The following is a 115,343-nucleotide window of genomic DNA, read 5'->3' as shown; positions in this document are numbered from 1 at the left end:
GGTTAACAGCACTAATTTACCTGAAAAATAGGTACTGTAACTAACTGACAACAATAACTAAACCGTCATTTTTTGCCATAAATACATGGATGAAGAATTTGGATTAAGTGGATATCACTATAACTATTTTCAAAATTTGCGAGGCAGCTCTAAAAAATGATGCAAGTCACACTTTTTATGCAAACTAGGTAACAGATATTATTGTGAAACTCTTTAGAATGTCTTTTAATTAACAAAATGACGTATTCGCGCCATTCAAAAAAAAGCAATCGATTAAATAGACAAAGGAAGGCGTTGTGGAAAGTAAAAAGCACAATAATACGGCGACCATGAAAGATGTCGCGAACGCAGCTGGCGTATCAACAGCCACCGTTTCTCGGACATTGATGAACCCTGAAAAAGTCTCCCTGCAAACACGCCAAAAAGTTGAGCAAGCCGTCTTAGATGTTGGCTATTATCCTCATAACCTTGCCCGCAGCTATAAACGCAATGAATCCAAAACTATTCTCGCGATCGTCCCAGACATTAGCGATCCATTCTTCAGCGATGTGATCTGCGGTATTGAAGAAGTGGCTGCTCACGAAGGTTACTTTGTGCTGATTGGTGACTGTAAACATCAACAGAAACAAGAAAATGCCTTTATCAACCTGATCATTACCAAACAGATTGATGGCATGGTTCTGTTGGGCTCTAACTTACCGTTTGATGTCTCAACCGAAGAACAAAAAAATCTACCGCCAATTGTGATGGCTAACGAATTCGCGCCAGAGTTAAAACTCCCAACGGTGCATATTGATAACCTCACCGCGGCCTTCAATGCTACCCATTACCTGCTAAAACAGGGTCATAAACGTATTGCTTGTATCGCAGGACCTGAAGAGATGCCACATAGCCAATACCGCTTAGAAGGGTATAAAAAAGCCATGTTACGCACCGGAGAAGGGCTAAGAGAGAGCTATATTGTACGTGGGGATTTCTCTCATGAAAGCGGCGCTGAAGCATTAAAAACATTACTTTCTTTACCAGAGCCACCGACTGCCGTTTTCTGCCATACTGATATCATGGCATTCGGTGCCATGTGGCAAGCGAAGAAAATGGGTCTGAACATTCCCGACGATATCTCTTTTGTCGGCTTTGATAACCTTGAGCAAGCCAAATATACATTACCCGCACTGACGACCATCAATCACCCTCGCAGGGAAATTGGTCGCCATGCGATGCTATTATTACTAGAACAGCTACACGGAAATAGTGTCACCGCAGGTTCTCGTCTCCTAGATTCTGATTTAATCGTTAGAGAGAGTACAAAAGCGCCTAAATGCTAGGCAAAATCGTTAAGGTTAAGTAACATATGACCTAAATAACGATTAACAACTGACAACTAGTGAATTAATAGCGTGGCACAAAAAGATTATGTAGCTCGAGGACGGTCGTCCGCTCGTAAAAAAAGCAAAGGCAAATCGAAGAAGGCCCAAGGGCTACCGCTAACCACATTAATTGTGGCGGTCGCTATTGTGGTGTTATTCGTTGGTGGGCTATTTTTTATTACTCATAATAAAAAAGAAGCGCCTCAAACTGCACTCCCCACTCAAGCTGCAAAACCGGGTAGCACGCTGCCACCTAAACCTGAAGAACCTTGGCGCTATAAAAGGGAGCTGGAAGAGCCTTGGCAAGATTACACCTCGCCATCGCAACCTAGCACAAATAGCGGCAATATTCGTCAGTCTGATCTCACTACCGAACAGCGCCAGTTGTTAGAACAAATGGATTCTGATCGTCGTCAACCTGTGACCAACCTGCAAGAAGTGCCATTTAATGGTAAGCCGGTACCGCGCTCACAAGTGGTGATCAATGAACCAGCTAAGCCCGTTGAAACTCCGACTCAACGCAAACCGTCGATTATTGAGCAAAAACCGGAAACACGTCCAGTTGCGCCAGTTCAGCAAGCTCAGCCTGTCACAAAACCGGAAGTGAAATCTGAACCTAAACCTGAGACAGCTCCAGTGAATAAAATGCAGAATATGCTCGTGCAATGCGGTTCATTTAAAACAGCAGAACAGGCTGAGTCAGTACGTGCCACTCTCGCATTTGCAGGTATCGAAAGTCGCGTCACCGCAGGTGGTGGCTGGCATCGCATCGTATTAGGCCCATATTCTAAGTCCACCGCTGAAAACATGCGTGACCGTGCAGCAGGCGTTGGTGTGAGTGGTTGTATTCTTCGTGCTTCTGGGGGTTGAAAAATCCCCGCCCCCCCCCCATCTACTGTTTTAACGTACTCGTAAGCAGTTATTTTTGAGATCAATCTCTTTCAAGTGATAGTGAATAGACCACTATCACTTGAAATTTATCTATCAAAAAATGAAATCAACTGCATTCTTTTTGTAATACAACCAGGGGCTAACTCATGACAACAATCGTAAGTGTTCGCCGTAATGGCCAAGTTGTAATCGGTGGTGATGGACAGGCGACGATGGGTAATACCGTCATGAAAGGCAATGTCCGCAAAGTACGCCGTTTATATAACGACAAAGTCATTGCAGGATTTGCCGGTGGCACCGCAGACGCATTCACACTCTTTGAACTGTTCGAGCGCAAACTTGAACTCCATCAAGGACACCTCACTAAAGCGGCGGTGGAATTAGCCAAAGATTGGCGTACCGACCGCATGCTGCGCAAATTAGAAGCACTGCTTGCCGTCGCTGATGAACACACTTCATTAATTATTACGGGTAATGGCGACGTCGTTCAGCCTGAAAATGACCTGATTGCGATTGGCTCTGGTGGTCCATATGCCCAATCAGCAGCACGCGCCCTTCTCGAAAATACAGACTTAAGCGCTCGCGAAATCGCGGAAAAAGCCCTCGCGATAGCGGGAGATATCTGTATTTACACCAACCATAATGTCAACTTTGAAGAAATTTCTTCAAAATCATAAGGATTGCTAGCATGTCCGAAATGACTCCACGCGAAATTGTCAGCGAACTCGACAACCATATTATTGGTCAACATAAAGCTAAACGTTCTGTTGCTATCGCCCTGCGTAACCGCTGGCGCCGTATGCAGTTAAATGAGCATTTACGCCATGAAGTGACTCCCAAAAACATTCTGATGATTGGTCCTACCGGGGTAGGTAAAACCGAAATCGCACGCCGTTTAGCCAAACTGGCAAATGCGCCATTCATCAAAGTTGAAGCCACTAAGTTCACGGAAGTGGGCTATGTAGGTAAAGAAGTTGACTCTATCATCCGCGATCTTACCGATTCTGCGGTAAAAATGGTGCGTTTACAATCTATCGAGAAAAACCGTTATCGTGCCGAAGAAATGGCGGAAGAACGCATTCTTGATGTGTTGATCCCACCAGCAAAAAATAACTGGGGACAAGCAGAACCTGTTGATGAGCAATCACCAGCACGCCAAGCATTCCGTAAAAAATTACGTGAAGGTCAGTTAGACGATAAAGAAATTGAAATTGAAGTTTCTGCAGCACCAATGGGCGTTGAAATCATGGCTCCTCCTGGCATGGAAGAGATGACCAACCAGCTACAATCTATGTTCCAAAACTTAGCAGGTCAAAAACAGAAGCCTCGTAAGATGAAAATCAAAGAAGCTTTTAAACTGTTGGTGGAAGAAGAAGCGGCAAAACTGGTTAATCCTGAAGAGCTGAAAGAACAAGCCATTGAAGCGGTTGAACAAAACGGTATCGTGTTTATTGATGAGTTCGATAAAATCTGTAAACGTGGTGGTCAAAGTTCAGGTCCAGATGTGTCCCGTGAAGGGGTTCAGCGTGACCTATTACCATTAATCGAAGGCTGCACCATCTCAACCAAACACGGTATGGTGAAAACTGACCACATCCTGTTTATCGCATCTGGGGCATTCCAAGTCTCTAGCCCATCTGATTTGATTCCGGAACTGCAAGGTCGTCTGCCAATTCGTGTTGAACTTCAGGCGCTGACCACTGAAGATTTCGAGCGCATCTTAACTGAGCCTAATGCTTCTTTGACTGAACAGTACAAAGCGTTGATGGCAACAGAAGGTGTTAGCGTTGAATTCACCGCAGATGGTATTCGCAAAATTGCAGAATCTGCATGGCAAGTGAATGAATCAACCGAGAATATCGGTGCGCGTCGTTTACATACTGTGCTAGAACGTCTGATGGAAGATATCTCTTTCGACGCCAGCGAGCGCGACGGACAAAGCATTACAATTGATGCTGAGTATGTCCGCCAACACTTAGACGAACTGGTAGCAGACGAAGACCTGAGTAGATTTATTTTATAATCTTATTAATTATCAGGTTTTCATGTATCCTTAATGGATGTTAGCTAAAGTGCAGCAATCTTGCTGCACTTTTGACATATAAAATCCAACTTAATAAGAACATTTACTCCCAATAATTCAAACGGTCACTCAGCAGCAAAGCCACGTTACCCATTGAAATATCACGAGTACGGTGAATAAATTACATGAACTCATCTTCAATCAGCCGCAAACAAGCTTGGCTAGAAAGTTTACGACCAAAAACCCTACCATTAGGGGTGATTGCCATCGTCACTGGATCCGCATTGACCTATTTCACGGGTAACTTTAAGTGGCCTGTCGCTCTGCTTTCTATTATCACAGCTGGCTTATTACAAATTTTATCTAACCTCGCCAATGACTATGGCGATGCGATTAAAGGCTCAGACACCGCTGAACGCATCGGACCTCTGCGTGGAATGCAAAAAGGCGTCATCACCAAAGAAGATATGAAAAAAGCGCTGAAGCTGAATATCTTCGCGGCTTGCCTTTCCGGTCTATTGTTGATTATTGTCGCGTGCGAAAAACCAGAAGATGCCATCGGATTCCTTGGCTTAGGGTTAGTGGCTATCGTGGCTGCCATTACGTATACCGTCGGTAAAAAACCTTATGGCTACCTTGGTCTTGGGGATATTTCCGTTCTCATTTTCTTTGGTTGGTTAAGTGTGATTGGTACTTTTTACCTACAAGCGAATAGCTTTAATATCATCACTATCCTACCAGCAACAGCTTGCGGTTTACTGTCTGTAGCTGTTTTAAATATCAATAATATGCGTGATATTGAAAACGACATTAAAGCGGGTAAAAACACGTTGGCAGTGCGTTTAGGTCCACAAGGCGCGCGCATGTACCACGCCATTATCATCATCGTTTCCATCTTATGTTTGGTATTTTTCAATTTACTCTATTTAACAGGTTGGGCGGGCTGGTTATTCTTATTGGCGGTGCCAATGCTGATGAATCATGTACGCAAAGTGCTTTCTGATCCTACCCCAGAAGGGATGCGCCCAATGCTAGAAAATATGGTGAAAATCGCTTTAGTCACTAACGTTTTATTCTCCCTTGGGGTTATCCTGAGTAAATAGTCTCAATTATTTGCTGTTTTTTTGACTTTTCCCGCTTATTTTCTGGCGGGAATTTTGCCAATCAGTGACTAAAAGGGATATACTGACCTTCCTCTTGCAGCAAAAAAGACCTAAATCCTATGAAATATGATACTTCCGAACTCTGCGACATCTACCAAGAAAGCGTTAATGTAGTAGAACCTTTATTCTCCAACTTTGGTGGACGTACTTCATTTGGCGGTCAAATCATTACAGTAAAATGCTTTGAAGATAATGGCATTCTGTATGATTTGCTGGAAGAAGACGGCCATGGGCACATCTTGCTGGTGGATGGCGGTGGTTCAGTGCGTAAAGCACTGATTGACGCTGAGCTCGCGCGATTAGCGGTAGACAATGGCTGGGAAGGTATTGTGGTTTACGGTGCCGTCCGTCAAGTGGATGCATTAATGGAGTTAGATCTCGGCATCCAAGCAGTTGCTGCAATCCCTGCGGGTTGCCCTGACGAAGGTATCGGCGAAAGCGATATCCGCGTTAATTTTGGCGGCGTGACATTCTTCTCCGGCGATTATCTGTATGCCGATAACACGGGCATGATTTTATCCGAAGAACCACTGACCCAAGCAGCCAACGACGATTTCGACGAAACCATCGACGAATAGCCCCACCAAACTCCACAAAAAAGGCAGATATCACTATCTGCCTTTTTCTTTTCTGTTTTCCGTTTTCCGTTTTTCACTTCTTTCAGAAAACACTTCTACATACCCCTACATTCCCAAAATAATTCGAGTCACAGGTAGGCGGCAAGTGGAGGATATCCCGATGAGCATACATAAGTATGTGATTCGGGTATCCAAACGAAGCCAACACCCCTGTGGCTTGAAGTATGAAGGGAATTAAACTTCTTCCATCTTACCGAGAAGGGTCCGTAAACGCTCCTGCCAAGTCGCCTGCTCTTGCTTCAGCTGTTCATTTTCACGAACCAGTGATTCAGTACCTGATTTGTTGGCTTGTAGCTCTTGGTTTAATGCACTGTTTTGTTCTTTCAGTTCATCAATTTCCATTTGCATTAATGCGATGGTGTCGATGGCTTGTTGAACTTTGGATTCTAGTTTCTCAAATACTTCAAATGACATGTTCGGATCTCCCTTTATAAGCGCTTTCCCTCGATTGTAAGTAGCATGATCCTCTGTGTCCAGTGACTTACACTTGATTACAAACATTATTCTTTTAATTGTCTCGCCCGTGACTATTCAAATGTTTGAATTCGACCTTAAAAATGATTGTTTGTTTTCGTTTTTTGGTGATTTGACACACAGTTTTCACAAATCGCAATATTCGATTATCTTTTTTCTCGCTAAATTAACAGAATAAATTTTCGCAGAGAAAATTATACTCGTGCAAAACACCTCTCTTAACAACTATTGCAGGATGAACATTTATGAGCAAAATGACACCTTCAACACTGACAGGTCAGTGTATATCGGAGTTTCTTGGAACTGCTCTGTTGGTTTTTTTTGGTTTAGGATGTGTCGCGGCTGTACGTATTGCAGGTGCTCAGTTAGGTCTTTGGGAAATTAGTGTGATTTGGGGCTTCGGCGTCGCACTGGCTGTTTACCTAACTGCGGGCATCTCTGGCGCTCACTTAAACCCTGCCGTCACATTAGCATTATGGTTATTCGCGTGTTTCGATAAGCGAAAAGTCGTTCCTTACATTATCGCTCAAATGCTCGGGGGCTTTTGTGCTGCTGCCCTAGTTTACTCAATGTATTCCCCTGTTTTTTTCGATTACGAACAAGTTCACCATATTGTTCGTGGCACACAAGAAAGTTTGTTTACAGCGGGTGTCTTCTCAACTTACCCTGCGCCACAAATCAGCGTGTTCCATGCGTTCTTTATTGAAGTGGTGATTGCCGCCATTTTAGTCTGCTTAATTTTAGGTTTAACTGATGATGGCAATGGCGTTCCTAAAGGTCCATTAGCACCATTATTAATTGGTATCTTAATTGCGGTTATCGGTGGCTCTTTTGGTCCATTGACTGGATTCGCCTTAAACCCAGCGCGTGACTTTGGTCCGAAAGTCGTGGCTTATTTAGCTGGATGGGGTGATATTGCCCTGACCGGCGGACGTGATATTCCTTATTTCCTTGTCCCATTGACTGCGCCGATTGTTGGTGGTCTGCTAGGGGCATTCGGTTATCGTAAACTCATTGGTCGCCATCTGCCTTGTATGACTTGCGAGTCTGATGAAGAAGAGAAAAAATCCTCTTAATACCGTTTCTTATTTCTAAAACTGGGTTTACCTAAAACCAGATTAACCCATTGCTGAACAGGTTTAAATTATGACAACAGAAACCAATATCGTTAAAAAATATATTGTCGCTCTTGATCAAGGCACAACCAGTTCGCGAGCTGTCGTTCTCGACCATGATGCAAATATCGTCAGTATTTCCCAGCGCGAATTCACGCAAATTTACCCAAAACCAGGCTGGGTAGAACATGACCCAATGGAAATTTGGGCAACGCAAAGTTCGACATTAATTGAAGTTCTCGCTAAAGCCGATATTCGTACCGATGAAGTGGCAGGTATCGGTATCACTAACCAACGTGAAACCACGATTGTTTGGGAGAAAGCGACAGGTAAACCTGTCTATAATGCGATTGTTTGGCAATGCCGCCGTACCGCTGACTTTTGTACCCATTTAAAAACGAACGATAAAGAACTTGAAGAGTATATTCGCCAAAACACGGGTTTAGTGGTTGACCCTTACTTCTCAGGAACCAAAGTAAAATGGATCCTCGATAACGTCGAAGGTGCTCGTGAACGCGCAGAAAAAGGTGAATTACTGTTCGGTACTGTCGATACTTGGTTAGTTTGGAAAATGACTCAAGGTCGCGTCCACGTCACTGACTATACCAACGCTTCTCGTACCATGTTATTCAACATTCGTAATTTAGAATGGGATGACAAAATCCTTAAAGCATTAAATATTCCTCGTAACATGCTGCCAGAAGTCCGCCCTTCCTCTGACGTTTACGGACAAACCAACATTGGGGGTAAAGGCGGTACACGTATTCCAATTTCGGGCATTGCGGGCGACCAACAAGCAGCACTGTATGGTCAATTGTGCGTAAAATCCGGTATGGCAAAAAATACCTACGGAACTGGCTGCTTCCTCTTGATGAATACCGGTGATACCGCAGTTCGCTCTAATCATGGTCTATTAACCACGATTGCTTGCGGTCCTAAAGGCGAAGTGAACTATGCCCTTGAAGGTGCGGTGTTTGTGGGCGGCGCCTCTATTCAGTGGCTACGTGATGAATTGAAACTGATTGATGAATCTACGGACTCCGAATATTTCGCCACCAAAGTTAAAGATAGCAACGGTGTGTATGTGGTGCCTGCATTCACTGGTTTAGGCGCTCCATATTGGGATCCGTATGCGCGCGGCGCTATCTTTGGCTTAACACGTGGGGCAAACCGCAACCACATTATTCGTGCCACATTGGAATCCATCGCTTATCAAACCCGCGATGTCCTCGATGCGATGCAAGCCGATTCTGGTGAACGCCTAAAAGCCTTACGTGTGGACGGTGGCGCTGTTGCGAACAACTTCCTGATGCAGTTCCAATCAGACATTCTCGGTACCTCTGTAGAACGCCCTGAAGTCCGTGAAAGCACCGCGTTAGGTGCCGCTTACTTAGCGGGTATCGCCGTTGGATTCTGGGAAAGTTTGGATGAACTGCAAAGTAAAGCCAACATTGAACGTGTCTTTAAACCGGGTATTGAAACCACTGAGCGCAATTATAAATACGAAGGTTGGAAAAAAGCGGTCGCTCGTGCTCAAGAGTGGGAAGACCGCGCTTAACTTTTCGATATCACGACATATATTGCTAAACAAAATATATTGCTAAGCAAACCGTCAAAGCAGTGCTCCGGCACTGCTTTTTTATTGCTGGTGACTACGAATCGCAACATCTCAAGTAATTCGCTAATAAATAAAAACATCACTCATAGATGAATAATAAATTAGAAAGCTCCCACCTGCTTATCTAGAATTCGTCCCTGCAATAACTATGTTTATGAATTATTTTATAAAAAATTATTTTTAAATTATTTCAGGAGTGAAGGTTATGGATAACCGGAAAAAATATGCATTGATGCACACCAATCAATCCAGTGCACAACTCACATCCCAAGCACAACAGCATGGATATTTAGAGCTTGGTCTATACAAAAATCGAGGACGAGTTGCAAAAATCCACACAGACAGTTTTTACTTAGAAGGGCTACAAGACGATCCTCAGAAAACACATTCAGGACACGCCGCTTTTGATATCACAAACTGGTTACTGGATAAGCCTCGTTTACCGGGAGAACAGCGAAAAAACTATCTATTAAGTACTCTAGATGAAGATGATTTTTCAGGGTTTAAATTCCATCCATTGCATAATTTATGGGTTGATAGCTTTAACCCCCCTCATCAATGGCGCGATGGAGAGCCTCGTTCTCAATCGCAATTTGTTGAGTTACTACTTCCAAGCGGCCAATCAGAGCGTCATTATGGCATGCTCATTCTTGCGGGTGATGCTAACGATCTGCAAGTAGAGCTGGCACGACATTGGCTTGAATTGACTGGTGGCGGCTTACTGATTATTGAAAATGATACAACGCTTATCTCGAAGCCAGTTCAATTGCTTCTTGACGAGCTAGAATACATACAAGACTCCCCAGCATCTGAGCAAGATACAACGATTTTCGCTCAATATTCTCAACCAGGGATATCCGTCACTGCCACCCCTGCATTCCATGAAGATAGCTCCGAGCAAAAATATTATGTTCTAGATAATTTAACTTACTATTTCAGCGGATTACCTCAACAAATAGAGCCAACCACTTGGGTTTATGAAGGCGTTCTCACCGTGCCTAAATCTGAACGCCTTATCCTCTATGTGGATACACAATATCATCCCTATAACCTCACACTGGATATTGATCAGTACACTCATCAAATTAATGCTCAAGATGAATGTGGCGAAATCGTGATTAAACATACCCAAAAGGGGCAGCAAGTTCACTTTAAAATCACCACCACGACACAAGATAATGCCCCCAATATCCGCTTAGGGTGGGGGTTTTCAGGGCAAGAATCAGTTCAATTTATTCCTGATGATTTCATTCATCACACTCCCTTGATTACCACAGAAAATACCTCGGTTGAGCAACCTGCCCCACATTCTTTATTCAACCCTGATGGCTACCAACAGACACTGTCATTACCTTCTACGTCGATAAACTCATTCGCACTCACAGAAGAGACCCGAAATAATAGCTATTATTTTTCAATTCAAATAAATAGCTCACGGTTGAATACCGTTTTAAGACTGGATGATATCAGCCTATCACCACACGATTCCTGGGAGGGACTTGCAGCCGAAATCGAAGACTATGTTAATCAGCAACTCGCTGATCTTGAACTCCCTCTTATCTCCGCACATTATAAAAATAACCAGATTGTCATCACCTGTGGCGGCATGATTGTTTCCCAATTTCAGCTAAAAAATCAGCAGTTACACCCTATCCTTATTGCAGAGAATCCCCATGGTATCGCCAATCAATTTCACGTAGGTGTGCTGTCTGGAAGTTTGCCATTTCATGAGGAAATTGAATATTTTCAGCTTATTGAAGAGCCATTATTTGGAGAGGTTGTATTAAACGAAATAACCGGAGAATGGCAATATATACCTGATGGTAAACAATCTTTCCGTGGGCATGACCAGTTTGATTTTATTGCCATTATGAAAGATGGCTCTGTTTCTGCCCCTATGTCTATTCAGCTACAATCTGAAGAAGCGCCTTATCTGTCCCTTCCAAGTAAGCGTATTTTTACGTTACCAGATCCGATTTATCATCAGCCTCAGATGCGTCATTACCCCGTGCCAAGCGATATGCAAATTCACAGTATTCAGCTAGCACAAACCCACTTACTTGAGCCTCATACTAAATACTTCAGTTTAACAGCTGACCGACCCGCATTATTAAAAATTGATATTACCAGCGCATCGGAGGCTACAGCACCCGATATTGTGGCCATTATTCGAAATAAAGAGGGTGTTGAACTAGAGAAAGTGGTTTTAACGGGTCCATCAAACCTTCCAGCCGCTCTCACCCCACCGCCTAATACGCCTAGCTTTGAAGCTAAAGATTGGCACCGTTACAGCTATACCGCGCCGATAAAGGGAAAATGGATTCAACCTGATATGGAGATACAAATTCTCGCGGGGGGTATACCAATAACTCAATATGGCATCCAAAATGTTGAAGCTGAATACGCAATGCCTGATGAGGGTACACCATTTCCCTTCTATACCGCTGAAGGAAGTTTCTTTCCTAGAGTCAAAAAGATAAAGCCCATCACTGCACATGTCGCGCATAAAACGCTTTACCAAGATGGACACGGTACTTACCCTCATTCCCCTCTCAGTTGGGGATTAGAAGCGCTCGCCAAGTTACTCATTCACCAGCTAACCTTATATAGCTATCCCCCTATCCCTCAGAAATCGGCTTTATATCCTTGTATCGTTCAAGATGATGTGATTTATACAGATAGAACGACGCTAGTTCATCTTTTGTATGACGCTCCAAGCAGTATCCAAGAGCCATCAATGTCACAAATTGAGAGCTCTTACTTAGAGAGCCAAAAAGCAGCGCGGAGAACAGAGCTGTATAGCGAATTTTTTTATATCGCTATCCTGCCGCTATCTATGGAGGGGGGCACATCAGGTGTGATTGGGTTAGCAACCCATAACTTTGGTGGCGGAATATCAAAACCCAGTATTTTATGGCATGAAATGTTTGGGCATGGTCTTGCACTCGGCCATACCACAAATGAAGGTTACCCATATCCAGCGGAAAGTCATGGTAAGAACATCGCATATGATTCATATCGCCAGCAATACACAACCTTCCGTAAAGACGAGCCAGAATATGAGATTATACCCGCAATGTATCCGAGTGATTATCCTCATTACAGTGATCAATACGACGCATTCTTAGCGCATTCAGATTACTATATTTACTTGGCTCAACATTTTTTATCTAAAATTAACGAAAGTGAAGTCCCAGGCGAATATGTCTCCGTCTACCAACTTAATGGCATATTTCTTCCTTTACCTGATGGCTCGCAACACCCTTATAGTTACCTCGCCGTGACTCAAACTCTCGGGCAATTGATCCAACAGGATCATTCTGATTCCTCTCATAGTTTGACGATCACCTATGTCACGCCATCCGGTCTACTCACCGAATCCCTAAAAATTTCCTTGAGGGATAACGAACTTAATTTGAATATTCCCAATAAGGGGGAATTAGTTAGCCTCAAGATTATTAAGACGGAAAATGGCACAGATACTGAGGTCTATCACTATAAAAATCCTGAATCTCTAGCAAATCGCTTATTTATTTATGGTGATGGAAAAACCGTGCCGGAACAATTGCAGATAGATAACTATTGGCGTGGTAGTCGATTATCTTGGTCTGCAACGGATAAAAATTTAATTGATATCTCAACAGGGAAAGTAAATTCTCAATATATCACTCCGCAAAGTGCGATTTGTGCCAGTTGGATAGAGAACGGGCAATTACACCAACAATACTTCTCATTAAGTGACCCGTTTGGTCAAAATAATCAAGTTGATACAACCCATCATTTCCAACCAATTCATCATTTCGATATGCAAAATAATGAAAATGATATATCAACCTCTCATTTAAATATTCTTTCTGATATCAGGCTACTTTCTGATGTGCATATCAACCAACAAATTGATATTAGCAAGCTAGGGATCACTGAGAAAAATAACCAATATTGGGTGACCCTACTCATTTACGATGAACAAGGTATTATCCAAGAAAAAACGCCGCAGGAACCTTGGTTTTTATCCCAGAATAAAAATATACTTTCAGTCAAAGGAACAATCGACAGCACCCCAGGCTTAAAAATCGCGGGGATTAAAATTTATATCGATCAACATTTACATGATGATGTAGCCGCCAGATCAGTTTGGCTTAATCAAAATACTAATCAAACATTGGATGAAAATACCGAGTTTCTCAATTACGATCGCCCTGTGGAATTTAACTCGCTCGCTTCACAAATGGCAGGAATGAAAGAGGACACAATCAGCGCACAACAACAAGCCACTCAATGGGTTGAGTCAGCACATTTCATACCGTTGGTCGCATAATAAATCAGGGGGCTTATTTGCCCCCTTAACATAAAACTTAATCAGTATTCTAAATTAAACCATACGCTCGGTATGACTCATACGACGCGCTAATGGTAACCAGCACAACACGACCAGCATCGACATCAAGAACATCAGTAAGCCAAGGCTAAACTGGCCATTTTGTGGCATTAACGCAGACACCCACGTTGCAACACCAGAACCCACGTTCTGTAAACCACCCACTAATGCTCCTGCTGCACCGGCTAAATATGGGAATGGCTCCATCGCACCAGTAGTCGCCAACGGGAATAACATCCCAGCGCCAAAGAAGAAAATGGCGGCAGGTACCAACAGTGTCCATGTATTCATGATGCCAAACCAACCTGGTACCCACATCATGATGCCCGCAGCTAAACAAATCAGTACAGACTGCCACATCAAGGTGGAGAAATTCTTACCTTCACGCCCCGCGTACCAAGCACCAAAGAACGCCGCAGGAATAGGCAAAATAAACAGAATACTGACGGTAATACTGCTTAGCCCTAAGACACCACCCATCAATACACCGCTACAAGCTTCAAAAACAGCGATCCCCGCCAGAGCACCAATCAACATCGTCAAATACGAAAGAAACGAACCGTTAGATAATAATTCACGGTATGACGCCACTAAATTATGTTTTTCAGGTGAAATAGGACGAGTCTCCGGCATCCAGCGATACATACTGAACAACACTCCGCCACCCAACAGGAATAAGAAAATATAACAGGCGTGCCAACCAAAGAAATGCGCCAGTATCCCACCAAACATAGGGGCTAACAGTGGGCTCACTAACACCCCCATATTGAGCAAACTATTGGCGTAACGTAGTGCAGTGCCTTTATACAGGTCACGCGGCATGGTTCTCACCATTACTCCAGCAACCCCTGTACCTAAACCTTGTAAACCACTCGCGACCGTCAATACCGTCAGCGTTGGGGCAAAAATAGCGACAATCGTTGAAATTAAGAAGATAGATAACCCAGCTAAAATCACCGGACGGCGACCAATTTGGTCAGATAACGGACCATACAGTAGCTGGGAAAAACCGTAAGAAAACAGATACGCCGCCATAACGCGCTGTACAGCACCCGAAGGTTCACCGAAATACACCGCAATTTCAGCAATCACGGGGACATAAACAGTTTGAGTCATTTGCCCAACCGCAGCGAGGGCAATCAACATTAGCAACAGATTAAAATTTTCAAGCTTTCTCATTTTGCTCTCAGACATTCACAATTCCTGAGCACACAATAGCGCCGCATTATTAAAGTTTAATAACACGAACAGTTGCACTCAGGATTAAATAATAGATTTTTATTCGTTGTTTTGCCCATTACATTGGAATTATATAACTAGCAAACAATTGATGTTGTTCTTGTGTGATAAAGATAACAAAATTTATGAATTTTTCGAGGTAGGACACCATTTTAATTTACTTCACGTTGGCAGTAATATTCGCCACCTCTGTCAACTTAACTGTACATTAAAATTACCAAACTCCTCATTTGCAGAACAATCTACTAAAACACTTTATCGATAAGCATAAACAATGAACTGATCTAGTATGAAATCCTATTAAGTTCAGCAATGTATATCTTAAATAATTCACACTGTTGAATACTTTCTCTGAGGCTTTTTCGATAAGAGGGACAAATTTATGGCGAATTGGGTAACAGGTCGGGTGGTTGAAGCCAAATATTGGACAGAAACCTTGTTTAGTTTAGTGGTGGATGCGCCTATTCAACCGTTTATTGCAGGACAATTTGCTAAACTCGCCCTTGAAGTTAATGGGGAACGCGTTGCCCGCGCCTACTCGTATGTGAATGCCCCCAGTGACAACCGCCTTGAATTCTATTTCGTCATTGTTCCCAATGGAAAACTGAGCCCGAAGCTAGCTGAGCTACAAATCGGCGATACACTGCAAATCACCGATGAGGCCTCTGGCTTCTTTGTGCTAGATGAAATCCCAGAATGTAAACATCTTTGGATGCTTTCAACAGGTACGGCTATTGGTCCATTTCTCTCTATTTTACAAGAGAATAAAGGGCTAGAACGCTTTGAAAAAATCGTCTTACTGCATGCCGTGCGTTACCAAAAAGATCTGAGTTACCTGCCGCTCATGCAGCAATTAGAGCAGCAATTCCAAGGAAAACTACGCATTGTCACTGTTGTGAGCCGTGAACACGCCCCCGGCTCACTATATGGACGGGTTCCCGCATTAATTGAAGATCATCAATTGGAAGAGTTTGTTGGGTTGCCGATTGACGCAGATAAATGCCACATCATGCTGTGTGGCAACCCAGAAATGGTGCGAGATACACGGGATAAACTCAAAGAAACCCACGGGTTAGTTAAACATTTACGCCGTAAACCGGGACATATTACTAGCGAACAGTACTGGTAATAGCCTAACTGCTAAGACAGATAATCGACCTTATCTGTCTTTTCTCCATACGGATTTTCACCTTCCATTCCTACAAAAACGCCACAATCAATCAGCATCATCATCGTAATCAGCAATGGAAGAAAGCGCCCAATACCCCATTGCCAAATTTCGGCCAATTGGCTGACATCGAAGGAAAAAAGAGCAAAAGCTAACACGACTAAAGCAAACCATCCTCCCGGTTTACCTCTATCGTGAAGACGCTTGGTGAAAATTGCGGCAAGGGGATATAGTAATAAAATAAACAACACCACCACAACAACATCCGGTAATGAAAACGAGTTTTGAAAGAGAGAGATCAGGGTCATCAAAATAAAACAACCTGCAACTCCTGCCCAAAATGGTCGCCGTCCTATTCTGCCTTTAAAGGAAAAAGCCCATTGTAGTAATGTCATTGTCTGTAATCCTGATACAATATTAATCTCTGAAGAATAAGTGGCAGAAAAAATGGCTCAACCAATATTCCGTTCCATGTCCATCATCATAACCGCTTTTGTGTGCTATTTTCCACAAATGGCACTCTCCCAAAAGGTACCGACGTTACCTGATACCAACTTAAGCGTTGCGTATTTAGCCCCCGATGCGCCAACCTTTAATCTCACGATCCCAGAGCTACGTAGTCAATTTAATCAAACCTATAAAGATTTGTATCTTCACGAATACAAAGTGATTGCTAGCCAAGATATATCCGTACCCTACATTCGCGCCGCATCACGTATTAATCAACAAATATACTCATCTGCTGTCCTCGAACGGGGTAGTGAGAAAATTAAAAGCTTACAAATCACATTATTACCTACTGACAATGAAGCTGACGCCCAAGAAAGTCGCCAATTAATTGAGCGCTATATCATCGCTATTATTCATCAATTTGACCCTAATGTTTCTTTGGATAAAGCCCCTGAGCTGACCGCAGCGCTGAACAAATTTATGGCCAATAAAGCCCCAACCCGCGCAGAAGAAGCGAGATTAGGCGCATTGCGATATATTTTGGTAAAAAGTGACAATAATGTGCTTACTTTTGCTGTTGAACCGATTAAGCTAGAACAACAAGCAAGCGAAAGCAGTAAATAATTGAGAGCAACAAACACGCGAAATGGATGATGATCACGCTCTGGCAATAAGCATGATGAAAAGCAAAGCTATTATTATCCATTGTTCCTATAATGCAGGAACAGCGACAGAAACGTCTCGTTGCGCGTAATACCTTGATCGCGTGATGAAAAACTAATCGATAAATCATTCAAACTTTTTGGTTGGAGGAAATAACATGCGACATCCATTGGTAATGGGTAACTGGAAACTGAACGGCAGTACCCAGATGGTCAATGAACTGATTGCTGGCCTGCGTAACGAACTGAGCAGCGTTGATGGCTGTGACGTAGCAATTGCACCACCAGCAATGTACTTAACTCAGGCTAAACACGCTATCGCTGGCAGCCGCATTGCATTAGGCGCACAAAACGTTGACGTCAACCTGTCTGGCGCATTCACTGGCGAAATTTCTGCTGAAATGCTGAAAGATGTCGGTGCAAAATACATCATCATCGGTCACTCAGAGCGCCGTACTTATCACAAAGAAAGCGATGAGTTCGTTGCAAAACAATTTGCAGTACTGAAAGAACAAGGTTTAATCCCAGTTCTGTGTATCGGTGAAAGCGAAGCTGAAAACGAAGCTGGTAAAACAGAAGAAGTTTGTGCTCGCCAAATCGATGCAGTCCTGAACACATTAGGTGCAGAAGCATTCCAAGGTGCTGTTATCGCTTATGAGCCTATCTGGGCAATCGGAACCGGTAAATCAGCAACTCCAGCGCAGGCACAAGCCGTACATAAATTTATTCGTAGCCACATTGCGAAAAAAGATGCAGCTGTCGCTGAGCAAGTAATCATTCAATACGGCGGTTCTGTTAACGCAGGCAACGCTGCTGAGTTATTCACTCAACCAGATATCGATGGTGCTTTAGTGGGCGGTGCGTCCTTAAAAGCGGACGCTTTTGCGGTGATTGTTAAAGCTGCAGCTGAAGCCAAAAAAGCTAAGTAATTAAATTCTGTATTTAATCACTTCATTTAACCGTCTATTTTAATTTAACGTTAAATAGACGGTTTTATTTTCCATTCAATTAAATAAAAAATAATAAAAAAAGAATTTAAAAAATCATTAATTAAAAACACAAACCATTACTTTACATTTTAAAAATTACTGTAAAATAAAAAAATATAAGTATCAGACAAACTTCAATTTCATTTAAAATATAAATAAAAATCGAACAAACACAATCCACTAGGTAATGAAAAGTTAGCTAACCCACTAATTTAAATACCTATACCATCAAAAATTAACCATAGACAACCTCAAGATAATTCATTTAGATTGCTTGCGTCGGCTCGCCGACTTTTCATTATTAATGTTTTTTATTCTGCTCTCTTTAAATTAGTAACATAATAAAAATCAATGGCTCATTATTAATTATAGTGGCGTCCCTCTTCAAAGAGTTCGACAGACTCTTGCTTATTATAATTAATCTGTGAGTCCATCGATTTTCAATCATTAAATAATTAAAGCATTCTATAAAGGATGAATATGAAGTTTATAACGAGTTTAATTCTTAATACTGCAATTCTTAGCACAGCAATCATTTTCCCTATCGCCAGTTATTCTCAATCCAGTGATAATCATTGGCACGTTAAAACCAATGTGTATGTCGAGCTCGAAGAGTATCAAGGTCAGCGGGATTCACAGAATAACAAAGTGTATGACAAAGCCAGTATGATAGGTAAGTTATCACTGAGTAATCCGGCATCCACTTGGTCGTTTGATCTCGAACACCGAGAAACCTTAAGAAATCACGGAAAAAACTTTGCCAATTCCCGAGATTCCTACATTCGTAATCGAACCCAAATCGGTGTAACCAAACAGTTCATTAAAGATAAAATTTCCAACCTCGATGTCAATTTCACCTACCGCAAAGAATCTAATGATGGAACGCCAGGCTCTAAAGCCCGCTCATCCAACAGCCTCTATTGGGTTATGCCTTCCGGTTCAATTAACCTTGATGAACGATGGACATTTAATTATTGGGGGGCACTTTACTACTACAGTAATTTCTATGAGGCCAATAGCTACGAATTTGAATCTGAAGTTGGCGTGAGCTACAAACTCACTGATAGAATTAAAGCCAAAATCAGCTATTACAGCGATAAAGCGTGGGATAATGAGTTCACCACCCAATCCTTACAACGCCAAATTCGCCTTGGCTTACCCGTGACTATTAACCAAGATTGGAGCATTTCCCCTTATTTCCGTTATCTCATTAATGATAATGAGTACAACAGTAGAGGCTCGCTCACTCAGCAACTACGCAGTGGCTACCGTATCGGAACTCAAGTGGAATACAAAATGACACCGAAGTTAGCATTATGGGGCGGCGTTGCCTATGAACCCACTAAATGGAAATACCCGAAAGGCAGTGAAAAAACATCAGGAAACAGTAATAAACAAACGATGTATCTCGGTCAGCTAGGCGTGAAATATAGCTGGTAGCGATAAACATTCAGCAATCATAAATTCCTAGCCGTTCCGCCATGATAGCGGACGGTTAGGAGCTTAATTTGGTCTTTAAATCGTTAGCGATTAGCGGCGAATGATTTCATCAAAGATCCCACCATTAGCAAAATGCGTTTTCTGCGCTTGTTGCCAACCACCAAAATTCTCATCCACGGTGAGCAATTTCAATTGTGGAAACTGGTTTTGATATTCTTTGGCTACTTGAGCATCTCGCGGACGATAATAGTTTTTTGCGGCAATTTCTTGCCCTTTAGGTGAATACAAAAACTCTAGATAGGCTTGTGCCACTTCACGGTGATCTCGCTTATCCACCGTTTTATCGACAACAGCAACGGTTGGTTCTGCCAAAATGGAAATACTCGGGGTAACAATTTCAAAATCCCCCTTCGCGCCTAACTCATTAATGGCTAACAACGCTTCATTTTCCCACGCAATCAGTACATCGCCGATTCCACGCTCTACAAAGCTGTTGGTTGCCCCTCTCGCCCCAGAGTCTAGCACTTCAACATTTTGATAAAGCTGCTTCACAAACTGTTTTGCCTTCTCTGGATCATTATGATTTTTTTCTAATCCATATCCCCATGCAGCCAAATAATTCCAGCGTGCGCCGCCCGATGTTTTCGGATTAGGCGTCACAACCGAAACGTCTTTTCGGATCAAATCATCCCAATCATGGATATTTTTCGGGTTATCTTTACGCACTAAAAAGACAATGGTTGAAGTATAGGGTGCAGAGTTATCGGGCAGTTTTTTCAGCCAGCCTGGATTAATTTTGCCACTTTGTGCAATCGCATCCACATCGTATGCCAAAGCTAGCGTCACTACATCTGCCTCTAACCCATTAATCACCGAAGTAGCTTGTTTGCCGGAACCGCCATGAGACTGGCGCACCGTCACTGTACCCCCCGTTTTTGCTTTCCAATAATCACCAAACTCTTGATTATATTGGCGATAAAATTCGCGAGTCGGGTCATAAGAGACATTTAAAATTTGGATATCTTTCGCCCATGCTCCCGCAGTTAATAACAATAAAGAAAATGCCGCTATTGGATAGCGTGAACTTTGCCAGAAACGTACCATCATCCTTTTCTCCATTAATTGAATACGGAATCAGGCTGACAGATACCCACGGCAACGGGAAATACCGAAAAGGTAAATCTTATAAATAAGAAGAATATCGAGGGGAACAAGGGCAATCTTCGCCGATATGGTCAGTATAAGGCCAACCATACCGGTGAGATTTGCAATAATAGAGGTGAGAAATTAGTACAGTTTTTTCGCTGTTTCCAGCCAATCTTTCTTGAAGACGCGTTTCATGTTCATGACCGCATCAACAATATCATGGTGAACTAATTTTTCATTTTGGATCCCTACACAACGCCCGCCGTAGCCTTCAAGCAGCAGTTGGATTGAGTATGCACCCATGCGAGAAGCCAAAATACGGTCATAAGCCACTGGAGAACCACCGCGCTGAATGTGACCTAATACAGTTGCACGAGTTTCATGATGAGTTTCTGCTTCAATGTATTTTGCTAACTCATCCACATCGCAAACGTGCTCGGTGATAGCAACAATTGCATGGCGCTTGCCTTTTTCAATCCCACGTTTGATTTCCAACAATAACTCTTCGCGGTTAAATGGCATTTCTTGTTCTGGCAGAACTAAAAACTCACAGCCACCTGCAATGGCCGCAGAGAGGGTCAGATCGCCACAATAACGCCCCATCACTTCAACGATAGAGATACGTTTGTGAGAAGTCGATGTATCACGTAAGCGGTCAATCGCTTCAACCACAGTTTCTAACGCAGTAAAATAACCGATGGTGTAGTCTGTACCAGCAACGTCGTTATCAATTGTGCCCGGTAAACCAATGCATGGGAAACCTAATTCAGTTAGGCATTTAGCACCAAGATAAGAACCGTCACCACCAATAACAACCAATGCATCGATGTGGTTTTTCTTCAGGTTTTCAACCGCTACCGCGCGGACTTTTTCATCACGGAATTGAGGGAAGCGAGCAGAGCCTAAGAATGTACCGCCACGGTTGATCATATCCGAAACGCTATAACGGTCTAATTGCTTCATGCGGTTTTCATAAAGGCCGAGGTACCCATCAAAAATACCCATTACTTCTAAACCTTCTGCGAGAGCTGCACGTACTACGCCGCGGATCGCTGCGTTCATACCCGGTGCATCTCCACCGCTCGTTAACACTCCAATTCTTTTAATCTGCTTGACCATGATGACCTCTGATTAATGAACATAAATTGCAAATCTACGAAAAAACCACCGCACTGCACTGATATTCACTGCGACTCACTGACGGATTAACCGCAAAACTCAGCCAATAATTTTGCTGAATTGATTCAACAAGCGAAATAATACGACAAAGCAAGGATTATGCATGGGTTTTCTCGCCAACTTTTATGTTTTCTTGTGATCTCGATTACATAATTTTAGCTCAAATGACGAAAACCAATCCACTCAACGCAATCATCTTACTTCGAAGTACAAATTAAGTCTCGATGATAGCATGTTAATCTCAGCACGACCCCATCATTGCAAGATGCGGAGCATTTTCCTATAAAAAAAGCACCCTAAGGTGCTTCTGCAGTTGATGAAAAATAGAAGAATCTAGGGATAACAGCTAATTAGGTATAAAAATAACGCGTTAGGTGGAAGAAAATTGGTGCAGCAAAACAGAGAGAATCAATTCTATCTAACATTCCGCCATGCCCTTCAATGATGGCACCAAAGTCTTTGATCCCGCTGTCGCGTTTAATTGCAGACATACACAGACCACCGACAAAGCCCATTAAGGTAATCGCCAATGACATTAACCCTGCAGCCCACCAACTAAATGGCGTCACCCAATACAAACAGATACCAATTAACACTGAAGTTAATATTCCGCCAATAAATCCTTCGACGGTTTTATTTGGGCTAAGCTTAGGTACAATAGGGTGTTTGCCCAGTAACTTACCAAAGACATATTGCAGTACATCAGAGATTTGCGTGACCACAATTAAGAACAGCAGCAGCTTAACGTTTTCCCCTTGGTAACCTTCAATATTCAGCATCAATAATGCCGGTACGTGGCTCAAGCAGAATACCGTGACCAACATGCCCCACTGTATTTTCGCTGTACGTTCGAGGAAGTGGTAAGTATCCCCCGCCAACGCGATTCGCGTCGGTAAAAACAAGAAGACAAACACGGGCACAAAAATCGAGAACATCCCATACCACTCAATCCCAACCAGCACATATTGCAGAGGAAGGAAGACGAAAAAACACCAAAATAGCGCTTCATGGTCGCTACGGCGAGTCGGCGCTAGCGTAATAAATTCCCTTAATGCAAAGAAAGAGATCAACGCAAACAGGATCACGACCCCGATATTCCCAAGTACCACAGCCAAAACGCAGACGATGCACATCACCCACCAAGCACGAATACGAGCATTTAAGTTATCAATGGTTGGGTTACTTTTTTCCCCTGAATAACGGTATGCCAGAATACCGCCTATTACGCTGGCAACCATCAAAATACCGAAGACACCGGATAACAGCAGTGCTAATTCACGATCCCAAAGACTCATGGCATCATCTCCTCAAGTGCAACTTTCGCTCTTTGCAAAAAATCCGCCTTATTTTCATCTTCAGCCAGTGGGGATAGTGGCTTCCCAACCGTTGCTGAACAGATAACTGGAACCACGAGCTTTGTTCCTTTCGGTAGCACGCGATTTAAATTTTCCAAATACACCGGGACGACTTCAACATTGGGATATTTTTTTGCTAAATGATAAATTCCGCTTTTGAAGCTACCCAGTTCCTCGCCATCTCCTCGAGTTCCCTCTGGAAATAAAATTAATGAATGGTTTGCAGCAAGCACCGCTTCTAGTGGCCCAAGGACAGACTCTTTTGCAGGTTTGTCCCCTTTTCTATCAACCAATACAGCTCGAAACACTTTATTGACGAGGTATCGGCGAAATGGCGTGCCATCCCAATAATCTTTGGCGGCAACAGGATGAACAAAATGGCGCATTAAGGGAGGCAGCCCTGACCAGATAACCAACCCGTCGAGGTGGCTTGAGTGGTTAGCATAGTAGATGCGGGGGGTAATAGCCGGTTGGCATCCGACCCAACGTGTACGGACACCCGTTAATAAACGACAAGTACCGGACAACAGCATTCCCATTCCTTTCGCCAGTAGAGAAACTCGCTGTGTTTTTTCCATCTTTTTTCCTTGCTCTCTTATCGAGCACAAATAAAACAATGATAAAAAAATTCTTAATCGTATTTGCTTAATAAGATATGCAGCGTCGAACAAGAGCACAACTGGATAAGTTCTGATTTGTGACTTTATTTTCACCACCAGAATTAAGATAAAGTGCAGGTTATATATAAAACTCAGATGTTAGATAAAAAATGGGGAAGCCTTAGCTTCCCCATTAATATCATTCAAGATAAAAATTATTTTTTATCTGCCGCGATACGGTCACGGATATGTTGTGCACGCTCATCTGACGGTGGGTGAGAATCAAACATGCTAGTTTCTTTGCTGCCCAGTTTTGCTAATTTGTCAAAACCAGTCACTAAACCTTTAGTATCTACACCACGTTTTTTCAGCAGATCATAAGAGAAATCATCTGCTTGGCTTTCTTGATGTTGAGAGAACTGAGAGTTAACCAGTTTTTGACCCAGCTCACCTAACTGTGAAGAGCTTAATTGAGTCGCAACATCGTTACCTGTTGCCGCTGCAGCAGTACGTGCTGCAACTGCTGCATAAGCAACTTGCATTGCTTTACGGGTATGACCTAAAGCAACGTGACCCATCTCGTGACCCAGAACGCCTTCAACTTCGTTGTCGTTCATGATGTCCATCAGACCGCTGTATACACGTACACAGCCATTTGCCATTGCCCATGCGTTCACATCTTTGGTCATATAAACTTTATAGTTAACCGGAGTACCGTCAACTTCGTTACCCAGTGCTTTAGCAATTTTGTTTAAGCGTTGAGTATATTTGCTTGAAGCTGGAGCAATTTTGTTTTCTGCATCCATCTCTTTACAAGCGTCATCACTGAATTTTTTAACATCTGCATCAGATAATGTTGCAGCTTGGAATAATTGCATTCCAGAGTTGGTCATCAGCCCAGTGTCCATACTCTTACAGCCAGTCATAATGACCGCAGAAACTGCGACCGCAACAAGCGCCTTCATTTTCATCTTCTTTTTTTTCCTTGCTACAAAAATTATATTACTGTTTTTAATAAACCATTCTCGTTCTAATAACGATTAGGAGATATAGCCTAAAGATTCTGTTTAAAATCACAATAAGAATAAAGCCATTAAATAAGCAATCTATGAATTTGATAACAATTTTGTCCAAAGAGTGAAATTATCAGAATTATCCGCTAACTAAATAGTCGCGATTTGACTGAGTTAAATCACTCTAAAATGACTTAAATGGCTTTGTAGCGTTATCTTTCGAATAACTCAATCACACAAAAGTCCCCATGACGCTCAGGAGAAGCAATATATTGCGTAGGAGTACCTGATTTTTCGACCAATAGGGTTTCAAAATCATTTAAGACTGAGTGCTGCCCATCTACCTGCAACTCTAGCTTGCCCTGTAAGTTAAAAATCAGCACACAGTTTCCATTACTGATCCACGAGTTTGCTGACTCACAAGATACCCACTGCAGCCGAGCTGAATACTTTTCAGGGTTGTAAATCAAATTAAAATCGCGGATGGCGTCATTAATTAATTCGGCATACACATCACTTTCACCATTAAAGGCGTAAAATTGCTTTTGTAATAAAGAAACTGATGGGTTTTTATCTATCTGCAGCACAATCCCGGAGCCTTCCAATACGCCAATAATGCGCTGTTTATTTGGGAAGAAAGAGAATGAGCCAGCGGATTTTACGTCTGCAATCGACACTCGCCAGTCAAAATTTTCTAGTCCTTCGCCGTGGCTTCTTGCGAGTTCTAACGTAAATCCTTGCCCATTTTTCCAAGGCATTTTTTTATAATCGTGAGCAGTAAGTTTCTGGATCATGGCGCAATATGACCTCTTTGGATGTGTGAAAATCTATTTTGCAAGTGTTCAGAATAATCGTTGGAAATAAAGATAGTACGTGGAAAGTGAATGTATAGACAACATATCAGTAATAAAAATATTACTGATAGTAATAGAAGAGTAAAAAAGAGGGTTATCTTGCGCTCTTAAATTGCAACTTTAGTCCTAGTGAATGAACTATCTTCAAGATAGTGGTAAATGCAGGGTTACCTTCACCAGATAGTGCCTTATATAGCCCTTCTCGGCTCATTCCTACTTCCTTTGCTAATTGGGTCATATTTCTCGCTCTCGCAATATCGCCTAATGCCGCAAGAATGAGTGCCGTATCGCCTTCTTCTAATATTTCATTAAGATACAGCTGAATTTCTTCTTCGTTCGTTAAGTGCTCAGCAATGTCATACTCTTTTATTTTAATATTCATAGATCACCTTCAATTTCACGAAAAATTTGTTTGGCTTTGTCGATATCTTTTTGCTGCGTCGATTTATCACCACCGCTGATTAACAATACGATTGTATTATCAATCTTTCTTAAATAAACGCGATATCCTTTCCCTTCATGTATTTTTAATTCAGAAAAACCATCACCTATTGATTCAACATCACCAAAATTGCCTTGCTTCAAACGCCGAATTCTTATCTGTATTTTTGTTTTTGCTCGAATATCTTTCAGGTCATGCATTCATCTATTAAAAATATCTGTCGTTAGTACGGTCAACATAGAGCCTCCCTTCTCGCTATCTGTTAACTATAGTTATCACACCCACATTGTCAACTATAGTTAACATAGTTCCATTTAACACAAAAAAAAGCCCCTTAAAAAGGGGCTATAAAGACAGGGATGGTGTCTATGGCAAGGAAAAACTTCAGTTATTGCTACTTCACTACTTACTTCGAAACTCAACGATACAGCTTAGAAACTCAACTACAGGCTTTAAAAAACTCAACTACACTCACTACTAGGAATCTCTACTGCATAACTTGATATTCAGCGAACTTATGCTGATTAATTTACTCAAGCTGCGCCTTTTGCTCTGGCGTCAGTAACTGGTAAAGCTCGTGATGGATGCGAGCCATCTCAACGCGTTCATCCAATTCTTTTTGCAATTGTTTCTCAAGTTGCGCTCGGACAGCTTTATCATCAAAGCGATCCGCTATAATAAGTTTGTGTAATGACTCACGTTCTTGTATTGAAGCAACATTTTCACCATGACGGTGGCGCTGGGTAGCCATCAAGTCACGAAGCTGTTGGCGCTGTTTCTCACTCAACGTGATACCATTAAACATAAATTCACTGGCACGTTCGTCGCTATTTAATGATTCAGGGATCTGAAACTGAATAGCAATATGTGTGGTTTGTAGTGGCTGGTCCGGTTGCATTTGAAGCACTAATGATGGTTCATCATTAACACTACTTTCAGATGCTTCACCAAACGCAGCGACTGGCCCGAAAACAAATGCAGAAGCTAAAACGTATGCGGCTGTTTTATGTACTGAACTGTGTTTTGTTCTGTGTACTATTCTTTGCATTTAGATACCTTGTCTCCGAACGATGCTCGTGATTCAATGGAGTTAAATATACGCGGTCGGCTGCAAACTAGCGTCAGAGCATGTAAAAGAACGTAAAGTCATGGAAACGTGAAGATTGTTATCGTATTTTGGCAGTTGGAGGACTTAATTAATGCATAAAATCCTATTAGTTGATGACGACCGTGAACTCACGTCGCTTTTAAAAGAACTGCTGGAAATGGAAGGTTTCAATGTTGTCATCGCTTATGACGGTGAGCAAGCATTACAGCAAATCGATTCATCCATTGACCTATTATTACTCGACGTCATGATGCCGAAGAAAAACGGTATTGAGACATTAAAAGAGTTACGCCAAATTCACCAAACGCCAGTCATTATGTTAACGGCGCGTGGCAGTGAATTAGATAAAGTGCTGGGCTTAGAGCTCGGTGCCGATGACTATTTACCAAAACCATTTAACGATAGGGAGTTAGTAGCGCGGATTCGTGCGTTACTGCGCCGCTCAAACTGGAGCGAGCAAACTCAAGGGGACAACAGCAACACCCCAACCTTACAAGTGGATAAATTACAGCTCAATCCGGGTCGTCAAGAAGCCAGCTTCGATAACGAAATCCTTGATTTAACCGGCACCGAGTTTACTTTGCTCTATCTATTAGCCCAGCATTTAGGGCAAGTGGTTTCAAGAGAGCATTTAAGCCAAGAAGTTTTGGGTAAGCGCCTCACGCCATTTGACCGTGCGATTGATATGCATATTTCAAACTTGCGCCGCAAACTTCCAGAACGCACCGATGGTCAACCTTGGTTTAAAACCTTGCGTGGACGCGGTTACTTGATGGTTTCTGCCACATGATCAACAGCTTAACAGCTCGAATATTTGCGATTTTCTGGTTTACCCTCGCACTAGTATTAATGCTAGTGCTGATGGTGCCTAAGCTCGACTCTCGGCAGCTCACCGTCCTGATGGAAAGTGAGCAACGCCAAGGGGAGATGCTTGAGCAACACATCGAAGCCGAACTCGCGCAAGCTCCAATGAACGACTTACTTTGGTGGCGACGGATTTCCAACGCCATCAAAAAATGGGCGCCCCCAGGGCAACGGTTGATTATCGTGACCAGTGAAGGCCGCGTGATTGGTGCGATGCCGAGTGAAATGCAGGTGATCCGTAACTTTATTGGTCAATCCGATAATGCCGACCATCCGAAGAAGAAAAAGTACGGACGCGCAGAAATTTTGGGCCCATTTTCTATTCGAGACGGTGAAGATCATTACCAACTCTATTTAGTTCGCCCTGCAAGCAGCCCGCAATCAGACTTTATTAACCTCTTGTTTGACAGACCATTTTTACTCTTGATTGCCACCATGTTAATCAGCGCACCGTTGCTATTATGGCTATCATGGAGCTTGGCTCGCCCTGCCCGTAAATTAAAAATGGCGGCGGACGATGTGGCAAAAGGTAACTTGCGCCCACACCCAGAGCTAGAATCGGGTCCACAAGAATTCTTATCGACGGGTAACAGTTTTAACCAGATGATCAGTGCGTTAGATGGCATGGTCACTGCCCAGCAGCGATTGATTTCTGACATATCTCACGAGTTGCGCACCCCACTCACACGATTACAGCTAGCGACGGCATTATTACGTCGCCGCCATGGTGAGAGTAAAGAACTGGAGCGCATCGAAACAGAAACTCACCGTTTAGATAGCATGATCAATGATTTGCTGGTGCTTTCTCGCAGTCAGCATAAAAATGAAATTCTTCGCGAACACATCAAAGCCGATGAGTTATGGGGAGATATTCTTGATGATGCAAGCTTCGAAGCGGAGCAGATGAACAAGACGCTGGATGTCACGTCGCACCCTGGTTCATGGCCGTTATATTGCAATCCATCCGCCATTGGCAGCGCGTTTGAAAACATAGTGCGTAACGCGCTACGTTACTCAAATACCCATATTGCGGTTGATTTCAAAGAAGAAAATAACGGTATTTTAATTACTGTCGACGATGATGGCCCGGGAGTTAGCCCTGCTGACCGCGAGCATATCTTCCGACCGTTCTATCGCACCGATGAAGCTCGCGACAGAGAAACCGGTGGTACAGGGCTTGGCTTAGCGATTGTTGAAACTGCAATTTCCCAACATAAAGGCTGGGTAAAAGCTGACGACAGCCCGCTAGGTGGATTACGCCTACAGATTTGGCTGCCAGAACACGGACGCTAATCTTGCATTATGAAGGTCTTTGGTGCTTATGTGCCAAAGACCTTTTTATATATCAGCCATATATTCCTATCTTATTTCGCCTAATATTCCCATCCAAACTCAACCTGACTGATAATTAACTTATTCATATTCACAAATAGTAATGAAATTAGTGTCTCAAACATTTAGCGATATTTGCCTATACGCGTTTACCACATATACTTGTAAGTAAGAAATAGCTCAGACAATTCTTATAAATATTATATTTCATTGATTATATCGTTATTCGAGTAATTACCTTTTCCTACACCACACGGGCGTGATCTATTTATATATTAATAACATACATCAAGTTACAGCTGTGATTATCATTATTTTTTATACTATCTAGCCGTATACATGCTTTTTCTTGACTATCAGATTAGCCCCTAAGTATAGATACCACTCAAACCAATATGCCACCCAATGTGAAATTAACAATTTTTGATAGAACTATATACTAATAACTCACTTAATGGTTTCAAAAAGGTGATCAGGAGATTACTGGCAAAGTAGCAATTTTTAGGCGCCTCACACCGATAGTCACTCCGATACTTTAGTGCTATTATTAAGGGCTTTTGATTGATTGTGCTTACGGCACGAGTCAACCAATAAAGGAAGGCTATCATAAGCAGCGTTTATTAATTGAGCAATTATGCAAAAAGTGCAGTATTTTCAATTAATAAACACTAAATTTTGAAATTCAATGGCGCTCTGGGACCCGATAACCCAGTGCGGTAGCTATGGTGTTTTGATACTTAATTAATACTGATTATTTCATTTTTTTGGAAACTACCACACCAAAATATTAAAATGTTAGTAGACTTAACTCTATAAGTCACAGCATTCTTCAGCGTATAATATAATTTAAAATTATAATAATCTTAAACTCATGGTATAGAATATAATGAAACTTATAGTTGCAGGAAAAAATAATATCGCCGTTGATGTCACAAAATGGATAATTAACAATATAAGTGGCGTAGAACTATATTCTGTTTGTAACGAAAATGATCATGGGAATGATTCATTTCAACTTTCCTTCAAGAAATTCTGTATTCAATCCAATATATCCATAATATCTCTTGAAGATGCATACCGTCTTGAAGATGCTATATTCCTTTCTCTTGAATTCGATAAAATCGTTCATCCATCGAAGTTCAACCATAATAAAATATTCAACATTCATTTTTCTTACTTACCTGCATATAAAGGTATGTATACTTCTGCATGGCCGATTTTAAATAGCGAACAAGAATCTGGAGTTACACTCCATAGAATAGATCATGGTATTGATACCGGAGCCATAATCGATCAGCAAAAAATCCCACTTGATATTGAAGAAACGGCAAAAACGTTATATTTAAAATATATTAAAGTAGGAACTGAATTAGTTATCAGGAACCTTAAGTCTCTCATTAACGAAAGTTATTCAATTGTAGAACAAAACGCAATAAAATCCTCCTACTACTCAAAAAAATCAATAGATTATAAAAATCTAATGATAGATCTAAATAAAACTGCGCATGAGATACTTCAACAAATTAGAGCGTTTACATTTAGAGATTATCAATTACCTAAGATTGATGATACTAGCATTTTTCATGGTAAGATTCTTTCATCTAAATCTTTATCTAAACCAGGCACTATATTAGAAAAAAATAACAATCACATTATATTGTCAACTATAGATTATGACATCGAACTATATAGAGATAACTTTGATGAGATACTCAAAGCCTGTGAAGATAAAAATCCTGAATTTATTTCAAATTTATTAAAAACTGAACATATACTATTTGAAAAAAATTATCTCGGTTGGAGTCCGATTATTGTTGCTGCATATCATGGCAACATTAATGTCATTAAATGGCTTGTAAATAAAGGCGTAAATATTAATGACTGTAATTATAAAGGAACAACCGTTGCAATGTATTTCAAAGACTACATGTTAAGAAGTGGTCACTATTCTGAATTAGAAAATCTTATTAACCTAGGTTTAGATCTGTCTTTGAAGGATAATGAAGGCCTTACTGTGTTTGATTACATGAGAAAAAATAAAAATATAGAATTACTTAATTTCATGTCAAAATTTAACTAAATATACGCTATTAGCATCAAGTGTACATCTACTTATTCCCCTATTCAGTTTTAGTAAAAATATAGAAAACTTAGGAAGTTAAAAGTGAAAGGTATTATTTTAGCGGGTGGTTCAGGAACCAGATTATATCCAATCACCATGGGCGTATCGAAGCAACTACTCCCTATTTATGATAAACCAATGATTTATTATCCGCTTTCAGTTTTAATGTTAGCAGGTATTCGTGAAACACTTATTATTACAACCCCTGAAGATCTAGAAAGTTTCCAGCGTTTATTAGGCGATGGCTCACAATTTAGTATCTCTCTTCAATACGCAGTACAGCCTAAACCAGAAGGCTTAGCCCAAGCATTCATTATTGGTGAAGAGTTTATTGGTAATGACAGTGTGTGCTTAGTACTTGGCGATAACATATTCTGGGGACAAGGTTTTTCTCCTAAATTACTCCATGCTGCAAGCACCAAAGATGGCGCAACCGTATTTGGCTACGAAGTACCTGATCCTGAACGCTTTGGAGTTGTTGAATTCGATGAGAGCTACAACGCCGTCTCTATTGAAGAAAAACCATTAAAACCAAAATCTAAATATGCCGTCACCGGTTTATATTTTTATGATAATGATGTCATTAATATTGCCAAAAATATCCAACCCTCAGATCGTGGTGAATTAGAAATCACAACCGTTAACCAAATTTATCTCAAAAACAAAAAACTTAAAGTTGAATTACTGGGTCGAGGATTCGCTTGGTTAGACACAGGCACACACGATAGCCTCTTAGATGCATCTAGCTTTGTAGAAACTATTGAAAAACGTCAAGGTTTTAAAATTGCTTGTTTAGAAGAAATCGCCTTCAGACAAAAATGGTTAACAGCAGAGCAAGTATTAGAGACAGCAAATAAATTCCGTAAAAATAATTATGGGCAGTATTTAATTAACCTCATTGAGAAAAGAAATGAAATTAATTAACACCATTGAATTCAAGAAACTTGGAGATGAACGAGGTTCATTAATTTCATTGGAACAAAATAAAAATATTCCATTTGAAGTAAAACGAATTTATTACATTTTTGGCACTAAAGAAGGCGTTTCTCGCGGTTTTCATGCTCATAAAGAATTAAGGCAGCTTGCAGTTTGTGTTAGGGGAAGCTGTCGCTTTATTATGGATGATGGTAAAAATAAAGAAGAGCTAGTTCTTGATTGTCCGCATAAAGGCCTAATGATTGAACCGATGCAATGGCATGAAATGCACGATTTTTCAGAGGATTGTATTATCATCGTGCTAGCTAGTGATTATTATGATGAATCTGATTATATACGCAACTACACCGAATTTAGTAACTATAATAAAACTCAATGAGTTTCATTAAGCAAATTACTGAAAATACCTTCATTTAATAAATATCATACAAAGATAGTAAGGGTTAATAAAAATGATCCCATTTTTAGATTTAAGATCAATCAATGCACAATATAATAATGAATTAAAAGAAGCGTGCTCAAGAGTTATTGATTCCGGCTGGTATATTATGGGTAAAGAGTTAGAAAGTTTTGAAAAAAATTTTTCTGACTACTGCGAAACAAGATATACCCTCGGTGTTGCTAATGGACTTGATGCATTAACCCTTGTACTTAGAGCATGGAAGGAACTTGGAAAAATCAAAGCCGGTGATGAAGTTATTGTACAAGCAAACACTTATATTGCTTCTGTGTTAGCCATCACTGAGAATGATCTTGTCCCTGTGTTTGTTGAGCCCGATGCTGATAGCTATAACCTTTCAATCAGCAATGTAAAAGCGGCAATTACCAAGAAAACAAAGGTTATTCTACCTGTCCATTTATATGGCCAAATATCTCCAATGCCAGAAATTATGGCAATAGCGAAACAGCACAACCTGCTAGTTTTAGAAGACTGCGCTCAATCTCATGGCGCTATGATTGATGGAATCAAATGTGGTAATTGGGGTGATGCAGCGGGCTTTAGTTTTTACCCTGGTAAAAACCTCGGAGCTTTAGGTGATGCAGGTGCAATCACAACCAATGATGATGAATTAGCCAATACACTAAAAGCTTTACGTAACTATGGGTCACATCAAAAATATTTAAACCTTTTCCAAGGTGTAAACAGTCGATTAGATGAAATTCAAGCTGCAATGCTAAATGTGAAGTTAAGATATTTAGACAAAGACACTGAGATTCGTCAAAAAATTGCGCTGACTTACCTTGAAAACATTAATAATCCATTAATTAAATTACCACTCGCCGCAGATAAATATAAACAAAAAATTGATAGTCACGTTTGGCATTTATTTGTTGTTACAACAAAACATAGAGATGCACTACAAGCTCATTTAACTAATTTAGGTGTGCAAACATTAATTCATTACCCTACCCCACCGCATAAACAACAAGCTTATAAAGACTTTAATCACCTATCATTACCAATCACTGAAGCAATCCATCAAGAAGTTCTCAGTATTCCGATGGGGCCGACCATGTCTGAAAATGATATTCAACATGTTATTGATGCTTGTAACTCATTTGTGGCTGAGTAATGAATCTAGTTAAAACCTCACTGTTAAGCTTGGTAGCAACATTCTTTAAAATGCTATCAGGCTTAGTCATTAATAAAGCAATTTCAGTCTATATTGGTCCTGCTGGACTTGCGGTTATAGGTCAGTTTCAAAATTTCAGCCAAGTTGTCTTAATCGCAGCTCAAGGGGCTATCAATAGCGGGGTTGTGAAATACACTGCAGAATATGGAAGAGAAAGCCCTAAAATACCCTATTTGTTTAGTACAGCGCTGAGAATAAGTTTAGTTGCCTCAGTTTCTGTTGGTTTACTACTTGTTTTATTTTCTTCATTTTTTTCCAGTAGAATATTAGACAGTGTAGATTATAACTTTATATTTATAATATTTGGCTTCACTATTATACTCTTCGTTTTAAATGGTTTACTTCTTTCAATCATCAATGGATTAAAAGAGATAAGAAGTTACATAAAAATAAATATTATCCAAAGCTTATATTCATTAATTTTCACTAGCTTGCTTATTTATTTTTTCAGCTTAAAAGGTGCACTAATTGCACTAGCAACAAACCAATCTATTATATTTTTCATTACTCTTTTAATGATCAGGAAGCATGAGATAATAAAATGGAAGAACTTCACTTCAGTATTTGATAAAGAAATATCAAAAAAACTATTTGCATTTTCCGCCATGGCGATTACTTCTGCAATCATGGTTCCTACATCGCAGTTTATTATTCGTGATTATATAGCGACAACACAAGGAATGGACCAGGCAGGTTATTGGCAAGGAGTTTGGTATATATCGACGACTTACCTTTTAATTGTTACAACAGCCCTCAGTACATACTATCTTCCGCGTCTATCTGAAATAACTAGTAAACAAGAGTTAAAAAAAGAAATACTTCAAGGGTATAAAATACTATTGCCAATAGTCATCGCTTGTGGATTAACTATATATATCCTTCGTGATTTTATTATTTACCTTCTTTTTAGCGATAGTTTCTTACCCATGAAACCATTATTTACATGGCAAATTATAGGTGATGCTTTCAAAATTTCATCGTGGATATTAGCTTATATTATGCTCGCAAAGTCAATGACAAAGCTATTTATCTTAAGCGAAATAACCTTCTTTTTATCGCTAACAATTCTTTCATGTATTCTTGTCAGTTATTATGGAACAATTGGTGCAACTTATGCATATAGTATTAGCTATCTTACCTATTTATTATTTTCAATAATACTTATAAAGAAATACACTCGAGAGTGCTAAAATGAAAAAAAAATCAATTTTAATTTATGGCGAATATAGTGGCTATGGGAAATCTTTAGCTAAGGGATTTAGAGAGTTAGGATATAAATCTGAAGTATTAAGCTTTTCAGGAGATGGTTTTAAAAAAATTAATGATGGCCTAAAAATTACCGGGAAAAATAAATTAAAAAAATTAATTTCCTTCATTAAACTAATTCCAACTATTCTAAGTTATAAAAATGTATTAGTAATGAACCCTAGTTTTTTTGATTTTAAATTTCTAGGTCCTTTTATTTTAATATTACTTAAACTAACAAAAAAAAATATTATTCTTTTATGCTGTGGAGATGATGTTGAGTTCATTAAGCAAGGTAGAAATGGTAATATTGATAACTGGCCATACTCAGATGTACCATTACCTAAAAAAGAATATTTCAGTAAATTAAGTGACCTAATTATCAATAAGTTACTAGCGACCTTCTCAAGTAAAATAGTGCCTGTAATGTACGATTACAATCGCGCATGGTCTTTATCTAAGTTTAAAAATAAATTAACTAAAACTATACCTTTAGCTTGTGATGGTAGCAAAAAGGAAATAAATAATAAAAATTATGATAAAGAAAAAATAGTAATTATGCATGGCATAAATAGAGAAGAGTTTAAAGGAACTAAAATCATTAGATTAGCATTAGATAGAATACAAAAAAAATACTCAGATCAAGTGGAGATAATTTATCCAGAAAAATTATCTCTAACTGAGTACTTAAAAGTCATGGATAATGTTGATATAGCAATAGATCAAACAAAATGTAATTCGTATGGAATGAATGCAATATATAGTATGCTATCCGGCCACGTAGTTCTTGCCCCTGCAAATCAACACTTCAAAGATGATTTAAACTTAAAAAAAACGCCTATTGTATCAATAGAAAACAATGAAGATTCAATATACATTGCTCTTCAGAAAGTAATAGAAAGCCCACATGATATATATTTAAGAAAAGTTGAGTCACAAGAGTATGCAATTAATATGCATTCACCTAAAATAGTAGCCGAAAAATTTCTAAATTACCTTAAATAGTATTAAACCTAAAATTAATTAGAAACACCAATTATGAAAAAAAAACTAATTATTATTGGAGCTGGAGGGTTTAGTAAATCAATCATTGATAGCATTAATAGTCATGAAATTGATTTAGTCGGCTTCATAGATACATATAAAGTAGGATACCATCAAAATTATCCTATACTAGGAAATTCAATTGAAAATATAGATAACGCCCATGAATATGTTTATTTTATTGGCATAGGAGAGCCAAGTGTAAGAAGTTACTTTTACTCACTGTTGATGGAGAAAAAATTAAAAATCATAAATATAATAGACAATTCATCAATAATATCCAGAAATGTTAACTTAGGTGTAGGTATCTATATTGGTAAACTATGTATTATAAATAGTGATACTACTATTAGTGATGGAGTAGTTGTGAATACTCGATCACTCATAGAGCATGGAAACATTATCGGTTCCCACTCAAATATATCTACTAACGTTGTATTAAATGGAGATGTCAATGTTGGTAGTTGCACATTTATAGGTAGTTCTTCTGTTGTAAACGGGCAAATAAAAATTGGCTCTAATAGCATAATTGGCTCAGGCTCTGTAGTAATACGCGATATTCCTGACCGTGTTGTTGTTGCTGGTACCCCCACTCGCTTAATTAGAGAGATTAAATTATGAATAAAATTTACATAGTTGCTGAAATAGGGTGCAACCATAATGGAGATTTTCAGCTTGCCAAAATAATGGTAGATGAAGCAAAAGCTGCGGGTGTTGATGCAGTAAAATTTCAAACATTTAAAGCAGAACTACTGATTTCTAAAATCGCACCTAAAGCAGAATATCAAATTAAAGTTACAGGAAACACTGAATCTCAATTAGAGATGACAAAAAAACTAGAATTGCCATATGATCAATTTATCAAATTAGAAAAATATGCTAAAGAATTAGGTCTTGATGTATTCTCAACACCATTTGATATGGATTCTATCGATTTTCTTGCGACTAGAAATCAGAAAATGTGGAAAATACCTTCAGGTGAATTACTAAACTTACCATACTTAGAAAAAATTGCACAATTACAAATAGAAAATAAAGAAATAGTTTTGTCTACAGGAATGGCAACTATAGATGAAATAAAGCAAGCATTGAATATTTTAAAAGGTAATGGGGTTCATTCAAATCAAATAACTATACTGCATTGTAATACCGAATATCCTACACCATTTGAAGATGTCAATTTAAATGCAATTAAAGGTTTAAAAAATGAATTCCCTGAATATAGAATAGGATTTTCAGATCATTCTTCAGGATACTTTGCAGGCATAGCCTCAGTACCATATGGTATAACTTTTATTGAAAAACATTTTACCTTAGATAAAAATTTTGAAGGTCCCGATCATAAAGCATCAGTTACTCCAGATGAATTAACTTTACTATGCCAAGGAATTCGAGCTGTCGAAAAATCTTTAGGTTCTGAAGAAAAAAAAGTTACAGAATCTGAACGTAAAAATAAAATAGTCGCAAGGAAATCTATTGTCGCGAGAGTTAACATCAAAAAGGGTGATACTTATACTGTAGAGAATATTACTACAAAACGACCAGGAAATGGCATCAGCCCTATGCACTGGCATGAGATTCTAGGTAAAACAGCAGAATCAGATTTTAATGAAGATCAACTAATAAAACATAACGGATTTGACATGCAGGAGGTGTAAATAGTGACCCTAAAAAAAATTGCAATTATCCCTGCACGTTCAGGTTCAAAAGGTTTACCAAATAAAAATATTTTGATGTTATTAGATAAACCTCTCCTTGCTTATACAATAGAAGCAGCTATAAACTCCAAATCATTTGAACGAGTCATCGTTTCTACTGACTCTCTAGAGTATAAAGAAATTGCTGAAAAATATGGTGCAGAAGTATTTATTCGCCCACATGAACTATCTACAGACTCTGCTACCTCTTTTATGGTAATACAGAATATTTTACAGCAAATACCACAATATAATTATTTTGTACTTTTACAACCAACATCACCATTTCGTAATAAAAATCATATTAAAGAAGCTATCCAACTTTTTGAGAACAAAAAAGATATAAACTTTTTAGTTTCTGTAGTTGAGAGTAATAAAAATGCGGATCTTATTAAAGAAATAGATACAGACCTTCGTCTTAAAAATTTTGACTTAAACTTTAGTAATTATAGAAGGCAAGACTTTAAAAGCTACACTCCTAATGGAGCTATTTTTATAGCATATAATCAAAATTATTTAAAAAAACAACATTTTTTTGGTGCTGATAGTATCGCCTATATCATGGAGAAGCAAGATTCTATTGATATAGATGATATTATAGATTTTGAATTAGCTATTACTATTCAAACAAAAAAAAACAAAAAAATAGATTTGTTAAAATCCATAGAAAAAAGGATTGAAGAAAAAAAAGAACAATTCAGTTTAGCCTTACCCATAACTCTAATTGGTCACTCCATCTTTGATCAGTGGAATATATTAAATTTAAAAAACAAACCGGTAAATAATTTAGGTATCTCTGGAATCAACACCCTAGAATATTTAAATTTAATTATTAAAAATCAAGTAATAAAAGAAATAGGTAACACTGTTTTTTTATTAGCTGGAACAAATGATATTGTTCTTGATAACTGGACCCCTCAACTAACATATGAATGGATAAAAGAAATAAGCGTTTACCTTAAAAAAATAAATCCCAATGTAGTCATCTTTCTTTTATCCACCCCTCCTGTAAATGGACGTATTGACCGAAGTAACCATACAATAAATAATCTGAATTATTTTCTTAAAGAAAAATTTTCAAAAATAGAAAGTGCAATAAAGTATGTTGAGTTAAGCCAGAGTTTTTATGACAATTTTGGAAATTTAAAGTCTAACTTTACTTATGATGGACTACACTTTTCAGAACAAGCATATCATCAGTTAAACATTGAGTTAAGTGAGTTAATAAAATGAAAAAATTACTATATGTTACAGGCTCAAGAGCTGAATATGGTATTATGAAACGTCTACTAGTTAGTTTTCAAAATGATATTGATATTGACTTAACTTTAGTTGCCACTGGCATGCATTGTGATGAATCTTACGGGTATACTTACAAAATAATAGAGAATGATGGCTTTATTATTGATCAGTTAATTGATATTGATATTGATACATCTAATAATGGAAAAGTTTTACATTCGATGTCAATATGCCTTTCTAAATTTGGTGAGTATTTTCAAGAAAATAAATTTGACTCTGTCATTATTTTAGGTGATAGATATGAGATATATTCAGTTGCTATTGCAGCTGCAATGCATAACATACCAATCATCCATATACATGGAGGAGAGCAAACTTTAGGTAACTATGATGAATTTATACGTCACTCTATAACTAAAATGGCAAAACTACATTTATGCTCAACTGAAGAATACCGAAGTAGAGTAATTCAACTCGGTGAACGACCAGAATCTGTATTTAACGTTGGAGCACTAGGTGCTGAGAATAGTTTATTATTAGACTTACCATCTAAAAGTGAAATAACAAAGAAATATGGAAACTTAGATAAACCATATTTTGTAGTTCTCTTTCACCCTGAAACTTTAACTAGAGTATCAATTACAGAGCAAACTATAGAGCTACTAAGTGCATTAAATCTTTTTAAAGATCAGTTTGATTTTATCTTTATTGGTTCAAACTCAGATACCGGATCGGATAAGATAAAAGATCTAATTCTTGATTTTAGTAAAAAAAATAATTATAGATATCTTAAATCTGTCACAACGGAAGATTACCTAGCATTAAATAAATACTCATGTGGTTTAATTGGTAACTCCTCATCAGGTATAATTGAAATTCCCTCATTAAAAATCCCGACTATTAATATAGGAATGAGGCAAGCAGGTAGAGTAAGAGGAGAAACTGTAATTGACTGCTTATGTGACCAACATGATATTATTAACTCAATAAATAAATGCAGAACTAATGAATTTCAAAATAAAATAATTTCTTCGAGTAACCCCTATTACCAAGGTAATGTTCTAGAAAAAATGATAAATATTATTAAAGATTTTCTCTATTCTAAAAATGATAACATTAAGACATTTTATGATATTAAATAATGACTTCATGAATAATATAGACAATGTTCTTGTTGTTAACTCAAATTACTCTTTATTAATTTACATGATTTTGTTTCCTAGTAAAATTAATAACACTATTTTAATTCACTCCGACTCTATTCCATCTGTAGTTTCAAATAAACTTCCTAACGCAATCTTCATACCACGAGGAAATAATGTTTTTAGTAAGTTTTTTAATTATCTAAAATTCAAATTTTCTTTACTAACTAATCTGAAGCTACGCTTCATAATTAAGAATAAAAAGAATCTAAATTTTTATGGGCATGACCATTTGTTTTTTTCATCGCCGTTCTTGAATGATTTTACTTTGATCGAAGATGGAACAGCAAATTACATTCAAACAAATAAAAAATGGTATATTAAAGCAATACTTAGCAAAAGAATATTTGGTGAAAGTATATCAGTAAAAAAAATATATTTATCTAATATGGCTCCAATTCCATTACCGATAATGCATAAAGTTGAGATATTTAATATCGAGTACAACTGGAAAAAACTAAATGTAGCCCAAAAGAAAAAAATAAATTCCATTTTCAACTATACTGACATTCGAATTGACTTTGATGTGATATTAATTACACAACCTTTAAGTGAAGACTCTATAATTACGGAAATAGAAAAAATAAATTTATATAAAGATATAATTGAAAATTATAAATCTAAAAAAATTCTCATTCGAGCTCACCCTAGAGAAAAAACAAATTATAAAAAAATTTTCCCTAACTGTATTATTAGTAGTGAAGCATATCCATTAGAGTTAATATATTTAAATACACCATCCTCAACATTAGCCATCACTTTATTCTCTAGTGGTATACATATCTTTAAAAATTCACATAAAATAATATTCGGAACTTGTTCAAATAAATCTTTAGAGAGGACTTTTGGCCTAATCGAAAAAATGGAAATTTCACAATGAGTTATTTCTTTTTTTTAATATTCATTATATTAATTTCAAGTGCTATAAGTATTCTAAAACTCCCTAAATTACATGTAATAACATTCATTATTACAGCATTATTTATTGGTTTCCGATATGACATCGGGATAGACTACTATAACTATGAGAAAATATTTGACTCATTTAACCAAGTTCCATACCAAATTAAATATGAGCCACTATATTATATATTAAATATAATATCACCATCTTATCTTTGGGTTAATATTTTCTCTTCTATGTTAATTTTGCTTCCTCTTTACTTCTTATGTAAAAAAAGTAAAATAAACCCCACTATATTTATTACTATTTTCATTCTGAGTGATATGTTTTTTTCATCATTCAATATTGTAAGACAAATGATTTCCTTAAGTTGGATAATGTTTGGCACATGGTATTTACTCGAAAAAAAGATTTTAAAATTTATTCTTATTTCTATAATTGCTATTAGCTTTCATTACTCATCTATTTTTGTAATTATTTTAATTTTATTTATTAGTAAAGCCAATTTTAATTTATACCTATATTTCACCGTTGTTTTATTAGTATTCATCGTTAGTAAGTTTAACTTAATCAATAATAATACCCTGACACTGATCTCTCAGTTTAGCGGTTATGAACACTACTTCAATAATACATCCCCCTCTGAAGGGAGTGGATTTAAATTTATACTTTATTTCTTTTTTTATTTAATCCTTCCATTTTTGTTTTTAAATAAATATTTAACTATTAACAAAAATAATATTCTTTATATAAGATTAGTATCAGTAGGGCTTTGCTTTTCATTTTTAGCGTTAACAATTAGTATTCTCTATAGATTTTCTTATTCTTTCCTTTATTTTTATATAATTTTAGTCTCTTCCATTCTAACTAATATGAGTAGTGATATTCTAAAGAAAAAAAATATTTCAAATCTTATTCCTTTAGTACTTGCCATATATATATTCCTATTTATTATTTTTTACTCCAATATATCTAATGAAACATTCGGAGTAAAAAATTACAACTGGTTGATTTATGAAAAAATATTTATTTATTAACAATTCACTTAATGGAACTGGTGGATCGAGAGTTATTCTAAACCTTGCCACGTACCTTTCGGATTCAAACTGTTCTGTTTCTATATTAATAGATAGAATTGATAATATTAATTTTGATGTTGACAGTAGGATAAATTTATTTTTAAGAGATAAGAAAGGTATACGGCCTTATATTAAAAAAAACAATACCGTTCAAATCAGTAAGAAATCTCACAGTCCTACCATACTTAAATTAAAGTTAAAATTAAAAAAAATAATCAACTACATATCAACATTCAAATACTCAAAAGATAAGAGAGACTTCATTGAATTTATTAATAAAAATAGTTTTGATGTCATTATTAATAACAATATTTACAGTCATCTATACCGAATAATGTATGAAAAAAATTCATCTGGGAATTATTTCGTTAACTTCCACAATAGTCCTAAAGAAGTATTTTTACGCCCTGAATTTGCATCTTTTTTCCCACTAAAGAAAATATTTAAAAATGTTAATATCTTAACGGTTTCAAGTGAAATAAAAAATGAACTTTATGAACTTGGTCAGTTTGATATAGAAAAAGTCACTACTATTTATAATCCATTTAATTTTCATGAACTGCATGTTAAAGCAAAAGAAAACCCATATGATACATATCCATTCGATTATATAATTACTGTAAGTACTCTCTCCCAAAGAAAAAGGGTTGAAAGAGCAATTCAATCATTTAAATTGCTAGACCCTCAAGAAAAAAATTTGCATCTGATTATACTAGGCGATGGTTCGTTAAAAAATGAATTATTAAAATTAGTATCTCAGCTTGAAATTACAAACTATGTACATTTCTTAGGTTTTCAATCAAACCCTTATCCCTATATATCGAATGCTAAATTATTACTCTTAACTTCTGATTCGGAAGGTTTACCTACAGTAATTATCGAGTCCTTAATATTAGGCATTCCAGTTATTTCTACTGATTGTCCAACGGGGCCAAGAGAAATATTAGAACCTTGGAAAGAAGAATCATTAGTGAATATATCAAACAATAAAGAGGAATATATAGTTGAACAATTGGCGTCTAAAATGAAAGATATTTTATGCAAAAATTATAGTAAAGATTATGTCATACATAATTCTAATCTAGAACGATTCGAAGATGTATTAATAATTAAAAAATGGCTTAACCTATAGCTATAATGGAAGAATGATGACAATTCAGTTTAGTGTTTTAATATCTCTTTATGATAAAGAATCACCTCAATTCTTTGAACAGTGCTTATATAGTATTTTGAAAACCACCCCCCTTCCTTTTGAGATTATTTTAGTTCTTGATGGTTCTATAAATGAAGAATTACTTATTATTATTAATAAATATAAAACCTTTTTACCCATAAAAATTTTTCCATTACCTAAGAATGTAGGATTAGGCAACGCCCTAAATGAAGGTTTGAAGCATTGCTCAAATGAATGGGTATTCCGTATGGACACTGACGATTTCTGCCTCCCAGATCGTTTTGAAAAACAAATAAAATATATTCAAAATAACCCTGATGTTGTTTTATTAGGTTCAAGCACTGAGGAGTTTGATTCGAATTTAGAAAAATCACTAGGTCTTAGAAATCCGCCGACTAGTCATAACGAAATATTACATTATGCAAAGAAACGAAATCCCTTCAATCATATGACTGTCGCATTCCGTAAAGATGTCATACAACAAGTTGGTGGATATCAGCATCATCTTTATATGGAAGATTACAACCTATGGATTCGAGTCATCGCGGCAGGGCATCAAGTTGCTAATTTAAGCGATGTACTTGTGAATGTTCGTGGCGGAGACTCTATGATTAAAAGGCGCAAAGGCTTAGTTTATATAAAGAGCGAGCTACAACTAGCTAAATTAAAAATAGAACAAAAGATTGATACTCCAATAAATGCTTACCTAACATTTATGTTACGCAGTATTCCTCGACTACTGCCAACATCCATACTCTCCCAAGTTTATAAAAATCTAAGAAAATAAAGGTTTATCATGCTAACTATCATCGGTGGTTCCGGTTTTATCGGAACACGTCTGTCAAACCAATTAAAATCTCAAAATATCGATTTCAAAATCGTTGATATTGAAAAAAGTGAAGCCCATCCTGAGAAATGGGAATTTGGTGATGTCACCAAACCTGAAACGCTTATCGAACCACTGAAAGGTAGTGACGTTATTATTAACCTATCGGCAAAACACAAAGATAACGTTCACCCTATTAGCCTTTACTATGAAGTGAACGTTGATGGTGCCAAAAACGTCTGTGATGTCGCTGAACAGTTGGGTATCAAACATATTGTTTTCACTTCATCGGTTGCTGTTTATGGCTTCGTTGAAAAAGAAACCGGGGAAGATGGCGAATATCATCCATTTAACCACTATGGTAAATCTAAGTTAGAAGCTGAATACGTTTACGATGCATGGCAGGCAAAATCTGCGGACAATATCTTAGTTACTATTCGTCCAACCGTTGTATTTGGTGAAAATAACCGTGGTAACGTTTATAACCTATTCCGCCAAATTGCGTCTGGTCGATTCTTAATGATCGGTTCTGGTAATAACCAAAAATCAATGGCCTATGTAGAAAATATTGCAGCGTTTATTACATTCGCAACCACCTTCACTGAAGGGAAGCATGTATTCAATTACATCGATAAGCCTGATTTTACGATGAACGAATTAACAACGGTCATTTGTGGTGCTCTTAATAAGCCAAAATCTAATATCCGCATTCCATATCCAGTTGGGATTTTAGGTGGCTACTGTTTTGACGTGCTTTCTAAACTGACGGGCAAAGAATTCCCAGTGAGTAGTATTCGTGTGAAAAAATTCTGTGCTCGTACACAATTTAAATCCAATTACATTGGAAATACCTCTTTTGTTCCGCCTGTTACGCTGGAACAAGGTATCGCGAATACTGTGCAATATGAGTTTAAATAAGCCTAATTATTCTTAGTCTTAATTCTGATATTTATAGATAGGATGCAACCATGAGCAGTTCTTGTATATTAGTCACCGGCGGTCTTGGCTATATCGGCAGCCATACCTGTGTGCAAATGATCCAACAAGGTATTCAGCCGATTATTTTAGATAATCTTCATAATGCCAACCTTGAGGTGCTTAATCGCATTGAAACTATTACGGGAACTAAACCGACGTTTTATCAAGGTGATGTGCGTGATAAAAGCATTTTGGACACCATTTTTGCTCAGCATTCAATTAGTTCAGTGATCCACTTTGCGGGGTTAAAAGCAGTCGGTGAATCTGTCGAAAAACCTATTGAATACTATGATGTAAATGTGAATGGCACCTTAGTTTTAATACAAAGTATGCGTCAGGCGGGTGTTAAAAGCTTAATTTTTAGCTCCTCTGCGACAGTGTATGGTGAGCCTGAACATACCCCGTTAACTGAAGAATCCTCTGTCGGAAATACCAATAGCCCATATGGTACGAGTAAATATATGGTTGAGCGTATTTTAACTGACCTCAGTATCTCAGATAACGAATGGTCAATTTCCTTACTACGCTACTTCAACCCAGTTGGTGCGCATAATTCGGGCTTGATCGGTGAAGACCCGAATGGGATCCCAAATAACCTGACCCCATTTATTGCGCAAGTAGCTGTCGGTCGCCGTAAAGAACTTGCTGTATTCGGCGGGGATTATGCCACCAAAGACGGCACTGGCGTCCGCGATTATATCCATGTGATGGATTTAGCTGATGGACATATTGCTGCGTTAAACTATATGAATAAAGATTCAGGGCTTTATATCTATAATCTGGGTACCGGTACAGGAACCAGCGTGCTGGAAGTGATCGCTGCTTTTGAAAAAGCTGTCGGTAAACCAATCCCTTATAAAATTGCCGAACGTCGTGCAGGAGATATTGCTGAATATTGGTCAACTCCAGCAAAAGCAGAGCGCGAGCTTGGTTGGAAAGCCAAATATACCATTCAGGATATGGCTGATGATGTATGGCGCTGGCAATCTATGAACCCCAACGGTTATCAAAGCTAAATCATCCTTGATATAGCATCAATTAGGCGAGCCACCGGCTCGCTTTTTTATTTTTTACATTCTCAAACTTTATTCTCACCACACAGTTAACCTACTCACTCCCTAGTTCGCTTCTAGTCTATTCCTCAAACCACCTTTCACTCACAAAACATTTTCTGCATCAATATCATTTTTTGTTTTATTATATTTTTATATAACATCGATTTTTGGATGAATTATTTGGTTTTTTGTTTAAAACTGAACTATTATCCCGAGCTGACTTTGTGTCGTGTAACTTCGATTGCTAAAAATTACCATTATCCATCCTGATTAGGGCTATTATCATGTTCAGTAAATTTCTCATGGCTATCACAATGAGCATCCTAATTTCTGGGTGTCATCTCGTCCCGGGAACCTATATTTCCACATCAGGAAAAAGGACTATTGATACTGGTAAGCAAGATATCAACCAACTTGTGGATATTTACCCTATCTCCCCTAAGCTGCTAAGTGAAATGCAGGTTGCCCCTGTGATTGCCAAATCTAATCCTCAGCTTGAGGAGCAGCTAGCAAGTTATGACTATCGTGTTGGCGTGGGGGATGTGCTGGCAATTACCGTATGGAATCACCCTGAGCTCACTATCCCCGCTGGCTCCTATCGCAGCGCTGCGGATTCAGGGAATTGGGTTCACGCAGATGGCACCATTTATTATCCCTATATTGGAAAAGTCTCTGTTCTTGGTAAAACAATCAGTGAAATCAGGAAATTAGTCAGCACCCGACTTGCTGCTTACCTTGAAGCGCCACAAATCGATGTCAGCATTGCCGCCTTTCGTTCGCAAAAAATTTATGTGTCTGGCGAAGTGACTAAGCCGGGTTCCTTGCCCATCACCAATGTCCCTCTTACTATTTTGGAAGCCTTTAATACCGCAGGTGGGTTAACCGAAAAAGCGGACTGGGACAATGTGATCCTCACCCGCGAAGGCAAAGAGATAAAAATCTCGCTGCAATCGTTAATTCAATACGGCGATTTAACCCAAAACTACTTAATGCTATCCGGCGATGTTCTCTATGTTCCCCGTAATGATGCGCAAAAGGTCTTTGTGATGGGAGAAGTGGGGAAACCATCAACATTGACTATCGACCGTGCAGGAATGAGCATCACTGAAGCGCTAAGTAAAGCCAATGGACTCAGCCAAACTACCGCAAGTGCAACAGGGATTTTTGTCATTCGGTCAACGCATAAACCCGCACCAATAACAGATTCTGAAGACGAGAACCCCCTTTCTAAAATGGCAGAAATTTATCAACTCGACCTCTCCGATGCGACATCACTCGTGATGGGAACTGAATTTAAATTACAACCTTATGACCTGGTTTATGTAACAGCGGCGCCTGTTGTTCGGTGGAACCGTTTAATCACCCAATTACTGCCAACCATCGCCTCATACAACCAGCTTGCCGAAGGAACTAAGCGTATTCATGCATGGTAATTTTATTTTTAATCAAATGCTTATGTTCAATAACATTCTTATCGTGTGCATGGGGAACATTTGCCGGTCACCCACTGCGGAGCGTTTAATGCAGGGGCTTTTCCCCCAAAAAAAGATCCACTCCGCAGGGCTGATTGCGCGGGAAAATCAACCTGCTGATGCTCAAGCTCGCCATATAGCAAAAAACCATCACCTCTCTTTGGAGGAGAATCGTTCTCGTCGTTTGACCGGGCATTTATGCCAGATGGCAGATTTGATCCTCGTAATGGAAAACACTCATACCCAAAAACTTTATCGGCAATTTCCGCAAACCCGAGGCAAAGTCATGCTATTTGGTGAATGGCTGAATAAAACCGAAATCCCAGATCCTTATAAACACAGCCAGGAGATGTTTGAGCATGTTTATCAGCTTATGGAAAAAGCAGCCGAGTCGTGGCAAGGAAAGATTTAGACTCTATTTAAACTTATTTAAAAACTAACTCTATGAACAATACAGAAAAAAAGCATGTGCCGAACACCGATGAAATCGACTTACTCGCCATACTAAAAACACTGAAATCTAACACGCTAACGATAGCGGCGTTTACTATTGCCGCCACTTTAAGTGCCGGAGTGTATTGCTGGCTCGCGTCTCCTATTTACCAAGCGAATGCTACATTACAGTACGATAAAATAAACCAAGCATCGCTATTAGAGAAAATGAACGATGGAATGCTTTTTGGTGGCAATAACGGGCAAATCGATTCAGAAATTGAAGTCATTAAATCCAGAATGGTGCTAGGCAAAACCGTGTCAGACTTGAATCTAGATATTCAGATTTTGCCTTCAAAGATATTCTCCAAATTTCTGAGTGATGCGGTTATTGTACATATTGCAGAGTATCAACTCCCCCCAGATTTAATCGGTCAACCCGCCACTTTAACCTTTTTAGATAGTTGCCAATATACGCTAGAACTTGCGGGCCAAACTTATCATGGGCAAATTGGCATCCCTTTAAAGCAAGATGAAATTCACTTATTGATTGATTCATGTACCGCTCAAGGTGGGGAAAAACTGACCTTAATAAAAAATGATCGTTATTCTGCTATCGAAAATTTGCGACGCCGTCTCAGTATGAATGAAGCCAGTAAAAGCTCTGGTATCATTAACTTAACAATTAAAGGGACAAATCAGCGCGAAAATATCGAGATTTTGGATAATGTTATTCAAAATTATATTAATCAAAATAGAGAACATAGGAAGCTAGCTACAAACAACACGTTGATTTTTCTAGATAACTACATACCAAAAATAAAAAATAAGCTCGACCATTATGAAAATCAGTTAAATACGTTTCGTAAACAAAATGAGTCTATTGACCTAACGCTAGAGGCCAAATCCGCGCTTGAGAGTGCATTACATGTAGAAGAAAGGTTAAATGAGCTTACTTTTAAAGAAGTGGAGCTTCAACAACGATATACCCGCAGCCACCCGGCTTATCAAGCCTTACTTGATACACGCCAAAAATTGCTACTCGAGAAAGAAAAAGCCAGCAAAAATATTCAACAGCTGCCAAACACCCAGCAGCAAATTATTCGTTTAACTCGTGATGTTGAATCCGAGCAAGCTATTTATAATCAGTTGGTGACCAAGCAACGCGAACTCAGTGTGCTGAATTCAGGGATCACTGCCGATGTGCGAATTATTGACTCTGCGGAGTCTTACCCCATGGCCATCGCTCCCAAGAAAAGCTTAATCATGGTTTTGGCCTCTTTATTGGGTCTCGTGATGGGCTGCGCCTTTGTGATCGGAAAAGAGATTCTCAATAATAAAATTAAGAACACGGAAGAACTCGAGGCGCTAGGCCTTCGTGTTTATGCCACCGTTCCATTCTCGTTGGATGAAAAAAAATCACGGTATCGCGAAAGTAAAAAGCCCCTATCCATTGAAAATCCAGCAGATATGGCAATAGAATCCATTCGTTCATTAAGAACAAGTGTCTATTTCTCTGTGATGAATCAAGACAATAATATTGTGATGGTGACAAGTGCATCCCCAAATGTAGGAAAAAGTTTTATTACTGCGAATATGGCTGTCGTCCTCGCCAATGCAGGTAAAAAAATTCTGCTTATTGATACTGATTTACGCAAAGGACATATTCATAAAACATTTGGGTTAGAAAATAAATCTGGGCTTTCAGAATTCTTATCTCAACACGGCGGGAATTCCATCTCAAAACATCAACAAGTTATTGAGAATTTGGATATTATCAGTCGAGGAAAAAGCACCACGCACTCTTCAGAACTGCTTATGAGCGAGCAATTTAAGCATTTATTGGACTCAGTTAAGCATCAATATGACATGGTTTTGTTGGACACTGCGCCCATTTTTGCGATTACAGATCCCGCTATTATCGGAAAATATGCCGGCACATCACTCTTAGTGGCCTATTATAGCGTGAATACCGTTAAAGAAATTGAACGCGCACTTAAACATTTCAAACAAAATAATATCGAAATTACTGGCACCATCCTTAATGGCATTGATGAAAAATCTGACGATTATCATTATGTCTACCAGTATTAATAGAATGGCGAGCCACCCCTCGCCTTTCGCTCTCATACCGACACAACTAATGCATCTTTCCAAATTTGCGCGTAAACTCTGCATCATCTTTTTCATCCCGACCAATAGCCGTTAACGTTATGCCACATATTGTTTTATTCGAACCTGAAATCCCACCAAATACTGGGAATATCATCCGCTTATGCGCCAATACAGGCTTTAGTCTGCACCTGATCCATCCCCTCGGTTTTACTTGGGATGACAAACGCTTACGCCGTGCAGGGCTAGATTACAGCGAATTTGCGGATATCAAACATCATCATGACTATTACACATTCTTAGAAAGTGAAGGGTTAAATCCTGATAATAATCAGTCTCCAACGGGCGCCCGTGTGTTTGCGTTAACCACCAAAGGTAAGCCAAGCCACAGCAATGTAAGCTATCGGGAAGATGATTATTTGATGTTTGGACCAGAAACCCGCGGCTTACCGCCTTATGTTCTCGATAATATGCCGATCGAGCAGAAAATTCGTATTCCGATGCTGGCTGAAAGCCGCAGTATGAATCTTTCTAACTCGGTCGCCGTTGTGGTATTCGAAGCTTGGCGCCAGCTTGGGTATCCGGGTGCACTGCTGAAAGACTAATTTAGTTTGCTTATGCCGTTTGCTAGATTTAGAACAAATCTTGAACATCATTTAAGTTGCTGCTAGACTTGTACAATAAATAGTACAAGATAGGTATCATACAATGAAAACCATTTCCTTTAGTGATGCTAGAAGCAATTTGAAAGCAGTGCTTGATAGAGTTGTTGATGATATGGATACGACGATTATAACCCGCCGTGATTCTGAAGCGGCTGTAGTTATGTCCTTGGAATACTACAATAGTTTAATGGAAACCATCTACCTATTGCGCTCTCCTGCAAATGCAGAGCATCTCAACAAATCCATCGAGCAATTTAAAGCGGGTAAGATTTCAGAGAGAAAGCTAATCAATGAGTAGACTTCTAACATGGACGGATCAAGCTTGGGAAGATTATCTATACTGGCAAAGACAAGATAAAAAGACATTAAAGCGGATCAATAAACTCATTGAAGACACAAAAAGAACGCCATTCAGCGGTATAGGTAAACCAGAGCCACTAAAAGAAAACTTAGCTGGCTTCTGGTCTCGTAGAATAGATGAAACTAATAGGCTAGTTTATGCAATCGAAAATACCGCACTAATCATCATTGCCTGTCGCTATCATTACTAGCTTTATTTAAATCCCATCCCCGCCTTCAAAACCATCAACGTTACCATTAAAGTTTTGATCCATCTCCAGCGATGGCTTATCGCTTGTTGGCTTACCGACAATACGCGCAGGAACTCCCGCCACTGTGGTATGAGGAGGAACTGGGTGCAGCACTACAGAGCCAGCGCCGATTTTTGCGCCGCGACCAATTTCAATATTGCCCAGAATTTTAGCGCCAGCGCCAATCATCACCCCTTCACGTACTTTAGGATGACGGTCGCCACAGGTTTTACCGGTACCGCCTAGCGTAACAGACTGAAGAATAGACACATCATTTTCGACAATCGCCGTCTCACCAATCACGATCCCCGTCGCGTGGTCGAGCATGATCCCACAGCCAATACGGGCAGCTGGATGGATATCGACCCCAAAAGAGACCGAAATTTGGTTTTGCAGATAAACGGCCAACGCTTTACGCCCTTCACCCCATAGCCAATGCCCAATACGATAGGCTTGTAGGGCGTGAAAACCTTTCAAATACAGCAGTGGCGTAGAATATTTATCAACCGCAGGGTCTCGTAAACGAACAGCAGAGAGATCCATCGCCGCAGAAAAAATCATCTGCTCGTCATTACGATATGCTTCTTCCACAATTTCGCGGACTTCCATTGCGGGCATAATCGGTGAGCTCAACTTGTTCGCCAACATATAGCTAAGCGCACTACCGAGGTTGTCATGCTTCAGTAATGTCGCGTTAAAAAAACTGGCAAGTAAAGGCTCACAGTCAGCAAGCGCCTTGGCTTCTTCCTTAATGTAACCCCAAATTCTATCCAGTTCTTCACGCGACATAATGGCTCTCTTCTATATTATTATTAGCTTGGTAATTTAGGCATGTCTGCAATTTCATCTTTAGTTGCACGCCCGAGCAATGCTTGGGAGGCTTCTAACACATTTTTATTGCAGTAGAGAATTTGATAAATCTGTTCCGTGATTGGCATTTCAACACCAGCACGCTCCGCAAGGGCTTTCACCTCTTTGGTATTACGATAGCCTTCAACCACTTGCCCAATCTCTTTTTCCGCCTCTTCCACACTGACACCATTGCCTAGCATCATGCCGAAACGGCGGTTACGAGATTGGTTGTCGGTGCAGGTTAACACTAGGTCGCCAAGTCCTGCCATACCCATAAATGTGGATGGATCAGCACCCAGTGATACACCTAAGCGGCTCATTTCGGCTAAGCCTCGTGTGATCAATGCCGTACGTGCGTTTGCGCCGAAGCCCATACCATCAGAGATCCCAGCGCCAATCGCGATAACGTTTTTCACTGCGCCACCAAGTTGCACACCAATCATGTCAGGGTTTTTATAGACGCGGAAACTTTTGCCACAATGGAATAATTTTTGTAAATCATCACCAAATTGGCTATCGGATGCAGCGACTGAAATAGCCGTAGGGAGACCGGCTGCAAGCTCTTTTGCAAAAGTGGGGCCAGAAAGTACCGCCAGAGGAATTTCGTTTCCTAATACCTCACGCGCTACATCTTGCAACAAACGCCCGGTATCTCTCTCTAACCCTTTGGTTGCCCAAATAATGCGGGAGCCCGCTTTTAGATACGGTTTGATTTGCTTGAGCACATCACCAAATACATGGCTAGGTACCACAATCAAGATATTCAGGCTCGCTTCAACGGCGCTTTTTAAGTCCGTTTCGAGAGATAAACTATCAGGGAAAGAAACACCAGGTAAAAACGCTTGATTGCTACGTTCTTGGTTTAATTTACGGATGTGTGCTGGGTCATGCCCCCACAACACCACCTGATGACCATTACGTGCAAGAGTAATGGCTAAAGCGGTGCCGTACGAGCCGGCACCGATCACTGTCATTGAAGCAGTATTCATTAAGCGACCTTATTGAACTTCAGGGTTCTGCGCTTGTTCACCTTGTTGCTGCTGTAAGTAATTCATGAACAGTGCATCAAAGTTAACTGGCGCTAAGTTCAATTGTGGGAAAGTACCACGACCCACCATGTTCGTGATAGTTTCACGCGCATATGGGAACAGGATATTTGGGCAGTATGCACCTAAGCAATGTGCCATTTGAGTGCCTTCGATACCATCAATGGAGAACACACCCGCTTGCTGAACTTCACACAGAAATGCAGTTTCTTCGCCCAGAGTAGCGGTAGTTGTCACACGCAGAACAACCTCATATACGCCTTCAGCTAGCTGAGTTGAAGAAGTATCTAAATCTAATTTGATCTCTGGCTGCCACTCTTTTTGAAAGATTTGAGGTGCATTAGGTGCTTCAAATGAAACGTCTTTTGCGTAGATACGTTGAATTTGAAATACCATTTCTGAGTTGTTTTGTTCTGACATAATAATTACCTTACTTCCATATTAGAGTTTCGAGATATATTCAGTTGCCGGCACATTTTACAGTGCCGGATAATTACTTCTTACCACGAGCCAGTGGTAGGTTTTCACCCGCCCAACCAGCGATCCCTTCTTTCAGGACAAAGACTTTTTCAAAGCCATGATGAGCAAGCTGTTCAGCAGGTTTAGTTGCTTCCATTCCACTTGCAGAAACCATAATCACAGATTTCTGTTTATGTTTTTCCAGCTCACCCAAATTATTATCTTTAATTTCAGATGGTGTTAAGTTAATAGAATCAATAATATGCCCTTTGCGGAACTCTTCGCGAGTACGTAAGTCCACAACAACTGCTTCTTCTTTATTGATCATTGTAATCGCTTGAGTGCGCGCAATGACTTTAGTTTTAGAGAATAGGCTTCTGAAGGTCATCACGACCACGGCAACAAATAACACTATCCAAGTCAGACTAACAAACGTGTTACGACCGACAAATTGCATGATTTCTTGGATCATGGGGGGCAATTACTCCCGTTAGTTAAAAACGAATATCAAAGGGTTCAGAGTATACCTTTGTGCCGAGCTAATTACAGCCAGTTAGCGCAAACTAGAATGTCTTTTTTGCGAAAACACTCGCAGAGTTAACACCTTTTTACTGAAAAAAGAATTTTTTTCTCAAAGCTGTACGCAGGCATTTTAACATAAACATGCTCCGACTAGACTTTGACGCTAAATTAATTCCCATCTAAATAGAGTATATACAGTAAAATTCAGTGATAATACGCCTATGATTTGACTTAGTATCAAATGGTATAATAGCAATATTCTTAATTTTTAAGCGTTTTTATGACTATTTTTAAGAGAACACTGGAAAGCACGACTTGCAGATGAAATAATCAGTTATTGCATTTAATTGAGGTGATCTATCACAATGGCCCATACATCCCATCGAATAAAGACGTTTTTTGTTCGTCAGGCAATGATCCCCGCCCTGCTTGGTTTGGGGTTATTCACTTTGGCGCCTTCTCACGTCGCGCTCGCGAATCAGATCACCGAAAATAAAGGTCAATTAAATGACCTGCTAAAAAGCATTGCTGAAAAAGAAAAAAGCGTTAAAGAACAGCAAACTAAAAAAAGTAATCTCCTTCAGCAACTTAAAGAGCAAGAACAAAGTATTTCAGCAGCAAGCCGTGATTTGCATCTAACACAAAACCAATTAAAACAGCTAGATAAAGAAATATCCGCCTTATCTAGCAATATCAGTCGGCTGCAAAAGAAAAAAAATGAGCAAGAAAAACTACTTGCTGAGCAGTTAGATGCTGCATTCCGACTTGGTAAACACCAAGGTTTATCACTACTCTTAAAGGGGGAAGAAGGTCAACGGGAAGAGCGAATTCTTGCGTATTATGGTTACCTCAACCAAGCTCGTGAAAAAAATATTCTTGATCTAGAAGAAACCACCAAAGAGCTGCACGAACAGAAACAATTAGAGCAAAAAAAGCAAGCTGAGCAGAAAACAACGCTCACACGCCAGCAGCAAGAAAAACAAAAGCTCGATAATGCGCAAGCTTCACGGCAAAAAACCTTAACCGTATTAGAAAGCTCATTAAAAGAAGATCAAAAAAATCTCGCGGTCTTAAAGCAGAACGAAGCCAGACTACGCGACAAAATTGCTAAAGCAGAACGCGAAGCCAAAGCACGCGCTGAGCGTGAAGCTCGTGAAGCCGCGCGAATTCGTGCTCAAGTGGCTGAAAAGGAAAGAAAAGCCAAACAGAAAGGCGCCACGTATAAGCCATCTGAAAGTGAGCAATCACTTATGTCTCGAACAGGCGGTTTAGGTCGTCCTGCTGGTCAAGCTATCTGGCCGGTACGCGGTTCCACCCTACATAATTATGGGGATGTGATCTCCAGCGAATTACGTTGGAAAGGTATGGTGATCGCCGCAAATGAAGGCACCCAAGTTAAGGCTATTGCGGATGGTCGTGTACTACTCGCTGACTGGCTTCAAGGTTATGGTTTGGTTGTTGTCGTTGAGCATGGTAAAGGGGATATGAGCCTATATGGCTATAACCAAAGTGCGCTGGTAAATGTGGGACAAGAAGTCCGCGCAGGTCAGCCAATTGCGTTAGTGGGAAGTAGTGGCGGTCAAGAACGCCCTGCACTTTACTTTGAAATTCGCCGACAAGGTAAAACCGTCAACCCTCGCCCATGGCTAGGAAGGTAGCACAACCACCTTTCACATTACCTATAAAATGCTAGGCTATAAAAAGTTAGGAAAATAATTATGTTAAGACACTCGCCGATGAAATTACTGATTAGCCTGCTCCTTATCATGGTCAGCTCTCAGGCGAGTGCCGCCAAACTCGCTATTGTCATCGATGATTTCGGTTACCGAGCCAAAGAAGATAATCAAATCCTAGCGTTACCGACCGCCATCAGTATTGCTATTTTACCTAACTCACCTCATGGTGCTGAAGTCGCGGCAACCGCCTATCAGCAAGGGCGGGATATTTTAATCCATATGCCCATGAAACCATTGAGTAAACAACCTCTCGAAAAAGACACTTTGGCACCCTCGATGAGTGCTGAAGAGATTGACCGCATCATCAAAAATGCCATTAGCCGAGTTCCTCACGCTAAAGGAATGAATAACCATATGGGTAGCGAGATGACCTCCAGCCTTTCTGGGATGCGCAATGTGATGCGCTCGCTGTCGCAATCGAACCTCTTTTTCTTGGATAGCGTCACGATTGGTAATACGCAAGCATTGAATGCTGCTAAAGAATTTGGCGTTCCCTCTACGAAGCGCAATATTTTTATTGATAATCACCAATCTGAAGAAGAAACCCGTACACAGTTGAATAAAGCCATTGCTTACGCGCGTAAACATGGCAGCGCCGTGGCTATTGGGCACCCGCATCCATCAACCGTGCGCGCCTTACAAAAATTTATTCCACTGGTTCCCTCTGATATTGAGCTTGTGCCTGTCAGTTCACTGGTCGGCTATCAGCCAGCAACTGGCGAACCACGTAAAACGCTCAGAATGCAACCTGAAGGCGTTAATCCAACTCTGCCAGTGACAAAGCCAGAGACAAAAATGCCATTCAAATCAGAGGCAAAACCTCATGAAGCGGCTAAAACAACGGTAGATTCTGATGATGCTACACCAACTCTTGCGGAGCCAGAACTGACCAACGATGCTGCGGAGCAACCTGAAAAATCAGTCAGTCCCGCAGAGTTAGGTGTATGCGATATCGAACTCCCATCAACCCGCCTACAAGGCATTGAGCTACTCATGTTTGTGGTCGAGGCCATTTATCAAGATAAAACCCTACAGCCCCTGATTGCAGAAAAGAAAATACCATAACGGGTAAGACTAAACATAAAAAAGGGTTTAAAGGCCTTCGCCAATAAACCCTTTAAACTCATAAGCTAATTCTGCATTAATCCCAGTTTAAAATCACTTTTCCTGACTGCCCTGAGCACATCACATCAAAGCCTTTTTGGAAATCATCAATAGAAAACTCATGAGTTATGATTGGTGATAAATCGAGGCCTGATTGCACGAGTGTCGCCATCTTATACCAAGTTTCAAACATTTCACGCCCATAAATTCCCTTGATAAACAGACCTTTAAATATAACTTGGCTCCAGTCTGTTGCCATCGATGATGGAGGAATACCTAATAGCGCAATTCTGCCACCATGATTCATGGTATCTAGCATAGTTTGGAAAGCAGCGGGCGCCCCTGAAACTTCTAGCGCCACATCAAAGCCTTCTTTCATGCCCAGTTCATTCATGACGTCTTTAAGATTTTCACGGCTCACATTCACCGCGCGGGAGACACCCATTTTTTTCGCTAATTCAAGGCGATAATCATTCACGTCAGTGATCACCACATGGCGAGCACCAACATGTCGGCAAACTGCTGCCGCCATAATACCAATAGGACCTGCGCCCGAAACCAGCACATCTTCCCCCACTAAATCAAACGATAGTGCCGTATGTACCGCATTACCAAATGGGTCAAAAATTGCTGCAATTTCATCGGGAATATTGTCTGGAATTTTAAAGGCGTTAAACGCTGGGATCACCAAATACTCAGCAAAACATCCTGGGCGATTTACACCGACGCCAATGGTATTACGGCATAAGTGGGTACGCCCACCTCGGCAATTACGGCAATGACCGCAGGTAATATGCCCTTCGCCAGAAACACGGTCACCAATTTTAAACCCTTTAACTTCCTGCCCAATCTCAACAATTTCCCCTATATATTCATGACCCACCACCATCGGAACTGGAATCGTTTTTTGCGACCATTCATCCCAGTTGTAGATATGAACATCCGTACCGCAAATAGCGGTTTTACGGATTTTAATCATCACATCATTGTGTCCCAGTTCCGGTTTCGGAACATCTGTCATCCATATACCTGGTTCTGCTTTTAATTTGGACAGTGCTTTCATAGGCGACCTTTTATTTATGATTACATTAATTTAATGACCACTTTAATTTCACAACTGCATTAATTTCATAAGAAAATCAAATTTATAACTAAATTAGTTGAAGCTTTTTGCCAATACGGGTGAATGCATCAACAGCGTGTAAAATATCCTCTTCGCTGTGTGCAGCAGACATTTGCGTGCGAATTCGCGCTTGTCCTTGCGGAACTACCGGATAGAAAAATCCAGTGACATAAATACCTTCTTTTAATAGTTCTGAAGCAAATTGCTGAGCAATTTTGGCATCACCCAACATCACAGGAATGATGGCGTGATCGGCGCCTGCTAATGTAAATCCTGCCGCAGACATTTTTTCTCTAAATAACTTCGCGTTAGCCCACAATTTCTCACGGCGCTCTTGCCCTTCGGTCATCATATCGATCACCTTAATGGACGCAGCAACAATAGCGGGTGCCAAAGAGTTAGAGAATAAATACGGACGAGAGCGTTGACGTAACCACTCGACAACCTCTTTTTTGGCGGCAGTATAACCACCCGATGCACCACCTAATGCTTTTCCGAGTGTGCCAGTAATAATGTCTACTCGCCCCATCACTTTACAATACTCGTGGCTACCACGACCGTTTTCACCAACAAAACCAACAGCATGAGAGTCATCTACCATGATCAATGCGTTATATTCATCTGCAAGGTCACAGACAGTTTTCAAGTCAGCAATCACACCATCCATCGAGAAAACACCGTCAGTCGCAATCAGAATATGACGCGCACCCGCAGCTTTCGCTTCTTCAAGGCGCTGTTTTAATTCCGTCATATTGTTATTGCTGTAGCGATAGCGCTGGGCTTTACACAGGCGAACACCGTCAATAATGGATGCGTGGTTTAGTGCATCAGAAATAATGGCGTCTTCTGGCCCCAGTAGCGTTTCGAAAAGCCCGCCATTGGCATCAAAACAAGAGGAATAGAGAATCGCATCTTCCATTCCAAGGAAATCCGCGATTTTCTTTTCAAGAACTTTATGGCTGTCTTGGGTACCGCAAATAAAGCGAACCGATGCCATACCAAAGCCATGGCTATCCATACCCTGTTTTGCCGCTTCAATCAGCGCGGGATGATTGGCTAAGCCTAAATAGTTATTTGCACAGAAGTTAATAACGCGCTGTCCACCCTGGATTTCAATATCCGCGTCTTGAGAGGTCGTAATAATGCGTTCATGTTTAAACAAGCCTTCAGCTTCTATTTGCACCAATTGTTGTTTAATCTGCTGGTAAAATTGTTCTGACATGATTTGTTCCTGTAAAGAAGTTGTTTACAGAGTTTAATAATAGTCACTAGAACTAGCGATATCTGGTGAGCAAATAAGTTAAGTTTGTAGGCAAGATCACGATAATGCCCTTTAAAGAGGTATGACAACTAGGACAATTATCTGGTCGATATACTGTTGTCTGCACAAAGAGGTGTTATTATAGACCCCAATTTTGTATCTATTTATTCTTAACCCACTTGAGGTATTCACGATGATCGTAGTCACTGGCGGAGCTGGTTTTATTGGCAGCAATATTATTAAAGCCCTGAATGAAATGGGTCGCACCGATATTCTGGTGGTGGATAACCTGAAAGATGGTACTAAGTTTGCCAACCTTGTTGACCTCGATATCGCCGATTACATGGATAAAGAAGACTTTATCGTGAGCGTTATTGCGGGTGATGATTTTGGCGATATTGACGCTGTTTTCCATGAAGGTGCTTGCTCATCCACCACTGAGTGGGATGGTAAGTATATGATGGATAATAACTATCAATTTTCTAAAGAACTGCTGCATTACTGTTTAGAACGTGAAATTCCTTTCCTGTATGCCTCTTCCGCAGCGACATACGGCGGACGTAGCGATAATTTCATCGAAGAACGTGAATTTGAAAAACCACTGAACGTATACGGCTACTCTAAATTCCAATTCGACCAATATGTCCGCAGCATCATGCCTGAAGCTCAGTCTCAAGTGTGTGGCTTCCGCTATTTCAACGTTTATGGACCAAATGAAAACCATAAAGGCAGCATGGCGAGCGTGGCTTACCACTTAAACAAACAAATTAATGAAGGGCAAACCCCGAAACTGTTTGAAGGAAGCGACACTTTCCGCCGTGATTTCATCTACGTTGGCGATGTGGCAGCGGTGAATTTATGGTTCTGGGAAAATAATGTTTCTGGCATTTTCAACTGTGGTACAGGTCGCGCGGAATCATTCCAAGCCGTTGCCGATGCCGTCACTGAATTCCATAAAGATAAAAATGTGTCTATCGAATACATTGAATTCCCTGAGAAATTAAAAGGCCGCTACCAAAGCTTTACTCAAGCGGATCTGACTAAATTACGTGCCGCAGGTTACACCGCACCGTTTAAAACCGTTGCTGAAGGCGTGACCGAATATATGCAATGGCTGAATAAAGACGCGTAATCGTCTTTTATGAAAACAGTGCCTATGAAAATATTAGTAATTGGCCCCTCATGGGTAGGGGATATGATGATGTCTCAGAGCCTTTATCGTACGATCAAGGCGCTGCATCCTCATGCTCAGATAGATGTGATGGCACCGGATTGGTGCCGTCCGTTATTGGCGAAAATGCCCGAAGTGTCTGAAGCGATTTCCATGCCATTAGGCCATGGAAAGCTCGAAATTGGCGAACGTCGTCAATTAGGCATCAATTTACGGGAAAATGGGTACGATCAGGCGATTGTTTTACCTAATTCCTTGAAATCTGCTCTGGTGCCGTTCTTTGCTAAAATCGCCAAAAGAACGGGGTGGCGTGGTGAAATGCGTTATGGGCTGCTTAATGATTTACGCCCATTAGATAAACAAGCATTTCCGCTGATGGTGCAACGCTACGTAGCATTGGCGTATGACAAGCAGCTCATCAAATCTGCCAATGATATTCCCGCCCCAATTCTATGGCCTAGGTTAGTCACTGATAAACAACAAGTTAGTGATACTATTAGTCAATTTAATATTGATTTTTCTCGCCCAATTATTGGTTTCTGCCCAGGCGCTGAATTTGGTCCTGCAAAACGTTGGCCACACTATCACTATGCAGCGTTAGCTCAAAAACTAATCAGCGAGCAAGGCTACCAAGTCCTGTTATTTGGCTCTCAAAAAGACCATGAAGCAGGCGAAGAAATCCGCCAAAGTTTGACTGACGACGCTCGTCATTACTGCCTCAATTTCGCAGGAAAAACGTCGTTAGAACAAGCCGTTAATCTTATTGACGCTTGCCAAGCCGTAGTGAGTAATGATTCTGGCTTAATGCATGTGGCTGCAGCTCTCGATAAGCCGTTAGTCGCACTATATGGCCCAAGCAGCCCTGACTTTACCCCACCACTGTCCGATAAAGCGGAAGTGATCCGGCTGATAACGGGTTACCACAAAGTACGTAAAGGTGACGGCGAAAGTGGCTATCACCAGAGCTTAATTGATATTCAACCGCAAATGGTACTGGATGCCCTCACGCGTTTAAATATAGGTATTAAATAATGAGAGTGTTATTAGTAAAAACATCATCTATGGGAGATGTTTTGCACTCTCTGCCTGCATTAACCGATGCGCAGGCAGCAATACCGAATATTCAATTTGATTGGGTCGTCGAAGAGGGGTTTGCTCAAATCCCTACATGGCATAGTGCGGTGAATAAAGTCATCCCTGTGGCAATCCGTCGCTGGCGAAAAAATTGGTTTGCTGCGCCAATTCGTGCTGAACGTGCGGCATTTCGTCACCAACTACAGGAAATCCACTACGATGCAGTGATTGATGCGCAAGGGTTACTTAAGAGTGCGTTGCTAGTCACTCGCCTTGCTCTCGGTTCTAAACATGGTTATGACCGCCATAGTATCCGCGAGCCGATTGCTAGCTTCTTCTACGACCATCGTTATTCCATTAGTAAACAGCAACATGCGGTAGAACGTATTCGCCAATTATTTGCTAAAAGCCTCGGGTACACTTGCCCTAGAACCCAAGGCGATTACGCGATTGCTCGCCATTTCTTGCAATCTGCCGACGAAACCGAAGCGCCCTATGTGCTGTTTTTGCACTCCACAACCCGCGACGATAAGCATTGGCCTGAGTCTCATTGGCGCGAACTGATTCAGTTAATGAAGGAAACTGGGCTGAGAGTGAAGCTCCCTTGGGGTGCAGAGCATGAGCATCAACGAGCGATGAGGCTAGCTGAGGATTTTGATTTTGTTGAAGTTTTACCAAAATTAACGCTGGCACAAGTCGCGCAACAGATTGCGGATGCAAAAGCAGTGGTTTCTGTCGATACAGGTTTAAGCCATTTAACCGCCGCGCTGGATAAACCGAATTTTACGCTGTTTGGTCCAACAAACCCCGGTTTAATTGGTGGTTATGGAAAAGACCAAAATGAGATAAAAAGCGTAGATAATAGAATGGATAGCATTAAAGCTGATGTGGTCTTCCAACAACTGTGCACCGAGTTATAGCCCACTCAGAGTATTATCTAAAGCCTATCTCCCATAATAATTAAGCGGTCATTTGACCGCTTAATTATTTTTTCACTGTATAAAAGATTTATTTTTTCTCTGGGGCAATAAACCCAAAACACATGGTTTTCGGCTCAGCATCCGGTTCAGAGCGATAAATTACATCTTCTTTTTCGATCGTAAATTGTGGCCAGAATTTACGCACTTTAGCGAAATCTTCGTGGGCACAATCATCATATTTGCGCCCTAATAAAATAGCACCATGCTCACGAATTTCTGCTTCAGTGATATCACGATTGTACACATTCGGCGGCATATGATTTTCTAGCGTCCAAGGCTGGATAACATGCGGTCTATCTTGGGCATAGATAATAAACCATTGATGTAGGTTATCCTCACCACCAACATATTTGACTGGTGTTCCGTAACGTTGATACCAACGTTGTTCACCTTCAGCGATTAAGGTTTTCACGCCAATAAATTTCTGACCCGCTCCGCGAATATTTCCTGCTTGAACAACGAGATAGCCAGATACCATTAAGACGCCAACCACTGCCAAACCAATCAACGGTTTTTTCAGTGATTTTTTCGGCATTACAGTGATTGAGCCGACAAATAAAGGCGCACAGGCCATCATAAATGGCTGTAACCACTCAGTAATTCGCCCACCATCATGGAACGAGAACCAACCGTAAATCACGGCTAATGGAAATAAAATAATGAAGTTTGCCATGCGGTTCGATAAGGCTTTCGGCCAACCGATTTTTCCGCCACAGCAATATAAGATAATTGCTGCGATAATCAGCGGGTAAAACACACTTAACGCAGCTTCCGTGGTATGTAAGTTAAAACCGGGGTCAATTTGCGAATCTACCCATTTAAAGGCTGAAAAATCACTCGCCATCAACCAGAAGAAGTTTGGCAAGATCATCGAAAACCACAGTGCTATCGCTAAATAAAACACCGGATGGCGATAGCTTTGGCGCGCTTGTTTCACAAAAAGGGTGAGTAAGAAAACGGAGCCGACTAAAGCAAGCGTGGAGTATTTCCCCATTGTTGCCAGACCGGTCACTAAAGCAAAAGGTAGCCACCACAGTGGGTTATCTTCGACGGCACGCAGAAATAAGTAAATCACCCAAGGCCAGAATGTCACTAAAATATAGTTATCATTATAAGGAATAATATCGAAATTAATGACGCCTGATAAATTCATCATCAGCATCGCAAACCATGCAAGGTCACGGCGCCCTGTTAACCGATAGGCAAGTTTCCATACCCCAAGTAACCCAAATCCAATACCGATAAAATGGCTTAAATACCAATAGAAACTATAAGAAATTCCCAAATGGATGGCAGGCCACATCATCGTACCGACAAACCACGGATTTTTTGGGGAGCCCCACTCACCATTCATTCCCCAGTTAACGGCTTCGACCGTATCGTAAGGAACGGTCGGGTCAAAAAAGAAACTCGCAAGGATCCAGGCAATGGCATAGCCAATGATCCAAAGATACACATACTTATTTGAAGTTGGTTGATTGGTTGTCGGCATTCTTTTTTCAGCGAAATTTATCAATAAAGTTAAAGGGAAATACGCATTATTTTACGTCAAGCTTGTAGAGTTCTACCTCTCGCTCGGCTGAGTATGCAAAAACGTGACTGGGTAGTTTACTATAGTTTAAACAAAATAATCAGAAATGAGAGAAATTGTTATTACTCATTATAGTAATATTCAAGTTATCAATATTTTGCTGAATATTACTGTTCTCTAGGAGGTAAATAAGGCTGCAACAATTTAAGTAAACGCTGCAATGCACCTTGGTTTTCATGTAATACTTCTGCGGCATGTCGACCATAATACAGTCGATAATCTTCATCGGATAGCAGGCTCGTGACGGCTTGAGCCAGTGATTCGCTGTCCGTCACGGTGATCAACCCATCTGCTTGGGTTAATTTCGCACAAATATCTTTAAAATTAAAGGTATGTGGTCCCATCAAAACAGGTAATGCATGCGCAGCTGCTTCAAGTGGATTATGACCGCCCGTTTCAACTAAGCTCCCGCCAACGAAAGCAATATCTGCAATTCCGTACAGCAACATCAATTCCCCCATCGTATCGCCAATAACCACTTGGGTTTCTAGAGATGGGATAACGCCACTACTACGACGAATGAAGCTTAGCCCTGCTTTTTGCGTCAACTCTTCCGCTTTTACGAAACGTTCTGGATGCCTTGGAACTAAAATGAGTAATAAATTGGGAAATTTTTTCAACAACTGTTGGTGAGTTTGTAAAACAATGGCTTCTTCACCTTCATGGGTGCTTGTCGCAATCCATACAGGGCGATGTGCGGCCCACTGCCTGCGTAAGGTAATCGCTTTAACAGCCAATTCAGGGGTAACGGAAATATCAAATTTTAAGCTTCCCGTCACTTCTAACTGCTTACGTCTTAACCCTAATTGAATAAAACGTTCACCATCTTCTTGATGCTGAGCTGCCACCATCGTGACATTTTGCAGCATACGCTTCACAAAGCTACCAAGCTTTTGATAACCCGCAGCAGAGCGTTCAGATAACCGAGCATTCGCGATAACTAATGGAATATTACGCTTATGCAATTGGTTGATCATATTTGGCCAGAGTTCTGTTTCCATAATAATCACCAGTTTAGGATCAACTTGATTAAGGAAACGGCTCATTGAGCCTGGTAAATCATAAGGGAGATAAACGTGACTAATATCGTCACCAAATGCCGACTGAACACGCTCTGACCCGGTTGGCGTCATTGTTGTCACAGTGATAGGGAGTGATGGATAGTGATGGCGAAGTGCACGCACTAACGGTACTGCCGCAAGGGTTTCCCCCACAGAAACTGAGTGTAATAAAATACCTTTAGGAACAACTTTGCCACCACAAAAACCATAGCGTTCCCCCCAGCGTTTGCGATACGCAGGGGCTTTACGGCTACGCAATAATAAGCGTATCCAAATCAATGGCTGGATGAGATAAAGAAGTACCTGATATACACGCAATAACATTCGATCTGATTCACTTACCAAAATTGGCGGTATCTTACCATAAACCATTACTGAAAGTGTGTAGAATCTGTGCCTAAAATGAGACTTAAAATAAATGGATGCTTACCAGTGATTGTTGCAAGAGAACGCAATTGCCGTTAATGTGGATTTCACCGTCACTTATTCCTATCGATATATTAGGATAGGCAATAATAAACAAAGAGATAGCAATATCATGACCCATAAAGCTATTTATCCGGGAACCTTTGACCCGATTACCTCTGGACACGTCGATATCGTCACCCGTGCTGCCGCGATGTTTGACCATGTTTTGCTCGCTATCGCAAATAGTCAACGCAAAAGCCCTATGTTTAATCTGGAAGAGCGTGTTGAGCTCGCGAAGCAAGTTACAGCTCACTTAGGGAATGTCGAAGTGGTTGGCTTTTCTGAGTTAATGGCGAATTTTGCACAGAAAAATAATGCGAATATTTTAATTCGTGGCGTACGTTCAGTGGCAGATTTTGAATATGAATGGCAACTGGCTAATATGAACCGCCATTTTGTTCCTGAGCTAGAAACAGTATTTTTACTTCCATCACAAAGCTTATCTTTCGTTTCATCCTCATTAATTAAGGATGTCGCGCTTCATGATGGAGATATTTCGTCGTTTTTACCGCCTATAGTTGCTGAGGCTATGTTGAAAAAACTCAACAAAATCTAGCAATTACTTCTGACATTGAGGGCAATAAAAGGTTGTCCTCTGTCCTTGTTTGATGCTCTCAATCTGGGTTCCGCATAAAGAGCAAGGCTCACCTTTTTTTCCATACACAAATAACTCTTGAGCAAAGTAACCCGGTTTTCCGTCTGACTGTAAAAAGTCTTTGAGAGTGGTTCCACCTTGCTCTATTGAACGTTGCAGCACTTTTTTAATCTGCGTAACCAGTTCGGTAATTTCATTGAGTGTCAGTGTGTTAGTCAGCTTTTCTGGGGAGATTCTTGATGCAAAAAGCGCTTCATTAGCGTAGATATTCCCTACCCCAACAACGATTTTGTTGTCCATCAACCAAGGTTTGACCGCAACCTTACGTTTAGCTGCTAAATCAAAGAGATATTTAGGATTGAATTCATCGGAGAGAGGCTCAGGACCTAAATGGGCGAGAACGGAGCTAGACGCTAAATCATCGCACCAAAGCCATGCACCAAAGCGTCGAGGGTCAGTGTAGCGCAGTACTTTACCGTCACCCAAGATAAGGTCTACATGGTCATGTTTCCCTTCGGTTATCTCTTCCGTTAGAATTCGCACACTGCCAGACATTCCTAAATGGACAATAATCCAACCTTTGCGCAGTTCAATCAGTAGGTATTTTGCCCGTCGTTGAACACTAATCACGGTTTCATCAGATAAACGCATGATTTGTTCACTTACCGGCCAACGTAACCGTTCATTACGCACAACGGCATAACTAATTGTATTGCCGACTAAATGTGGTTCAATACCTCGGCGACTGGTTTCAACTTCGGGAAGTTCTGGCATTATTTTTTCTCAATTTGGCAAAAAACTTGGTTAATAATCACATATTACCCCTATAACATGGATAACCATTGTTATACCATAAGCCCTATTAATCAAAGAGCACAGATTGATAAACTTACTAACAAGGGTGACCGAATAAATATTCTATTTGGCTATCTTGACGCCACTATATGAATGACGCTCATCCTCGTAACAGTTAATAATTACATATTGGCATTTTTCGATGAAAAACATTAAGTTATCTGTTATCGTTCCATGTTATAATAGCGAAAAATATATTGATGAATGTTTATCTTCAGTTATTTCATTTATGGATAATGAAGTCGAATTGGTCATCATCAATGATGGTTCAACAGATAGTAGCGAGCAGGTTATTTTTAATAAAATCAACCAATATACTCATCTAAATATACTGTATGTAAAAAGAGACAATGGGGGGCTATCAAAAGCAAGAAATCATGGGATATCCCTAAGTTCAGGAGAGTATATTGCCTTCTTAGATGCTGATGATTTTCTAAACAGTCAATTTTATCATGAAATAAGGCCAATAATATCTTCATCAGATTATGACCTCATTGAATTTGACACACTAAAATTTGAGGATTCACATCCAGATATAAAAAATAAAATAAAAACGAGTAGCTTTTCTGGCGCCGTGAAAATAACGACCTATCATGATTTGAAGCCTGTTTTTAATAATAAAAAGTGGTTTGCATGGTCAAGGGTATATCGAAGTACTCTATTTAAAGAGGTAGGTATTCATTATCCTGTCGGTATTTTGTATGAAGATATGGCAACTACTCCCTTTCTTTATTTAGAAAGTAAAAATATCTATAGCATCAATAAAACGTTAATTCATTATCGAGTAAATGAAACTAGTATCACGCAAACCTTTAGACGAAGTGATATTAACAGTCTTATTTATGTTATGGCTACCTTGTCATTTATTGCTCTTATTAAAGGCCCTCTAGTGGCAAAAATGTTGGCAAAATCACAATCTGAAGCATTTCACTTACTGAAAAAGTCAATATCCAAGAATACTGGAGAAAAGCTATCGAAATCTGAAGCCTTTCAAATAAAGCAATCTATAGCGTTATTTAAAAAATATTTATCCTATAAAGAACGGCTTCAAATTTATTTTCTAGAGATTTATTTTTCCTTATGGAAAAAGAACAAATCTTGACTTTCAATAAAACACAATCACTTGAAATAAACAACTTTAAAACAACAGGTAACTTTGTGAAAATAGCCCAAAAACTTCGCGAACAAGCTCCCTTTTTCTTACTTTTTGTAATGATAATTGGGATGTTTACTAACGATACACAAGGTATTCTAAATATTTCCGCTGCGCTGCTTTTTTTATTTGTTGTCTATACCGCCGCAACAAAAAAAACCAACATACTTAGTGGGCTGCGTCGACTCATTAGCGGTCGAAAATTTTTATTCCTTTTTTTAGCTTGGTGCTTATTTTGCGCAACCTTCTTTACATATTCCGGCTTTACTACTGATGCTCTCAAAGCGATATTTGATGATTGGCGTTATGTTATTGTTATAACTTTATTTTTGATTGTATTTCAAAGTGAACAGAGTAAATCCCAGAAAGTCATTACATATGCTCTAATTTCCACCTTAGTATTTATTCTTTTTATTACGCCTGTTTTAAAAATTATAAAAGGTAGCGATATGCCGATGTATCTTCAGCTTAGGTATGGGTTTGCTCATTACGCTACTCTCATTTTTCCATTTGTGTTAACTGGTTTTTTTATATCGAAGAACATTTCTTTCAAAATAATTTTATTTTTACTCTCGATTATAGGGTTTACTTTTGTTCTTTATACTGGCAGCCGTGGTGGAGCATTGGCTATCGCCGTTGAATCTGCACTGATATTGCTACTATTATCACCTAGTCTAAAGAAATTTTGTTATTACAGCCTGATTTGCTCACTACTGTTATCTGCCACACTTTATGCTTCTTATTCCTTCATCCCCCAAGTAAAGAATAAAGTTAACCAAACTATTAGTGCGAATAATATCACCTCAAGCAGAGATCAAATTATTGATGTACGTTATCCACTTATCATGAATAGTATAGAAAATAACTTACATGGAATTGGATATGGCGGAGTAGCTTATAATAATTACTTGAATGACCATAATGTAAAACCTATCAAAAGTGCATCAGGCTATTCAGAAAAGAAAAAAATGATGACTCACAATAATGATGAACCTTTCTTCCTGAATATTGCATACAGCATTGGTTATATTGGATTATTTCTATTCTGCGTAGCTTTTATTTTCAACATGAAAGATCTTTTACACAGTTTTAAACAAAAGAAAGACATCCTTAATGTCGGTATATTCGTTTCATCAATTGGCTACTTTTTGGTCTATTGCCTATTTGAATTTATCTTCTTAGATATCTTTATTTTGTACAACATACTCACCGCGATCTTGATAAATAACGTTTTAGTGAAAAAATGATACGAAAAAGGCCATCTACATTGATGGCCTTTTTAATACAATACCTAACTAATGGGACGCTTTTTTCATTAAGTATTGAATTGTCGTCATAATAAACTGAAGATATTTACCATTTTTTCTTAGATGAGATTTCTTACGAGATAACTGTTTATAGCCTTCTGGCTTTAATAAAGGTATATCTTTCCAAGGTGAATTCTTGCGGGCACGCTCTAAATAATCGTATTCTTCATAGAAATTTGCCCACTCATGGAAAGGCTTGGTTAGCCCCACAAAATGAATAAAAACCACACTATCAGGGATCTTAGTCAGATGCCCTTTACTCGTAATATACCAATCAAGAGAAAACATATAATTATAGTTTTCACTAATATTGACTAACTTATCGTTGAGTAAAACGTTTAATGCATCTTGGTCCGGATGTGAGAAATCATTTTTTTCAACTAACTCAATAACTTTATTTGGAATATCGCTCTCAGCCAGATACTTGAGAGACATATATAAAAAACCTGAATTAAAATACTTGCTCATATCGATCGATAAACGCTGTTTTTCACTACAGAATTTATCTTTCACTGCATAAACAAAGGTATTTTCACCAAATTGTAAAGTCTTTAACTCTGCCATATTACCTTTACAAATGATGTCAGCATCAAGATATAACAAGTTATCAATGGTATCCGAAAGATATGAAATAATGAGCAATCTAAAATAGATTGCATGGCTCCACGCTTTAGATGGAAGCGGCAGCTGCTTAAATTTTTCGTTATCAATAAAGTAAATAGTTAACTTATGTGGAGTATTTTCGACTAATCCACGGAATAGTTTTTCATCAGGCAAATTATCGACAAAAAGGTGAAAATGGAAATTTGTTTCTTGATTATTGAGAAGAACCGATGCAATTGACGTACCGACACCGTATAAAAACTTCTCATCAACACCATAGCCAATGTGAAAATAACTATCTTCACTGTTTTGATTATCGTTTATTTTTATCAATGATTTAATCATATCATTGTTTATCATGTCGTTACCTTTTACCTAATCAATCACAATGTTTGAATAACTGTCTATGATGCTAATATTGAGTATCTTTTATAAACGATATTTTAAACTTCTTTGGCGAATTTTTTCTGCTCTTTGCTCAGAGATTTGTATTAATCGTTGCTCTTTCTTCAAAATCTCACGCAGCGGCATTTCAAAATAAACCTTCATAAACCGGAAAATATCTCGTTGAGTTAAGCCGATTTCTAATGACGAAAAGTATAAACCAATTAAATCCTTATTTCGCCAACGGGTAGGAACTGACGACCGTAGCTGTGCGCGATGCAAATCGATAACTGAAATTTTTAAATTTTGCAGATTTTCTGTGAACGGTAGATGCAGTAAGAAATGGCAAATATAACAGTCGCGGTGATTAATGCCGATGCGATGCATCTTACGTACCATCTCGGCAACTCGCTGGATCAACATTTGCTTAGTTCTGAATTTAGGCGGTTGAGTTGCCCAATTAGCGCAGTAATCTTCTAAACTCACTGTTGGAGTGAGGTCTTCAGTAATAATAAATGAATGACGTCGAAGTGGGTTCCACCCTCTTTGCCCAAAAGCACGCCCGTTCATGGTATCAACGCCAGCTTCAGTCAATCGATGAATTGCATTCCATTCACGATCTGCACCTAAAACAGGTAAACGGAATGAAAATAAATTCTTCAAAACCTCTTTTAGCGTCGTGCCATAATGAATCTTAATAAAATAGCTTTTATCATCAAGCTGGAAACGCAATGTTCTGCGCGTTTCCAATGCACGAAAGACTTCGCCATCCAGTTTATCTGTTTCAACAAATGGGTCTTTATCTTTCCATAATTCGTTAAAAGGTGCTTTTAACTCAACCATTAGAGCATCCTAAAATAATATCGGCCGCTTTTTCCGGTAAACTATACAGATCTTCTGTATCCGCATAGTATTTAGCATTGTTTACCCACTGAGTTCGTTTTTGTGTATCTTGCAGACTATCGCATAGAGCCTGATTTAAAACTGTCTGTTCAAACGGCTCATTAACCACCACGCCACATTGTGCTTTGTCGATAAACGACGCATAACCACACACTTCAGTGACTATAATTGGCAATCCAGCAACAATCGCTTCAAGCAGGACAATCCCAGCCGCTTCTTGATAAGCCGGATGCATCAAAATATCCGCAGCAGCCATTAGCTCCGCAATGTCATTGCGTCCGCTAAAAAATGAAACTTGTTTAGTAATTCCCAACGTTTCCGCTAATCGTTGATATTTACCGGGTTTATCTTGCCCTACCACCATCAAAAGTGTGTTATTTCTGATGTTTTCAGGCAGTGCTGCCATCGCCTTAAGAGTTCTATCAACTCCCTTGCGTTTAAAATCAGACCCAACTTGAAGCAGTAAAAATGCAGACTCTGGAATTTGATTCTTTTCCCGATAAATACGCTTAGCATCCACAATCTGTTGGTCATATTTTCGATCAACGGCTATACCCGGAGGCAGCATGTGAAAACGGTCACTTTCCGTTCCATAGTGCTTTTCAAAATGGGTAATTTGATGAGGAGTGAGCATCATGAGCTGCGTTGCCTTTCCTTTTTGGAAGACCGCTTTTTCAAAAGCAACATAATGTTTATAGCGTGGAGTCAGCTTATAGAAAAAGCCTTTTTCTTCAGCCACTTTTTGCGCATAACAAACATCCGCAGCAAAATATACATCCAGCTCAGGCATTTTATTAAAGCCAACAATTCTATCTACAGGATGTTGCTTCAGATGTGCCATTACCCATTCACAATATTGGGCATTTCGTCCATGGTTAGTGCCTGAACTAGTAGGAACAATAATAATTTCAAACTGTTCTGGGCGTTCACCTTCCCATGACTGGGTATAAACACGAATCTGATGTCCACGAGCTTGGCAAGCCATCGCGATACGTAAAAAGTCGCGTTGTAGCCCTCCAAATGGAAAATATTTATACAGACAAAATGCCAACACCATCTTAGTACCTTCCCATCATTGAGCGCATATTCATCGGCAGCATTTGCTCTGTTGCTTCAATCACATCACTCGCAGGGATCACGGAGAGATATTTTTTATTGCGGTCTAGCTCATCTCTAGGTGGCATATTTTCATAGTCCCCCGCCCAGAATTTCACCACATTATCGCTCCATGGACGCCAGAAAATATGGTTAGTGGCACCAAATAAGCAAACGATGGGAGTTTTAACCGCGGCAGCAATATGCATCGGTGCAGAATCGACACCAATAAAAAGGGCAGCATGCGCAATTAATGCGCCTAATTCAGGGAAAGATGTTTTTCCTGCAAGCTCAGTCGTTGGCTTGGTTTGGCAATTCTCCGCAATTTCATTCACACACGCTAAGTCTTCTTTGCTTGGGCCCGATGTTAATACCACTTGATAGCCACGAGACTGCAACGCATCAATGACGGCTGAGAATTTTTCATTATCCCAACATTTAAAAATTTGTCGGGCAGTAGGCTGGATCACGACATAGCTACTGTGAACGCCAAGGTCTAACAGTCTTTGATCAATTTTTTTCCAATCATCTTCCGCATAAGACATGGTTAGGTCTGTTTTGAATTCTTGGATCCCTAACGGTTTTAATACAGAAAGATTATTTAAAACAACATGCTCTCCTTCAGGAGGAGTGAGATGCGTAAAGCTATTTCGCCAAAATTTCGAATCACGATGACCGAAATCGTGTGAAATCTTAGTTTCTGCGGGAATCGCGCGAACGAGTAACGAAACCATCCATTGGTCGGCAAGGTTAACCACTAAATCATACTGATTACGACGTAATTTAAACAGTAGACTTAAAAAGTTGCAGGCTTTACTCAAACCACCACTTTTCTTACCTTTCATGCCATATAGTGTATGGATCTCTTGGTTTTCCGACAAAATGGGAATGGTGTCCTGATAAAGCAAAACATCAATCTGAGCATCAGGATAATTTTGCTTCAATGAGCTGATAACAGGCGTCGTCAGTAGCATGTCACCATGAAACCGCATCTTGATTACAAGAATTTTTTTATACTGTTTTTTCACCAGGAGCTCTTAATCAGGTCTAGTAGATAAATTGATATGGATATTTGACAATAAAATGCGTTATTAATTCCATGAATACTGAACATGTTACTACGTTCAGATTAATGGTTATAGTTTTTAATCAATATCCCTATGGATAGCCACTTTATGGCTAATTTTTGACATAAAAAAACCCAGCCTAAGCTGGGTTCTTCGTACGCAGAAAGCAAAATTATTTGATTTTTGCTTCTTTGTAGATCACATGCTTACGAACAACTGGATCGAATTTTTTCAGTTCCAGTTTTTCTGGCATTGTGCGCTTGTTCTTCGTAGTGGTATAGAAGTGACCTGTACCTTCAGAAGAAACCAGCTTGATTTTCTCGCGAATACCTTTAGCCATTTTTTAGCTCCTTAGTACTTCTCACCGCGGGTACGCAGTTCAGCAAGAACAGCATCAATACCCTTTTTATCGATAACACGCATACCTTTAGCAGATACACGCAGTGTTACGAAACGTTTCTCAGACTCAACCCAGAAACGGTGAGAGTGCAGGTTTGGCAAAAAACGACGTTTGGTCGCGTTTAATGCGTGTGAACGGTTGTTACCGCTCATTGGACGCTTGCCGGTAACTTGGCAGACTCGTGACATGTCTATTCTCCAAAAATCTAATCAGCTCGAGCTTTTTTGTTCTGGGCTTGACTGCCTCGTCAGGCTTAGGAGCCCATCTCAGCAAACTTTTAAGTGATCAACAAAATATCTTTATCTTAGCAAAAAAATTTACTGAGATAGGCTCTTCTCGTCAAACCCGAGATCCTTAAAGGTGGCGTAGTATACGCTTTCAATCGTTTTCACTCAAGCCCAACACAGCAAAAGTTGTCATTTTTTAGTCAAAAAATAATTTTACAACCATCCGCGCTCGGCAAATGAGGTGCAAGATTTGTGTCCAACCACAAAATGATCAAGTAATTTAATCCCCATCATGTCACAAGCACTCTGAATTTTCTCAGTAACGTACTTATCTGCCATGCTTGGCTCAGGGTTTCCTGATGGGTGATTATGAGCAAGCACTATCGCTCTGGCATTCATTTTCATGGCAAACCGGATAATTTCTCTTGGATGCACTTCAACGCGATTGATAGTGCCTTTAAACATCTCTTCCTGGCAAATCACCTGATGCTGGTTATTCAAAAATAGCACCATGAAAACCTCTCGCTCCTGCCCTGAAAACAATTCAAGCAACCTCGATTTCAATGTATTGGGGTTATCCATGATGTCATCACAAAGCACTTGCGCAGAAAAACAACGCCTTGCGAGTTCGCTAGCGGCTTGCAACTGACTTAATTTACAAGCCCCCAAGCCTTTGCATTCAATCAGCTTTGCGTAGTCAGCTTGCACTAATAGATAGAGTGAACCAAACTCATGAAGTAAACGCTGAGCAAGTTGTAAAACGGGTTCACCTCGTGTTCCTGTACGTAAGAAAATAGCTAATAACTCTGCATCAGATAATGATGCAGCTCCATATGCCAACATTTTTTCTCGTGGTAAAAGCTCCATGTATTCGTGCATCGACTCATCCTCTTTCACGTCGTTGCCCTCTTTGTAGTCAACCAACATACACAGGGCAATCATATAAACTAGCCTTTGCGTAGCGCTTCGCAAAAATAGCATCGGGATACAAAATCGGCTCTCTCACCAAGCTCATTGATATGGTAAGATGCCCCCCATGTTGACCAAATCGGACAGAGACCATGACTCAACAAACTTCAGTTAACTCATTATTAGGTAAGCGAATTGTTCTTGGTATCAGTGGTGGAATAGCCGCTTATAAAATCCCTGAACTCACTCGCCGACTGCGTGATGAAGGGGCATCTGTACGTGTTGTCATGACACCTGCGGCAAAAGCGTTCATTACACCTCTTACTTTGCAAGCCGTTTCCGGTTATCCGGTCGCTGATGATTTGCTAGACCCTGCCGCTGAGGCCGCAATGGGTCACATTGAATTGGCAAAATGGGCTGATATAATTATTTTAGCGCCAGCTACTGCCGATTTAATCGCACGATTAAGCGCTGGCATGGCGAATGATTTACTTACGACCGTTTGTCTTGCATCTGCGGCGCCTATTGCCGTCGTGCCTGCGATGAATCAACAAATGTATCGCGCTGCAGCAACACAGGATAATTTAATCAGACTGCAACAACGCCAGTGTATGATTTGGGGTCCTGATGAAGGCAGCCAAGCATGTGGTGATGTGGGGCCAGGGCGTATGATTGACCCATTAGCTATCGTGAAATTGGCTGGTCAGCACTTTCAATCATGTTTAGGTCAGCAATCACGTTCAGACCTACAGGGGATTTCAATCATGGTTACGGCAGGTCCAACCCGTGAAGATTTGGATCCTGTACGCTTTATCAGTAATCATAGTTCTGGGAAAATGGGTTTTGCCATCGCGCAAGCTGCCAGTGAACGCGGAGCGAACGTCACTCTCGTCGCAGGTCCTGTTAATTTGGCAACACCGAATGGTGTAAACCGCATTAACGTGACGAGCGCCCTTGAGATGTATGAACAAGTACACCAGTCTATTACTGAGCAAGATATTTTTATCGGCTGTGCTGCGGTTGCAGATTACCGAGCTAAAACCGTCGCTGAGAATAAAATTAAGAAACAAGGGAATGAAGTTTCCATTACCCTTGTACAAAACCCTGACATTGTGGCAAGTGTAGGAAAACTGACGCAAAATCGCCCTTATGTAGTCGGTTTCGCGGCAGAGACCCAAAATGTCGAAGAATATGCACGACAAAAGCGCCAACAAAAGCAACTTGATTTAATTTGTGCGAATGACGTTTCCTTAGCGGATAATGGCTTTAATAGTGATAACAATGCACTACATCTATTTGATGCCCACGGTGATGTTCGATTACCACACAGTAGTAAAATTGAATTAAGCCACCATTTACTTGACGAGATACTCCAACGTTATGAAAAAGATCGATCTGAAAATTCTTGATGCACGTATTGGGAATGAGTTTCCACTGCCAACTTACGCAACCACTGGCTCTGCGGGTTTAGATTTACGTGCATGTATTGATGCACCTATCGATTTAGCACCGGGTCAAACTGAATTGATCCCAACGGGTCTAGCTATCCATATTGCAGACGAGCAACTTGCCGCAGTAATTCTGCCACGCTCAGGTTTAGGTCATAAGCATGGTGTAGTACTGGGTAACTTGGTTGGTTTAATCGACTCAGACTACCAAGGCCAACTGATGGTGTCAGTATGGAACCGTAGCGACAAAGCATTCACCGTTGAACCGGGTGAGCGTATGGCACAAATGGTCTTTGTTCCTGTTGTTCAGGCACAATTCAATATTGTGGATGACTTTGACGCGAGTGAACGCGGTGAAGGTGGTTTCGGTCATTCTGGCCGCCAATAATGGGCCGACAATAAGTCGAACCTATTCACGTTGAAATACCGAATATAGGCGCCCTACAAGCGTCTATATTTATGAATAAAAACAATCAGTAAGGTATTTTTGTACCTCGTGAATGGATTAGATTTGATTATAATCTCTACATATTTTAAACCTGTTTTATTCTGAGTGTGACTTTACTCAGAGCGAAATTTTGGATAGTTTGTCTTGCTGTTTTAGCAGGGGTCTTATCAGACATGGCAGAGAATACAATACAAAAACGTAACAGACGTGATGAGATTTTGCAGGCTCTTGCGTTAATGTTAGAAAGTAGCGATGGCAGCCAGCGTATTACAACGGCAAAACTCGCTGCAACAGTTGGTGTTTCAGAAGCTGCGCTATATCGTCATTTTCCAAGCAAAATGAAGATGTTCGACAGCTTAATTGAATTTATTGAAGATTCACTTGTTTCCCGCATCAACCTGATTTTAACGGACGAAAAAGATACACTTGTCCGAATTAAACTGGTTTTAGCGCTAATTTTAGGTTTCTCAGAGAAAAACCCTGGATTAACGCGTATAATGACGGGTCATGCGCTAATGTTCGAGCAAGATAGGCTGCAAGGGCGCATTAACCAATTATTCGAACGTATCGAATCACAGCTGCGACAAGTATTAAAAGAGAAAAAAATTCGTGATGGACAAGGCTTTATCCATGACGAATCACTATTAGCTTCTCAACTATTAGCCTTCTGTGAAGGTATGCTGTCCCGCTTCGTACGTTCTGAGTTTCGTTACCGTCCAACGGTAGAGTTCGAAGCTCGCTGGCCTTTAATTTTGGCTCAGTTACAATAACCGCTTATTTATACTACTCACCCCGCCCATTATTGGGCGAGGGCTTTTTTTCAATTAAATTCCATACTGCTCACGATACGCTTTCATCGCAGCAAGATGCTGTTGCATATCTTCTTTTTCCGCTAAATATGTAATTAAATCGCTCATTGTGATGATCGAATACACTTTACATCCATAGTCACGTTCCACTTCCTGCACCGCAGAAATTTCACCTTTCCCTTTTTCTTGGCGGTCTAAACACAGCAACACGCCACTCAACGTTGCTTTTTGCTGTTTGATGATTTCCATCGACTCACGAATTGCCGTACCTGCCGTAATCACATCATCGACAACCACAACACGTCCTTGCAGTGGGCTACCCACTAATGTACCGCCTTCCCCATGGTCTTTCGCTTCTTTACGATTAAAGCAGTATGGCATATCAATATTGTGATGTTCTGCCAATGCGACTGCGGTTGTGGTCGCAATCGGAATACCTTTATAGGCTGGACCAAAAATCACATCACACTCAATGGCACTTTCTTTTAACGCTTGTGCATAAAAACGACCGACAAGAGCCAAGTCACGCCCTGTATTAAACAGCCCCGCATTAAAGAAATAGGGACTCTTACGACCTGATTTCAGCGTAAACTCACCAAATTTCAGTACCTGTTTTTTCATGGCAAGTTCAATAAAATCGCGCTGATAGGCTTTCATTGGTCATTCTCCTCATTAATTAGTATTGGTCTTTTTTAATTGGAACTACTTTCGCGGTTTATTTGCTGCTGTATTCATAAACTGCGGGCATAAAAAAGGCGACTTTTCAGCCGCCTATTTAATAATAAATCTATTTCAGCGCTTCTCGCTGAGCTTCGAAAATGGTGTCTAGCCCCGTTTTCGCTAATGCTAGAAGAGCTAAAAGCTCTTCATGACTGAACGGTTCGCCTTCTGCGGTACCTTGTACCTCAATCATTCGGCCATCATCCATCATCACGACGTTCATATCCGTTTCTGCAGCAGAATCTTCAACATACTCCAGGTCACACAGCGCTTCTTGGTTAACGATACCAACAGACACCGCAGCAACCATGGATTTCAGAGGGCTTTTCGCTAATTTGCCTTGAGCAACCATGTTGTTCAGTGCATCAACCAATGCAACACACGCGCCTGAGATCGCTGCAGTACGTGTACCGCCATCCGCTTGGATAACATCGCAGTCCAACGTAATGGTATGCTCGCCAAGTTTTTTCAGGTCAACCGCCGCACGTAATGAACGTGCGATCAGTCGTTGAATTTCCATAGTACGACCGGTTTGTTTCCCTTTTGCCGCTTCACGTTGGTTACGGGAGTTTGTTGCGCGAGGTAACATACCATATTCTGCGGTTACCCAACCTTGACCCTGACCTTTTAAGAAACGAGGAACACCTTCTTCAACAGTCGCGTTACATAACACCTTAGTGTCGCCAAACTCAATAAGAACAGAGCCTTCCGCATGCTTTGTATAATTGCGCGTAATTTTTATTGGGCGCATCTGGTCTGCTAATCTACCTGCTGGGCGCATGGTGTTATCTCCGTTATCAACTCAAATTGGCACGTATTATACGTTGTTAATCGGATAATGCCTATCCTGTCATCCGTCATAGCGCTATAATCCTGTTATCTTAATGAATGATAGGAACGAATTATGATCCGTAGTATGACTGCTTTTGCCCGCCGTGATATCAAGGGTGAATGGGGGAATGCGGCTTGGGAGCTGCGTTCCGTAAACCAGCGTTATTTAGAAACCTATATCCGTTTACCCGAGCAATTTCGCAGCTTAGAGCCAGTTATCCGTGAACGCCTTCGTTCCCGTCTAACACGTGGTAAAGTCGAATGTAACCTACGTTTTGACTTAGATGGTGCTCACCGTGGTGAGTTACAGCTCAATGAAGATTTAGCTCGCCAGCTGATTAGCGCAGCGAACTGGGTAAAAAATTACAGCCATGAAGGTGAGATTAATCCGTTAGAAATCTTACGTTGGCCAGGAGTGATGTCCGCGGGTGAACAAGATTTAGACGCGATTAGTGAACAACTAATGGCAGGCTTAGATGAAACTATCGATGCCTTTATCCAAAGCCGTGAAGCAGAAGGTGCAGCGCTGCATAGCCTTATCGAGCAACGTCTGGATGGTGTTTTGGTTGAAGTTGCCAAAGTTCGCCAACATATGCCTGAAATCCTGCAATGGCAACGTGACCGCCTGCAAAGCAAATTAGACGAAGCTCAAATTCAAGTGGATAACAACCGCTTAGAGCAAGAGCTTATTTTGCTGGCTCAGCGTGTTGATGTCGCCGAAGAGTTAGACCGACTAGAAGCTCACGTCAAAGAGACGCGCAATATCCTGAAGAAAAAAGAAGCCAGCGGTCGTCGTCTTGATTTCATGATGCAAGAATTTAACCGTGAATCAAATACTCTTGCCTCTAAATCTATTAATAGTGAAGTGACTAACTCTGCTGTTGAACTCAAAGTGCTGATTGAGCAAATGCGCGAACAGATTCAGAACATCGAATAAAAATCACTTTTCAGAGTAACTTCAAGCCAGCTTATTCACTGAATTTGCTGGCTTTTTTATTAAATCAAACTCAACCTTAACCCGCTTTTGCCATTTCCAACGGTTTCTCACGCTGGTGCTTATAATGGAAAGAGAAGTAGAAGATCACGGCCAATATTACGGTGTAGGACGAGAACACCAGCCAGATTGACTGCCAATCCTTCACGCCATCCACACTAAAGTAGTCAACGACCAATCCGCTCAATATCGCCCCAAAATAGGCACCCACACCATTCACCATGGTCATAAACAATCCTTGAGCACTAGCACGCATACGGTGGTCTACTTCCTGCTCAATAAAAATAGAACCGGAAATATTAAAGAAATCGAACGCACAGCCATACACAATCATCGACATAATTAAGAACATCAAACCGATAGTCGATGGGTCACCGAAGGCAAAGAAACCGAATCGCAATGTCCATGCCAACATACTGAGCAGCATGACGGTTTTAATACCATAACGCTTTAAAAAGAATGGGATAGCGAGAATAAACGCCACTTCCGCCATTTGGGAAACTGACAGCAAAATCGACGGATACTGAACAATCAAACTGTCTTGATACAGCGGATTACGCGCAAAATCATGCAAGAACGGGCTACCAAACGTATTGGTAATTTGCAGAACCGCACCCAGTAGCATCGCAAACAGAAAAAATACCGCCATAATCGGCTTTTTGAACAAGACTAATGCATCTAACCCAAGCTTGCTCATCCAACTGGTGGTGATAGCCTGCTTATTTACCGCCATTTTTGGTAATGTCAGGGAATACATCGCGAGCAGCAACGAGCAACTTCCCGCCACATACAGCTGCATACTGCTCAACTCAAATTTCAGTAAGCTAATACTCCACATCGCTGCAATAAACCCTACGGTACCAAAGACACGAATTGGCGGGAAATTGGCAACAGAGTCTAGCTGATACTGACTTAGCGATGAGTAGCTAATGGTGTTCGACAAGGCGATAGTCGGCATAAACGCCATTGCATTGATTAGCATTGCCCAGAACATCACTGAAGGATCCGCCACCGTCGCAGCGTAAAACAACGAACCGGCACAAATAATATGGCAAAGCATATACAGACGGTTTGCAGGGATATATTTATCCGCAATGATGCCGATTAATCCGGGCATCAAAATAGCGGCAATCCCTTTCGAGCTGTACACCATACCGACTTCAGCCCCTGAAAAATCCAAGGTTTTCATCATGTAGGCACCCAATGTCACCAGCCAACTTCCCCAAACAAAATATTGCAGAAAAAGCATGACCTTTAAACGAGACTTAATATTCATACTAGGCTCCGTTTGGAGTGAATTTGGCGGGTAACATTCTCAGCTCGGCGATAACGCCCCAAAGGAAAACCGCTCCCGCACTGTCTTTCTATTAATTTGATAAAAAGCTTAACTTGATAAAAAGTTAGAAGCGCTCAATCACACCCGTCACTAATTTTAAGAAGGTTGCCTTCACTTTTTCTGCCGTTTCAATCACTTCATCATGGCTTAAAGGCTGTTCTAAAATGCCGCATGCCATGTTGGTCAGGCAGGAGATACCGACTGTTTTAATCTGAGAATGGTGAGCCACCAGCGCTTCAGGTACTGTCGACATACCCACAGCATCAGCCCCGAGAGTTCTGATCATACGAATTTCGGCTGGCGTTTCATAAGTTGGACCCGTCCACCATGCGTACACGCCTTGGCGCAGAGACACACCTTGCTCCTTCGCGACATCCAAAATCGTTTGGCGCAGCTCTTTGTTGTACACTTCGCTGACATCAAGGAAACGTACACCCAGCTCTGGATTATTTGGCCCCATTAATGGGTTATTCGCCGTTAGGTTAATATGATCAGTGATAACCATCAGATCGCCCGGGTTAAAGTCCGTATTCACCGCACCGCAGGCGTTGGTAATGATCAATTTTTCCACACCCAGCGCTTTCATTAAACGCACAGGGAACGTCACTTGATCCAGAGAAAAACCTTCGTAATAGTGGAAACGACCTTTCATCGCCACCACAGTTTTGCCTGCAATCGTCCCGATCACTAACTCGTTCGCGTGACCGACTGCCTCAGACTTCGCAAAATGGGGTACTTCGCTATAAGGAATATGCACCGCATTTTCTAACGTATCAGCAAATGGGCCTAATCCAGACCCTAAAATGATCCCAACAGTAGGCTTCATATCCGTACGAGATTGGATAAAACTTAAGCTTTCTAAGATATCTTTGGTGTTGTGCATAATGCGCTCCGCAATCAAATCAAATAAAGAAGATGATTAGGATAATAACGAAATTAGAAAATCTAACAGCGATCTTAATCTCATTTTGAGAAAATGTTGATAAACATGATATCTGTTAAAGTACTCGCCATGTGAATCTGTTAATCTTGAATGATTAGCTTTATAGCTGGATATTCCACTAGCGAAAATAGGAGGGGAACAATTGTTACACCGTTTATTGAACGAATTTCGCACATCCAAAAATTCCAAAACGCAAAAACTCAAAACGCTGTATCGACTGATCCTTAACCACGGACCAATCCGGGCGGAGGCGCTAACCTCCCTCGCGAATATGAAACCCGCGACCTGTGCTAGGCTCCTCGATGAACTGAGCAAATGCCAATTACTCTCCACTTCAGAACTTGGGGAATCAACAGGAGGACGCAAACCCATTTTGTACAGCGTCAATCCAGCTGATGGCTATTTAATTGGCATTGAGATGAGTGATATCTACTCTACGATTGTTCTGCAAAATCTGAAGTTAGACATTCTTGGCAAAGTCAAAATCAAGTATGAGCACCTCGAAACCGCCGAAAATATGCTCGACCATCTATTGGACAACGTCGATGACCTACTTGCTGAGCATCAGTTAGATACTCAAAAAATACTGGGTATCGGCATTGCCATCGACCATATTTTAGAACGCGATAAAGTGCCTTACTCTGACTACAGCGCACGAATTCAGGCGTTATATCAATACATTACCCAGCGTGTTCCCTGCTTTGTTCTGCTAGGAAGTGGCATCAGCTTCGCGGCCTTTGCGGAGTACCGTTTACGCTACGCCTCTGATAGCCAACGGTTCTTACTCACCACTTGCGACACCGACATTCGCAGCTCGACCATTATCAATAACCAATATGCCCCAACGCCGATAAGCACCGCTCAAGCTTTTGGACACACGACTATCGATATCAATGGTCAGCGTTGTGAGTGCGGCTCGTTTGGTTGTTTAAAACAGTACAGTTCATTGCACGCCATTAAGTCTCGCGTGATTCAGCATTTAAGACTTGGCAAACCCTCGGTCATTAACCAACTCGTCAAATCTGAAGATGAAATTAACTATCACACGATTTTTCAGGCGCTTGCCCAAAATGATGAGGTGTGTCTTAAAGCCTTAGAAGAAGCTGCTTATTACTACGGTATCGCGATTGCCAACGCGGTATTAATTACTCAAGCGGATGTGGTGGTTTGCGGCGGAACACTCACGCCAAAAAACCATTTCTTTGAGATGACCAAAAAATCCATTGAGCAAAAACTGTCGATTTTCCCGCATATCAAACCGCGTATTTACCCAGCTAATGATTCTTATGAAATCGTCGCTCAAGGTGCAGGTGGGATGGTGATGGAAAGCTATCTATCTGAATGACGACGGATACAAATAAAAAATGCCCCAACCTGTGGGGCATTTTCATTATAAATCACCGCTGACTATTTTAATCTTAGTCATTACCAAACAGATCGCGGGTATAGACTTTATCCGCCACATCATCCAGTTCAGGCACCATACGGTTTGCCAAGATAATATCGCTTTCCGCTTTAAATGCGTCTAAATCACGGATAACTTTCGAGCGGAAGAATTCATCGTCTTTCAGTACTGGCTCGTAAACCACCACTTCAATGCCTTTCGCTTTAATACGCTTCATCACACCCTGCACCGCAGAGGCACGGAAGTTATCGGAGCCCGCTTTCATCACTAAGCGATACACACCGACTTTACGTGGTGCTTTAGCGATAATCGCATCAGAGATAAAGTCTTTACGCGTGCGGTTAGATTCCACAATCGCGTTAATCAGGTTATTTGGCACATCGTCGTAGTTCGCCAGCAACTGCTTGGTGTCTTTCGGTAAGCAGTAGCCGCCATAACCGAATGATGGGTTATTGTAGTGGCTGCCGATACGTGGGTCTAAAGAGACGCCTTCAATGATTTGACGCGCATTTAAGCCACGGCTTTCTGCGTAAGTGTCTAATTCGTTGAAGTACGCCACACGCATCGCTAAGAAGGTGTTGGCGAATAATTTAACCGCTTCCGCTTCGGTACCGTCAGTAAACAGCACCGGCACATCTTTTTTAATCGCGCCTTCCAACAGCAAGTCAGCGAAAATTTGTGCGCGTTCAGAGCGCTCACCCACCACGATACGGGATGGGTATAGGTTATCCCACAGCGCACGACCTTCACGTAAGAATTCTGGGGAGAAAATCACGTTGGTGTAACCAAACTCTTCACGCAGACGCTCCGTAAAGCCCACAGGAATGGTGGACTTGACGATAATGGTCGCTTCCGGGTTCAGTTTGTTCACATCGTGAATAACGGATTCCACAGAATTAGTGTTGAAGTAGTTGGTTTTTGGGTCGTAGTCTGTCGGGGTCGCCACAATCACGTATTGCGCGCCCGTATAGGCTTCGACTTTATCTTCGGTTGCACGGAAATTGAGTTGTTTTTCCGTTAGAAACTGCTCGATTTCGGTATCGATAATCGGGGATTGCTTATTATTAAGCATCGCCACTTTTTCAGGAATGATATCGACCGCGACCACTTCGTGGTGTTGGGACAGTAACATGGCGTTAGACAGACCGACGTAGCCGGTACCTGCGATTGCTATTTTCAAACTTGCCTCTCAAATCCTTCTGCGGATATTTCAGGTGGTAAACTATATTGATGGTAAATCGTATTGATGACCGATATTAACGGTGATAATACGACTTGTACCAATCAACAAACGCCTGAACACCCTGTTCAATAGAAACTTGTGGGCGATAACCGGTGACGTTAAACAGGTCTTCGGTGTCTGCCCATGTCGTGTAAACATCTCCCGCTTGCATCGGTAAGAAGTTCTTAATGGCTTCTTTTCCTAACGCATTTTCCAATGCAGAAATAAAATCAATCAGCTTCACAGGCTGCCCATTACCAATATTATAAATCCGGTAAGGTGCACTGCTTTGCGCTGGCGAATCTGAGTGATTTTGCGGGTCTGCTTGCGGGATTATATCTGAAACACGGATAACACCTTCGACAATATCATCAATGAAAGTGAAATCACGGCTCAGATCGCCGTTATTATAAACATCGATAGGTTCACCCGCTAAGATAGCTTTGGTGAATTTAAACAGTGCCATATCAGGGCGTCCCCACGGACCATACACAGTGAAAAAGCGTAAGCCTGTCGTCGGGAGCTGATAAAGATGCGAATAAGAGTGCGCCATTAACTCATTGGCTTTTTTGGTCGCGGCATATAACGAAATAGGGTGATCGGTGGACATGTCGGTAGTGAATGGCATTTTATCGGTCACGCCATACACTGAACTCGAAGAGGCATACACCAAGTGTTTCACTTTCGCTTGGCGGCAACCTTCTAAAATCGCCAAATGCCCATTCAGGTTACTGTCAGCATAGGCAAATGGGTTTTGTAATGAGTAACGCACCCCTGCCTGTGCGGCAAGATGGATAACGCGGTCGAAATTCTCTTGAGTACACAACACCAGCACTTTTTCGCGGTCAGTGATATCAAGATGAATAAACCGGAACTGCGGATATTGTTCAAGTATATGCAGTCGAGACTGTTTCAATCCCTGATCATAATAGGCATTCATATTATCGATACCGATAACTTCATGCCCACTTTCTAGCAGTCTTTGACACAATCTAAAACCAATAAACCCGGCACTTCCCGTGACCAAATATTTCATATTCGTTATCTTCTTACGTTATTAAATGATGGTTTATCAACATTCTAGCACTAATTAGAGATAAACTACTTGGTCTCATCTTTATTGGCGACACCGAGCACATGATAAACATAGTGGCGATAACCATCGAGTAACTGCTTATCTTCACAGTCATTCAGTTTACCGTCGCATAAATGGCGCATCTTAATATTCGCTTCATAGAACGGCGAAACTTTCAAATTTGCGCGTTCCAATAACATTCCACCAAGGAATGAAATGTCCGTTAACTCACCTGTTTTAATTGCGGTACCCGCTTTGAGATTATCTCTTAGGGTAAACTGTGTCGCATAAGCAGGAGACGATAATGTGGACTTATATTTGTCCAAACTGATCCCCGGTTGATGGTCACCAAAATAGAGGAACATCAGTGGGCGCTGACGCTTTTCCATAAACGAAACGAAATCACGAATGGCCGCATCAGAATGGACGATTTTTTCCATATAATGGCTAAATTCGCCTGCGGAATCTTTATTATCTAGCTTATCTTTAATTCCATAGTCATCACTGTGACCTTCTTTATAAGGTCCGTGTTCATACATGGTTAATGCAAAAATAAAGACGGGCTTGTCCGTTTCTGTTGCCAAAATTTCTTTTACGTACTTCAGCATATCTTCCGTGCTGATCGTCCATAAATTATCTTGCAACTTGCCTGGATAACCTAACTCTTGAGGCTGAATGATACGGTCAACGCCCATCGTTTCATAAGCGTGACCAGAATGATAAGCCCCTTTATTAAACGGTGTCAGGACGACCGTATAATAACCGTTGGCTTTCATCTCTTTAAATAAGCTGTTATTTAAATGATCGACCACAAAATAGAACACACCGCTTTTTTGTGCTCCGAAATCATCGCTATTTAACCCCGTTAATGCAGAAAACTCAGATAACCATGTTCCACCACCGAAGGTTTGTACGCGCATCGGACTATGTGCAATCATATTGGCATCTTGCTGAAACATAAATAACTCTGGCAGTTTAGTCCCTGCAGGTAAATCATAAACTTTTGGATCAACCGTGGATTCTTGTAACAACAGCAGAATGTCAGGCTTTTCGGTTTGTTCATTCTTCGCCAAAGAAACATTCGCCGCTTTTTGTTCAAAATAGCTCGCATCACCCACAAAATGCGGTGATTTGTATTTCGCATTCTGTGCAGACATCACCAAGTTAGTCACTGTACCACGACCTTTCGGCAACATTTGTGACCATTTATCAAAGTAATGCGTACTTGCCCAATCCGCCCCAAAGTAACCAACGATAACCATGAGCACACTAACCACACGTGATATCTTGCGTTTACATGGTGTCGATAAGCGCCAACTGATCACACCGTTGATGATAAGCAGAATAAATAACGCAAGTACCGCCACGCCCGCCAACCAATAGTGACCTAATGTCCCTAAGTTGGAGGTATCCGTCATCAAATTAATATCAGTGAAGAAAAGTTGCTCTTTATAATAGTGAACTTTCAGCTGGTTAAAGATTTTGATGATAATAAACAGGGTACTCGTAATAATTGCAGAGAAAACCCAACGAGCAGTGACTGTAAATAAAACACCGAATATGACAGCGTAAACACAAATGGAAATCAGACCTGGATAGATAACGCCACTTTTTTCAAAGACTAAAAACAGCGAGCCAATAAAAATCAGCGCCAGATAAATACTCGCAATTAGTTTTTTATTCATTTGACTTCCACAATTCACAAAAAGGTATCAAGGTTAACAAAACTGCCAACATTATAATGGCGAAAACCCTACAATTTATTCAACAAAAATGCCTTTATCTCGTAAATAATGCCCATCTTCTTTACGACGAGTAAAGCCACTTTTATCAAAGAACTCAAGAATTTGAATCGCAAGTTTACGACCAATACCCAGTTCATTACGAAAATCAGCGGCAAAAATCACCTCGTGATCAGCACAATGACGTGAAATAATTTGGGCAAATTGGCGGATCTGTTCGCTGCTATAATACCTATCGCGCACAATCGCTACGATCATCCCCATTTGTGCAGCTTTTTTCAGTATACGGCGAATAGTATCTTCATCGTGACCTGTTTCTACGGCAATATCGCGTACCCAACGAGCTTCAGGATGCGAGAACAGCCCTTCCACTTGTTGCCAAATACCTTGCTGCTTGGCATCAAACACTAACCCATGCTGCGGCATATGCAACCAGCCACGAGTCTGCTTAATCACCCCCTCGGCAATCAAATCATTAATCAATTTGAATACCAAGGTTTCATCCATCGTAGGCAGCGCCATTCGTTTCAATCGCGCTTTACCGACACCTATCTGATCGCTATGAACTTCATTGAAATTTTCGAGGGATTGAGTCAACTTGTCCTTGGCAACCTGCGCTTTAAACGCAGAAAGTACGACATCGCCGACACGGACAATATCAACTTGTTCCAACAAGGAATCTAATGCCGACTGAGTTAACTGGCGCGACCAACCGTAACTGTTTAAGTCTAGCTCACCGCTGGGTAACTGTAGGTTAAGCTGCGCCAGCTCATCATCCGTTGCACATAAACGGGATAGCCAATCGAGAAACTCAGGTTGTCTCTTACCACGACGCGGAGACACTAAGCGGATCACTCGCGCACCAGCAAGGGTTTGCCGCGCACTAATATCGCGAATAATTAATCTGTCATTATCCACCAGCCACAGTGGCGTATCTAAAATCAGCTCTGCCAACATTGGTGTTTCGCCCGATTCTGTCAGCAAAGAGACTCGCCCTGTAATGTGACTTGCACCGTGGTATAAATGCACGGGTTGCCAATGTTTAAGTGGCGCATCACAAGTCAGTTCCACTATCACCCGAGAGGCGATAAAAGCAGGTTGCTCGGCCAGCAGCCAATCACCACGGGTTATCGACTCTTTATCGATATTCCCCGTTAAGTTAAGCGCGACGCGATCCCCTGCTTGAGCAAACTCAGCCACTTGGTTTTGGCGATGAATCCCACGAATACGGACTGGAGTATCCGCCCCCGTCACCCATAAGGATTCACCCACATTCACTTTACCCGCTAGCGCCGTTCCTGTGACTACAATCCCCGCCCCTTTCACATGGAAAATACGGTCGATGGCTAAACGAAAACGCTGTTGCAGGTTAGTAGAAGAATTATGTTGTTGGTGCAGTTGCTGTAAGTATTGACGCAGTGCATCAATGCCAAGCCCTGTACTTGCTGAAGTGATAAATAGTGGCGCATTCAACCAGCCTTGGCGACGCAGTTCCGCGTGAACCTGCTGAGTGACCTCTGCCACTCTCGACTCATCAACACGGTCGGCTTTGGTTAAAATCACCGAGACATCTTGGCAACCCGCAAGCCGTAAAATCGACAAATGCTCAAGGGTTTGCGCCATTATTCCATCGTCGCACGCCACCACCAGTAGGGCATGATTAACCCCACCGATCCCCGCCAACATGTTCGCGAGAAATTTTTCATGTCCGGGAACATCAATAAAACCGATTGAGCTACCGTCAGATTGCGGCCAATACGCATAGCCAAGGTCGATGGTCATTCCGCGTTTCTTCTCTTCTGGAAGATGCGCGGTGTTCACGCCTGTCAGCGCTTGAATTAACGATGTTTTACCATGGTCAACATGACCGGCTGTCGCAAAAATCATGACAATAACGCCTGCACTAACTCGTGTTCATCCTCAAGACAACGTAGGTCTAGCCACAATTTGCCCTCTTTTAAACGTCCGATCACAGGCTGAGGTAATTGACGCCAACGGTTGGCAAGACGCTCTAAATTACCGCCTTTTCCATCAAGAGGCGCGAATGTAATCGCATAGCTGGGTAATCGGTCAACAGGAAGAGAGCCGCTACCAATTTGTGATAAACAAGGCTCAGCCTCGACAAAGAAACGATCCCCATAATAAGCTTGCAGCTTCACGAGGATATTTTCGGCACTCTGCCTAATTTCTTCTTGGGAACGTGTTAACCAACGTAATGTCGGCAGTTCAGTGGTAAGTTTTTCAGGGGTTAAATAGAGTTTTAGCGTCGCTTCTAACGCAGCTAGCACCATTTTATCTACGCGAAGGGCACGTTTTAAGGGGTGTTTTTGAATGGCATCAATCCATTTTTTCTTACCGAGAATGATCCCCGCTTGAGGTCCTCCCAGAAGTTTGTCTCCAGAAATAGAGACTAAATCAATGCCTTGAGATAAATACGCTTGTGGCATCGGCTCCGCAGGTAATCCATATGCAGTCATATCAATCATTGACCCACTGCCTAAATCAATCGCCGTTGGTAATTGGTATTTTTGCCCTAAAACAGCTAGCTCTTCCCCTTCAACTTCCGCGGTAAAGCCTTCAATACTGTAGTTACTGGTATGCACCTTCATTAACAACCCAGTTTGGTCATTAATGGCATTTTCATAATCCCGTAAATGGGTTCGGTTCGTGGTACCCACTTCAACCAATTTACAGCCTGCCTGAGCCATCACATCGGGAACGCGGAATGCGCCCCCAATTTCCACCAGCTCACCGCGAGAGACAATCACCTCGCGCTGCGGAGCTACCGTGGCTAATAACAGTAAAACCGCCGCCGCATTGTTATTCACAATACAGGCATCTTCTGCCCCTGTTAGTTGGCACAGTAAGTCAGCAATAGCACGGTCACGATGCCCTCGCGTTGCACCATCAAGAGAATATTCTAAAGTGACTGGCGAGCTCATCACTTGCGAGACCGCATGGATGGCGGTGTTGGACATCACCGCACGTCCTAGATTGGTGTGCAACACAGTCCCAGTCAAATTAAAGACGTTTTTTAACGCACTGTATTGCAATTTATCATGGCGAACAGAAAGTTCTGCTAACCAATCACCGTGCCAATCCGGTAAGCATCCGTCTTGTGCGATAGATGCTCGCGCTTGTTCCTGCATTTCACGAAGACATTCCGTGACCCAATGCAGACCCGATTTCTCTACCAACACCTGCGCTTCATCGAATTGCAAAAGCTTATCGATGGCTGGTAGCTGGCGGTATAGCGCGACATTTGATTCATCCATAGTCACTCTTCTCTTTCTTACTGTGCAGCTAACAGATTATTTTTCGCCAGGGAATAAGAACGGGTTAATGCTGCTACGAGCAAAACCTTCTTCTTCCATACGTGCATCTAAAATGATCGAAGCTAAATCATCCGCTACCGCTTCCACTTTGGCTTCTTTCTCTTGGTATAAGACTTTCAGATAGCTACCACAGTCACCGCAACTTTCTGCTTTCACTGCCGCATTTTCATCATCCAGAGACCAGTAATTCAGGTCACGAGTTTGTTCGCAGTTACTGCATTTCACACGAACCATGTGCCACTCTGTTTCACACAGTGTGCAGTGCAAATAGCGTAAGCCTTGGCTAGTCCCAATTTGTACAATGCTAGAAACAGGCATGCTGTTGCACACTGGGCAGTAATGACGGTGATCTCCGTGTTCTGCGCGAGCTTTACCTGGAATATTGGCGGCCATTTGTGCCCAATAGACAGACAATGCCGCCCAAATGAACATAGATTTATCCGCAGGGACTTTTTCAAACTGTTCGTTTAACAGCGCAGTTGCCATCTCTTCGAGTTCAGCTTCTGATGCTTTTTCTAAGTTTTCCAAGGCAGTACGGACAGAATCTGGCACGATCGGCATCAATTCGGCGATGATTGAACGTAATAATTTGTGCCAGTGATCCGTGCGTGGGAATGTTTTTGCATCTAATGGTGCAGTATTCGTTGCCATTGAACGCGCTAAAACCGCTTCCATATCCATCTCTAATGGATTGTCATGTTGCGCATTATTTTGTGCCGTTGCCACTTCCGCAGAGAAGTTCAGATAATCTGCAAAAGGATGTTCACCAACGCCTAACTCTTTTAATCTTTCTGCACGACGTTGATAAAGGCTTTTTAAATTCGGGAATAAAACAGGCGGAATAAAGCCGATGCCTTTCTCTTTTAATCTCTCTTGACCTAATTCTTCTTTCGGGACGATACGAATACCCATTGCTCTCTCTCTTTTATATTTTTTATAACAACTTACTCCGAGAAATTGCCTATTCGCATTTCCCCGCAAGCCTCTAAGAAAATATTCGATTAACCAGCAAGTCTTGCCGTTTTACCCGTCAGGATAAAACAAAAGTCGCTGATAGGCTACTCTAGCCCTCCGAATATTCACCGTTGTTAACCCTGGTTTGTATGTGGAAATAACAAATTGGTATTAGGGCATTTTTATTTGATATAACTACTGTTATTTCCATGATGTTAATCCAATTGGCACATATAATAGTGTGCTCTCTATCCGCATCATAAAGGGCAACAATATGACGTCATTATTTCACTTCGAAGCGAAGTCTCACACACCCTTCTTTTTATTGCTTGCCTTTATTGGCGGATTTGTCGATGCCTGCTCATTTGTCATCTTTGAGGTATTTACTGGCCATCTGACGGGAAATAGCATTTTAAGTATGATTTACCTCGCCAAAATGAATATTGGCATGTTGCTACTCTCTGCAATTTCCATATTAGGATTTTTTGCAGGAACATTTTTGGGTTCTTGGATTCGGCTCAAGCATAGCGCAATCGTGTTATACCGCTTTGTTCTAGGTCTGGTATTTTTAATATTTAGTGGTGTTTTCACTATTTATTTTTTCATCCAGCCTTTGTATTCACCTGATTTAGCCATTTTGCTGATCAGCTTATCAATGGGAATTCAAAATGGTTATTTTAATAAGGCAGGAACAGTTGGGATCCACTCCACCTATGTCACCGGCATGACCACATCCTGCATTAATGCCTTTTTGAAAAATGTGCCCGGGGACAGTAGCAAAAAAGTTTTACTCTTGGCTGTACTCTCTTTTATTACGGGGGGATTAGCGGGCGGGGTTTTATCGGTGAATTACCAATATGTCGGGTTTTCTGCCGTATTAGTTCTCTTGGGATGTGCGCTAATTTACAGCTTCACAATCCGTGATTAGCACTATCTATTTTAGTGATAAAAAAAGCCCACAACCAATGTTGTGGGCTTGATTCATCGAGACAAAAACACTTAGTTTTTCTCTTGCTGCTCTTGTTGCTGTTTCTCTTTAGCAACTAGCTCGCGGTACCAACGTGGGTGGTGCTTTCTCGCCCAACCACGTGTTACCCAACCTTCAACCATCGCACGCACAGAGCCTTTGACCCAAATTGCCGCATACGCATGCACAACAATCATCAGGATCAAGCCAATGGCTGACAGCGAGTGAATAAGAATCGCTGCACGGTACACTGGGATTGGGAAATAGTCCGCGAAGAATGGTCGCCACATAATCACGCCAGTGACAACCAATGCCAGTAAGCAGATAGTGACCACCCAATACACCCCTTTCTGACCGAGGTTATATTGGCCTACGTCGCCAGCTTCTTCGTTTTTCAGTACCTTACCGATATTTTTCCCCCACTTGATATCTTCTTTATTAATGAAGTTATGGTGGAAATAACGGAAGAACATAAAGACGAACAGCAAGAACATCGCCGTACCCACAAATGGATGCAAAATTCGAGACAGTTGTGGCGTGCCTAAAATGTTCATAAACCAGTTCAGCGATGGGAAGAAAAAGCCCAGCCCGCTGATAGCCGTGAACAAGAAGCAAATCACAACCGCCCAGTGATTAATCCTTTCAATCGGTTTGTGGCGAATAATTTTGTCGTTATCATCTGGCATCATTTCTGATCCTCCCCTTCTTTTGATTTCGAAGTGTCAGACGACATTGCGTTATGCAAATCTTCTAGAGCCTCTTCTTCATCTTTCTTGGAGACGCGGTTTGGACCAATTCCCACATAGTGGAAAATTGCCGCCGCAAATGTTGCCGCAAAACCAACCGCAGCAATCGGCTTCCAGATACCTTTCCAGAAAGTAACTGTTGGGCTGATGGTCGGGTTTTCTGGTAATCCGTGATACAACTGCGGCTTATCTGCATGGTGCAATACATACATAACGTGCGTACCGCCCACACCTTGTGGATCGTATAAACCTGCGTTTGCATAACCACGAGTTTTCAGCTCTTCAACACGCTCGCCAGCCATGCCAATCATGTCTTCTTTGCTACCAAAATGGATAGCGCCAGTTGGACATGTTTTCACACAAGCAGGCTCTTGACCGACTTCAACACGGTCGACACACAGCGTACATTTGTATGCGCGGTTGTCTTCTTTGTTGATGCGTGGCACGTTGAACGGGCAACCCGCGATACAGTAACCACAACCGATACAGTGTTCAGATTGGAAATCCACGATACCGTTTTTATACTGGACGATTGCGCCTTCTGATGGGCATGCTTTCAGGCAGCCCGGATCAGCACAGTGCATACAGCCATCTTTACGGATCAGCCATTCAAATTTATCGTTCTCTTCCACTTCAGAGAAGCGCATTACTGTCCATGACTTAGCGGTTAAATCCGTTGGGTTGTCATACACCCCAACGTTTGTTCCGATTTTGTCGCGGATATCGTTCCATTCGGAACACGCAACCTGACACGCTTTACAGCCGATACAGGTTGTGACGTCAATCAGCTTTGCAACTTCTTCCTTATAGTCCCGCACCTGAGGTGCGGGCGTCAGGGAATTGGTGGCCGAGCGACGAATAATGTCCTGAGATTGCATTGACATAATTTATCTCCTTACACCTTTTCCACGTTGACAAGGAATGATTTAAATTCCGGCGTCTGAGTATTCGCATCACCCACATATGGCGTTAATGTGTTGGTGATAAAGCCCTTCACTGCAACACCTTCAAAGCCCCAGTGAATTGGAATACCGATGGTATCGATGTCTTTTCCATCCACTTGCAGGGTTTTAATGCGTTTAGTGACCACGGCTTTCGCTTTGATGTAACCACGTTTAGAACTGACCTTAACCGTATCGCCTTGCTCGATGCCTTTTTCTTTCGCTAAACGTTCACCAATTTCAATGAACTGTTGAGGTTGGATAATGGCATTTAACAGCGCATGCTTCGTCCAATAGTGGAAGTGCTCAGTTAAGCGGTAAGTGGTACCCACGTATGGGAACTCAGTCGCTTTACCCATTTGCGCCCAGTCGTCTTTAAACACACGAGCAGCAGGGTTTGACACCACATTTGGATGCAGCGGGTTAGTATCCAGCGGCGTTTCGATTGGTTCGTAATGCTCTGGGAATGGACCTTCTGCCATCTTATCCAGTGCAAATAAACGACCCATACCTTCAGGCTGCATGATAAATGGACCGACACCGCTTCCTGGGGCTGCAGTGCTGTAGTCTGGAATATCCATACCTACCCACTTGCTACCATTCCACTCAAGGATTTGGCGCTTCGGATCCCATGGTTTACCCATTGGGTCAGCCGATGCACGGTTATAAATCACGCGGCGGTTCAGTGGCCATGCCCATGCCCAACCTAATGTGTTACCCAGACCCGTTGGGTCGGAGTTATCACGGTTAGCCATTTGGTTACCTTTCGGCGTCCAACTACCAGAGAAGATCCAGCAACCGCTAGCCGTCGTACCGTCATCACGTAATTGAGCAAACGAGCTAAGCAGTTCGCCTTTTTTCACAATCACGTTGCCGTCAGCATCTTTCAGGTCTTCTAATGCGTAACCGTTGCTTTCTTGAGCCACTTCTTCCGGCGTTGGATTATCGCGGTCGAGGTAATCCCAAGTCATGCTCAGAACCTGTTCAGGTGCTGCGCCGCCTTCAGTTTCATACATTTGACGCAGGCGATGGTAGATACCTGACAGGATTTCACCATCACTGATAGCTTCACCTGGGGCGTCCGCACCTTTCCAGTGCCACTGTAACCAACGTGCTGAGTTAACAATTGAACCGTTTTCTTCAGCGAAACAGCAAGATGGTAGACGGAACACGGTGGTTTGAATCTCTTCCGGTTTCACATCGTTCATTTCGCCGTGATTTTGCCAGAAGTTTGCAGTTTCTGTGTTCAGCGGGTCGATAGTAATTAAGAACTTCAGCTTAGAAAGCGATTTCGAGACTTTGTTCTTGTTCGGGAATGAGGCTAATGGGTTAAAGCCTTGGCAGATATAGCCGTTAACTTCGCCCTTATCCATCATTTCAAAATAACGTAGAACGTCGTAGCCTTGATCCCACTTAGGTAACAGGTCGAAGCCCCAGTTATTCTCTTTCTGCGCTTTATCGCCATAGAAAGTTTTCATTAAGCTGACGAAGAATTTAGGGTAGTTACCCCAATAGTTCACCTGACCAGCAACGGTCGCTTTTGGTGTATTCGCCGCTAAATAGCTTTCTAAGGTTGTTTGCTTTTCTGATGGTAATGTCAGGTAACCCGGTAAGCTCTGAGATAACAGACCTAAGTCAGTCAGACCTTGGATGTTGGAGTGTCCACGCAGTGCGTTCACACCACCACCTAACATACCCATGTTACCAAGCAGTAACTGGATCATCGCCATGGTACGAATGTTCTGCGCACCAACGGTATGTTGAGTCCAACCCAGCGCATATAAGAAGGACGCTGTTTTGTCTTTCGCGCTAGTTTCTGCAATGTATTCACAGACTTGCAAGAAGTCTTTGATTGGCGTACCACAGATGTTGTTAACCACTTCTGGGGTATAACGGCTCACGTGCTCTTTCAATAGGTTCAGAACACAACGTGGGTTTTTCAGAGTCGGATCGCGCAGCGCTAAGCCGTTCTCATCCATCTCGTAGTTCCACGTGGTTTTGTCATATTGACGTTTTTCTGCATCGTAACCGGTGAACAGACCGTCATCAAAACCGAAGTCTTCACGAATAACTAAGCTGGCGTTGGTGTACGCCTCAACGTATTCACGTTGAATTTTTTCGTTATCCAGCAAGTATTTGATAACACCTGACAGGAAGGCAATATCGGTACCTGAACGGATAGGCGTGTAAAAATCCGCCACAGCCGCAGTACGGGTAAAGCGTGGATCGATAACGATTAATTTTGCTTTATTGTGGATTTTCGCTTCCATCGCCCAGCGGAAACCGACTGGATGCGCTTCTGCCGCATTACCGCCCATAACGACGATCAGGTTTGCGTTTTTAATGTCAACCCAGTGGTTGGTCATCGCACCGCGACCAAATGTTGGAGCAAGACTTGCTACCGTTGGTCCGTGTCAGACACGCGCTTGGTTATCCACGGCAAGCATGCCGAGGGCGCGACTAAATTTTTGGGTTACAAAACCTGTTTCGTTACTTGCCGCTGATGCACACAGCATACCGGTGGTTAACCAACGGTTGACCGTTACACCATCTTTATTCTGTTTAATGAAGTTTGCATCACGGTCTTCTTTCATTAACTTGGCGATGCGATCAAACGCGTCGTTCCAAGTGATGCGTTTCCATTCATTAGTGCCTGGTTCGCGAACTTCTGGATACTTGAGTCGACTCTCACTGTGGATAAAGTCGATTAATCCTGCACCTTTAGGACAAAGTGCACCACGGTTTACCGGATGATCCGGGTCCCCTTCGATATGAAAAATGCTTTCTTTCGCATTCTTCGCGCCATCACCTAGGCTGTACATTAACAGCCCACAGCCGACAGAACAGTAGGTACAGGTATTTCGAGTCTCTTTTGCACGCAGTAGTTTATACTGGCGTGTAGAGGCTAATGCAGTTGCTGGAGCAAAACCCAGCGCTGCTGCCGTTGTACCTGCCATACCGCCAGCGCAGATCTTAAAGAACTGCCTTCTGCTGACTTGCATGGGGGATCTCCTCATATACATTGCTCATGTTTACCTAACTTCGTCACAAAATTTGAGGTAAACTGTTCTTATTCAACGTCTTCCTTACGTATTCAGGTTCATTGCCTGATCAATGGTGTAAATTCTTTTTACCCATATCGAATATTATGTATCATTAGTGATAGGAATTCATCTAATGTATGAAACAAATACTACAAATAACCCTAAATTATCTAAAATGATCGGCGTTCAATCCACAATCGTGCAACAAAAAAATAACCTCGGTTCACTGGTTAATGATTTCGTTGCAGAGGAAATCCCTGTCGCTCTCGTTTATAACGGGATATCTCATGTGGTAATGATGGCGACACCCAAAGATCTGGAAGATTTTGCTGTCGGATTTTCATTATCAGAAGGGATCATACAATCCCGTGATGAAATTCGCGGAATTGATATTGTGCAAGGTTGTCACCGAGGCATTGAAGTTCATATTGAGTTATCAAGCCGCCGTTTTATGGCGCTCAAAGAGCGTCGTCGTAATCTGACTGGGCGAACTGGCTGCGGTATTTGTGGTACAGAACAGCTCGATGAGATATTTAAGCCTATCACTCCGCTGCCATTCACTCAAACATTCTCATTATCTTATCTCGATAACGCCCTACAAGAATTGAAGACAGTTCAAGAAATTGGCGCATTAACTGGTTGTACTCATGCAGCTGCGTGGATCTCTCCTGAAGGTCGCTTAGTGGGCGGATGTGAAGATGTGGGTCGCCATGTCGCGCTAGACAAGCTACTGGGAATGAAAAGCCGTTCTGATTGGCAGCAAGGGGCTATTTTAGTGTCTAGTCGCGCAAGTTATGAGATGGTACAAAAAGCCGCAAGCTGCGGTGCGGAAATTTTATTTGCGGTTTCAGCCGCAACATCATTGGCGATTGAAGTCGCCGAAAAAGCCAATTTAACGCTGGTCGGTTTCTGCCGCCAAGGTAAAGCCACCGTGTTTACCCATCCGAGTAGGGTGATAGACTAACCAGTATTCACTCACCGCCTAAATGAATTTACATGCAATGTCTGTGGGCTAGAACCATTTTCCCGATGTCAGGAAAATGGTTTTTTATTTATCTTAATCACTTACCAATACAGAAACTCGAGAAAATACGCCCTAACAAATCATCGGAGGTAAACTCACCGGTGATTTCGCTCAGTTCTTGCTGAGCTAAGCGTAACTCTTCAGCCAGCAGCTCACCGGAGCGAGCGTTCACTAACTGGTCATAGCCTTGTGCAAGGTGGGTTGCGGCATTGTTCAATGCTTGTAAGTGGCGACGACGGGCAAGGAAACCACCTTCTGTGTTGCTATTGAAGCCCATGGTTTCTTTGAGGTGATCACGCAGCAAATCGATGCCTTTTTCTTCACGGGCAGATAAACGGATCAGTGGGTAACGGGCATCAGCAACAAATTCTACAGATTCCCCTGTTTTGTCTGCTTTATTACGAATAACCGTGACTGGCAATGTTTCTGGCAAACGAGCCATAAATTCAGGCCAAATCTCTTGTGGCTCCGTAGCATCTGTCGTGGTGCTATCTACCATAAATAGCACACGGTCGGCTTGTTCAATCTCTTTCCATGCTCGTTCAATACCGATACGTTCAACTTCATCGCTGGCTTCACGTAAACCAGCGGTATCAATGATATGCAGTGGCATACCATCAATATGAATGTGTTCACGTAGGACGTCACGGGTAGTCCCCGCAATATCCGTCACAATCGCCGCTTCGCGCCCCGCTAATGCATTCAATAAGCTAGATTTGCCCGCATTTGGACGACCTGCAATCACCACTTTCATACCTTCGCGCAGCAAACTCCCTTGACGAGCCTGTGAACGGACATCTTCTAAATCCGCCACCACTTCGTTTAGTTTAGCTTCAATTTTACCGTCAGATAGGAAATCAATTTCTTCATCCGGAAAATCAATCGCCGCTTCCACATAGATACGCAAGTGAGTAAGCGCTTCCACCAATTGATGGATATGAGAGGAAAAGGCACCCTGCAAAGAGTTCATCGCTGAACGCGCCGCTTGTTCTGAACTCGCATCAATCAGGTCGGCAATCGCTTCGGCTTGCGCTAAATCGAGTTTGTCATTTAAAAATGCACGCTCAGAAAATTCCCCCGGATTGGCAATACGGATATTGGCAATGGTCAGAATTCTTCTGAGTAATAAATCGAGAATAACAGGACCACCATGCCCTTGTAGTTCAAGAACATCTTCCCCAGTGAAAGAGTTAGGTCCCGGGAAATAAATAGCAATCCCTTGGTCAAGAACAGAGCCATCTGCATCACGAAATGGCAGATAATCGGCATAGCGCGGCTTCGGTAACTTTCCGAGTACTGTTTCAGCAACAAGGGCTGCTTGCGGGCCGGATACACGTAAAATTCCAACCCCACCACGACCGGGAGCGGTTGCCTGTGCGACGATAGTATCGTTGATTTGCATGATGTTTCTCTGTCTATGACTAAAAAAATTGAGGCGACCCTAAATGGATCGCCTCAATGTTACTATAGAATCTGGCTTTGTGAAGCCCTCTAAACTCGATTGGAATTTAGATTATTTCTTCGCTTTCTTATCACGGCTATGTAAGCCACGTTTTTCCAGACCACGGTAAATAACCTGCTGCTGGATAATGGTGACTAAGTTGCTCACGATATAGTACAGAACCAGACCTGATGGGAACCACAGGAAGAACACGGTAAATACGACTGGCATGTAAGTCATGATCTTCTGCTGCATTGGGTCAGTCACGGTAGTTGGTGACATCTTCTGAATAACAAACATCGTCACACCCATCAGCACTGGCAGGATGTAGTACGGGTCTTGTGCAGACAAGTCTTGGATCCAACCAAAGAACGGTGCATGACGCAGTTCAACAGAACCCATCAACATGTAGTACAACGCAAGGAAGATTGGCATTTGAATCAGCAGCGGTAAACAACCACCCAGTGGGTTTACTTTTTCTGATTTGTACAGCGCCATCATTTCTTGGCTCATACGTTGTTTGTCGTCACCAATACGCTCACGCATTGCAGCCAGTTTAGGTTGCAGTAAACGCATTTTCGCCATTGAGGTGTACTGCGCTTTAGTCAGCGGGTACATAATACCACGGACGATAAAAGTGATAACGATGATGGCAATACCCCAGTTACCAACGAAACCGTGAATGAATTTCAACAGTTTGAACAGTGGCTGAGAGATAAACCATAACCAACCGTAATCTACGGTTAAGTCTAAATGAGGAGCAACTTCCGCCATTTCTGACTGAATTTCAGGACCAATCCACAGTGTAGAAGAGTAGGTCGCAGCACCATTTGATGCGATGGTCAGAGGTTCACTCTTATAACCAACGATGGCTGATTTCTTATCGAGATCAATGGTGTAGAAAGTGCTTTGCTCAGAAGAAGCTGGGATCCACGCAGTTGCAAAGTATTGTTGCAGCATCGCGACCCAACCACCTTTGGTTGTCAGGCTTAAGTTTTTATCTTCGATGTCACTGAAACTATATTTTTTATAGTTATTTTCATCAGAAGAGTAAGCCGCACCGCGGTAGGTATGTAGAGCAAAGTTACTGCTGCCAGTGTCACGTTGTTCTGGTAAAGCGATGGTTTGCTTTAATTGTCCGAAGAACGCAAGTGTTAAAGGCTGTGCAGTTGGGTTTTGAATGTTGTATTCAACATCAACAGTGTATTTGCCACGCTTCAGAATGTACGTCTTCTGATAAACCACACCGTTATTATCGGTGAAGGACATCGGAATACGTAATTCGTCTTGACCATCTTTTAACTCAAAGCTTGCTGCATCTGAAGTATAAAGAGGGCGCTGACCATTGTTATTCGCTGGGTTGTCTGGACCATGAGGACCGATCAGACCACTTTGAGCCTGATAAACAAAACCTGGTGTGGTTTCCAATAAACGGAATGGGTTTGGTGAATTCAGGGTTGCTGGATAGGCTAACAGGTCAGCCTCATCGATATCACCACCACGAGTATTGATACGAATATCAAGTACGTCGGTTTTAACGGCAATAAGCTTACCTTGTTCACTACCTGTGACCGCTTGACCATCATTGCTTGCACTGCTCGGCATGTCCGTCTTTTGCTGAGAAACTTGAACAGCCTTGGTTTCCTGAGCAACTTTATCGCTCTCCCAAGCCTGCCAAACTAAGAACGACACGAACAACAAAGCGATGAGTAGAAGATTGCGTTGGGAATCCATCGTTATAATTCTCTATTATCATCAGTTTTTCTAGGTGGGACAGGATCATCTCCACCAGCGTGTAAAGGGTGGCATTTTAATACGCGTTTGGCAGTTAACCAACTACCTTTTAGCATACCAAACCTGCGCAATGCCTCAATTCCGTAATTAGAGCATGTGGGATTGAAACGACAACGAGGTCCTAACAACGGACTAATAGCCAGTTGGTAACCTCTGATCAGCATGATCAGGACTTTTGAGCCAAGCGACGGTGACGACGCCATAACTTATCCAATGATTCCGTAATCTGTTGATTGTCGAGATCGGCTACCCCTCTGCGAACCAGAACCACAAAGTCCATTGAAGGCAACTCATGTTGATGCAAACGAAAATATTCACGGGCTAATCGTTTGATACGATTACGCTCATGAGCACGTTTAACATTTTTTTTGGCGATGGTAAGACCGATGCGGGGATGCCCCAGCTCGTTAAGGCGACCAAGGATTGTTATCTCTGGGGAACTCGCCCTCTGCGGCTGCTTGAAGACATTGTCGAAATGCCTGGGAGTTAACAAACGTAACTCCCGGGTAAAAGCGAGCGTAACCACTATAGAGGGCTAGCTTTATTACTTAGATGAAACGGTCAGACGAGCGCGGCCTTTAGCACGACGGCGAGCCAGAACCTGACGACCATTTTTAGTGGCCATACGAGCACGGAAACCGTGTGAACGGTTGCGCTTCAGTACGGACGGTTGAAAAGTGCGTTTCATAACGATTTCTACCTAACTTTAAAATTTATTACTGATTCAGTAAACGCGTTGGCAACCAGTGGAAACTGATTTACACCTGTGCCTCTATCGCAACAATATAGAAAGAGGCAGGATTGTAATAAAACATAGGGGGTCACGTCAATAAAATGACGTAATCAAACCACTTTTTATTTAAACCTGGCTGACCGGTTTGCCGATATGTGCCGTGACAAGCTACGTATGGAACTCATTTATGCTACCTTTTAGGCAAGTCTAACAGTTTAACTTTCAATCAACTCAAGCGTTTATTGACGTTACCCATAAAACCATGCTGCCTAAATTCATCATAAAAAGTGACATTCGCAGTGTACACAGGGAGGAAGATTATACGGACTCCTCCCTAAAGCGCAAGGATCTTAGCGGGATCCGAAAATATTTTTTGATCTTGGGAGATTATTTCTATATATAGGCTAAAGTTATCCCCAGACATGTGGAAAATTTGTCGTTGCCCGCGATCACCCAGCAAAATTCTCCCCTATCAGAGCCGCCTTATCACATTTGCCTGTGGATAAAAAGCATAAAAACTGTGTAAAAGAATGGAGATCTTGAGTGAATTTTGCGGTATGATCGCAGGTCTATTTCTGATCGGAGGATCAGGAATATGCTGTGGATAGATATGGTGAGTAAAAGTTAGTCAAACACCTTCTCTGGCCCCCTATTCTCTTAGTGACCACGAAAAGTGACTAATGGAATAGTTGCCAGTAAAAAAATTCTTAACGAAATCCGTAATTCTTGTTTCATTGACCTTGTTAGGGGAGTCCAACGTGTCACTTTCGCTTTGGCAGCAATGTCTTGCCCGATTGCAGGATGAACTACCTGCCACAGAATTCAGTATGTGGATACGCCCTCTTCAAGCTGAATTAAACGATAATACACTGGCACTGTATGCCCCGAATCGTTTCGTCCTTGATTGGGTGAGAGATAAGTACATCAATAATATCAATGAATTATTGAATGACTTTTGCGGTTCTGATGCCCCTGCTCTACACTTTGAAGTAGGCAATAAACCGATGACCATCGCGCCGGTGAGCCCTCAAGTACGCACTAATAATGAAATGCCTGCATTCGCAGCACCATCTGCACCAGTAAAGCCAAGTTGGGACAACTCAGCTAAAGTTCAACCAGACGTGTCATACCGTTCAAATGTGAACCCAAAACACACGTTTGATAACTTCGTTGAAGGTAAATCAAACCAACTGGCTCGCGCGGCAGCGAGGCAAGTTGCTGAAAACCCTGGCGGCGCTTATAACCCACTGTTCCTTTATGGTGGAACAGGTTTAGGTAAAACGCACTTATTACACGCCGTGGGTAATAGCATAATGCAGCACAAGGCCAACGCTCGCGTGGTCTATATGCATTCTGAACGATTTGTACAAGATATGGTCAAAGCATTGCAGAATAACGCCATTGAAGAATTCAAGCGCTATTACCGTTCTGTCGATGCCTTGCTGATTGATGATATTCAATTTTTTGCTAACAAAGAGCGTTCACAAGAAGAGTTTTTCCATACATTCAACGCCCTGCTTGAAGGCAATCAACAAATTATTTTGACCTCCGACCGTTATCCTAAAGAGATTAACGGCGTAGAAGATAGATTAAAGTCCCGTTTCGGCTGGGGTTTAACCGTTGCGATTGAACCACCTGAGTTAGAAACCCGTGTGGCTATTTTGATGAAAAAAGCCGATGAAAACGAAATCCAACTGCCCGGTGAAGTGGCATTTTTCATCGCAAAACGCTTACGTTCTAATGTGCGTGAGTTAGAAGGTGCATTAAACCGCGTTATTGCTAACGCGAATTTTACCGGTCGCGCTATCACTATCGATTTTGTTCGAGAAGCATTACGTGACCTATTAGCACTGCAAGAAAAGCTGGTAACTATTGATAATATTCAGAAAACTGTTGCTGAGTACTATAAAATCAAAGTCGCTGATTTACTTTCTAAACGTCGTTCTCGTTCTGTCGCTCGTCCGCGTCAGATGGCAATGGCACTGGCGAAAGAGCTGACAAACCATAGTTTACCTGAAATCGGGGATGCTTTTGGCGGTCGTGACCACACTACAGTGTTGCACGCTTGTCGTAAAATTGAACAATTACGAGAAGAAAGCCATGACATCAAAGAAGATTTTTCAAATCTAATCAGAACATTATCATCTTAATTGCTATGAAATTTATTATAGAACGCGAGCAGTTATTAAAACCGTTACAACAGGTTAGTGGCCCTTTAGGTGGACGTCCAACGTTGCCTATTTTAGGAAACCTTTTACTTCAGGTAAAAGAAGGTGCCCTGCAACTGACGGGAACCGACCTAGAAATGGAGATGATGGCCAATGTTCCGCTCACTCGTGAGCATGAAATTGGTGCCACCACGGTGCCTGCGCGCAAGTTTTTTGATATTTGGCGTGGTTTACCGGAAGGTTCTGAAATCCAAGTCGAGCTTAATGATGACCGACTGCTTGTGCGTTCTGGACGCAGCCGTTTCTCATTATCCACTTTACCTGCTGCTGACTTCCCGAACTTAGATGACTGGCAAAGCGAAGTCGAATTCTCTCTGCCTCAATCCATACTGAAACGTTTAATTGAAGCGACCCAGTTTTCAATGGCGCACCAAGACGTTCGTTATTACCTGAACGGCATGCTGTTTGAAACAGAAGGGCAAATGCTGAGAACTGTCTCCACAGACGGTCACCGCCTTGCAGTTTGCTCAATGGATATTGGTCAAGAATTGCCATCCCATTCTGTGATAGTACCTCGCAAAGGTGTCATGGAACTGATGCGCCTACTCGATGGTGGCGATGCGTTATTGCAGCTACAAATTGGTAGCAACAATATTCGTGCTCATGTTGGCGACTTTATCTTTACCTCTAAACTCGTTGACGGTCGCTTCCCTGACTACCGCCGCGTTCTGCCAAAAAATCCAGATAAAACCTTAGAAGCTCGCTGTGATTTGCTCAAACAAGCTTTCTCACGCGCAGCGATTTTATCTAACGAAAAATTCCGTGGCGTACGCTTATTCTTCAGTGAAAACCAATTACGCATCACGGCGAATAACCCTGAGCAGGAAGAAGCGGAAGAGATTGTTGATGTGAATTACCAAGGTGGTGAGATGGAAATTGGCTTTAACGTCAGTTACATCCTCGACGTCTTGAACGCGCTGAAAAGCGAAAATGTCACCCTGTTTTTAACGGATGCCGTTTCTAGCGTACAAATTGAAGACTCAGCAAGCCGCTCTGCGGTCTATGTTGTTATGCCAATGCGTTTGTAATCAGTCCGTATGATCCTTTCGCGTTTATTGATCCGCGATTTTCGTAATATAGAAGACGCCGATCTCTCCCTTGCAACTGGGTTCAATTTTTTAATTGGACCTAATGGGAGTGGCAAAACCAGTGTACTGGAAGCAATTTATACACTTGGTCATGGACGAGCCTTTCGCAGCATTCAGGCGAATAGAGTTATCCGTCATGACCAAGAACAATTTATTTTACATGGTAAACTGGGACACTCAGACACCGAACGTAAAACATTGTCGCTGGGTTTGAGTAAAAACCGCGAAGGCGACAGCAAAGTCCGAATTGATGGCACCGACGGGCATAAAATTGCGGAACTCGCAAAGTTATTGCCAATGCAGCTCATTACCCCTGAAGGGTTTACCTTGCTGAATGGCGGTCCAAAATATCGACGTGCGTTTATCGATTGGGGATGCTTTCATAATGAAGCCCTCTTTTTTTCAACGTGGTCGGACTTAAAACGTTTGTTAAAGCAGCGGAATGCGGCTTTACGACAAGTGACTCGTTATGAGCAAATTCGCCATTGGGATCAGCAACTCGCCCCAATTTCCGAACAAATTAGCCAATGGCGCGGCGAGTATATTGCAGGTATCGCAGAAAATATTGAGCAAACCTGCAAACAATTTTTACCCGAATTTTCACTCTCAGTCTCTTTCCAGCGTGGTTGGGACAAAGAAATTGATTATTCAGAACAGTTAGAGCGGCAGTTTGAGCGCGATAGAGCGTTAACCTACACCGCATCGGGGCCACATAAAGCTGACCTGCGAATTCGAGCCAATGGCATTCCCGTTGAAGATATGCTCTCTCGCGGTCAACTGAAATTATTAATGTGTGCACTCAGGTTAGCGCAGGGTGAATATTTCACCCAACAGAGCGGGCAACAATGCCTGTATCTACTGGATGATTTTGCTTCAGAACTTGATTCTGGTCGCCGGCAATTATTAGCGGCTCGACTCAAAGCTACGCAAGCACAAGTGTTTGTAAGTGCTATTACACCGGCGCAAGTCAATGATATGATTGATGCCAACAGTAAGATGTTTAGTGTAGAGCAAGGCAAAATAGAAGTTCAACCTCAGGAATAGAAAGAGCAGGAAACGTTGATGTCGAATACATATGACTCCTCAAGTATCAAGGTATTAAAAGGACTGGATGCGGTGCGTAAGCGCCCGGGCATGTATATCGGTGATACCGACGATGGAACAGGTCTTCATCACATGGTCTTCGAGGTTGTGGATAACGCTATCGATGAAGCCTTAGCAGGTTTCTGTGACGATATCGTCATCACTATCCATGCCGATAACTCCGTCTCTGTCCAAGATGATGGACGTGGTATCCCTACGGGCATCCACGAAGAAGAAGGTGTCTCCGCTGCAGAAGTCATCATGACTGTTCTGCATGCTGGCGGTAAATTTGACGACAACTCCTATAAAGTTTCCGGTGGTCTGCACGGTGTAGGTGTTTCGGTTGTTAACGCCTTATCTGAAAAACTTGAATTAGTGATCCGCCGTGATGGTAAAGTCCACGAGCAAGTGTACAAGCACGGGGAGCCACAAGGTCCTCTGACTGTGGTTGGTGAAACTGACCAAACAGGGACTCGCGTACGTTTCTGGCCAAGCATGGATACCTTCAAAGGTGTCACCGAATTCGAATACGACATTCTGGCAAAACGCTTACGTGAACTTTCATTCCTAAACTCAGGAGTTTCCATCCGTTTAATTGATAAACGTGATGGCAAAGAAGACCATTTCCACTATGAAGGTGGGATCAAAGCATTCGTTGAGTACCTGAGCCGTAACAAAACCCCAATCCACCCATCCGTATTCTATTTCTCCACTGAGAAAGACGGCATCGGCGTGGAAGTTTCCATGCAATGGAACGATGGTTTCCAAGAGAATGTTTACTGCTTTACCAACAACATTCCTCAGCGCGACGGCGGTACCCACTTAGCGGGCTTCCGTGCTGCGATGACCCGTACCCTGAACAACTACATGGAAAAAGAAGGCTACCAGAAGAAAAGCAAAGTCAACGCAACAGGTGACGATGCTCGTGAAGGCTTAATTGCCGTTATTTCTGTGAAAGTGCCAGATCCAAAATTCTCTTCTCAGACCAAAGAAAAACTCGTTTCTTCAGAAGTAAAAACTGCTGTAGAAACCATGATGAATGAGAAGCTAGTTGAATATTTATTAGAAAATCCAAACGACGCTAAAATCGTTGTTGGAAAAATCATTGATGCTGCTCGTGCACGTGAAGCTGCACGTAAAGCGCGTGAAATGACCCGCCGTAAAGGGGCATTAGATTTAGCAGGCTTGCCGGGTAAACTGGCAGACTGCCAAGAACGTGACCCAGCATTATCTGAACTGTACTTGGTGGAAGGGGACTCTGCGGGCGGCTCTGCAAAACAAGGTCGTAACCGTAAGAACCAAGCAATTTTGCCACTGAAAGGTAAAATCCTAAACGTGGAAAAAGCGCGTTTCGATAAAATGCTCTCTTCCCAAGAAGTTGCAACACTGATCACCGCATTAGGCTGTGGTATTGGTCGTGATGAATATAACCCAGATAAACTGCGTTATCACAGCATCATTATCATGACGGATGCCGATGTCGATGGTTCGCACATTCGTACGTTACTGTTGACCTTCTTCTACCGTCAAATGCCAGAAATCGTTGAACGTGGTCACATCTTTATTGCTCAGCCGCCACTGTATAAAGTAAAACGCGGTAAACAAGAGCAATACATTAAAGACGACGAAGCGATGGACGACTATCTGATCTCTATCGCGCTGGATGGCGCTGAGCTGCACTTAAGCGCAGAAGCCCCAGCAATGAAAGGCGAACAACTGGAAAAACTGGTTGTTGAATACAATGCTGCACACCGTATTATCCGCCGTCTTGAGCACTTATATCCACAAGCGCTGCTGAACAGCTTAGTGTATCAATCCACACTGACTGAAGAAGCACTGAAAGATAGCGCGCAAGTTGAAGAGTGGGCAAAAACCTTAGTGGCACGTTTAGAAGAGAACGAGCAAGCGGGTAGCTCTTACAGCTATATCATTCATGAAAACCGCGAGCGTCAACTATTCGAACCAACTATTCGTATCCGTACCCATGGTGTTGATAGCGACTACAACCTCGATTTCGACTTCGTTCATGGTAGCGAATACCGCCGTATCACCGAATTAGGTGACATCATCGGTGGATTAATCGAAGAAGGCGCTTATATTCAACGTGGTGAACGTCGCCAGAATATCGACAACTTCGAGCAAGCATTAGATTGGTTAAGCCGTGAATCTCGTCGTGGTTTATCCGTACAGCGTTATAAAGGTCTTGGTGAAATGAACCCAGAACAACTTTGGGAAACCACCATGAACCCTGAAACTCGCCGCATGATGCGTGTAACGGTCAAAGATGCCATTGCAACTGACCAGCTGTTCACTACCCTGATGGGGGATGCGGTTGAACCTCGCCGTGCCTTTATCGAAGAGAACGCCTTAAAAGCCGCGAACATCGATATTTAATCGATTTTCCAGAGAAGTTATTAAATAACCCTATACTTCGGTATGGGGTTATTTTTTTATTTAATTTTAATCTTAAGCATCTATTTATTATTAATTCCAATTCAAATTTAATTAAATAAAATGACTAATTGAATTTCATTAATAGAATGAAGAATAAAAATAAAGTTTGTCTCATTTGATTTTTAATTTATAGAAAATAAAAATTACCGCATTAAGATGAAATAGATTTTACCCTTTCTAAAAATCTATAGGTCTATAATGAACAAAATAACTCCTGCTGTATCGCTCAGTTTATTTGCTCTATTTAATACCCAGATTACCTTTGCAAACTCAGATTATATCGATGCCAGTAAATTCATCATTGATCAGCGAAATCAGCGATTTGACGAACTAAAAAACCAAATCATCCCGCCGTACCCAGCCCCGCAGTCTCAAGCGGCGCAATGGGATAAAGACGTTAGCCAGCAAGCAACGCAATTAACAGGAAAGCGCAAAAAGAACGCTGAAAAAGATAAACAAAGCACACCAGAATATCTTTTTAACATTTACCTAGAATACGTATTTAATAAAAAAGGGTTTAATTATAATGATTTTAAACAAATTAAAGCCTATAACCGTTTAAATAATTTATTCCATTTAGCCACCTTTGCAGATGACCCAATTCAAAACCGAGCTCGCTCAATGGATTTTATTCTCAAAGACTATTATTTACGTGGTCGCCCAAATCAAGTTCTCGATGATAAAGGCGAATATCTCCTAAACTATGTCGATATTACAGGCTCTTCTTACCCAAGCGGACATACTTGGAATGGATTTAAACAAGCGGCTGTATTTGCCACAATTTTTCCAGAAAAAGGAGCTCAATTTTTTGATAGAGCCATCGGCTACGGGGAAAGCCGTGTGATTGTCGGCGCACATTTCCCAACCGATACCATTGCCTCGCGCGCCGCCAATTATTATCTTCTCGCCCATTTACTGAAAGAGGATAAAACCGCCAATGCACTGATTAGCCAAGCCAAAGAAGTACGCCAAGAACTGAACACTCAATGCACCATCAATGAAAAAAAATGCAAACCACCGATAGGCTCACTTCCCTCTTTTAATGAAAACCTAGGTTATTACGCTAAGCAAAGTGAGCAGCCATCTCAGGCACTTCGCGTTGATCAAGTCCCTGCTGACGCCGCGTATTTGCTACGCTCTCGCTTTGCCTATCTTAATAAATCTCAATGGCAGCAAATTATTGCAGGCACCGCCTATCCCACTAACTCTTTAGCGGGCTGGGAAGCTAAACAAAATCAACCCGAAAGCCACTGGGGGCTGATTAACTTACCGAAAGCCTATAAAGGGCCTACGCATTTCGCTGAAGATTGGGTCGTCAATCAACGGGTAACTCAAGACGACGTTGCAAACGTCGGCATTACCGATATTTGGAGTAATAACATCGATGGCAAAGGGCGGTTAATCAAACAAGGGGAAGGCTCATTAACCTTAGCTGGAATTAACCATTTTGCAGGGCTTGAAATACAGCAAGGCCGTGTGGTTTTAGTACAAGAAAACCACTTAACAGGCCCCGTCAATGTCAAGGGTGGAAAGCTTGAGGTCAAAGACATCCTACATGCGCCAGTCAACGTCACCAATGGCACATTACAGCTCACTCACAGCATTAAAAATACAGTGACATTAAACCAAGGAGCCCAATTTATAGCTTCTGGCTCGGTTGATGACTTAGTGGTTAATAGCGGTGCTATCTTAACCCCTGGAGATAATCTTAAAGACCCAACACGGCGTATGACGGTGAATAATACTGCTACCTTCCAACCCGGCAGTGCATTCCATGTGAGTCTTCAAACAACACACACACAGGAATTTGATGCCCTACATGCTGGCGGTACTGTGACTATTAACGGCGGTAAGGTCAAAGTGTTCTTCGCTGAAGAATCACCGCCATTCAATGAACGTATACCAAATGAAGATGAAATTCAGGGGCGATTTCGAACCGAATACAACATTATTCGCACCCCCAATATCCAAGGGAAATTTGATAGCATCGAACCTAACTACCTGTTTATTGGTACTACATTGAATTATGGTACTGATCCTCGCTCCCCCTCGATGAAACTGGTTACACTCAATGTCGGTCGTAGTGAGCTGGCTTTTGATTCATTTGCAAAAACGCCAAACCAAACCGCCATCGCTCACGTCCTTGAAGATCTTCCATTGAATAACACCCTGTATAAACGCTTAATTCTCAGCAAAACCACAGCAGGGGTTTACGACCTTCTTCACACTCTATCCCCACAAATTCATATCGATACCCTAGCTAGCCAATTGAATAACCATCGCCAATATCACGGTACGCTGCTGCAACAAACTCGCGTATCGGAAAACATCGTCAAAGAGCGTGGAGATAACCGTGGCAATGTGTGGGTAAATATTCCCTACCATTGGGACAGAACCCAAAGCGATGGAAATGCTTCCGGCTTTACAAACAGCAATTATGGCGTGTTCTTAGGGGCTGATAAGCATTTCTTCAATGATGACGTTATCTTTGGAATGAGCACCGGTTTTACCAAAAATTCCGTCTCTGGCGGAGTTGGTCATAGCCATAGTAACAACTATTATTTAGCCGCTTACGGTTCCCTGCAATTGGCACCAATCACCTTACGCGCAGGGCTTGGACACACATGGCACACCATCAAGACCGATAGAACAGTCACTTCATCCATTTATTCCGATCACAATACCGCCGACTACAAAGGCAAAACCAACCACCTGTTTATAGAAGCGGCTTATCCGTGGAAATCGGCATTCATCAACGCCGAACCGTTTGCAAACTTTGCCTTTACCAATGCCGAAAGCCATGGATTTAAAGAAAAAGGGGAAAAAGCCTCGCTGGTGACAGGTCGCCAATCCCTCGATGCCACGACCACAACGCTGGGAATACGTTTAGATAACCAATGGAAAGTGGGTAATACATCCTCAATCGATGTACACGGGGAATTCGGCTGGCGGCATCAATATGACAAGCGGGAGCGTGAAATGGCTTTCCGATTCGCCCACCGAGACCTGCTTGCACCACCGCTTAACTATCGGGGGATTAATGCGCCGAAAAATGGCATGGCTATCAAACTGGGTTCCAGCCTTCAGCTGACAGACAATTTCAAACTATCCATGGATTACAGCCAATTTACTGCTAAGGGGTATTTAGAAAATAATCTTGATGCCAAATTGTTAGTGTCGTTTTAATTCATCAATACCGCAAACATTAGCATAATAAAAAATGGCACCGGAGCGTTTAATCACTCTGGTGCCATACCTATTTCTGCCTGTTAAGAGAAGCGAACTACAGCAGAATTCTCAACATACGGCGCAAAGGCTCCGCAGCCCCCCACAGTAACTGATCGCCCACGGTAAAGGCTGAGAGGTACTCAGGACCCATATTCAACTTACGCAGACGCCCTACTGGCGTGCTCAGAGTACCCGTCACTGCCGCAGGAGTCAGTTCACGCATCGTGATTTCACGGTCATTCGGTACCACTTTCACCCACTCATTATGGGAAGCCAGTAATTGCTCCACTTCGTTCAGTGGCACATCTTTTTTCAGTTTCAGCGTGAACGCTTGGCTATGGCAGCGTAATGCACCCACACGAACACATAAGCCATCAACCGGAATAATATTGCTGCCTGTTGCCAGAATTTTGTTGGTTTCCGCCTGCCCTTTCCACTCTTCACGGCTTTGACCATTTTCTAACGCTTTATCAATCCACGGGATCAAACTGCCCGCTAGCGGAACACCGAACGCATCCGTAGGCATGGAACCACTGCGCGTAAAGTCTGTGACTTTTTTCTCGATTTCTAAGATAGCTGATGCCGGGTTTTGCAGCTCTTTCGCCACTTGTGCGTGTAAAGAACCCATTTGTGACAACAGCTCACGCATATTGCGTGCACCCGCACCGGATGCTGCTTGATACGTAGCCACGGAAGCCCACTCAACCAAGTCATTCGCAAACAGACCGCCCAACGACATCAGCATTAAACTCACCGTACAGTTACCGCCGACGAAGGTCTTAATGCCTTTATTTAAGCCGTCTTGGATATGCTGATGGTTCACTGGGTCTAAAATAATAATCGCATCGTCTTTCATACGCAGTGCAGACGCGGCATCAATCCAGTAACCTTTCCAGCCCGCTTCACGTAATTTTGGATACACTTCATTGGTATAATCGCCGCCTTGGCAGCTAATAATAATATCCAGTGCGCTCAGTGCATCGATATCAAATGCATCTTGCAACGTGCTGCGATGACCACCAAAAACAGGCGCCTCAGCCCCATGCTGGGAGGTGGTAAAAAAGACCGGGTGAATAACGTTAAAATCCCCTTCTTCTACCATTCTTTGCATCAATACGGAGCCGACCATTCCGCGCCAGCCAATAAACCCTACATTTTTCATTCTCTTCACCCTGTCTGTTTACATACATCACCCAAAAAATTTCTATCCTCGACTTTCACTTTGCCAATCGAAGCTGGAAATTTTTCGGAAAGATAAAATTCAGAAATCATCAATCAACCGTATTAAACGTGACAAAATATGAACCAGTGTGCAAGTGAATTTCATCACTAATAGCAAGAAGATTAGTAATGACGCTAATAATTAGTAAAAACTTATTGGTTGATAATTTCCATTTTGGAAAATACTATTTTCCAATTAATCCATACATTCCATCATTCAACCCCAT

105 protein-coding genes (1 of these 105 only partly in view) are annotated in these 115,343 nt (G+C 41.5%); 58 read left to right on the top strand and 47 right to left on the bottom strand.

The window, feature by feature from the left end; genetic code table 11:
• From priA to rraA, 7 genes are all read left to right on the top strand, one after another.
• Positions 1–6, top strand: partial view of a primosomal protein N' gene (gene priA / locus GKR61_RS11765; protein WP_154609531.1) — the end only. The gene continues 2,193 nt to the left of window position 1, outside the view; only the last 6 of its 2,199 coding nucleotides appear in the window; its start codon lies beyond the left edge, outside the window; its stop codon occupies positions 4–6.
• Between the two features lie 290 nt (positions 7–296).
• The gene (gene cytR, locus GKR61_RS11760; RefSeq protein ID WP_036950860.1) at positions 297–1,325 is read left to right on the top strand and encodes a DNA-binding transcriptional regulator CytR; all 1,029 of its coding nucleotides are present in this window, start codon (positions 297–299) and stop codon (positions 1,323–1,325) included.
• Between the two features lie 72 nt (positions 1,326–1,397).
• On the top strand, positions 1,398–2,237 hold the full coding sequence (gene ftsN, locus GKR61_RS11755) for a cell division protein FtsN (RefSeq protein WP_036950859.1): 840 nt from the start codon (positions 1,398–1,400) through the stop codon (positions 2,235–2,237).
• Between the two features lie 167 nt (positions 2,238–2,404).
• Positions 2,405–2,935, top strand: a complete 531-nt coding sequence (gene hslV, locus GKR61_RS11750; protein ID WP_006660514.1) for an ATP-dependent protease subunit HslV — start codon at positions 2,405–2,407, stop codon at positions 2,933–2,935.
• A gap of 11 nt (positions 2,936–2,946) precedes the next feature.
• Entirely contained in the window at positions 2,947–4,281 is a 1,335-nt protein-coding gene (gene hslU, locus GKR61_RS11745) for an HslU--HslV peptidase ATPase subunit (protein ID WP_108479178.1), read from the top strand.
• A 185-nt stretch (positions 4,282–4,466) separates the two neighbouring features.
• On the top strand, positions 4,467–5,384 hold the full coding sequence (locus tag GKR61_RS11740; protein ID WP_036950853.1) for a 1,4-dihydroxy-2-naphthoate polyprenyltransferase: 918 nt from the start codon (positions 4,467–4,469) through the stop codon (positions 5,382–5,384).
• 119 nt (positions 5,385–5,503) lie between these two features.
• Positions 5,504–6,022: a ribonuclease E activity regulator RraA gene (gene rraA / locus GKR61_RS11735; RefSeq protein ID WP_154639803.1), complete on the top strand. Its 519-nt coding sequence runs from the start codon at positions 5,504–5,506 to the stop codon at positions 6,020–6,022.
• Between the two features lie 234 nt (positions 6,023–6,256).
• On the opposite strand, the gene zapB is transcribed toward rraA, so the two are convergent.
• A complete protein-coding gene (gene zapB / locus GKR61_RS11730) occupies positions 6,257–6,496 on the bottom strand; it encodes a cell division protein ZapB (RefSeq protein ID WP_036950848.1) in 240 nt (79 codons plus the stop codon).
• A 305-nt stretch (positions 6,497–6,801) separates the two neighbouring features.
• On the opposite strand from zapB, the gene GKR61_RS11725 reads away from it, so the two are divergent.
• The 3 genes from GKR61_RS11725 (at position 6,802) to GKR61_RS11715 (ending at position 13,607) form a co-directional block, all read left to right on the top strand.
• Positions 6,802–7,632, top strand: a complete 831-nt coding sequence (locus tag GKR61_RS11725; protein ID WP_036950846.1) for an MIP/aquaporin family protein — start codon at positions 6,802–6,804, stop codon at positions 7,630–7,632.
• Positions 7,633–7,702: 70 nt separating this feature from the next.
• On the top strand, positions 7,703–9,229 hold the full coding sequence (gene glpK / locus GKR61_RS11720) for a glycerol kinase GlpK (RefSeq protein ID WP_036950842.1): 1,527 nt from the start codon (positions 7,703–7,705) through the stop codon (positions 9,227–9,229).
• 265 nt (positions 9,230–9,494) lie between these two features.
• Positions 9,495–13,607: a hypothetical protein gene (locus tag GKR61_RS11715; protein WP_154639802.1), complete on the top strand. Its 4,113-nt coding sequence runs from the start codon at positions 9,495–9,497 to the stop codon at positions 13,605–13,607.
• Between the two features lie 54 nt (positions 13,608–13,661).
• Here the strand turns inward: GKR61_RS11715 and emrD are convergent, their stop codons facing one another.
• Positions 13,662–14,846, bottom strand: coding sequence for a multidrug efflux MFS transporter EmrD (gene emrD / locus GKR61_RS11710; protein ID WP_036950922.1), 1,185 nt, complete (start codon positions 14,844–14,846; stop codon positions 13,662–13,664).
• A gap of 442 nt (positions 14,847–15,288) precedes the next feature.
• On the opposite strand from emrD, the gene fpr reads away from it, so the two are divergent.
• Positions 15,289–16,035 (top strand): ferredoxin--NADP(+) reductase, encoded by a 747-nt coding sequence (gene fpr, locus GKR61_RS11705; protein WP_154609494.1) that lies wholly within the window; start codon positions 15,289–15,291, stop codon positions 16,033–16,035.
• A gap of 11 nt (positions 16,036–16,046) precedes the next feature.
• On the opposite strand, the gene GKR61_RS11700 is transcribed toward fpr, so the two are convergent.
• The gene (locus tag GKR61_RS11700) at positions 16,047–16,469 is read right to left on the bottom strand and encodes a DUF805 domain-containing protein (protein WP_154609495.1); all 423 of its coding nucleotides are present in this window, start codon (positions 16,467–16,469) and stop codon (positions 16,047–16,049) included.
• A 52-nt stretch (positions 16,470–16,521) separates the two neighbouring features.
• Here GKR61_RS11700 and GKR61_RS11695 point away from each other — a divergent pair, with 52 nt between their 5' ends.
• From GKR61_RS11695 to GKR61_RS11685, 3 genes are all read left to right on the top strand, one after another.
• A complete protein-coding gene (locus GKR61_RS11695) occupies positions 16,522–17,148 on the top strand; it encodes a DUF1454 family protein (protein WP_036950834.1) in 627 nt (208 codons plus the stop codon).
• Positions 17,149–17,344: 196 nt separating this feature from the next.
• A complete protein-coding gene (gene tpiA, locus GKR61_RS11690) occupies positions 17,345–18,115 on the top strand; it encodes a triose-phosphate isomerase (protein WP_036950832.1) in 771 nt (256 codons plus the stop codon).
• Positions 18,116–18,649: 534 nt separating this feature from the next.
• Positions 18,650–19,615 carry an OmpG family monomeric porin gene (locus GKR61_RS11685; RefSeq protein WP_154609444.1) on the top strand — a complete coding sequence of 322 codons (966 nt, stop codon included), beginning with the start codon at positions 18,650–18,652 and terminating at the stop codon, positions 19,613–19,615.
• A gap of 90 nt (positions 19,616–19,705) precedes the next feature.
• On the opposite strand, the gene GKR61_RS11680 is transcribed toward GKR61_RS11685, so the two are convergent.
• The 9 genes from GKR61_RS11680 to GKR61_RS11640 form a co-directional block, all read right to left on the bottom strand.
• Positions 19,706–20,719 (bottom strand): sulfate ABC transporter substrate-binding protein, encoded by a 1,014-nt coding sequence (locus GKR61_RS11680; RefSeq protein ID WP_154639808.1) that lies wholly within the window; start codon positions 20,717–20,719, stop codon positions 19,706–19,708.
• A 183-nt stretch (positions 20,720–20,902) separates the two neighbouring features.
• On the bottom strand, positions 20,903–21,880 hold the full coding sequence (gene pfkA, locus GKR61_RS11675; protein ID WP_036950827.1) for a 6-phosphofructokinase: 978 nt from the start codon (positions 21,878–21,880) through the stop codon (positions 20,903–20,905).
• A gap of 410 nt (positions 21,881–22,290) precedes the next feature.
• Positions 22,291–23,235, bottom strand: coding sequence for a phosphatidate cytidylyltransferase (locus GKR61_RS11670; RefSeq protein WP_036950825.1), 945 nt, complete (start codon positions 23,233–23,235; stop codon positions 22,291–22,293).
• Positions 23,232–23,873: a lysophospholipid acyltransferase family protein gene (locus tag GKR61_RS11665; protein ID WP_036950823.1), complete on the bottom strand. Its 642-nt coding sequence runs from the start codon at positions 23,871–23,873 to the stop codon at positions 23,232–23,234. The genes GKR61_RS11670 and GKR61_RS11665 overlap by 4 nt, the downstream gene beginning before the upstream one ends.
• A 236-nt stretch (positions 23,874–24,109) precedes the next feature.
• Positions 24,110–24,865, bottom strand: coding sequence for a M48 family metallopeptidase (locus GKR61_RS11660; protein ID WP_036950820.1), 756 nt, complete (start codon positions 24,863–24,865; stop codon positions 24,110–24,112).
• A gap of 254 nt (positions 24,866–25,119) precedes the next feature.
• Positions 25,120–25,701 carry a HutD/Ves family protein gene (locus GKR61_RS11655; RefSeq protein ID WP_036950818.1) on the bottom strand — a complete coding sequence of 194 codons (582 nt, stop codon included), beginning with the start codon at positions 25,699–25,701 and terminating at the stop codon, positions 25,120–25,122.
• 154 nt (positions 25,702–25,855) lie between these two features.
• The gene (locus tag GKR61_RS11650) at positions 25,856–26,143 is read right to left on the bottom strand and encodes an addiction module antidote protein (protein ID WP_108479168.1); all 288 of its coding nucleotides are present in this window, start codon (positions 26,141–26,143) and stop codon (positions 25,856–25,858) included.
• Positions 26,140–26,403: a type II toxin-antitoxin system RelE/ParE family toxin gene (locus tag GKR61_RS11645; RefSeq protein ID WP_036950813.1), complete on the bottom strand. Its 264-nt coding sequence runs from the start codon at positions 26,401–26,403 to the stop codon at positions 26,140–26,142. Before GKR61_RS11645 ends, GKR61_RS11650 begins: the two co-directional genes overlap by 4 nt.
• A 329-nt stretch (positions 26,404–26,732) precedes the next feature.
• A complete protein-coding gene (locus tag GKR61_RS11640; protein WP_154639801.1) occupies positions 26,733–27,251 on the bottom strand; it encodes a Spy/CpxP family protein refolding chaperone in 519 nt (172 codons plus the stop codon).
• 151 nt (positions 27,252–27,402) lie between these two features.
• On the opposite strand from GKR61_RS11640, the gene cpxR reads away from it, so the two are divergent.
• The 24 genes from cpxR (at position 27,403) to GKR61_RS11520 (ending at position 51,877) form a co-directional block, all read left to right on the top strand.
• A complete protein-coding gene (cpxR, locus tag GKR61_RS11635; RefSeq protein WP_006660535.1) occupies positions 27,403–28,101 on the top strand; it encodes an envelope stress response regulator transcription factor CpxR in 699 nt (232 codons plus the stop codon).
• A complete protein-coding gene (cpxA, locus tag GKR61_RS11630; protein WP_036950809.1) occupies positions 28,098–29,468 on the top strand; it encodes an envelope stress sensor histidine kinase CpxA in 1,371 nt (456 codons plus the stop codon). The genes cpxR and cpxA overlap by 4 nt, the downstream gene beginning before the upstream one ends.
• A gap of 925 nt (positions 29,469–30,393) precedes the next feature.
• The gene (locus GKR61_RS11625; RefSeq protein WP_154639800.1) at positions 30,394–31,587 is read left to right on the top strand and encodes a formyltransferase family protein; all 1,194 of its coding nucleotides are present in this window, start codon (positions 30,394–30,396) and stop codon (positions 31,585–31,587) included.
• 84 nt (positions 31,588–31,671) lie between these two features.
• The gene (gene rfbA / locus GKR61_RS11620) at positions 31,672–32,553 is read left to right on the top strand and encodes a glucose-1-phosphate thymidylyltransferase RfbA (protein ID WP_336426624.1); all 882 of its coding nucleotides are present in this window, start codon (positions 31,672–31,674) and stop codon (positions 32,551–32,553) included.
• Complete coding sequence (locus GKR61_RS11615) at positions 32,540–32,944, top strand: sugar 3,4-ketoisomerase (RefSeq protein WP_154639799.1); 405 nt, start codon at positions 32,540–32,542, stop codon at positions 32,942–32,944. The genes rfbA and GKR61_RS11615 overlap by 14 nt, the downstream gene beginning before the upstream one ends.
• Positions 32,945–33,017: 73 nt before the next feature.
• Positions 33,018–34,139: a DegT/DnrJ/EryC1/StrS family aminotransferase gene (locus tag GKR61_RS11610; protein WP_154639798.1), complete on the top strand. Its 1,122-nt coding sequence runs from the start codon at positions 33,018–33,020 to the stop codon at positions 34,137–34,139.
• Positions 34,139–35,389, top strand: a complete 1,251-nt coding sequence (locus tag GKR61_RS11605; RefSeq protein WP_154639797.1) for an O-antigen translocase — start codon at positions 34,139–34,141, stop codon at positions 35,387–35,389. Before GKR61_RS11610 ends, GKR61_RS11605 begins: the two co-directional genes overlap by 1 nt.
• 1 nt (position 35,390) lies before the next feature.
• On the top strand, positions 35,391–36,449 hold the full coding sequence (locus tag GKR61_RS11600) for a hypothetical protein (protein WP_154639796.1): 1,059 nt from the start codon (positions 35,391–35,393) through the stop codon (positions 36,447–36,449).
• Positions 36,450–36,482: 33 nt separating this feature from the next.
• Positions 36,483–37,109, top strand: a complete 627-nt coding sequence (locus tag GKR61_RS11595) for a NeuD/PglB/VioB family sugar acetyltransferase (RefSeq protein ID WP_154639795.1) — start codon at positions 36,483–36,485, stop codon at positions 37,107–37,109.
• Positions 37,106–38,146 carry an N-acetylneuraminate synthase gene (gene neuB / locus GKR61_RS11590; protein WP_154639794.1) on the top strand — a complete coding sequence of 347 codons (1,041 nt, stop codon included), beginning with the start codon at positions 37,106–37,108 and terminating at the stop codon, positions 38,144–38,146. Before GKR61_RS11595 ends, neuB begins: the two co-directional genes overlap by 4 nt.
• A gap of 3 nt (positions 38,147–38,149) precedes the next feature.
• On the top strand, positions 38,150–39,418 hold the full coding sequence (locus tag GKR61_RS11585) for a cytidylyltransferase domain-containing protein (RefSeq protein WP_336426623.1): 1,269 nt from the start codon (positions 38,150–38,152) through the stop codon (positions 39,416–39,418).
• Positions 39,415–40,569: a UDP-N-acetylglucosamine 2-epimerase gene (gene neuC, locus GKR61_RS11580; protein WP_154639793.1), complete on the top strand. Its 1,155-nt coding sequence runs from the start codon at positions 39,415–39,417 to the stop codon at positions 40,567–40,569. The genes GKR61_RS11585 and neuC overlap by 4 nt, the downstream gene beginning before the upstream one ends.
• Before the next feature lie 328 nt (positions 40,570–40,897).
• Entirely contained in the window at positions 40,898–41,509 is a 612-nt protein-coding gene (locus GKR61_RS11575) for a polysialyltransferase family glycosyltransferase (protein ID WP_154639792.1), read from the top strand.
• Positions 41,506–42,570 (top strand): EpsG family protein, encoded by a 1,065-nt coding sequence (locus GKR61_RS18050; RefSeq protein ID WP_154639791.1) that lies wholly within the window; start codon positions 41,506–41,508, stop codon positions 42,568–42,570. The genes GKR61_RS11575 and GKR61_RS18050 overlap by 4 nt, the downstream gene beginning before the upstream one ends.
• Positions 42,548–43,744, top strand: coding sequence for a glycosyltransferase (locus GKR61_RS11565; RefSeq protein WP_154639790.1), 1,197 nt, complete (start codon positions 42,548–42,550; stop codon positions 43,742–43,744). The genes GKR61_RS18050 and GKR61_RS11565 overlap by 23 nt, the downstream gene beginning before the upstream one ends.
• Positions 43,745–43,760: 16 nt before the next feature.
• A complete protein-coding gene (locus GKR61_RS11560) occupies positions 43,761–44,573 on the top strand; it encodes a glycosyltransferase family 2 protein (protein ID WP_336426622.1) in 813 nt (270 codons plus the stop codon).
• Positions 44,574–44,582: 9 nt separating this feature from the next.
• Positions 44,583–45,530 carry an NAD-dependent epimerase/dehydratase family protein gene (locus tag GKR61_RS11555; RefSeq protein WP_006663210.1) on the top strand — a complete coding sequence of 316 codons (948 nt, stop codon included), beginning with the start codon at positions 44,583–44,585 and terminating at the stop codon, positions 45,528–45,530.
• A gap of 50 nt (positions 45,531–45,580) precedes the next feature.
• Positions 45,581–46,606 (top strand): UDP-glucose 4-epimerase GalE, encoded by a 1,026-nt coding sequence (galE, locus tag GKR61_RS11550; RefSeq protein WP_154639788.1) that lies wholly within the window; start codon positions 45,581–45,583, stop codon positions 46,604–46,606.
• A 323-nt stretch (positions 46,607–46,929) separates the two neighbouring features.
• Positions 46,930–48,078, top strand: a complete 1,149-nt coding sequence (locus tag GKR61_RS11545) for a polysaccharide export protein (protein WP_154639787.1) — start codon at positions 46,930–46,932, stop codon at positions 48,076–48,078.
• A gap of 22 nt (positions 48,079–48,100) precedes the next feature.
• Positions 48,101–48,529 carry a low molecular weight protein-tyrosine-phosphatase gene (locus GKR61_RS11540; protein WP_154639807.1) on the top strand — a complete coding sequence of 143 codons (429 nt, stop codon included), beginning with the start codon at positions 48,101–48,103 and terminating at the stop codon, positions 48,527–48,529.
• A gap of 32 nt (positions 48,530–48,561) precedes the next feature.
• The gene (locus GKR61_RS11535) at positions 48,562–50,643 is read left to right on the top strand and encodes a polysaccharide biosynthesis tyrosine autokinase (protein ID WP_154639786.1); all 2,082 of its coding nucleotides are present in this window, start codon (positions 48,562–48,564) and stop codon (positions 50,641–50,643) included.
• Between the two features lie 119 nt (positions 50,644–50,762).
• Positions 50,763–51,266, top strand: coding sequence for a tRNA (uridine(34)/cytosine(34)/5-carboxymethylaminomethyluridine(34)-2'-O)-methyltransferase TrmL (trmL, locus tag GKR61_RS11530; RefSeq protein WP_154639785.1), 504 nt, complete (start codon positions 50,763–50,765; stop codon positions 51,264–51,266).
• Positions 51,267–51,369: 103 nt separating this feature from the next.
• Positions 51,370–51,624 carry a type II toxin-antitoxin system Phd/YefM family antitoxin gene (locus tag GKR61_RS11525; RefSeq protein ID WP_006663215.1) on the top strand — a complete coding sequence of 85 codons (255 nt, stop codon included), beginning with the start codon at positions 51,370–51,372 and terminating at the stop codon, positions 51,622–51,624.
• Positions 51,617–51,877, top strand: a complete 261-nt coding sequence (locus tag GKR61_RS11520; protein ID WP_154639784.1) for a Txe/YoeB family addiction module toxin — start codon at positions 51,617–51,619, stop codon at positions 51,875–51,877. The genes GKR61_RS11525 and GKR61_RS11520 overlap by 8 nt, the downstream gene beginning before the upstream one ends.
• A 6-nt stretch (positions 51,878–51,883) precedes the next feature.
• On the opposite strand, the gene cysE is transcribed toward GKR61_RS11520, so the two are convergent.
• From cysE to GKR61_RS11500, 4 genes are all read right to left on the bottom strand, one after another.
• The gene (cysE, locus tag GKR61_RS11515; RefSeq protein ID WP_036950776.1) at positions 51,884–52,705 is read right to left on the bottom strand and encodes a serine O-acetyltransferase; all 822 of its coding nucleotides are present in this window, start codon (positions 52,703–52,705) and stop codon (positions 51,884–51,886) included.
• A 23-nt stretch (positions 52,706–52,728) separates the two neighbouring features.
• A complete protein-coding gene (gene gpsA, locus GKR61_RS11510) occupies positions 52,729–53,757 on the bottom strand; it encodes an NAD(P)H-dependent glycerol-3-phosphate dehydrogenase (protein ID WP_108479153.1) in 1,029 nt (342 codons plus the stop codon).
• Between the two features lie 9 nt (positions 53,758–53,766).
• Positions 53,767–54,234 carry a protein-export chaperone SecB gene (secB, locus tag GKR61_RS11505; RefSeq protein WP_006660561.1) on the bottom strand — a complete coding sequence of 156 codons (468 nt, stop codon included), beginning with the start codon at positions 54,232–54,234 and terminating at the stop codon, positions 53,767–53,769.
• Between the two features lie 73 nt (positions 54,235–54,307).
• The gene (locus GKR61_RS11500) at positions 54,308–54,742 is read right to left on the bottom strand and encodes a rhodanese-like domain-containing protein (RefSeq protein ID WP_230085095.1); all 435 of its coding nucleotides are present in this window, start codon (positions 54,740–54,742) and stop codon (positions 54,308–54,310) included.
• Positions 54,743–55,160: 418 nt separating this feature from the next.
• Here GKR61_RS11500 and envC point away from each other — a divergent pair, with 418 nt between their 5' ends.
• Together envC and GKR61_RS11490 are read left to right on the top strand one after the other, a co-directional pair.
• On the top strand, positions 55,161–56,453 hold the full coding sequence (gene envC, locus GKR61_RS11495; RefSeq protein WP_036950769.1) for a murein hydrolase activator EnvC: 1,293 nt from the start codon (positions 55,161–55,163) through the stop codon (positions 56,451–56,453).
• A 60-nt stretch (positions 56,454–56,513) separates the two neighbouring features.
• The gene (locus GKR61_RS11490) at positions 56,514–57,596 is read left to right on the top strand and encodes a divergent polysaccharide deacetylase family protein (RefSeq protein ID WP_154639783.1); all 1,083 of its coding nucleotides are present in this window, start codon (positions 56,514–56,516) and stop codon (positions 57,594–57,596) included.
• 76 nt (positions 57,597–57,672) lie between these two features.
• Here GKR61_RS11490 and tdh read toward each other — a convergent pair whose 3' ends face one another.
• Both tdh and GKR61_RS11480 read right to left on the bottom strand, forming a co-directional pair.
• On the bottom strand, positions 57,673–58,698 hold the full coding sequence (tdh, locus tag GKR61_RS11485; RefSeq protein WP_036950765.1) for an L-threonine 3-dehydrogenase: 1,026 nt from the start codon (positions 58,696–58,698) through the stop codon (positions 57,673–57,675).
• An 88-nt stretch (positions 58,699–58,786) separates the two neighbouring features.
• Positions 58,787–59,980: a glycine C-acetyltransferase gene (locus tag GKR61_RS11480; RefSeq protein ID WP_154639782.1), complete on the bottom strand. Its 1,194-nt coding sequence runs from the start codon at positions 59,978–59,980 to the stop codon at positions 58,787–58,789.
• A gap of 232 nt (positions 59,981–60,212) precedes the next feature.
• Between GKR61_RS11480 and rfaD the strand changes: the two genes are divergently transcribed.
• The 3 genes from rfaD to rfaC are packed head-to-tail and all read left to right on the top strand — an operon-like array spanning position 60,213 to position 63,184.
• The gene (rfaD, locus tag GKR61_RS11475; RefSeq protein ID WP_036950761.1) at positions 60,213–61,151 is read left to right on the top strand and encodes an ADP-glyceromanno-heptose 6-epimerase; all 939 of its coding nucleotides are present in this window, start codon (positions 60,213–60,215) and stop codon (positions 61,149–61,151) included.
• A 24-nt stretch (positions 61,152–61,175) separates the two neighbouring features.
• On the top strand, positions 61,176–62,222 hold the full coding sequence (rfaF, locus tag GKR61_RS11470) for an ADP-heptose--LPS heptosyltransferase RfaF (RefSeq protein WP_154639781.1): 1,047 nt from the start codon (positions 61,176–61,178) through the stop codon (positions 62,220–62,222).
• Positions 62,222–63,184 (top strand): lipopolysaccharide heptosyltransferase RfaC, encoded by a 963-nt coding sequence (rfaC, locus tag GKR61_RS11465; protein ID WP_154639780.1) that lies wholly within the window; start codon positions 62,222–62,224, stop codon positions 63,182–63,184. The genes rfaF and rfaC overlap by 1 nt, the downstream gene beginning before the upstream one ends.
• 88 nt (positions 63,185–63,272) lie before the next feature.
• Here the strand turns inward: rfaC and GKR61_RS11460 are convergent, their stop codons facing one another.
• Both GKR61_RS11460 and waaA read right to left on the bottom strand, forming a co-directional pair.
• Positions 63,273–64,736 (bottom strand): ArnT family glycosyltransferase, encoded by a 1,464-nt coding sequence (locus GKR61_RS11460; protein WP_036950752.1) that lies wholly within the window; start codon positions 64,734–64,736, stop codon positions 63,273–63,275.
• A gap of 206 nt (positions 64,737–64,942) precedes the next feature.
• Positions 64,943–66,220 (bottom strand): lipid IV(A) 3-deoxy-D-manno-octulosonic acid transferase, encoded by a 1,278-nt coding sequence (waaA, locus tag GKR61_RS11455; RefSeq protein ID WP_036950750.1) that lies wholly within the window; start codon positions 66,218–66,220, stop codon positions 64,943–64,945.
• Positions 66,221–66,434: 214 nt separating this feature from the next.
• Between waaA and coaD the strand changes: the two genes are divergently transcribed.
• Positions 66,435–66,920 carry a pantetheine-phosphate adenylyltransferase gene (gene coaD, locus GKR61_RS11450; protein WP_036950747.1) on the top strand — a complete coding sequence of 162 codons (486 nt, stop codon included), beginning with the start codon at positions 66,435–66,437 and terminating at the stop codon, positions 66,918–66,920.
• Between the two features lie 3 nt (positions 66,921–66,923).
• Here coaD and mutM read toward each other — a convergent pair whose 3' ends face one another.
• Positions 66,924–67,733: a bifunctional DNA-formamidopyrimidine glycosylase/DNA-(apurinic or apyrimidinic site) lyase gene (gene mutM, locus GKR61_RS11445; protein ID WP_108479144.1), complete on the bottom strand. Its 810-nt coding sequence runs from the start codon at positions 67,731–67,733 to the stop codon at positions 66,924–66,926.
• Between the two features lie 223 nt (positions 67,734–67,956).
• Here mutM and GKR61_RS11440 point away from each other — a divergent pair, with 223 nt between their 5' ends.
• Entirely contained in the window at positions 67,957–68,916 is a 960-nt protein-coding gene (locus GKR61_RS11440) for a glycosyltransferase (protein ID WP_154634487.1), read from the top strand.
• Positions 68,895–70,214 (top strand): O-antigen ligase family protein, encoded by a 1,320-nt coding sequence (locus GKR61_RS11435; protein WP_108479142.1) that lies wholly within the window; start codon positions 68,895–68,897, stop codon positions 70,212–70,214. The genes GKR61_RS11440 and GKR61_RS11435 overlap by 22 nt, the downstream gene beginning before the upstream one ends.
• 48 nt (positions 70,215–70,262) lie before the next feature.
• Here the strand turns inward: GKR61_RS11435 and GKR61_RS11430 are convergent, their stop codons facing one another.
• From GKR61_RS11430 to radC, 7 genes are all read right to left on the bottom strand, one after another.
• Complete coding sequence (locus tag GKR61_RS11430; protein WP_154634486.1) at positions 70,263–71,237, bottom strand: glycosyltransferase; 975 nt, start codon at positions 71,235–71,237, stop codon at positions 70,263–70,265.
• Between the two features lie 69 nt (positions 71,238–71,306).
• Positions 71,307–72,104 carry a lipopolysaccharide core heptose(I) kinase RfaP gene (gene rfaP / locus GKR61_RS11425; RefSeq protein ID WP_154639779.1) on the bottom strand — a complete coding sequence of 266 codons (798 nt, stop codon included), beginning with the start codon at positions 72,102–72,104 and terminating at the stop codon, positions 71,307–71,309.
• The gene (locus GKR61_RS11420; RefSeq protein ID WP_154610065.1) at positions 72,097–73,221 is read right to left on the bottom strand and encodes a glycosyltransferase family 4 protein; all 1,125 of its coding nucleotides are present in this window, start codon (positions 73,219–73,221) and stop codon (positions 72,097–72,099) included. The genes rfaP and GKR61_RS11420 overlap by 8 nt, the downstream gene beginning before the upstream one ends.
• Before the next feature lies 1 nt (position 73,222).
• The gene (gene rfaQ / locus GKR61_RS11415) at positions 73,223–74,287 is read right to left on the bottom strand and encodes a lipopolysaccharide core heptosyltransferase RfaQ (protein ID WP_036950725.1); all 1,065 of its coding nucleotides are present in this window, start codon (positions 74,285–74,287) and stop codon (positions 73,223–73,225) included.
• Positions 74,288–74,498: 211 nt separating this feature from the next.
• Positions 74,499–74,666: a 50S ribosomal protein L33 gene (gene rpmG / locus GKR61_RS11410; RefSeq protein ID WP_004265124.1), complete on the bottom strand. Its 168-nt coding sequence runs from the start codon at positions 74,664–74,666 to the stop codon at positions 74,499–74,501.
• 11 nt (positions 74,667–74,677) lie between these two features.
• Positions 74,678–74,914: a 50S ribosomal protein L28 gene (gene rpmB / locus GKR61_RS11405; RefSeq protein WP_004265123.1), complete on the bottom strand. Its 237-nt coding sequence runs from the start codon at positions 74,912–74,914 to the stop codon at positions 74,678–74,680.
• Between the two features lie 252 nt (positions 74,915–75,166).
• Positions 75,167–75,832 (bottom strand): RadC family protein, encoded by a 666-nt coding sequence (gene radC, locus GKR61_RS11395; protein WP_036950916.1) that lies wholly within the window; start codon positions 75,830–75,832, stop codon positions 75,167–75,169.
• 182 nt (positions 75,833–76,014) lie between these two features.
• On the opposite strand from radC, the gene coaBC reads away from it, so the two are divergent.
• The 3 genes from coaBC (at position 76,015) to slmA (ending at position 78,528) form a co-directional block, all read left to right on the top strand.
• Positions 76,015–77,271: a bifunctional phosphopantothenoylcysteine decarboxylase/phosphopantothenate--cysteine ligase CoaBC gene (coaBC, locus tag GKR61_RS11390; protein ID WP_036950722.1), complete on the top strand. Its 1,257-nt coding sequence runs from the start codon at positions 76,015–76,017 to the stop codon at positions 77,269–77,271.
• Positions 77,243–77,698, top strand: coding sequence for a dUTP diphosphatase (gene dut / locus GKR61_RS11385; protein WP_154599592.1), 456 nt, complete (start codon positions 77,243–77,245; stop codon positions 77,696–77,698). Before coaBC ends, dut begins: the two co-directional genes overlap by 29 nt.
• Before the next feature lie 233 nt (positions 77,699–77,931).
• Positions 77,932–78,528: a nucleoid occlusion factor SlmA gene (slmA, locus tag GKR61_RS11380; protein ID WP_036950718.1), complete on the top strand. Its 597-nt coding sequence runs from the start codon at positions 77,932–77,934 to the stop codon at positions 78,526–78,528.
• A gap of 54 nt (positions 78,529–78,582) precedes the next feature.
• On the opposite strand, the gene pyrE is transcribed toward slmA, so the two are convergent.
• Both pyrE and rph read right to left on the bottom strand, forming a co-directional pair.
• Positions 78,583–79,224 (bottom strand): orotate phosphoribosyltransferase, encoded by a 642-nt coding sequence (pyrE, locus tag GKR61_RS11375; protein ID WP_108479136.1) that lies wholly within the window; start codon positions 79,222–79,224, stop codon positions 78,583–78,585.
• Positions 79,225–79,354: 130 nt separating this feature from the next.
• Positions 79,355–80,068 carry a ribonuclease PH gene (rph, locus tag GKR61_RS11370; RefSeq protein ID WP_036950714.1) on the bottom strand — a complete coding sequence of 238 codons (714 nt, stop codon included), beginning with the start codon at positions 80,066–80,068 and terminating at the stop codon, positions 79,355–79,357.
• 123 nt (positions 80,069–80,191) lie between these two features.
• Here rph and GKR61_RS11365 point away from each other — a divergent pair, with 123 nt between their 5' ends.
• The gene (locus GKR61_RS11365; RefSeq protein ID WP_154639778.1) at positions 80,192–81,055 is read left to right on the top strand and encodes a YicC/YloC family endoribonuclease; all 864 of its coding nucleotides are present in this window, start codon (positions 80,192–80,194) and stop codon (positions 81,053–81,055) included.
• A 76-nt stretch (positions 81,056–81,131) separates the two neighbouring features.
• Here the strand turns inward: GKR61_RS11365 and GKR61_RS11360 are convergent, their stop codons facing one another.
• Both GKR61_RS11360 and GKR61_RS11355 read right to left on the bottom strand, forming a co-directional pair.
• Complete coding sequence (locus tag GKR61_RS11360) at positions 81,132–82,388, bottom strand: nucleoside permease (RefSeq protein WP_036950710.1); 1,257 nt, start codon at positions 82,386–82,388, stop codon at positions 81,132–81,134.
• 124 nt (positions 82,389–82,512) lie between these two features.
• Positions 82,513–83,331, bottom strand: coding sequence for a purine-nucleoside phosphorylase (locus GKR61_RS11355; RefSeq protein ID WP_036950708.1), 819 nt, complete (start codon positions 83,329–83,331; stop codon positions 82,513–82,515).
• 202 nt (positions 83,332–83,533) lie between these two features.
• Between GKR61_RS11355 and GKR61_RS11350 the strand changes: the two genes are divergently transcribed.
• Complete coding sequence (locus GKR61_RS11350) at positions 83,534–84,736, top strand: ROK family protein (protein WP_036950706.1); 1,203 nt, start codon at positions 83,534–83,536, stop codon at positions 84,734–84,736.
• Positions 84,737–84,809: 73 nt separating this feature from the next.
• On the opposite strand, the gene GKR61_RS11345 is transcribed toward GKR61_RS11350, so the two are convergent.
• The 6 genes from GKR61_RS11345 to fdhE all read right to left on the bottom strand — a co-directional run bounded on the left by GKR61_RS11345 (position 84,810) and on the right by fdhE (position 93,082).
• The gene (locus GKR61_RS11345; RefSeq protein ID WP_154637090.1) at positions 84,810–85,976 is read right to left on the bottom strand and encodes a nucleotide sugar dehydrogenase; all 1,167 of its coding nucleotides are present in this window, start codon (positions 85,974–85,976) and stop codon (positions 84,810–84,812) included.
• 76 nt (positions 85,977–86,052) lie between these two features.
• Positions 86,053–87,054 carry an NAD-dependent epimerase gene (locus GKR61_RS11340; protein WP_154639777.1) on the bottom strand — a complete coding sequence of 334 codons (1,002 nt, stop codon included), beginning with the start codon at positions 87,052–87,054 and terminating at the stop codon, positions 86,053–86,055.
• 65 nt (positions 87,055–87,119) lie between these two features.
• Positions 87,120–88,778 carry an LTA synthase family protein gene (locus GKR61_RS11335; protein ID WP_036950700.1) on the bottom strand — a complete coding sequence of 553 codons (1,659 nt, stop codon included), beginning with the start codon at positions 88,776–88,778 and terminating at the stop codon, positions 87,120–87,122.
• Between the two features lie 75 nt (positions 88,779–88,853).
• Positions 88,854–90,722, bottom strand: coding sequence for a selenocysteine-specific translation elongation factor (gene selB / locus GKR61_RS11330; RefSeq protein WP_108479133.1), 1,869 nt, complete (start codon positions 90,720–90,722; stop codon positions 88,854–88,856).
• Complete coding sequence (selA, locus tag GKR61_RS11325; protein WP_154599594.1) at positions 90,719–92,110, bottom strand: L-seryl-tRNA(Sec) selenium transferase; 1,392 nt, start codon at positions 92,108–92,110, stop codon at positions 90,719–90,721. The genes selB and selA overlap by 4 nt, the downstream gene beginning before the upstream one ends.
• Before the next feature lie 36 nt (positions 92,111–92,146).
• Entirely contained in the window at positions 92,147–93,082 is a 936-nt protein-coding gene (gene fdhE, locus GKR61_RS11320; RefSeq protein WP_154639776.1) for a formate dehydrogenase accessory protein FdhE, read from the bottom strand.
• A 316-nt stretch (positions 93,083–93,398) separates the two neighbouring features.
• On the opposite strand from fdhE, the gene GKR61_RS11315 reads away from it, so the two are divergent.
• Positions 93,399–94,052, top strand: a complete 654-nt coding sequence (locus GKR61_RS11315) for a YoaK family protein (RefSeq protein ID WP_036950690.1) — start codon at positions 93,399–93,401, stop codon at positions 94,050–94,052.
• A gap of 71 nt (positions 94,053–94,123) precedes the next feature.
• Here GKR61_RS11315 and fdoI read toward each other — a convergent pair whose 3' ends face one another.
• The 3 genes from fdoI to fdnG are packed head-to-tail and all read right to left on the bottom strand — an operon-like array spanning position 94,124 to position 98,780.
• Complete coding sequence (fdoI, locus tag GKR61_RS11310) at positions 94,124–94,780, bottom strand: formate dehydrogenase cytochrome b556 subunit (protein ID WP_036950687.1); 657 nt, start codon at positions 94,778–94,780, stop codon at positions 94,124–94,126.
• A complete protein-coding gene (gene fdxH, locus GKR61_RS11305) occupies positions 94,777–95,721 on the bottom strand; it encodes a formate dehydrogenase subunit beta (RefSeq protein WP_036950684.1) in 945 nt (314 codons plus the stop codon). The genes fdoI and fdxH overlap by 4 nt, the downstream gene beginning before the upstream one ends.
• 11 nt (positions 95,722–95,732) lie before the next feature.
• On the bottom strand, positions 95,733–98,780 hold the full coding sequence (fdnG, locus tag GKR61_RS11300) for a formate dehydrogenase-N subunit alpha (protein WP_154599595.1): 3,048 nt from the start codon (positions 98,778–98,780) through the stop codon (positions 95,733–95,735).
• Positions 98,781–98,955: 175 nt separating this feature from the next.
• On the opposite strand from fdnG, the gene fdhD reads away from it, so the two are divergent.
• Positions 98,956–99,786 (top strand): formate dehydrogenase accessory sulfurtransferase FdhD, encoded by an 831-nt coding sequence (fdhD, locus tag GKR61_RS11295; protein WP_108479131.1) that lies wholly within the window; start codon positions 98,956–98,958, stop codon positions 99,784–99,786.
• Positions 99,787–99,883: 97 nt separating this feature from the next.
• Here the strand turns inward: fdhD and mnmE are convergent, their stop codons facing one another.
• The 5 genes from mnmE to rpmH form a co-directional block, all read right to left on the bottom strand.
• Positions 99,884–101,248 (bottom strand): tRNA uridine-5-carboxymethylaminomethyl(34) synthesis GTPase MnmE, encoded by a 1,365-nt coding sequence (mnmE, locus tag GKR61_RS11290; RefSeq protein WP_036950677.1) that lies wholly within the window; start codon positions 101,246–101,248, stop codon positions 99,884–99,886.
• Positions 101,249–101,359: 111 nt separating this feature from the next.
• Complete coding sequence (gene yidC / locus GKR61_RS11285) at positions 101,360–103,021, bottom strand: membrane protein insertase YidC (protein ID WP_036950675.1); 1,662 nt, start codon at positions 103,019–103,021, stop codon at positions 101,360–101,362.
• Between the two features lie 2 nt (positions 103,022–103,023).
• Entirely contained in the window at positions 103,024–103,284 is a 261-nt protein-coding gene (gene yidD / locus GKR61_RS11280) for a membrane protein insertion efficiency factor YidD (RefSeq protein ID WP_006660611.1), read from the bottom strand.
• On the bottom strand, positions 103,248–103,607 hold the full coding sequence (rnpA, locus tag GKR61_RS11275; RefSeq protein ID WP_006660612.1) for a ribonuclease P protein component: 360 nt from the start codon (positions 103,605–103,607) through the stop codon (positions 103,248–103,250). The genes yidD and rnpA overlap by 37 nt, the downstream gene beginning before the upstream one ends.
• Positions 103,608–103,625: 18 nt before the next feature.
• On the bottom strand, positions 103,626–103,769 hold the full coding sequence (gene rpmH / locus GKR61_RS11270) for a 50S ribosomal protein L34 (protein ID WP_004906236.1): 144 nt from the start codon (positions 103,767–103,769) through the stop codon (positions 103,626–103,628).
• A gap of 803 nt (positions 103,770–104,572) precedes the next feature.
• Between rpmH and dnaA the strand changes: the two genes are divergently transcribed.
• From dnaA to GKR61_RS11245, 5 genes are all read left to right on the top strand, one after another.
• Entirely contained in the window at positions 104,573–105,964 is a 1,392-nt protein-coding gene (gene dnaA, locus GKR61_RS11265; protein ID WP_036950671.1) for a chromosomal replication initiator protein DnaA, read from the top strand.
• Between the two features lie 5 nt (positions 105,965–105,969).
• On the top strand, positions 105,970–107,070 hold the full coding sequence (gene dnaN / locus GKR61_RS11260; protein WP_036950669.1) for a DNA polymerase III subunit beta: 1,101 nt from the start codon (positions 105,970–105,972) through the stop codon (positions 107,068–107,070).
• 9 nt (positions 107,071–107,079) lie between these two features.
• Positions 107,080–108,174: a DNA replication/repair protein RecF gene (gene recF, locus GKR61_RS11255; protein WP_036950667.1), complete on the top strand. Its 1,095-nt coding sequence runs from the start codon at positions 107,080–107,082 to the stop codon at positions 108,172–108,174.
• Positions 108,175–108,192: 18 nt separating this feature from the next.
• Entirely contained in the window at positions 108,193–110,607 is a 2,415-nt protein-coding gene (gene gyrB / locus GKR61_RS11250) for a DNA topoisomerase (ATP-hydrolyzing) subunit B (protein WP_154639775.1), read from the top strand.
• 258 nt (positions 110,608–110,865) lie between these two features.
• A complete protein-coding gene (locus GKR61_RS11245; protein ID WP_154639774.1) occupies positions 110,866–113,853 on the top strand; it encodes an autotransporter domain-containing protein in 2,988 nt (995 codons plus the stop codon).
• 97 nt (positions 113,854–113,950) lie between these two features.
• Here the strand turns inward: GKR61_RS11245 and asd are convergent, their stop codons facing one another.
• Positions 113,951–115,057 carry an aspartate-semialdehyde dehydrogenase gene (gene asd, locus GKR61_RS11240; RefSeq protein ID WP_036950661.1) on the bottom strand — a complete coding sequence of 369 codons (1,107 nt, stop codon included), beginning with the start codon at positions 115,055–115,057 and terminating at the stop codon, positions 113,951–113,953.
• Positions 115,058–115,343: the final 286 nt, after the last annotated feature.

It is taken from the genome of Providencia sp. wls1916 (assembly GCF_009706585.1).
Lineage (GTDB): Bacteria > Pseudomonadota > Gammaproteobacteria > Enterobacterales > Enterobacteriaceae > Providencia > Providencia lanzhouensis.
This window is presented reverse-complemented; position numbering and strand designations above follow the sequence as displayed.

Excerpts from the sequence above, each read along its gene's own strand:
- galE (WP_154639788.1), top strand. The coding sequence starts at position 45,581 with ATGAGCAGTTCTTGTATATTAGTCACCGGCGGTCTTGGCTATATCGGC.
- GKR61_RS11460 (WP_036950752.1), bottom strand. The coding sequence starts at position 64,736 with ATGCCGACAACCAATCAACCAACTTCAAATAAGTATGTGTATCTTTGG.
- rfaC (WP_154639780.1), top strand. The coding sequence starts at position 62,222 with ATGAGAGTGTTATTAGTAAAAACATCATCTATGGGAGATGTTTTGCAC.
- GKR61_RS11430 (WP_154634486.1), bottom strand. The coding sequence starts at position 71,237 with ATGATAAACAATGATATGATTAAATCATTGATAAAAATAAACGATAAT.
- fdxH (WP_036950684.1), bottom strand. The coding sequence starts at position 95,721 with ATGTCAATGCAATCTCAGGACATTATTCGTCGCTCGGCCACCAATTCC.
- yidD (WP_006660611.1), bottom strand. The coding sequence starts at position 103,284 with ATGGCGTCGTCACCGTCGCTTGGCTCAAAAGTCCTGATCATGCTGATC.
- rph (WP_036950714.1), bottom strand. The coding sequence starts at position 80,068 with ATGCGCCCAGCAGGTAGATTAGCAGACCAGATGCGCCCAATAAAAATT.
- gpsA (WP_108479153.1), bottom strand. The coding sequence starts at position 53,757 with ATGAATACTGCTTCAATGACAGTGATCGGTGCCGGCTCGTACGGCACC.
- pfkA (WP_036950827.1), bottom strand. The coding sequence starts at position 21,880 with ATGGTCAAGCAGATTAAAAGAATTGGAGTGTTAACGAGCGGTGGAGAT.
- radC (WP_036950916.1), bottom strand. The coding sequence starts at position 75,832 with ATGCACGAATACATGGAGCTTTTACCACGAGAAAAAATGTTGGCATAT.
- mutM (WP_108479144.1), bottom strand. The coding sequence starts at position 67,733 with ATGCCAGAACTTCCCGAAGTTGAAACCAGTCGCCGAGGTATTGAACCA.
- GKR61_RS11640 (WP_154639801.1), bottom strand. The coding sequence starts at position 27,251 with ATGCAAAGAATAGTACACAGAACAAAACACAGTTCAGTACATAAAACA.
- GKR61_RS11355 (WP_036950708.1), bottom strand. The coding sequence starts at position 83,331 with ATGCACAACACCAAAGATATCTTAGAAAGCTTAAGTTTTATCCAATCT.
- GKR61_RS11685 (WP_154609444.1), top strand. The coding sequence starts at position 18,650 with ATGAATATGAAGTTTATAACGAGTTTAATTCTTAATACTGCAATTCTT.
- neuB (WP_154639794.1), top strand. The coding sequence starts at position 37,106 with ATGAATAAAATTTACATAGTTGCTGAAATAGGGTGCAACCATAATGGA.
- cpxR (WP_006660535.1), top strand. The coding sequence starts at position 27,403 with ATGCATAAAATCCTATTAGTTGATGACGACCGTGAACTCACGTCGCTT.
- GKR61_RS11595 (WP_154639795.1), top strand. The coding sequence starts at position 36,483 with ATGAAAAAAAAACTAATTATTATTGGAGCTGGAGGGTTTAGTAAATCA.
- trmL (WP_154639785.1), top strand. The coding sequence starts at position 50,763 with ATGCCACATATTGTTTTATTCGAACCTGAAATCCCACCAAATACTGGG.
- GKR61_RS11525 (WP_006663215.1), top strand. The coding sequence starts at position 51,370 with ATGAAAACCATTTCCTTTAGTGATGCTAGAAGCAATTTGAAAGCAGTG.
- coaD (WP_036950747.1), top strand. The coding sequence starts at position 66,435 with ATGACCCATAAAGCTATTTATCCGGGAACCTTTGACCCGATTACCTCT.
- GKR61_RS11440 (WP_154634487.1), top strand. The coding sequence starts at position 67,957 with ATGAAAAACATTAAGTTATCTGTTATCGTTCCATGTTATAATAGCGAA.
- fpr (WP_154609494.1), top strand. The coding sequence starts at position 15,289 with ATGGCGAATTGGGTAACAGGTCGGGTGGTTGAAGCCAAATATTGGACA.
- fdhD (WP_108479131.1), top strand. The coding sequence starts at position 98,956 with ATGTATGAAACAAATACTACAAATAACCCTAAATTATCTAAAATGATC.
- GKR61_RS11560 (WP_336426622.1), top strand. The coding sequence starts at position 43,761 with ATGACAATTCAGTTTAGTGTTTTAATATCTCTTTATGATAAAGAATCA.
- secB (WP_006660561.1), bottom strand. The coding sequence starts at position 54,234 with ATGTCAGAACAAAACAACTCAGAAATGGTATTTCAAATTCAACGTATC.
- asd (WP_036950661.1), bottom strand. The coding sequence starts at position 115,057 with ATGAAAAATGTAGGGTTTATTGGCTGGCGCGGAATGGTCGGCTCCGTA.
- GKR61_RS11540 (WP_154639807.1), top strand. The coding sequence starts at position 48,101 with ATGTTCAATAACATTCTTATCGTGTGCATGGGGAACATTTGCCGGTCA.
- GKR61_RS11625 (WP_154639800.1), top strand. The coding sequence starts at position 30,394 with ATGAAACTTATAGTTGCAGGAAAAAATAATATCGCCGTTGATGTCACA.
- pyrE (WP_108479136.1), bottom strand. The coding sequence starts at position 79,224 with ATGAAAGCCTATCAGCGCGATTTTATTGAACTTGCCATGAAAAAACAG.
- GKR61_RS11480 (WP_154639782.1), bottom strand. The coding sequence starts at position 59,980 with ATGTCAGAACAATTTTACCAGCAGATTAAACAACAATTGGTGCAAATA.
- GKR61_RS11670 (WP_036950825.1), bottom strand. The coding sequence starts at position 23,235 with ATGAGTCTTTGGGATCGTGAATTAGCACTGCTGTTATCCGGTGTCTTC.
- rpmB (WP_004265123.1), bottom strand. The coding sequence starts at position 74,914 with ATGTCACGAGTCTGCCAAGTTACCGGCAAGCGTCCAATGAGCGGTAAC.
- yidC (WP_036950675.1), bottom strand. The coding sequence starts at position 103,021 with ATGGATTCCCAACGCAATCTTCTACTCATCGCTTTGTTGTTCGTGTCG.
- GKR61_RS11680 (WP_154639808.1), bottom strand. The coding sequence starts at position 20,719 with ATGGTACGTTTCTGGCAAAGTTCACGCTATCCAATAGCGGCATTTTCT.
- GKR61_RS11715 (WP_154639802.1), top strand. The coding sequence starts at position 9,495 with ATGGATAACCGGAAAAAATATGCATTGATGCACACCAATCAATCCAGT.
- hslV (WP_006660514.1), top strand. The coding sequence starts at position 2,405 with ATGACAACAATCGTAAGTGTTCGCCGTAATGGCCAAGTTGTAATCGGT.
- slmA (WP_036950718.1), top strand. The coding sequence starts at position 77,932 with ATGGCAGAGAATACAATACAAAAACGTAACAGACGTGATGAGATTTTG.
- glpK (WP_036950842.1), top strand. The coding sequence starts at position 7,703 with ATGACAACAGAAACCAATATCGTTAAAAAATATATTGTCGCTCTTGAT.
- tdh (WP_036950765.1), bottom strand. The coding sequence starts at position 58,698 with ATGAAAGCACTGTCCAAATTAAAAGCAGAACCAGGTATATGGATGACA.
- GKR61_RS11660 (WP_036950820.1), bottom strand. The coding sequence starts at position 24,865 with ATGAAAATGAAGGCGCTTGTTGCGGTCGCAGTTTCTGCGGTCATTATG.
- fdoI (WP_036950687.1), bottom strand. The coding sequence starts at position 94,780 with ATGATGCCAGATGATAACGACAAAATTATTCGCCACAAACCGATTGAA.
- rpmH (WP_004906236.1), bottom strand. The coding sequence starts at position 103,769 with ATGAAACGCACTTTTCAACCGTCCGTACTGAAGCGCAACCGTTCACAC.
- hslU (WP_108479178.1), top strand. The coding sequence starts at position 2,947 with ATGTCCGAAATGACTCCACGCGAAATTGTCAGCGAACTCGACAACCAT.
- dut (WP_154599592.1), top strand. The coding sequence starts at position 77,243 with ATGAAAAAGATCGATCTGAAAATTCTTGATGCACGTATTGGGAATGAG.
- cysE (WP_036950776.1), bottom strand. The coding sequence starts at position 52,705 with ATGTCGCGTGAAGAACTGGATAGAATTTGGGGTTACATTAAGGAAGAA.
- rfaP (WP_154639779.1), bottom strand. The coding sequence starts at position 72,104 with ATGGTTGAGTTAAAAGCACCTTTTAACGAATTATGGAAAGATAAAGAC.
- selB (WP_108479133.1), bottom strand. The coding sequence starts at position 90,722 with ATGATTTTTGCGACAGCCGGTCATGTTGACCATGGTAAAACATCGTTA.
- GKR61_RS11435 (WP_108479142.1), top strand. The coding sequence starts at position 68,895 with ATGGAAAAAGAACAAATCTTGACTTTCAATAAAACACAATCACTTGAA.
- zapB (WP_036950848.1), bottom strand. The coding sequence starts at position 6,496 with ATGTCATTTGAAGTATTTGAGAAACTAGAATCCAAAGTTCAACAAGCC.
- GKR61_RS11555 (WP_006663210.1), top strand. The coding sequence starts at position 44,583 with ATGCTAACTATCATCGGTGGTTCCGGTTTTATCGGAACACGTCTGTCA.
- GKR61_RS11360 (WP_036950710.1), bottom strand. The coding sequence starts at position 82,388 with ATGAATATTAAGTCTCGTTTAAAGGTCATGCTTTTTCTGCAATATTTT.
- GKR61_RS11615 (WP_154639799.1), top strand. The coding sequence starts at position 32,540 with ATGAAATTAATTAACACCATTGAATTCAAGAAACTTGGAGATGAACGA.
- emrD (WP_036950922.1), bottom strand. The coding sequence starts at position 14,846 with ATGAGAAAGCTTGAAAATTTTAATCTGTTGCTAATGTTGATTGCCCTC.
- GKR61_RS11725 (WP_036950846.1), top strand. The coding sequence starts at position 6,802 with ATGAGCAAAATGACACCTTCAACACTGACAGGTCAGTGTATATCGGAG.
- cpxA (WP_036950809.1), top strand. The coding sequence starts at position 28,098 with ATGATCAACAGCTTAACAGCTCGAATATTTGCGATTTTCTGGTTTACC.
- fdhE (WP_154639776.1), bottom strand. The coding sequence starts at position 93,082 with ATGGGTATTCGTATCGTCCCGAAAGAAGAATTAGGTCAAGAGAGATTA.
- envC (WP_036950769.1), top strand. The coding sequence starts at position 55,161 with ATGGCCCATACATCCCATCGAATAAAGACGTTTTTTGTTCGTCAGGCA.
- GKR61_RS11600 (WP_154639796.1), top strand. The coding sequence starts at position 35,391 with ATGAAAAAAAAATCAATTTTAATTTATGGCGAATATAGTGGCTATGGG.
- rpmG (WP_004265124.1), bottom strand. The coding sequence starts at position 74,666 with ATGGCTAAAGGTATTCGCGAGAAAATCAAGCTGGTTTCTTCTGAAGGT.
- GKR61_RS11245 (WP_154639774.1), top strand. The coding sequence starts at position 110,866 with ATGAACAAAATAACTCCTGCTGTATCGCTCAGTTTATTTGCTCTATTT.
- neuC (WP_154639793.1), top strand. The coding sequence starts at position 39,415 with ATGAAAAAATTACTATATGTTACAGGCTCAAGAGCTGAATATGGTATT.
- GKR61_RS11700 (WP_154609495.1), bottom strand. The coding sequence starts at position 16,469 with ATGACATTACTACAATGGGCTTTTTCCTTTAAAGGCAGAATAGGACGG.
- GKR61_RS11605 (WP_154639797.1), top strand. The coding sequence starts at position 34,139 with ATGAATCTAGTTAAAACCTCACTGTTAAGCTTGGTAGCAACATTCTTT.
- GKR61_RS11655 (WP_036950818.1), bottom strand. The coding sequence starts at position 25,701 with ATGATCCAGAAACTTACTGCTCACGATTATAAAAAAATGCCTTGGAAA.
- mnmE (WP_036950677.1), bottom strand. The coding sequence starts at position 101,248 with ATGCAAATCAACGATACTATCGTCGCACAGGCAACCGCTCCCGGTCGT.
- tpiA (WP_036950832.1), top strand. The coding sequence starts at position 17,345 with ATGCGACATCCATTGGTAATGGGTAACTGGAAACTGAACGGCAGTACC.
- GKR61_RS11565 (WP_154639790.1), top strand. The coding sequence starts at position 42,548 with ATGAAAAAATATTTATTTATTAACAATTCACTTAATGGAACTGGTGGA.
- GKR61_RS11665 (WP_036950823.1), bottom strand. The coding sequence starts at position 23,873 with ATGGAAAAAACACAGCGAGTTTCTCTACTGGCGAAAGGAATGGGAATG.
- GKR61_RS11695 (WP_036950834.1), top strand. The coding sequence starts at position 16,522 with ATGGCTCAACCAATATTCCGTTCCATGTCCATCATCATAACCGCTTTT.
- GKR61_RS11645 (WP_036950813.1), bottom strand. The coding sequence starts at position 26,403 with ATGCATGACCTGAAAGATATTCGAGCAAAAACAAAAATACAGATAAGA.
- GKR61_RS11365 (WP_154639778.1), top strand. The coding sequence starts at position 80,192 with ATGATCCGTAGTATGACTGCTTTTGCCCGCCGTGATATCAAGGGTGAA.
- GKR61_RS11520 (WP_154639784.1), top strand. The coding sequence starts at position 51,617 with ATGAGTAGACTTCTAACATGGACGGATCAAGCTTGGGAAGATTATCTA.
- selA (WP_154599594.1), bottom strand. The coding sequence starts at position 92,110 with ATGGATGAATCAAATGTCGCGCTATACCGCCAGCTACCAGCCATCGAT.
- GKR61_RS11610 (WP_154639798.1), top strand. The coding sequence starts at position 33,018 with ATGATCCCATTTTTAGATTTAAGATCAATCAATGCACAATATAATAAT.
- rraA (WP_154639803.1), top strand. The coding sequence starts at position 5,504 with ATGAAATATGATACTTCCGAACTCTGCGACATCTACCAAGAAAGCGTT.
- waaA (WP_036950750.1), bottom strand. The coding sequence starts at position 66,220 with ATGTTATTGCGTGTATATCAGGTACTTCTTTATCTCATCCAGCCATTG.
- recF (WP_036950667.1), top strand. The coding sequence starts at position 107,080 with ATGATCCTTTCGCGTTTATTGATCCGCGATTTTCGTAATATAGAAGAC.
- rfaD (WP_036950761.1), top strand. The coding sequence starts at position 60,213 with ATGATCGTAGTCACTGGCGGAGCTGGTTTTATTGGCAGCAATATTATT.
- GKR61_RS11545 (WP_154639787.1), top strand. The coding sequence starts at position 46,930 with ATGTTCAGTAAATTTCTCATGGCTATCACAATGAGCATCCTAATTTCT.
- GKR61_RS11335 (WP_036950700.1), bottom strand. The coding sequence starts at position 88,778 with ATGAATAAAAAACTAATTGCGAGTATTTATCTGGCGCTGATTTTTATT.
- GKR61_RS11650 (WP_108479168.1), bottom strand. The coding sequence starts at position 26,143 with ATGAATATTAAAATAAAAGAGTATGACATTGCTGAGCACTTAACGAAC.
- GKR61_RS11340 (WP_154639777.1), bottom strand. The coding sequence starts at position 87,054 with ATGAAATATTTGGTCACGGGAAGTGCCGGGTTTATTGGTTTTAGATTG.
- GKR61_RS11490 (WP_154639783.1), top strand. The coding sequence starts at position 56,514 with ATGTTAAGACACTCGCCGATGAAATTACTGATTAGCCTGCTCCTTATC.
- GKR61_RS11740 (WP_036950853.1), top strand. The coding sequence starts at position 4,467 with ATGAACTCATCTTCAATCAGCCGCAAACAAGCTTGGCTAGAAAGTTTA.
- dnaN (WP_036950669.1), top strand. The coding sequence starts at position 105,970 with ATGAAATTTATTATAGAACGCGAGCAGTTATTAAAACCGTTACAACAG.
- GKR61_RS11315 (WP_036950690.1), top strand. The coding sequence starts at position 93,399 with ATGACGTCATTATTTCACTTCGAAGCGAAGTCTCACACACCCTTCTTT.
- rfaF (WP_154639781.1), top strand. The coding sequence starts at position 61,176 with ATGAAAATATTAGTAATTGGCCCCTCATGGGTAGGGGATATGATGATG.
- coaBC (WP_036950722.1), top strand. The coding sequence starts at position 76,015 with ATGACTCAACAAACTTCAGTTAACTCATTATTAGGTAAGCGAATTGTT.
- GKR61_RS18050 (WP_154639791.1), top strand. The coding sequence starts at position 41,506 with ATGAGTTATTTCTTTTTTTTAATATTCATTATATTAATTTCAAGTGCT.
- gyrB (WP_154639775.1), top strand. The coding sequence starts at position 108,193 with ATGTCGAATACATATGACTCCTCAAGTATCAAGGTATTAAAAGGACTG.
- GKR61_RS11535 (WP_154639786.1), top strand. The coding sequence starts at position 48,562 with ATGAACAATACAGAAAAAAAGCATGTGCCGAACACCGATGAAATCGAC.
- GKR61_RS11420 (WP_154610065.1), bottom strand. The coding sequence starts at position 73,221 with ATGGTGTTGGCATTTTGTCTGTATAAATATTTTCCATTTGGAGGGCTA.